106 protein-coding genes, 4 tRNA genes, 2 pseudogenes and 1 riboswitch are annotated in these 109,239 nt (G+C 67.0%); of the genes and pseudogenes, 46 read left to right on the forward strand and 66 right to left on the reverse strand.

Annotated features, from left to right (window positions below):
- The 3 genes and pseudogenes from V6M63_RS20410 to V6M63_RS20420 form a co-directional block, all read left to right on the forward strand.
- A pseudogene (locus V6M63_RS20410) lies at positions 1–206 on the forward strand (adenosine deaminase); the annotation flags it as partial.
- The gene (locus V6M63_RS20415) at positions 203–703 is read left to right on the forward strand and encodes a methylated-DNA--[protein]-cysteine S-methyltransferase (RefSeq protein ID WP_332744871.1); all 501 of its coding nucleotides are present in this window, start codon (positions 203–205) and stop codon (positions 701–703) included. The pseudogene V6M63_RS20410 and the gene V6M63_RS20415, both read left to right, overlap by 4 nt.
- A 97-nt stretch (positions 704–800) precedes the next feature.
- Entirely contained in the window at positions 801–1,712 is a 912-nt protein-coding gene (locus V6M63_RS20420; protein WP_332744873.1) for a DMT family transporter, read from the forward strand.
- 58 nt (positions 1,713–1,770) lie between these two features.
- Here V6M63_RS20420 and V6M63_RS20425 read toward each other — a convergent pair.
- The 9 genes from V6M63_RS20425 to folC form a co-directional block, all read right to left on the reverse strand.
- Positions 1,771–1,847, reverse strand: a tRNA-Asp gene (locus V6M63_RS20425).
- Positions 1,848–1,917: 70 nt separating this feature from the next.
- A tRNA-Glu gene (locus V6M63_RS20430) sits at positions 1,918–1,993 on the reverse strand.
- A 115-nt stretch (positions 1,994–2,108) separates the two neighbouring features.
- Positions 2,109–2,184, reverse strand: a tRNA-Ala gene (locus tag V6M63_RS20435).
- A 76-nt stretch (positions 2,185–2,260) separates the two neighbouring features.
- Positions 2,261–3,649, reverse strand: a complete 1,389-nt coding sequence (gene gltX, locus V6M63_RS20440) for a glutamate--tRNA ligase (protein ID WP_332744874.1) — start codon at positions 3,647–3,649, stop codon at positions 2,261–2,263.
- Position 3,650: 1 nt separating this feature from the next.
- Positions 3,651–4,856, reverse strand: coding sequence for an O-succinylhomoserine sulfhydrylase (locus tag V6M63_RS20445; RefSeq protein ID WP_332744876.1), 1,206 nt, complete (start codon positions 4,854–4,856; stop codon positions 3,651–3,653).
- A gap of 12 nt (positions 4,857–4,868) precedes the next feature.
- Positions 4,869–6,374: an amidophosphoribosyltransferase gene (gene purF / locus V6M63_RS20450; RefSeq protein WP_332744878.1), complete on the reverse strand. Its 1,506-nt coding sequence runs from the start codon at positions 6,372–6,374 to the stop codon at positions 4,869–4,871.
- Between the two features lie 32 nt (positions 6,375–6,406).
- The gene (locus tag V6M63_RS20455; protein ID WP_332744880.1) at positions 6,407–6,892 is read right to left on the reverse strand and encodes a CvpA family protein; all 486 of its coding nucleotides are present in this window, start codon (positions 6,890–6,892) and stop codon (positions 6,407–6,409) included.
- 22 nt (positions 6,893–6,914) lie between these two features.
- Positions 6,915–7,553 carry an SPOR domain-containing protein gene (locus V6M63_RS20460; RefSeq protein WP_332744882.1) on the reverse strand — a complete coding sequence of 213 codons (639 nt, stop codon included), beginning with the start codon at positions 7,551–7,553 and terminating at the stop codon, positions 6,915–6,917.
- Between the two features lie 147 nt (positions 7,554–7,700).
- On the reverse strand, positions 7,701–9,050 hold the full coding sequence (gene folC, locus V6M63_RS20465) for a bifunctional tetrahydrofolate synthase/dihydrofolate synthase (protein WP_332744884.1): 1,350 nt from the start codon (positions 9,048–9,050) through the stop codon (positions 7,701–7,703).
- A gap of 58 nt (positions 9,051–9,108) precedes the next feature.
- Here folC and V6M63_RS20470 point away from each other — a divergent pair, with 58 nt between their 5' ends.
- The 3 genes from V6M63_RS20470 (at position 9,109) to argG (ending at position 11,179) form a co-directional block, all read left to right on the forward strand.
- Entirely contained in the window at positions 9,109–9,453 is a 345-nt protein-coding gene (locus V6M63_RS20470) for an ArsC family reductase (RefSeq protein ID WP_332744885.1), read from the forward strand.
- 70 nt (positions 9,454–9,523) lie between these two features.
- Positions 9,524–9,841: a pyrimidine/purine nucleoside phosphorylase gene (gene ppnP, locus V6M63_RS20475; protein WP_332744887.1), complete on the forward strand. Its 318-nt coding sequence runs from the start codon at positions 9,524–9,526 to the stop codon at positions 9,839–9,841.
- Positions 9,842–9,847: 6 nt separating this feature from the next.
- Positions 9,848–11,179: an argininosuccinate synthase gene (gene argG / locus V6M63_RS20480; RefSeq protein WP_332744889.1), complete on the forward strand. Its 1,332-nt coding sequence runs from the start codon at positions 9,848–9,850 to the stop codon at positions 11,177–11,179.
- Positions 11,180–11,490: 311 nt separating this feature from the next.
- Here argG and murB read toward each other — a convergent pair whose 3' ends face one another.
- On the reverse strand, positions 11,491–12,540 hold the full coding sequence (gene murB / locus V6M63_RS20485) for a UDP-N-acetylmuramate dehydrogenase (RefSeq protein WP_332744891.1): 1,050 nt from the start codon (positions 12,538–12,540) through the stop codon (positions 11,491–11,493).
- A gap of 40 nt (positions 12,541–12,580) precedes the next feature.
- Here murB and V6M63_RS20490 point away from each other — a divergent pair, with 40 nt between their 5' ends.
- Both V6M63_RS20490 and V6M63_RS20495 read left to right on the forward strand, forming a co-directional pair.
- The gene (locus V6M63_RS20490; protein ID WP_159607562.1) at positions 12,581–13,066 is read left to right on the forward strand and encodes a YajQ family cyclic di-GMP-binding protein; all 486 of its coding nucleotides are present in this window, start codon (positions 12,581–12,583) and stop codon (positions 13,064–13,066) included.
- A gap of 24 nt (positions 13,067–13,090) precedes the next feature.
- Complete coding sequence (locus tag V6M63_RS20495) at positions 13,091–13,717, forward strand: retropepsin-like aspartic protease family protein (protein WP_332744897.1); 627 nt, start codon at positions 13,091–13,093, stop codon at positions 13,715–13,717.
- Positions 13,718–13,807: 90 nt separating this feature from the next.
- On the opposite strand, the gene V6M63_RS20500 is transcribed toward V6M63_RS20495, so the two are convergent.
- The 4 genes from V6M63_RS20500 to V6M63_RS20515 form a co-directional block, all read right to left on the reverse strand.
- On the reverse strand, positions 13,808–14,176 hold the full coding sequence (locus V6M63_RS20500; protein WP_332744899.1) for a RidA family protein: 369 nt from the start codon (positions 14,174–14,176) through the stop codon (positions 13,808–13,810).
- Complete coding sequence (plsY, locus tag V6M63_RS20505; RefSeq protein WP_332744901.1) at positions 14,173–14,802, reverse strand: glycerol-3-phosphate 1-O-acyltransferase PlsY; 630 nt, start codon at positions 14,800–14,802, stop codon at positions 14,173–14,175. The genes V6M63_RS20500 and plsY overlap by 4 nt, the downstream gene beginning before the upstream one ends.
- Positions 14,803–14,867: 65 nt before the next feature.
- The gene (locus V6M63_RS20510; protein ID WP_332744903.1) at positions 14,868–15,359 is read right to left on the reverse strand and encodes an aminoacyl-tRNA deacylase; all 492 of its coding nucleotides are present in this window, start codon (positions 15,357–15,359) and stop codon (positions 14,868–14,870) included.
- Between the two features lie 8 nt (positions 15,360–15,367).
- Complete coding sequence (locus tag V6M63_RS20515) at positions 15,368–16,420, reverse strand: aldo/keto reductase (RefSeq protein WP_332744906.1); 1,053 nt, start codon at positions 16,418–16,420, stop codon at positions 15,368–15,370.
- A 180-nt stretch (positions 16,421–16,600) separates the two neighbouring features.
- Here V6M63_RS20515 and V6M63_RS20520 point away from each other — a divergent pair, with 180 nt between their 5' ends.
- Entirely contained in the window at positions 16,601–17,272 is a 672-nt protein-coding gene (locus V6M63_RS20520) for an OmpA family protein (RefSeq protein WP_332744908.1), read from the forward strand.
- Positions 17,273–17,505: 233 nt separating this feature from the next.
- Here the strand turns inward: V6M63_RS20520 and V6M63_RS20525 are convergent, their stop codons facing one another.
- From V6M63_RS20525 to V6M63_RS20545, 5 genes are read right to left on the reverse strand one after another with little or no spacing between them, the layout of a single operon-like run.
- Entirely contained in the window at positions 17,506–18,960 is a 1,455-nt protein-coding gene (locus tag V6M63_RS20525; RefSeq protein ID WP_442909626.1) for a gamma-aminobutyraldehyde dehydrogenase, read from the reverse strand.
- Positions 18,961–18,994: 34 nt separating this feature from the next.
- Positions 18,995–19,801, reverse strand: a complete 807-nt coding sequence (locus tag V6M63_RS20530) for an ABC transporter permease (RefSeq protein WP_332744910.1) — start codon at positions 19,799–19,801, stop codon at positions 18,995–18,997.
- The gene (locus V6M63_RS20535) at positions 19,791–20,747 is read right to left on the reverse strand and encodes an ABC transporter permease (protein WP_332744912.1); all 957 of its coding nucleotides are present in this window, start codon (positions 20,745–20,747) and stop codon (positions 19,791–19,793) included. Before V6M63_RS20535 ends, V6M63_RS20530 begins: the two co-directional genes overlap by 11 nt.
- Entirely contained in the window at positions 20,744–21,763 is a 1,020-nt protein-coding gene (locus V6M63_RS20540; RefSeq protein WP_332744914.1) for an ABC transporter ATP-binding protein, read from the reverse strand. Before V6M63_RS20540 ends, V6M63_RS20535 begins: the two co-directional genes overlap by 4 nt.
- A gap of 4 nt (positions 21,764–21,767) precedes the next feature.
- Positions 21,768–22,955 (reverse strand): ABC transporter substrate-binding protein, encoded by a 1,188-nt coding sequence (locus V6M63_RS20545; RefSeq protein ID WP_332744916.1) that lies wholly within the window; start codon positions 22,953–22,955, stop codon positions 21,768–21,770.
- A gap of 202 nt (positions 22,956–23,157) precedes the next feature.
- Between V6M63_RS20545 and V6M63_RS20550 the strand changes: the two genes are divergently transcribed.
- Positions 23,158–24,078, forward strand: coding sequence for a LysR family transcriptional regulator (locus V6M63_RS20550; protein ID WP_332744918.1), 921 nt, complete (start codon positions 23,158–23,160; stop codon positions 24,076–24,078).
- Between the two features lie 44 nt (positions 24,079–24,122).
- Here the strand turns inward: V6M63_RS20550 and V6M63_RS20555 are convergent, their stop codons facing one another.
- Positions 24,123–25,871 (reverse strand): acyl-CoA synthetase, encoded by a 1,749-nt coding sequence (locus tag V6M63_RS20555; RefSeq protein WP_332744920.1) that lies wholly within the window; start codon positions 25,869–25,871, stop codon positions 24,123–24,125.
- 35 nt (positions 25,872–25,906) lie between these two features.
- Here V6M63_RS20555 and V6M63_RS20560 point away from each other — a divergent pair, with 35 nt between their 5' ends.
- From V6M63_RS20560 to V6M63_RS20585, 6 genes are all read left to right on the forward strand, one after another.
- Positions 25,907–26,824 (forward strand): alpha/beta fold hydrolase, encoded by a 918-nt coding sequence (locus V6M63_RS20560; RefSeq protein ID WP_332744922.1) that lies wholly within the window; start codon positions 25,907–25,909, stop codon positions 26,822–26,824.
- Between the two features lie 74 nt (positions 26,825–26,898).
- Complete coding sequence (locus V6M63_RS20565; RefSeq protein WP_332744924.1) at positions 26,899–27,438, forward strand: hypothetical protein; 540 nt, start codon at positions 26,899–26,901, stop codon at positions 27,436–27,438.
- A 71-nt stretch (positions 27,439–27,509) separates the two neighbouring features.
- A protein-coding gene (gene prfB, locus V6M63_RS20570; RefSeq protein ID WP_332744925.1) for a peptide chain release factor 2 occupies positions 27,510–28,614 on the forward strand; the annotation gives its coding sequence in 2 pieces (ribosomal slippage) (positions 27,510–27,590 and positions 27,592–28,614; 1,104 coding nt in all).
- 3 nt (positions 28,615–28,617) lie between these two features.
- Positions 28,618–31,317, forward strand: a complete 2,700-nt coding sequence (gene pepN, locus V6M63_RS20575) for an aminopeptidase N (protein WP_332744927.1) — start codon at positions 28,618–28,620, stop codon at positions 31,315–31,317.
- 108 nt (positions 31,318–31,425) lie between these two features.
- On the forward strand, positions 31,426–32,433 hold the full coding sequence (locus V6M63_RS20580; RefSeq protein WP_332744929.1) for a class 1 fructose-bisphosphatase: 1,008 nt from the start codon (positions 31,426–31,428) through the stop codon (positions 32,431–32,433).
- A gap of 11 nt (positions 32,434–32,444) precedes the next feature.
- Positions 32,445–32,520 (forward strand) — tRNA-Thr (locus tag V6M63_RS20585).
- A 69-nt stretch (positions 32,521–32,589) separates the two neighbouring features.
- Here the strand turns inward: V6M63_RS20585 and V6M63_RS20590 are convergent.
- Entirely contained in the window at positions 32,590–33,837 is a 1,248-nt protein-coding gene (locus tag V6M63_RS20590) for an NAD(P)/FAD-dependent oxidoreductase (protein ID WP_332744931.1), read from the reverse strand.
- A gap of 214 nt (positions 33,838–34,051) precedes the next feature.
- Between V6M63_RS20590 and V6M63_RS20595 the strand changes: the two genes are divergently transcribed.
- The gene (locus V6M63_RS20595) at positions 34,052–35,044 is read left to right on the forward strand and encodes a porin (RefSeq protein WP_332744933.1); all 993 of its coding nucleotides are present in this window, start codon (positions 34,052–34,054) and stop codon (positions 35,042–35,044) included.
- Positions 35,045–35,129: 85 nt separating this feature from the next.
- Here the strand turns inward: V6M63_RS20595 and soxB are convergent, their stop codons facing one another.
- The 8 genes from soxB to soxC all read right to left on the reverse strand — a co-directional run bounded on the left by soxB (position 35,130) and on the right by soxC (position 42,219).
- Positions 35,130–36,854 carry a thiosulfohydrolase SoxB gene (soxB, locus tag V6M63_RS20600; RefSeq protein ID WP_332744934.1) on the reverse strand — a complete coding sequence of 575 codons (1,725 nt, stop codon included), beginning with the start codon at positions 36,852–36,854 and terminating at the stop codon, positions 35,130–35,132.
- A 94-nt stretch (positions 36,855–36,948) separates the two neighbouring features.
- Positions 36,949–37,599 (reverse strand): sulfur oxidation c-type cytochrome SoxX, encoded by a 651-nt coding sequence (gene soxX / locus V6M63_RS20605; RefSeq protein WP_332744936.1) that lies wholly within the window; start codon positions 37,597–37,599, stop codon positions 36,949–36,951.
- Positions 37,600–37,615: 16 nt separating this feature from the next.
- Positions 37,616–38,425, reverse strand: a complete 810-nt coding sequence (gene soxA, locus V6M63_RS20610) for a sulfur oxidation c-type cytochrome SoxA (RefSeq protein ID WP_332744937.1) — start codon at positions 38,423–38,425, stop codon at positions 37,616–37,618.
- A 77-nt stretch (positions 38,426–38,502) separates the two neighbouring features.
- The gene (soxZ, locus tag V6M63_RS20615) at positions 38,503–38,814 is read right to left on the reverse strand and encodes a thiosulfate oxidation carrier complex protein SoxZ (RefSeq protein WP_332744938.1); all 312 of its coding nucleotides are present in this window, start codon (positions 38,812–38,814) and stop codon (positions 38,503–38,505) included.
- Between the two features lie 50 nt (positions 38,815–38,864).
- Positions 38,865–39,320 carry a thiosulfate oxidation carrier protein SoxY gene (soxY, locus tag V6M63_RS20620; protein ID WP_332744940.1) on the reverse strand — a complete coding sequence of 152 codons (456 nt, stop codon included), beginning with the start codon at positions 39,318–39,320 and terminating at the stop codon, positions 38,865–38,867.
- 47 nt (positions 39,321–39,367) lie between these two features.
- On the reverse strand, positions 39,368–39,697 hold the full coding sequence (locus V6M63_RS20625) for a c-type cytochrome (protein WP_332745062.1): 330 nt from the start codon (positions 39,695–39,697) through the stop codon (positions 39,368–39,370).
- 111 nt (positions 39,698–39,808) lie between these two features.
- On the reverse strand, positions 39,809–40,864 hold the full coding sequence (locus V6M63_RS20630) for a c-type cytochrome (protein ID WP_332744942.1): 1,056 nt from the start codon (positions 40,862–40,864) through the stop codon (positions 39,809–39,811).
- A gap of 11 nt (positions 40,865–40,875) precedes the next feature.
- Positions 40,876–42,219, reverse strand: a complete 1,344-nt coding sequence (gene soxC, locus V6M63_RS20635) for a sulfite dehydrogenase (RefSeq protein WP_332744944.1) — start codon at positions 42,217–42,219, stop codon at positions 40,876–40,878.
- A 245-nt stretch (positions 42,220–42,464) separates the two neighbouring features.
- Here soxC and V6M63_RS20640 point away from each other — a divergent pair, with 245 nt between their 5' ends.
- Complete coding sequence (locus tag V6M63_RS20640) at positions 42,465–42,755, forward strand: c-type cytochrome (protein ID WP_332744946.1); 291 nt, start codon at positions 42,465–42,467, stop codon at positions 42,753–42,755.
- 10 nt (positions 42,756–42,765) lie between these two features.
- Positions 42,766–44,040 carry an FAD/NAD(P)-binding oxidoreductase gene (locus tag V6M63_RS20645; RefSeq protein ID WP_332744948.1) on the forward strand — a complete coding sequence of 425 codons (1,275 nt, stop codon included), beginning with the start codon at positions 42,766–42,768 and terminating at the stop codon, positions 44,038–44,040.
- A 65-nt stretch (positions 44,041–44,105) separates the two neighbouring features.
- On the opposite strand, the gene V6M63_RS20650 is transcribed toward V6M63_RS20645, so the two are convergent.
- A complete protein-coding gene (locus tag V6M63_RS20650; RefSeq protein ID WP_332745064.1) occupies positions 44,106–44,990 on the reverse strand; it encodes a LysR family transcriptional regulator in 885 nt (294 codons plus the stop codon).
- A gap of 79 nt (positions 44,991–45,069) precedes the next feature.
- On the opposite strand from V6M63_RS20650, the gene V6M63_RS20655 reads away from it, so the two are divergent.
- Genes V6M63_RS20655 through V6M63_RS20665 form a run of 3 tightly spaced genes read left to right on the forward strand, consistent with a single transcriptional unit; the run spans position 45,070 to position 47,855 of the window.
- On the forward strand, positions 45,070–46,449 hold the full coding sequence (locus tag V6M63_RS20655) for an acyclic terpene utilization AtuA family protein (RefSeq protein WP_332744950.1): 1,380 nt from the start codon (positions 45,070–45,072) through the stop codon (positions 46,447–46,449).
- Complete coding sequence (locus V6M63_RS20660) at positions 46,446–46,811, forward strand: AtuA-related protein (RefSeq protein ID WP_332744952.1); 366 nt, start codon at positions 46,446–46,448, stop codon at positions 46,809–46,811. Before V6M63_RS20655 ends, V6M63_RS20660 begins: the two co-directional genes overlap by 4 nt.
- Before the next feature lie 54 nt (positions 46,812–46,865).
- Positions 46,866–47,855, forward strand: coding sequence for a Bug family tripartite tricarboxylate transporter substrate binding protein (locus V6M63_RS20665; protein WP_332744954.1), 990 nt, complete (start codon positions 46,866–46,868; stop codon positions 47,853–47,855).
- 31 nt (positions 47,856–47,886) lie between these two features.
- On the opposite strand, the gene fba is transcribed toward V6M63_RS20665, so the two are convergent.
- From fba to V6M63_RS20695, 6 genes are all read right to left on the reverse strand, one after another.
- Entirely contained in the window at positions 47,887–48,924 is a 1,038-nt protein-coding gene (gene fba / locus V6M63_RS20670) for a class II fructose-bisphosphate aldolase (protein WP_332744956.1), read from the reverse strand.
- A gap of 23 nt (positions 48,925–48,947) precedes the next feature.
- The gene (locus V6M63_RS20675; RefSeq protein WP_332744958.1) at positions 48,948–49,619 is read right to left on the reverse strand and encodes a phosphoglycolate phosphatase; all 672 of its coding nucleotides are present in this window, start codon (positions 49,617–49,619) and stop codon (positions 48,948–48,950) included.
- On the reverse strand, positions 49,616–51,628 hold the full coding sequence (gene tkt / locus V6M63_RS20680; protein WP_332744960.1) for a transketolase: 2,013 nt from the start codon (positions 51,626–51,628) through the stop codon (positions 49,616–49,618). Before tkt ends, V6M63_RS20675 begins: the two co-directional genes overlap by 4 nt.
- Before the next feature lie 119 nt (positions 51,629–51,747).
- On the reverse strand, positions 51,748–52,626 hold the full coding sequence (locus tag V6M63_RS20685; protein ID WP_332744962.1) for a phosphoribulokinase: 879 nt from the start codon (positions 52,624–52,626) through the stop codon (positions 51,748–51,750).
- Between the two features lie 163 nt (positions 52,627–52,789).
- Positions 52,790–53,881 carry a class 1 fructose-bisphosphatase gene (locus tag V6M63_RS20690; RefSeq protein WP_332744963.1) on the reverse strand — a complete coding sequence of 364 codons (1,092 nt, stop codon included), beginning with the start codon at positions 53,879–53,881 and terminating at the stop codon, positions 52,790–52,792.
- 36 nt (positions 53,882–53,917) lie between these two features.
- The gene (locus V6M63_RS20695) at positions 53,918–54,628 is read right to left on the reverse strand and encodes an HAD-IA family hydrolase (RefSeq protein WP_332744965.1); all 711 of its coding nucleotides are present in this window, start codon (positions 54,626–54,628) and stop codon (positions 53,918–53,920) included.
- A 73-nt stretch (positions 54,629–54,701) separates the two neighbouring features.
- On the opposite strand from V6M63_RS20695, the gene V6M63_RS20700 reads away from it, so the two are divergent.
- Positions 54,702–55,643: a LysR family transcriptional regulator gene (locus tag V6M63_RS20700; protein WP_332744967.1), complete on the forward strand. Its 942-nt coding sequence runs from the start codon at positions 54,702–54,704 to the stop codon at positions 55,641–55,643.
- Between the two features lie 78 nt (positions 55,644–55,721).
- Positions 55,722–55,832: riboswitch (TPP riboswitch) on the forward strand.
- Between the two features lie 72 nt (positions 55,833–55,904).
- Positions 55,905–57,218, forward strand: a complete 1,314-nt coding sequence (locus tag V6M63_RS20705; protein ID WP_332744968.1) for a purine-cytosine permease family protein — start codon at positions 55,905–55,907, stop codon at positions 57,216–57,218.
- 20 nt (positions 57,219–57,238) lie between these two features.
- Here the strand turns inward: V6M63_RS20705 and thiD are convergent, their stop codons facing one another.
- Entirely contained in the window at positions 57,239–58,090 is an 852-nt protein-coding gene (thiD, locus tag V6M63_RS20710) for a bifunctional hydroxymethylpyrimidine kinase/phosphomethylpyrimidine kinase (protein WP_332744969.1), read from the reverse strand.
- Positions 58,091–58,122: 32 nt separating this feature from the next.
- Here thiD and V6M63_RS20715 point away from each other — a divergent pair, with 32 nt between their 5' ends.
- Genes V6M63_RS20715 through V6M63_RS20730 form a run of 4 tightly spaced genes read left to right on the forward strand, consistent with a single transcriptional unit; the run spans position 58,123 to position 61,172 of the window.
- A complete protein-coding gene (locus V6M63_RS20715) occupies positions 58,123–59,211 on the forward strand; it encodes an FAD-dependent oxidoreductase (RefSeq protein ID WP_332744970.1) in 1,089 nt (362 codons plus the stop codon).
- 10 nt (positions 59,212–59,221) lie between these two features.
- Positions 59,222–59,419: a sulfur carrier protein ThiS gene (gene thiS / locus V6M63_RS20720; RefSeq protein ID WP_332744972.1), complete on the forward strand. Its 198-nt coding sequence runs from the start codon at positions 59,222–59,224 to the stop codon at positions 59,417–59,419.
- An 8-nt stretch (positions 59,420–59,427) separates the two neighbouring features.
- Positions 59,428–60,234 carry a thiazole synthase gene (locus V6M63_RS20725; RefSeq protein ID WP_332745066.1) on the forward strand — a complete coding sequence of 269 codons (807 nt, stop codon included), beginning with the start codon at positions 59,428–59,430 and terminating at the stop codon, positions 60,232–60,234.
- A complete protein-coding gene (locus tag V6M63_RS20730; RefSeq protein ID WP_332744974.1) occupies positions 60,231–61,172 on the forward strand; it encodes a thiamine phosphate synthase in 942 nt (313 codons plus the stop codon). Before V6M63_RS20725 ends, V6M63_RS20730 begins: the two co-directional genes overlap by 4 nt.
- Here V6M63_RS20730 and V6M63_RS20735 read toward each other — a convergent pair.
- The 5 genes from V6M63_RS20735 to V6M63_RS20755 all read right to left on the reverse strand — a co-directional run bounded on the left by V6M63_RS20735 (position 61,159) and on the right by V6M63_RS20755 (position 65,059).
- On the reverse strand, positions 61,159–61,701 hold the full coding sequence (locus V6M63_RS20735) for an MOSC domain-containing protein (protein WP_332744976.1): 543 nt from the start codon (positions 61,699–61,701) through the stop codon (positions 61,159–61,161). The genes V6M63_RS20730 and V6M63_RS20735 overlap by 14 nt on opposite strands.
- Before the next feature lie 28 nt (positions 61,702–61,729).
- A complete protein-coding gene (locus V6M63_RS20740; RefSeq protein WP_332744977.1) occupies positions 61,730–63,031 on the reverse strand; it encodes a cation:proton antiporter in 1,302 nt (433 codons plus the stop codon).
- A 109-nt stretch (positions 63,032–63,140) separates the two neighbouring features.
- Positions 63,141–63,689: a ferritin-like domain-containing protein gene (locus V6M63_RS20745; protein ID WP_332744979.1), complete on the reverse strand. Its 549-nt coding sequence runs from the start codon at positions 63,687–63,689 to the stop codon at positions 63,141–63,143.
- Between the two features lie 25 nt (positions 63,690–63,714).
- Positions 63,715–64,605 carry an OmpA family protein gene (locus tag V6M63_RS20750; RefSeq protein WP_332744981.1) on the reverse strand — a complete coding sequence of 297 codons (891 nt, stop codon included), beginning with the start codon at positions 64,603–64,605 and terminating at the stop codon, positions 63,715–63,717.
- Between the two features lie 25 nt (positions 64,606–64,630).
- Positions 64,631–65,059, reverse strand: a complete 429-nt coding sequence (locus V6M63_RS20755) for a DUF4398 domain-containing protein (protein WP_332744982.1) — start codon at positions 65,057–65,059, stop codon at positions 64,631–64,633.
- A gap of 175 nt (positions 65,060–65,234) precedes the next feature.
- Between V6M63_RS20755 and V6M63_RS20760 the strand changes: the two genes are divergently transcribed.
- The 3 genes from V6M63_RS20760 to V6M63_RS20770 all read left to right on the forward strand — a co-directional run bounded on the left by V6M63_RS20760 (position 65,235) and on the right by V6M63_RS20770 (position 67,557).
- Positions 65,235–65,489, forward strand: a complete 255-nt coding sequence (locus V6M63_RS20760; RefSeq protein WP_291079589.1) for a CsbD family protein — start codon at positions 65,235–65,237, stop codon at positions 65,487–65,489.
- A 124-nt stretch (positions 65,490–65,613) separates the two neighbouring features.
- Entirely contained in the window at positions 65,614–66,486 is an 873-nt protein-coding gene (locus tag V6M63_RS20765; RefSeq protein ID WP_332744986.1) for a PIG-L deacetylase family protein, read from the forward strand.
- Between the two features lie 57 nt (positions 66,487–66,543).
- Entirely contained in the window at positions 66,544–67,557 is a 1,014-nt protein-coding gene (locus V6M63_RS20770; RefSeq protein WP_332744988.1) for a hypothetical protein, read from the forward strand.
- Between the two features lie 208 nt (positions 67,558–67,765).
- On the opposite strand, the gene V6M63_RS20775 is transcribed toward V6M63_RS20770, so the two are convergent.
- From V6M63_RS20775 to V6M63_RS20790, 4 genes are all read right to left on the reverse strand, one after another.
- Positions 67,766–68,467, reverse strand: coding sequence for a Crp/Fnr family transcriptional regulator (locus V6M63_RS20775; protein ID WP_332744990.1), 702 nt, complete (start codon positions 68,465–68,467; stop codon positions 67,766–67,768).
- Positions 68,468–68,614: 147 nt separating this feature from the next.
- Positions 68,615–69,334 (reverse strand): Crp/Fnr family transcriptional regulator, encoded by a 720-nt coding sequence (locus V6M63_RS20780; RefSeq protein WP_332744992.1) that lies wholly within the window; start codon positions 69,332–69,334, stop codon positions 68,615–68,617.
- A 116-nt stretch (positions 69,335–69,450) separates the two neighbouring features.
- Positions 69,451–78,057 carry a GH36-type glycosyl hydrolase domain-containing protein gene (locus V6M63_RS20785; RefSeq protein ID WP_332744994.1) on the reverse strand — a complete coding sequence of 2,869 codons (8,607 nt, stop codon included), beginning with the start codon at positions 78,055–78,057 and terminating at the stop codon, positions 69,451–69,453.
- On the reverse strand, positions 78,058–78,300 hold the full coding sequence (locus V6M63_RS20790) for a hypothetical protein (protein WP_332744996.1): 243 nt from the start codon (positions 78,298–78,300) through the stop codon (positions 78,058–78,060). It abuts the gene before it with no gap.
- A gap of 260 nt (positions 78,301–78,560) precedes the next feature.
- Here V6M63_RS20790 and V6M63_RS20795 point away from each other — a divergent pair, with 260 nt between their 5' ends.
- Positions 78,561–79,166, forward strand: a complete 606-nt coding sequence (locus V6M63_RS20795; RefSeq protein ID WP_332744997.1) for a glycine zipper 2TM domain-containing protein — start codon at positions 78,561–78,563, stop codon at positions 79,164–79,166.
- A 97-nt stretch (positions 79,167–79,263) separates the two neighbouring features.
- Positions 79,264–79,497 carry a SlyX family protein gene (locus tag V6M63_RS20800; RefSeq protein ID WP_332744999.1) on the forward strand — a complete coding sequence of 78 codons (234 nt, stop codon included), beginning with the start codon at positions 79,264–79,266 and terminating at the stop codon, positions 79,495–79,497.
- On the opposite strand, the gene V6M63_RS20805 is transcribed toward V6M63_RS20800, so the two are convergent.
- The 5 genes from V6M63_RS20805 to V6M63_RS20825 all read right to left on the reverse strand — a co-directional run bounded on the left by V6M63_RS20805 (position 79,494) and on the right by V6M63_RS20825 (position 85,430).
- The gene (locus V6M63_RS20805) at positions 79,494–80,279 is read right to left on the reverse strand and encodes a metallophosphoesterase family protein (protein WP_332745001.1); all 786 of its coding nucleotides are present in this window, start codon (positions 80,277–80,279) and stop codon (positions 79,494–79,496) included. The genes V6M63_RS20800 and V6M63_RS20805 overlap by 4 nt on opposite strands.
- A complete protein-coding gene (locus tag V6M63_RS20810) occupies positions 80,276–81,241 on the reverse strand; it encodes a diacylglycerol/lipid kinase family protein (protein ID WP_332745003.1) in 966 nt (321 codons plus the stop codon). The genes V6M63_RS20805 and V6M63_RS20810 overlap by 4 nt, the downstream gene beginning before the upstream one ends.
- A complete protein-coding gene (locus V6M63_RS20815; protein ID WP_332745005.1) occupies positions 81,241–82,848 on the reverse strand; it encodes a gamma-glutamyltransferase family protein in 1,608 nt (535 codons plus the stop codon). Before V6M63_RS20815 ends, V6M63_RS20810 begins: the two co-directional genes overlap by 1 nt.
- A 63-nt stretch (positions 82,849–82,911) precedes the next feature.
- On the reverse strand, positions 82,912–83,730 hold the full coding sequence (locus tag V6M63_RS20820; RefSeq protein WP_332745007.1) for a response regulator: 819 nt from the start codon (positions 83,728–83,730) through the stop codon (positions 82,912–82,914).
- On the reverse strand, positions 83,727–85,430 hold the full coding sequence (locus tag V6M63_RS20825; RefSeq protein ID WP_332745009.1) for a hybrid sensor histidine kinase/response regulator: 1,704 nt from the start codon (positions 85,428–85,430) through the stop codon (positions 83,727–83,729). The genes V6M63_RS20820 and V6M63_RS20825 overlap by 4 nt, the downstream gene beginning before the upstream one ends.
- 200 nt (positions 85,431–85,630) lie before the next feature.
- Between V6M63_RS20825 and V6M63_RS20830 the strand changes: the two genes are divergently transcribed.
- Entirely contained in the window at positions 85,631–86,038 is a 408-nt protein-coding gene (locus tag V6M63_RS20830) for a DUF2177 family protein (protein ID WP_332745011.1), read from the forward strand.
- 21 nt (positions 86,039–86,059) lie between these two features.
- On the opposite strand, the gene V6M63_RS20835 is transcribed toward V6M63_RS20830, so the two are convergent.
- On the reverse strand, positions 86,060–86,326 hold the full coding sequence (locus V6M63_RS20835; RefSeq protein ID WP_332745013.1) for a DUF2934 domain-containing protein: 267 nt from the start codon (positions 86,324–86,326) through the stop codon (positions 86,060–86,062).
- Positions 86,327–86,517: 191 nt separating this feature from the next.
- On the opposite strand from V6M63_RS20835, the gene V6M63_RS20840 reads away from it, so the two are divergent.
- Positions 86,518–86,748 (forward strand): CBS domain-containing protein, encoded by a 231-nt coding sequence (locus V6M63_RS20840; protein ID WP_332745015.1) that lies wholly within the window; start codon positions 86,518–86,520, stop codon positions 86,746–86,748.
- Positions 86,745–86,879 carry a hypothetical protein gene (locus V6M63_RS20845; RefSeq protein ID WP_332745017.1) on the forward strand — a complete coding sequence of 45 codons (135 nt, stop codon included), beginning with the start codon at positions 86,745–86,747 and terminating at the stop codon, positions 86,877–86,879. Before V6M63_RS20840 ends, V6M63_RS20845 begins: the two co-directional genes overlap by 4 nt.
- 21 nt (positions 86,880–86,900) lie before the next feature.
- Here V6M63_RS20845 and V6M63_RS20850 read toward each other — a convergent pair whose 3' ends face one another.
- Positions 86,901–87,887, reverse strand: a complete 987-nt coding sequence (locus V6M63_RS20850; RefSeq protein WP_442909628.1) for a zinc-dependent alcohol dehydrogenase family protein — start codon at positions 87,885–87,887, stop codon at positions 86,901–86,903.
- Positions 87,888–88,022: 135 nt separating this feature from the next.
- On the opposite strand from V6M63_RS20850, the gene V6M63_RS20855 reads away from it, so the two are divergent.
- From V6M63_RS20855 to V6M63_RS20875, 5 genes are all read left to right on the forward strand, one after another.
- Positions 88,023–88,844, forward strand: a complete 822-nt coding sequence (locus V6M63_RS20855) for a universal stress protein (RefSeq protein WP_332745021.1) — start codon at positions 88,023–88,025, stop codon at positions 88,842–88,844.
- Positions 88,845–88,915: 71 nt separating this feature from the next.
- Positions 88,916–89,224: a GYD domain-containing protein gene (locus V6M63_RS20860; RefSeq protein ID WP_332745023.1), complete on the forward strand. Its 309-nt coding sequence runs from the start codon at positions 88,916–88,918 to the stop codon at positions 89,222–89,224.
- Between the two features lie 14 nt (positions 89,225–89,238).
- Positions 89,239–90,675 (forward strand): Do family serine endopeptidase, encoded by a 1,437-nt coding sequence (locus tag V6M63_RS20865; protein WP_332745025.1) that lies wholly within the window; start codon positions 89,239–89,241, stop codon positions 90,673–90,675.
- Positions 90,676–90,684: 9 nt separating this feature from the next.
- Positions 90,685–91,689, forward strand: a complete 1,005-nt coding sequence (locus V6M63_RS20870) for a hypothetical protein (protein WP_332745027.1) — start codon at positions 90,685–90,687, stop codon at positions 91,687–91,689.
- Entirely contained in the window at positions 91,683–92,657 is a 975-nt protein-coding gene (locus tag V6M63_RS20875) for a ribose-phosphate diphosphokinase (RefSeq protein ID WP_332745029.1), read from the forward strand. Before V6M63_RS20870 ends, V6M63_RS20875 begins: the two co-directional genes overlap by 7 nt.
- Here the strand turns inward: V6M63_RS20875 and V6M63_RS20880 are convergent.
- The 6 genes from V6M63_RS20880 to groL form a co-directional block, all read right to left on the reverse strand.
- Positions 92,611–93,687: a hypothetical protein gene (locus tag V6M63_RS20880; RefSeq protein WP_332745031.1), complete on the reverse strand. Its 1,077-nt coding sequence runs from the start codon at positions 93,685–93,687 to the stop codon at positions 92,611–92,613. The genes V6M63_RS20875 and V6M63_RS20880 overlap by 47 nt on opposite strands.
- A gap of 82 nt (positions 93,688–93,769) precedes the next feature.
- Positions 93,770–94,249: an Hsp20/alpha crystallin family protein gene (locus tag V6M63_RS20885; RefSeq protein ID WP_332745033.1), complete on the reverse strand. Its 480-nt coding sequence runs from the start codon at positions 94,247–94,249 to the stop codon at positions 93,770–93,772.
- 4 nt (positions 94,250–94,253) lie between these two features.
- Positions 94,254–94,682 carry an Hsp20/alpha crystallin family protein gene (locus tag V6M63_RS20890; RefSeq protein WP_332745035.1) on the reverse strand — a complete coding sequence of 143 codons (429 nt, stop codon included), beginning with the start codon at positions 94,680–94,682 and terminating at the stop codon, positions 94,254–94,256.
- A gap of 150 nt (positions 94,683–94,832) precedes the next feature.
- On the reverse strand, positions 94,833–95,294 hold the full coding sequence (locus V6M63_RS20895) for a CBS domain-containing protein (protein WP_332745037.1): 462 nt from the start codon (positions 95,292–95,294) through the stop codon (positions 94,833–94,835).
- Between the two features lie 43 nt (positions 95,295–95,337).
- Positions 95,338–95,991, reverse strand: coding sequence for a BON domain-containing protein (locus V6M63_RS20900; protein WP_332745039.1), 654 nt, complete (start codon positions 95,989–95,991; stop codon positions 95,338–95,340).
- A gap of 312 nt (positions 95,992–96,303) precedes the next feature.
- On the reverse strand, positions 96,304–97,938 hold the full coding sequence (groL, locus tag V6M63_RS20905; RefSeq protein WP_332745041.1) for a chaperonin GroEL: 1,635 nt from the start codon (positions 97,936–97,938) through the stop codon (positions 96,304–96,306).
- Between the two features lie 200 nt (positions 97,939–98,138).
- On the opposite strand from groL, the gene V6M63_RS20910 reads away from it, so the two are divergent.
- Entirely contained in the window at positions 98,139–99,026 is an 888-nt protein-coding gene (locus V6M63_RS20910) for a chromate resistance protein ChrB domain-containing protein (protein ID WP_332745043.1), read from the forward strand.
- Positions 99,023–100,372 carry a chromate efflux transporter gene (gene chrA / locus V6M63_RS20915; protein WP_442909627.1) on the forward strand — a complete coding sequence of 450 codons (1,350 nt, stop codon included), beginning with the start codon at positions 99,023–99,025 and terminating at the stop codon, positions 100,370–100,372. The genes V6M63_RS20910 and chrA overlap by 4 nt, the downstream gene beginning before the upstream one ends.
- 14 nt (positions 100,373–100,386) lie before the next feature.
- Here the strand turns inward: chrA and V6M63_RS20920 are convergent, their stop codons facing one another.
- From V6M63_RS20920 to V6M63_RS20930, 3 genes and pseudogenes are all read right to left on the reverse strand, one after another.
- The gene (locus V6M63_RS20920; protein WP_332745046.1) at positions 100,387–100,911 is read right to left on the reverse strand and encodes a hypothetical protein; all 525 of its coding nucleotides are present in this window, start codon (positions 100,909–100,911) and stop codon (positions 100,387–100,389) included.
- A 137-nt stretch (positions 100,912–101,048) separates the two neighbouring features.
- Complete coding sequence (locus V6M63_RS20925) at positions 101,049–101,483, reverse strand: VOC family protein (protein ID WP_332745068.1); 435 nt, start codon at positions 101,481–101,483, stop codon at positions 101,049–101,051.
- 45 nt (positions 101,484–101,528) lie between these two features.
- Positions 101,529–102,185, reverse strand: a pseudogene (locus V6M63_RS20930) (enoyl-CoA hydratase/isomerase family protein); the annotation flags it as partial.
- Positions 102,186–102,314: 129 nt separating this feature from the next.
- Between V6M63_RS20930 and V6M63_RS20935 the strand changes: the two are divergent.
- Complete coding sequence (locus tag V6M63_RS20935) at positions 102,315–103,325, forward strand: bestrophin family protein (RefSeq protein ID WP_332745048.1); 1,011 nt, start codon at positions 102,315–102,317, stop codon at positions 103,323–103,325.
- A gap of 32 nt (positions 103,326–103,357) precedes the next feature.
- On the opposite strand, the gene V6M63_RS20940 is transcribed toward V6M63_RS20935, so the two are convergent.
- Genes V6M63_RS20940 through V6M63_RS20955 form a run of 4 tightly spaced genes read right to left on the reverse strand, consistent with a single transcriptional unit; the run spans position 103,358 to position 106,124 of the window.
- Complete coding sequence (locus tag V6M63_RS20940; protein WP_332745050.1) at positions 103,358–104,104, reverse strand: SDR family oxidoreductase; 747 nt, start codon at positions 104,102–104,104, stop codon at positions 103,358–103,360.
- 25 nt (positions 104,105–104,129) lie between these two features.
- Entirely contained in the window at positions 104,130–104,591 is a 462-nt protein-coding gene (locus tag V6M63_RS20945) for a carboxymuconolactone decarboxylase family protein (protein ID WP_332745052.1), read from the reverse strand.
- Between the two features lie 43 nt (positions 104,592–104,634).
- Positions 104,635–105,540, reverse strand: a complete 906-nt coding sequence (locus V6M63_RS20950; RefSeq protein WP_332745054.1) for an RNA polymerase sigma-70 factor — start codon at positions 105,538–105,540, stop codon at positions 104,635–104,637.
- 53 nt (positions 105,541–105,593) lie between these two features.
- Entirely contained in the window at positions 105,594–106,124 is a 531-nt protein-coding gene (locus V6M63_RS20955) for an Mpo1 family 2-hydroxy fatty acid dioxygenase (protein ID WP_332745056.1), read from the reverse strand.
- A gap of 141 nt (positions 106,125–106,265) precedes the next feature.
- Between V6M63_RS20955 and V6M63_RS20960 the strand changes: the two genes are divergently transcribed.
- Both V6M63_RS20960 and V6M63_RS20965 read left to right on the forward strand, forming a co-directional pair.
- A complete protein-coding gene (locus V6M63_RS20960) occupies positions 106,266–106,916 on the forward strand; it encodes a glutathione S-transferase N-terminal domain-containing protein (RefSeq protein WP_332745058.1) in 651 nt (216 codons plus the stop codon).
- On the forward strand, positions 106,913–109,207 hold the full coding sequence (locus V6M63_RS20965; RefSeq protein ID WP_332745059.1) for an ATP-dependent DNA helicase: 2,295 nt from the start codon (positions 106,913–106,915) through the stop codon (positions 109,205–109,207). Before V6M63_RS20960 ends, V6M63_RS20965 begins: the two co-directional genes overlap by 4 nt.
- Positions 109,208–109,239: the final 32 nt, after the last annotated feature.

Below are 109,239 nucleotides of genomic sequence, written 5' to 3' on the forward strand. Positions count from 1 at the left end.
ACATCGCCATGCGCGCCCTGCGCTGGCCCGATGCCTTTCCCGCCGGCGACGTCGCGCTGCACAAGGCGATGGGCGTGCAGGCACTCAAGCACCCGGCCCGCGAGGCCGAAGCCGCCTCGCTCGCCTGGAAACCCTGGCGCAGCTACGCCGTCCTCCGGGCCTGGTCGGCAGGCCAGGTCGCCTCACCCACAGGAGCATCCGCATGAAACACGATCCCCTCACTGTTTTCACTGCATGGCAAGGCCCGCTTGGCGCCATGACACTGGCGGCGACGCCGCGGGGCCTGAGCGGCGTGTGGTTCGATGGCCAGCGCCACGGGCCCGACACCTCGGCCTGGCACCGTGATCCTGGGCATCCCGTGCTGCAGCGCGCCATCGAACAACTCACTCAGTACTTCGCGGGGCAACGCCAGGTCTTTGACCTGCCGCTGGACCTGAGCGCGGGCACGCCCTTCCAGCAAGAGGTGTGGCAGGCGCTGCTGGGCATCGCCCCCGGCGCCACCACCAGTTACGGCGGACTGAGCCAATCGATCGGCAAGCCCGCCGCCGTGCGCGCCCTGGGCGCCGCGGTGGGCCGCAACCCGGTCAGCGTCGTGGTGCCCTGCCACCGCGTGCTGGGCGCCGATGGTTCGCTCACCGGCTACGCGGGTGGGCTCGATCGCAAGACCGCGCTGCTGTCGCTCGAAGGCGCACGCTTGCTGTGAAGCGCCGGACATTGAGTCGATTCGCGCATCAATGCCACACCCATCCGGCATCAATGCCACTGCTGCGCGCCCGGGCACCCATGCATACTTTCACGCCATGAACCCCCTCCTCGCTCTCGAATTCGTCCTGCTGGCCGCCCTGTGGGGTGCGTCCTTCCTGTTCACGCGCCTGGGCGCGGCCGAGCTTGGCGCACTGCCCACCGCCGGCATGCGCGTGGCGCTTGCCGCGCTGTTCCTGCTGCCGGTTTTCCTGATCAAGGGTGTCTGGGCGGATTTCCGTGCGCGCGCCAAACCCATCCTCTTCGTCGGCCTGCTCAACTCGGGCATTCCGTTTGCGCTGTTCGCCTATGCGGTGCTGCACATCACGACCGGGCTCAGCTCCATCCTCAACGCCACCGTGCCGCTCTCGGGCGCGCTGGTGGCGTGGCTCTGGCTCAAGGACCGTCCCGGCGGCTCGCGCATGCTGGGCCTGGCCATCGGCTTTGCCGGGGTCACCCTGCTGGTGATCGGCAAGTCCGGCTTCAGCGCCACGGGCGTGGCCGGAGCGGGCTCGTCCGGCACCACGCTGGTGGCCATGGGCGCCTGCCTGCTGGCCACCCTGTGCTACGGCATCGCCGCGAGCTTCACCAAGCGCTACCTCACCGGCGCCCACCCACTGGCCACGGCCACCGGCAGCCAGATCGGCGCGGCCCTGGGCCTGGCCATTCCCACCATCTGGCTCTGGCCCAACCAGCCGGTGAGCGCCACCGCCTGGGGCGCGATCGCAGCGGTCGCCCTGCTGTGCACGGCCATCGCCTACATCCTCTTCTTCCACATCATCGAAAAGGCCGGCCCGAGCCGCGCGCTGACGGTGACCTTTCTCGTACCCGTGTTCGCCCTGGTGTACGGTGCGGTGTTCCTCAGCGAAACCATCACGCCCTGGATGATCGGCTGTGGCCTGGTGATCATCTGCGGCACCGCGCTGTCGACCGGGCTGGTGCGCCTGGGCTGGCTGGAACGAGCAACCTGACCAGACAGACGAAAAAAAATCACCGGGGTCTTGCGACCACGGTGATTTGATTCATGACTGGCGGAGTGGACGGGGCTCGAACCCGCGACCCCCGGCGTGACAGGCCGGTATTCTAACCAACTGAACTACCACTCCTGGTAGATGGCGTTCGTTCTTGCGAACCAAGTGCCAACCACTTGTGCCTGAGTTGCCTTGTGGCAAATTCTGGCGACCCTACGGGGATTCGAACCCCGGTACTCACCGTGAAAGGGTGATGTCCTAGGCCTCTAGACGATAGGGTCAAAACCTTGGGACCAACCGAAACGCGACTCTCTGCACCGCGTTTTTTGGAACTTCGAATTGTAGCATTGGAAGGTGGTGTTCCTTCTTCAGCTGCGCCTCGCAGTCCCTGATTTTTGGTGGAGGTAAGCGGGATCGAACCGCTGACCTCTTGCATGCCATGCAAGCGCTCTCCCAGCTGAGCTATACCCCCACAGGGTTTGTTGATCTGCTTCGCTGTTTTGAATCAGCGCTGCATTTCAGCAAGCCTCAAATTATAGGCGATTTTTTTATGCGTTCTGCAAACGGTCCAAGACCGTTTGACGATTCTGCAGTTCCAGCACGGCATCGAGCGATGGCGTCTGGGCCGTGCCCATCACCAGAACACGCACCGGCATGGCAATCTGAGGCATCTTCAGGCCGTGCGCCGTGAGCACTTCCTTGATGGCAGTCGAGATGCCGGCTTTGTCCCAAACCGCGTCGCCGAGCTTGCCCGCCAGCGCGGCCAGCGCCGGACGCACCGCGTCGGTCACGTGTTGCGCACGTTCGTCCGCGTTGGGCGTGATGTCGGTGTAGAACGCCTTGGCCCAATGGGCCAGCGCCACGGTGGTGTCGCAGCGGTCCTTGAACAGGCCGCAGATGCGTGGCAGGCGGTCATCCACCGCAATGCCTTGCCATTTGAGCTGCTCGGCCACCAGCGGCGCCAGCGCATCGTCGGCCATGGCTTTCAGGTGTTGGGCATTGACCCAGCGCAGTTTGGCATCGTCGAACTGCGCGGCGCTGCGGCCCAGGTGGTCCAGATTGAACCACTCAAGAAACTGCGCGCGGCTGAAAATCTCGTCGTCGCCGTGGCTCCAGCCCAGTCGCGCGAGGTAGTTCACCATGGCGTCGGGCAGGTAGCCTTCGTCGCGATACTGCGTGACGGGCTTGGCGCCGTTGCGCTTGCTCATTTTCTCGCCCTGCTCGTTGAGCACGGTGGGCAGGTGGGCGTAGATCGGCGGCTCTTTGCCAAGCGCGCGAAAGATGTTGATCTGGCGCGGCGTGTTGTTCACATGGTCGTCGCCCCGGATCACATGGGTGATGGTCATGTCGATGTCGTCGACGACCACGCAGAAGTTGTAGGTCGGCGTGCCGTCAGGTCGTGCGATCACGAGGTCGTCGAGCTCGTCATTGCTGATCTCGATGCGACCCTTGACCTTGTCGTCCCAGGCCACCACGCCGCCCTGCGGGTTCTTGAACCGCAGCACGGGCTTCACACCTTCGGGCACTGGCGGCAAGGTTTTGCCGGGCTCGGGCCGCCATGTACCGTCGTAGCGCGGCTTCTCCTTGGCGGCCATCTGTGCCTCGCGCAGCGCGTCGAGTTCGGCCACGCTCATGTAGCAGGGGTACACCAGGCCGGCAGTCACCATGTCGGCGAGCACGGCCTTGTAGCGGTCCATGCGCTGCATTTGGTAGAACGGGCCTTCGTCGTGGTCCAGGCCCAGCCACTTCATGCCTTCGATGATCACATCCACCGCGGCCTGCGACGAGCGCTCGAGATCGGTGTCTTCGATGCGGAGGATGAAGGTGCCGCCGGTGGAACGCGCGAACGCCCACGGGTAGAGCGCCGAACGGATGTTGCCGAGGTGGATGAAGCCGGTGGGCGAAGGTGCGAAGCGGGTGCGGACGTTGGTGGTCATGTCAGAGAGTGAGAAGTCCGCGGTCAAGGTCGGTCTGGATGTCGTCAATGTGCTCGAGCCCAACCGCAACGCGGATCAGGCCCTGCACCACACCCGCGGTCTGCCGCTGCGCTTCGGTCAGGCGGCCGTGGGAGGTGCTGGCGGGATGCGCCAGCAGGGTCTTGGTGTCGCCCAGGTTGGTGGAGAGAGACATCACCTGCAGTGAGTCGAGCACATGAAAGGCGCGCACGCGCGCCTGCTCGGCATCACCCGCCTTGACCTCGAACGAGAGCACGGCGCCGCCGCACCCCGACTGCTGTGCCATCGCCAGCGCGTGCTGCGGATGGCTGGAGAGCCCGGGGTAATGCACGCGCGCCACGGCGGGATGGTCTTGCAGCCATTGCGCGAGCTGAAGCGCGCGGGCCGACTGCGCCTGCATGCGGATGTCCAGCGTCTCCAGGCCCTTGAGCACCACCCAGGCGTTGAACGGTGCGAGCGTCATGCCCGCGCTCTTGAGCACTGGCAGAAAGGTCTTGGTCACCAGCTCCTGGCTGGCGCACAGGGCCCCGGCCATCACGCGGCCCTGGCCGTCGAGGTACTTGGTGCCTGAGTGCATGACGATGTCGGCACCCAACTTCATCGGCAACTGCAGGGCTGGCGTGGCAAAGCAGTTGTCCACGCACAGCAGCGCGCCGGCGGCGTGCGCAATGTCGGCCAACGCGCGGATGTCGCACACCTCGGTCAGCGGGTTGGTCGGTGTCTCGGCGAACATCAGCTTGGTGTTCGGCTTGACAGCGGCCTTCCAGGCGACGACATCGGTCTGCGACACGAAGCTGGACTCGACACCGAACTTGGCGAGATCGGTGCCGATCAGCTTGATCGTGGAGCCGAACATGGAGTGCGAACAGATCACGTGGTCGCCGGCCTTGAGCACGCCCATGCACATCATGAGGATGGCCGACATGCCCGAGGCGGTGGAGATGCAGGCCTCGGCGCCTTCGAGCGCGGCCAGCCGCTGCTCGAAACTGGCGACCGTGGGGTTGCCGTAGCGGCCGTAGGTGAAGCCTTCTTCGTCGCCGGCAAAGCGGCGAGCGGCCGCTTCGGCGCTGGGTTGCACGTAACCGCTGGTGAGGTACAGGGCTTCGGAGTTTTCGCCGTACTGGCTTCGTTCGACAGCTTCGCGCACGGCCAGCGTGTCGCGGTGCAGGCCGGTTTTCTTCTGGGTCATCGGCAGTGACTTTCAGGCGACCTGTGCGTTGGGCAGGGCCAGGCGCGAGGTGTCTTCTTCGCCCTCTTCGCTGGTGTCGCGCCCGGCGTTCAGACGAGCGATGTCGGCCAGCGTGATGTCGCCGGTGACGTACACGCCGTCAAAGCACGACGCATCAAAACCGGCGAGCCTGGGATTGAGCGAGCCGATGGCCTGTTTCATCGCGTCCACGTCCTGGTAGATCAGGGCATCGCAACCGATGCTCTCGCGCACCTCGTCGACCGTGCGGTTGTGCGCCACGAGTTCGTCGGGCGTGGGCATGTCGATGCCATAGACGTTGGGGTAGCGCACCGGCGGCGCGGCGCTGGCCAGATACACCTTGCGGGCACCGGCATCGCGCGCCATCTGCACGATCTCGCGGCTGGTGGTGCCGCGCACGATGGAGTCGTCCACCAGCAGCACATTGCGGCCTTTGAACTCGCTGCCGATCACGTTGAGCTTCTGGCGCACCGACTTCTTGCGCACACCCTGGCCGGGCATGATGAAGGTGCGGCCCACGTAGCGGTTTTTCACGAAACCTTCGCGGTACGGCAGGCCCAGCAACTGGGCCAGCTCCATGGCGCTGGGGCGTGACGATTCGGGGATGGGAATGACCACGTCGATCTCGCTCGGTGGCACGGTGGACACCACGCGCTTGGCCAGGGTCACGCCCATGTTCAGACGGGCCTGATACACCGAGATACCGTCGAGCACCGAATCGGGCCGGGCCAGGTACACGTATTCGAAGATGCAGGGGTTGTGACTGGTCTTCTCGGCGCACTGCTGGAACTGCATCTTGCCGTCCATGTCGACGAACACCGCTTCACCTGGCAGCACGTCGCGGTCCAGTTCGAAGCCGTTGCCCTCCAGCGCCACCGATTCGCTGGCCACCATCACCCCGCCCTGGTCGTTGTGGCCCACGCACAGCGGGCGGATGCCGAATGGGTCGCGGAACGCCAGCAGGCCATGGCCTGCGATCAGCGCCACCACGGCATACGAACCCTTGACGCGCTGGTGCACGCCGCGCACGGCGGCAAACACGTCGGCCGGTTTCAGGGTGATGCCGCGCGTGACCTTCTCCAGCTCGTGCGCCAGCACGTTGAGCAACACCTCGGAGTCGCTCTCGGTGTTGATGTGGCGGTGGTCGGTCTGGAACAGCTCCTGCTTCAATGCATGGGCGTTGGTCAGGTTGCCGTTGTGCACCAGCACCAGACCAAACGGCGCATTCACATAGAAAGGCTGCGCCTCTTCTTCACTGTAGGCGTTGCCGGCCGTGGGGTAGCGCACCTGGCCCAGCCCGCAGATGCCGGGCAGTGAACGCATGTTGCGGGTTCGGAACACATCGCGCACCATGCCCTTGGCCTTGTGCATGAAGAACTTGCGTCCCTGCTGGGTGACGATGCCCGCCGCATCCTGGCCGCGGTGCTGCAGGAGCAGCAAGGCGTCGTAAATCAGCTGATTGACTGGCGTTTTGCTGACCACGCCCACGATTCCACACATGTTTCGATCCTCAGAAAAAACTCAAGCGCTTTTCAAGCGATATATCGGGCCACGGGCTCAGGTAACAAGGGCTTGATGGCGTGCAGCGTGGCCACCAGCACATCGGCCCCCGCCGACGCCTGCCACCACCGCGCATCCCGCATCGGCGACATGCTCGCCACCACTGCAAAGGCCAGCAGCATCACCACGCCGCGCGCCAGACCAAAGGCACCGCCCAGAATCCGGTCCACCGGCCGCAAGCCGACCGACGCCACCAGCTTCTTGACCATCCACGCGAGCAGGCCACCCGCGAACGCCACTGCGATGAACACCAGCACAAAGCCCGCGGCCAACTGAAGTGGTGGCGAAAGGCCGTCCAGCGGCAGCATCGCGGCCACCTCGTCGGCATAGGCCTGCGCCAGCACGAAGGCAGCCACCCAGCCCGCCACCGACAGCACCTCGTAGACCAGCCCACGCCACGCACCCAGCAACACCGACAACAACAACACTGCCAGCAGCAGCCAATCCATCAACACCATGCAGCCATCATCCGTTTGCTCCTCACAGCGTGAGGATGGCCGCGGGCAGACCCAGGGCCTTCACGCGGGCGGCGGCCTTGTCGGCCTCGGCACGGCTGGCATACGGCCCCAGACGCACACGGATGCGACGCCCCTCGGAGGTTTCGGCCACGTGGGTATAGGTTTTGAGCCCGGCGGCTTCCAGCTTCTGGCGCACCGAGCGGGCACCGGCTTCTTCAGAGAACGCGCCCACCTGCACCACCACGCGCTCAGCCGCACCGGTGACTGGCGCAGCCGAGGGCGAGGCCGCGGTCTTGTTTTCGAGCAGCGCACGCGCGCGCTCGGCCTCGGATGGCGCAGCGGGGGTCTTGGCAGGTTCGATGGCGGGTTTGGGCGTGGGTACAGCTTCAACCACCTCTTCGCGCGCACCGAGGGTGTCACGAGCTTCAACACTGGGAGCTGGCGGTTTGACCGCGGCAGGTGCTGCAGCGGCCGCTGGCGGCGCAACTGCCGCCACGGGCGCCTTCACGCTGGGAGCGGGTGTGTTTTTGGCCGGAATCTCGATCGGGATGTCGACCGAAATCGGGCGCGGCTGTGTGTCGAAAAGCAGCGGGAAACCCAGCACGCCCAGCAGCACCAGCACGCTGGCGCCGATCAGGCGGTGGCGCGCTCGGCGGCGCACGGCGTCAATGCTCTGCGGCGGAGGTGTCGATGGATTGCCCTGTGAGCCTGAACGGGATTTGAACATTCGGGTGGGAACCATTGCGCCAAAGGAGGCCTGGCGAGGGGCGCGACACTGAGTGAAGTCGGAAAAGCTCGATTGGCGGGGTCAGGAAGGCAGGTGTTTGGCCGACAAGCGGGGCACACCGTCCTGCAGAACCCCCCCCACGGTGAAGAACGATCCGAAGACCACGATTCTATCAGCGGGGTCAGCGTGGGACACCGCCGCCTGCAGCGCCTCCATGGGGTTGGCATGGCATCCCGCCACCGTGCATTTGGCGGTTGCGGGATGGGCCTTCAGGGTCTCGGCCAAGGTTGCGGCGGTGCTGGCCCGGGGCAGCGGCAGGTCGGTCAGGTGCCAGCGGTCGATCAGCGGAGCGATGCGCTCGATCATGGCGCCCAGGTCCTTGTCGGCCATGGCGCCGAACACGGCGTGGGTGGTGGGGTAGTAACCCATGGCGTCGAGGTTTTCAGTGAGCGCCGCCACCGAATGCGGGTTGTGCGCCACATCCAGCACCAGGGTGGGCGTGCCGGGCACGATCTGGAAACGCCCGGGCAACTCCACCAGCGCCAGGCCGTTGCGCACGGCCTGGGCCGTGACGGGCAACTTTGACCGCAGGGCCTCCAAGGCGCCAAGAACGCCCGAGGCATTCACCAACTGGTTGGCGCCGCGCAGCGCCGGGTAGGCCAGTCCGGCGTAACGGCGACCGCCATGCGAAGGATGCATGGCCCAGCCCCATTGCTGCTGGTCGCCGGCGAAATGGAAGTCCTTGCCGATGCGCCAGAGCTCGGCGCCGATCTCCAGGGCGCGGTCGAGCACGCTTTGCGGTGGCACCGGATCACTGACCACCACCGGCCGGCCGGTGCGCATGATGCCGGCCTTCTCGAAGCCGATGGTCTCGCGGTCATTGCCCAGCAAAGCCATGTGGTCCAGCGCGATGCAGGTGATGACGGCGCAGTCGGCGTCGATGATGTTCACCGCGTCCAGCCGCCCGCCCAGACCCACCTCCAGGATCGCCACATCCAGGCCGCTGCGCGAGAGCGTGCGCAGGATGGCCAGGGTGGTGAATTCGAAATAGCTCAGGCTGATTTCTTCGTCGCCGCCCTGCCCCTTGCGCGCCACTTCGACCTCGGCGAATGCCGGCAGAAGCTCTTCGGTGGCCACCGGTTCCCCGGCAACGCGGCAACGCTCCTCGAAATGCACCAGGTGCGGCGAGGTGTAGACGCCGGTGCGGTAACCCGACTGGGTGTACACCGCCTCCAGCATGGCGCAGGTGCTGCCCTTGCCGTTGGTGCCGGCCACGGTGATCACCGGGCAGGTGAGCGCCAGATCCATGCGCTGCGCCACGCGCTGCACGCGCTCCAGCCCCATGTCGATGGTGACCGGGTGCAGGCGTTCGGCATGCGCCAGCCATTCGGGCAGCGTGGTGGGGTGCGGCGGCAGTTCGATGTTGAGCATCGCTGGATTGTCCCATTGGCCACCAGTCCTTCACCTGCATCACCGACAATCCCGTTCCATGATCACCCTCCACGGCATCCCCAACTGCGACACCGTCAAGAAGGCCCGCTCCTGGCTGACCGAACACGGTGTGGAACACCGCTTCCACGATTTCAAGAAACAAGGCGTGCCCGAGGCCGAACTCGACCGCTGGTTGGTCGCGGTGGGCTGGGAAACCTTGATCAACCGCAAGGGAACGGCGTGGCGACAGCTCGACGAAGCCGTGCGGGCCGGCGTGACCAACGCAGCCAGCGCCCGGGCCGTGGCGCTGGCGAATCCGAGCGTGATCAAACGCCCGGTGGTTCAGTGGACCGACGGCATCACCGTGGGGTTTGACGCCGCAGTCTGGCAAGCGCGCCTCTGATCCCCGGCGGTCGCCCCACCCCCGCGGCCTAAAATCGCGGTTTCGTTTTTCGACTTCACCCCCCAGCACCATGAGCACCACCCAATTCGACGGCGTGACCGTCAACACCCAGGCCAGCGTGTACTTCGACGGCAAGTGCGTCAGCCACGGCATCACCTTCGCCGACGGCACGAAAAAATCGGTCGGCGTGGTGCTGCCCGCCACGCTCACCTTCAACACCGGCGCTCCGGAAATCATGGAATGCGTGGCCGGCGGTTGTGAATACAAGCTGGCCGGCACCGACGTCTGGCTCAAGTCCGGCCCGGGCGAGAAGTTCAGCGTGGCCGGCAACAGCAGCTTCGACATCCGCGTGACCGAGCCCTACCACTACATCTGCCATTTCGGCTGAACCCTCATGGCCACCATCCTCCAGAACCTCCCCACGCAGCAAAAAGTCGGCATCGCCTTCTCCGGCGGCCTCGACACCTCGGCAGCGCTGCTGTGGATGAAACAAAAGGGCGCAATCCCTTACGCCTACACCGCCAACCTCGGCCAGCCCGACGAGCCGGACTACGACGAGATCCCGCGCAAGGCCATGCAGTACGGCGCCGAGAAAGCACGCCTGATCGACTGCCGCACCCAGTTGGCGCACGAAGGCATTGCCGCGCTGCAGTGCGGCGCCTTCCACATCAGCACCGCGGGCGTGACCTACTTCAACACCACGCCGCTGGGCCGCGCCGTCACCGGCACCATGCTGGTGGCCGCCATGAAGGAGGACGACGTCAACATCTGGGGCGACGGCAGCACCTACAAGGGCAACGACATCGAGCGCTTCTACCGCTACGGCTTGCTGACCAACCCCAGCCTGAAGATCTACAAACCCTGGCTGGACCAGCTGTTCATCGACGAGCTCGGTGGGCGCGCCGAGATGAGCGCCTTCATGACGGCCAACGGCTTCGGCTACAAGATGAGTGCCGAGAAGGCCTACAGTACCGACAGCAACATGCTCGGTGCCACGCACGAAGCCAAAGATCTCGAGCACCTGAACAGCGGCATCAGCATCGTCAACCCGATCATGGGTGTGGCGTTCTGGAAAGACGAGGTGGTGGTCAAGCGCGAAACGGTGACGGTGCGCTTTGAAGAAGGCCAGCCCGTGGCGCTCAACGGCGAGACATTCGCCAGTCCGGTCGACCTGATCCTCAAGGCCAACGAGATCGGTGGCCGCCACGGCCTGGGCATGAGCGACCAGATCGAGAACCGCATCATCGAAGCCAAGAGCCGCGGCATCTACGAAGCCCCCGGCCTGGCGCTGCTGCACATCGCCTACGAGCGTCTGGTGACCGGCATCCACAACGAAGACACGATCGAGCAGTACCGCGTGAATGGCCTGAAGCTTGGCCGCCTGCTCTACCAGGGCCGCTGGTTCGACCCGCAGTCCATCATGTTGCGCGAGACGGCGCAGCGCTGGGTGGCACGCGCCATCACCGGCGAGGTCGCCATCGAGCTGCGTCGCGGCAACGACTACTCCATCATGAACACCGAGAGCGCGAACCTCACGTATGCGCCGGAACGCCTGAGCATGGAGAAGGTGGAAGACGCGCCATTCACGCCACTGGACCGCATCGGCCAGCTGACCATGCGCAACCTCGACATCACCGACACGCGCGCCAAGTTGGGCATCTACGCCAAGGCCGGTCTGCTGTCGTTGGGAGATGGGGCCAGCATGTTGAAGCTTGAGGGCGAGTAAGGCTCCTTCGTTGCCATTGCAGGCGTAGACCTCGCTGGATCGTTGCACTGCGGCGCTCTGCTCCGCGAATGTCCTCCGGACCGGCTGCGCCGGTCCTCCCCCTTGATTTCGCTGCGCAGAACGCCACAGCGCAACGATCTGAAGTGACGGTGGCGTTCAAACCTCGGCATGCAAGCACGGTGGTGGCCGACGCAGCGAAATCAAGGAGGAGGTGGCCGCAGGCCACCGGGGGACATTCGCGGAGTCGGTCGCCGCGCGTCACCGGGCAACGAAGCAACGCAGGCACGCGAGCGCAACGCAATCAGAAGCCGTCAAACAACGACAGGCTCTGTCTCCAGCAATATCCCGAAACGCTCGTACACACTGGTCTGGATCGCCTTGGCCAGCGTCATCACCTCGCCACCCGTCGCGCCCCCCCGGTTCACCAGCACCAGCGCCTGCCGCTCGTACACCCCCGCATTGCCAACGCCCTTGCCCTTCCAGCCACAGGCGTCGATCAACCAGCCTGCAGCCAACTTGATGCTGCCGTCGGCCATCGGGTAGTGAACCACCTTGGGCTCGCGCGCAATGATGTCGGCGCACTGCTCCGTGGTCACCGTCGGGTTCTTGAAAAAACTGCCCGCGTTGCCGATCACCGCCGGGTCCGGCAGCTTGGCGCGGCGGATCGCGCAGACCCAATCGAAGATCTGCTGCGCGTTCGGTGAGGAGATGCCGGTATCTGCCATCTTGCGATCCAGATCGGCATAGCCCAACACCGGCTTCCACGGCTTGGGCAGCCAGAAACGCACGTGCGTGATGAGTGCACGCCCCGCCAGACCCAGACCCTTGGCGCCCGCTGGCGCGTGCTTGAACACCGAATCCCGGTAGCCGAACCCGCATTGCGCCGCATTGAGTGTGAAGCTCTGGCCCGTCTGCAGGTCGATGGCGTCCAGCGCGCTGAAGCGGTCCTGCAACTCCACGCCGTAGGCACCGATGTTCTGCACCGGCGAGGCGCCCACGGTGCCAGGAATCAGCGCCAGATTCTCCAGACCCGGGTAACCCTGCTCCAGCGTCCAGCGCACGAAATCGTGCCAGTCTTCGCCGGCACCGGCCTCCACCACCCAACCCTTGGCGGTTTCCTCCACCAGGCGCCGCCCGGTGATCTCGACCTTGATCACCAACTGCTTGATGTCACCGGTGATCACCAGGTTGCTGCCGCCACCCAGCACGAAGGCCGGCGCGCCCGAGCCGGCGCGCACATCCTGGTCGGCCAGAAGCGCCAGCACGTCGTCCGTCGAGCGCACGCGCACCAGGCGCTGCGCACGGGCGACGATGCCAAAAGTGTTATATGGCTGGAGCGCCACGTTGTTCTCGACTACCATTCTTCAATTCTCTCATTCACCTTTTTGCAAGACCTCCAGCATGCCCTCTTTTGACACCGTTCTTGAAGCCGATTTCGTGGAAGTGAAAAATGCGGTCGACCAGGTTGCGCGCGAAATCGGAACCCGCTTTGATTTCAAAGGCACGAGCGCGGCCATCGAGCTCAAGGACAAGGAAATCATCCTGCACGGCGACGCCGACTTTCAGCTCCAGCAGATTGACGACGTGCTGCGGGGCAAACTCACCAAGCGCGGCGTGGACGCGCGCTTTCTCGACGTGGGCAAGGTGGAGAAGGTCGGCGGTGACAAGGTCAAGCAGGTGGTGAAGGTGCGCAACGGTGTCAGCACCGAAGACGGCAAGAAGATTCAACAGGCCATCAAGGGCAGCAAGCTCAAGGTGCAGGGCGCCATCCAGGGCGACGCGGTGCGTGTGACGGGTGCCAAGCGTGACGATCTGCAAGCGGCCATGGCGCTCATCAAGTCCGAACTCAAGGACCTGCCGCTCTCTTTCAACAATTTTCGCGACTGAGGTCTTGTGCGCCTCGTCGCTTGCATGCTCTGCGCACTGGCCATGCTGGCCGGTCCAGCCGCTGCACAACAGGTCGCGCTTTCGGGCGTGGCGGGTGGCAAGGCCCTGGTCACCATCGATGCAGCAGCACCGCGCTTCCTGAGCCCGGGGCAGGCACATCAGGGTGTGAAGCTGCTGAGCATGCAGGGCGAAACAGCGGTGATCGAGATCAATGGCCAGCGCCAGACCCTGCGCGTGGGCGAAGCGCCGGTCAGCCTGGGTCAGACGAAGACCGACGCGGGAACCAAACGCGTGGTGCTCACCGCCGACGCCCAAGGCCATTTCATGCCCCCCGGCCAGATCAATGGCCGGCAGGTCCAGTTCATGGTGGACACGGGTGCGACGCAGGTGATCCTGAGCGAATCGGACGCCAAGCGCATCAACCTCAAGTACGAGCAGGGTCGGAAAGTGAATGTAGCCACCGCCAACGGTGGAGTCATCGGGTATCAGGTGCGCCTGGATTCGGTGCGCATCGGCGAAGCACAGGTGTTCGACGTGACCGCCATCGTCCTGCCCCAGCCGATGGCCTTCGTGCTGCTGGGCAACAGTTTTCTCTCGCGCTTCCAGATGCAGCGCACCAACGACCAGCTCACGCTCGACCGACGGTATTAGCAGGGGGGACACCCCCGCGGCGCTTTGCGCCACCCCCTCAAGGGGGCAACACCTGAGGCCCGGCAAAGCCGGTTCCTCGGTGTTTCTGGATCACACCCTTTCGCCGGCCACGGCACCCGTCACCACGATCTCGATGCGCCACGCGGCATTCGCCAGCGCGGCCTGCACCGTCGCCCGTGGCGGGGCGGTGCCGGGCACGACCCAGGCATCCCACACTTCGTTCATCACGCCGATGTCCTGGATATCGGCCAGAAAAATCTGCGCTCGCAGGATGCGCGACTTGTCGCTGCCGGCCTCCAGCAGGCGCTGCTGCACCTGCTCCAGCACGTCCAGCGTCTGGCCTCGAATGTCGGTATCGCCTCGCTCGGGAACCATGCCCGCGAGGTAGACAACGCCGTTGAACACGGCCGCTTCGCTGTAGCGAGCGGCCACGCCGATGCGCGAGATGTGCTGACTCATGACTTCTTCGCCCCCAGCTTGCTTTCCTTGCCGGCCAGCAGCCGGTTGATGTTTTCCGAATGCCGCCACACCAACAGCAGGCCCATGACCGCGAGGCTCAGCACCATCACGCCCGGGGCGTTCCAGGCCACGCGGTGACCCAGCAGAAAGAACGCCGGCGCAAACACCGCAGTGACGATGGACGCAAGCGAGGAGTAGCGAAAGAAAAACGCGATGATCACCCAGGTGGCCAGCGCGGCCAACCCCAGCCAGGGCTGGAAGCCAAAGATCACGCCGGCTGCCGTGGCCACGCCCTTGCCGCCCTGAAAGCGGAAGAACACCGGATACAGGTGCCCCAGGAAGGCCGCAAGGCCGACCAGCGCCACCGTGCCGTCGCCCAGTCCGTAGGGCTCGCCCCACCACTTCACCACCACCACCGGCAGCCAACCCTTGAGTGCGTCGAGCAACAGCGTGATCACGGCGGCCACTTTGTTGCCGGAGCGCAGCACGTTGGTGGCGCCGGGGTTCTTGCTGCCATAGGTGCGCGGGTCGTTCAGACCCATGGACCGGCTCACGAGCACGGCAAACGAGAGTGAGCCGATCAGGTACGCGGCCACGGTGGCCAACAGGGGATAGAGCAATGGCAACGAAGTCTCCTCGGTGGTTCGTACCGCGCTCTGAAGGGCAAGAGCCGGCTGGATGAACGGGCTGGCTATTCTGCCAGCGCGCAATCCACAGGTTTCGCACCCAGAGGGCCGATGAGCACGGCCGGGTCGATGCCCACCAGATAACCGCGGCGCCCGCCGTTGATCCAGATGCGCGGCAGCCTCAACACCGAGGCTTCCACATAAATCGGCATGGCGCGCTTCAGGCCGAACGGCGACGTGCCGCCCACGAAGTAACCGCTGTGGCGGTTGGCCACCTCGGGCTTGCAGGGTTCGACCGACTTGGCGCCGATCTGCCGCGCCAGGTTCTTGGTCGACACCGTGCAATTGCCGTGCATCAACACCGCCAGCGGCTTGGCGGCCTCGTCCTGCATGATCAAGGTCTTCACCACGGCGAATGGGTCCAGCCCGAGCACCTGCGCACTGTGTTGCGCGCCACCGTGCTCCAGATACTCGTAGCCGTGCACGGTGAACACCACACCATGCGCCTTGAGCCAGGCAGTGGCCGGCGTTTCACTGACGTGGGATTTTTTGGCCAAGCGTCAGCTCACTGCGCTGGATCCCTGCGCTCCCATCGGATCTTGTCGATCTCGGTCAGCAACTCTGGCGACAGGGTGGTGCCCCAGGCGTCCAGGCATTCGTCGAGCTGGGTCAGCGTGGTCACGCCAATGATGGTGCTGGCCACGCGCCAGTTGGTGTAGCAGAAGGCCAGTGCCATCTGCGAAGGCGTGAGGCCATGCTCGCGTGCCAGGGCGTTGTAGCGGCGCGCCGCGTCCAGCGCTTCGGGCCGGCCCCAGCGCTGCTTGCGCATGGATTCAAAAATCGCCATGCGGCCGGCGTCGCCCACCAGACCGGTCTCGTCGTACTTGCCACTGAGCAGGCCGAAGCCCAGCGGCGAATAGGCCAGCAGCGACACACCCAGGCGATGGCAGGTTTCGTCCAACCCGTTCTCGTAACTGCGGTTGATCAGGCAATACGGGTTCTGCACCGTGGCCACGCGCGGCAAGCCGTGCTGCTCGGCCAGGCGCACGAACTCGTGCACACCGTAGGGGGATTCGTTGGACAGGCCGATGGCCTTGACCTTGCCCGCCTTCACCAGCTCGGCCATGGCCTCCAGTTGCTCCAGCACCGAGGCACAGGGCTTGTCCTTGGACGGATCGAAGGTCAGCACTCCAAACGCCGGCACATTGCGCGCGGGCCAGTGGATCTGGTAGAGGTCGATCGTCTCGGTTTGAAGACGGCGCAGGCTGTTTTCACAGGCCTTGATGATTTCTGCCTTGCTCACACCCGAGTTCTCACCCCGTATCCATGGCATGCCGCGCGATGGGCCCGCCACCTTGGTGGCCAGGACCACCTTGGCCCGAAGACTTGCATCCTTGGCAAACCAGTTGCCGAGGATGGTTTCCGTGGCGCCACAGGTCTCGGCGCGCGCCGGCACCGAATACATCTCGGCAGCATCGAGGAAGTTGATGCCGCGTTCGATCGAACGATCGAGGATGCTGTGCGCGTTGGTTTCATCGACCTGTTCACCGAACGTCATGGTGCCCAGACAGATCGGAGGGACTTGCAGCGCGCTCGCGCCCAATGGAACATTTTTCATGCAATTTTTTGTAAAGTCAGGATGGAAGTGATGCCAAAGCGATAGGTCAAGGTATAAGTTTAGAGCGCATCGGGTTGCGCCGCAGTCACCATCAACACACCCTTGCGCATGATGGTGCCGCCACCGCCCCGAAGCCGTCTGTCATTTCCATCCATCAACAACGCCAGTGGAGCACTGAACATGAATCAATTTACAAACATCACCCGTGGTCTGACCATCACCGCCCTGGCCGCCGCCATGGCACTCAGCGGCTGCGCCAACATGAGCGAAACCCAGACCGATTCGGCCAAGGGTGCCGGCATCGGCGCACTGGCTGGCGTGCTGCTGGGTGCTGCCACCGGTGGCTCCAAGGGTGCGGCCAAGGGCGCGGTCATCGGCGCTGGCGCTGGTGCCTTGGGCGGCTACATCTGGTCGACCAAGATGCAGGAACAGAAGCGCGCCATGGAAGCCGCCACCGCCGGCACCGGCATCGGCGTGAGCCAGACCTCTGACAACCGCCTCAAGCTGGACGTGCCGGCCGACGCGGGTTTTGCCACCGGCAGCTCGACCGTGAGCCCCACGCTGCAGCGCGTGCTGGGTCAGTTCGCCAACACGCTCAACGCCAACCCGGTGACCGCGATTGCCATCGTCGGCCACACCGACAGCACCGGCAGCGATGCGGTGAACAACCCGCTGTCGTTCAACCGCGCCAACAGCACGCGCGACTACCTCGTGGCCCGCGGCGTGTCGCCAGCCCGCTTCGCCACCGACGGCCGCGGTTCGCGCGAGCCGATCGCCGACAACAGCACGGCCGCTGGCCGCGCACAGAACCGCCGCGTCGAAATTTACGTGGCCGAGCCTGCACAGCAATAAGTGCACCCACGCTGCGCCGCTGCGCGGGTCGCAGCCCCCCGAGGGCGCTGATCCGCCTTGGGGCGGCCCGGCGGCGGATCGCATCCCCTCCGACCCCATCGAAGCCCGGCAATGCCGGGCTTTTTTGTTTCCGGAGAGCGCGCCCCCATCCAGAGACACCGAGGAACCGGCTCCGCCGGGCCTCAGGTGTCGCACCCTTCAGGGGGTCGCGCGCAGCGCGGCGGGGGGGTGCTTCACAACTTGGCCATGATGTGTCGCGCCACGGTGTAGTCCTCAAGCGCGTACATCGACATGTCCTTGCCGTAACCACTGGCCTTCATGCCGCCGTGCGGCATCTCGTTGGCCAACATGAAGTGGGTGTTGATCCACGTGCAGCCGTACTGCAGCTTGCGCGCCACGCGCAGCGCGCGCGACACATCCTGCGTCCAGACCGACGAGGCCAGGCCGTACTCGGAGTCGTTGGCCCAGGTCACGGCCTCGTCGGGGTCGGAGAAGCGCGTGATCGAGACCACCGGGCCGAACACCTCACGGCGCACGATCTCGTCGTCCTGGCGCGCGCCGGCGATCACCGTGGGCTCGTAGAAGAAACCGCTGCCCGCGCGCATCTTGCCGCCCGCCGTCACCTCCATGTGGCCCACCATCTGCGCGCGCTCCACGAAGCTGGCCACGCGATCGCGCTGGCGGTCAGTGATGAGCGGGCCGAGTTCCACGCCGGGTTCGTCCTGCGTTCCCATCTGGATCGACTTGACCGCGCTGCTCAGGTCGGCCACCAGGCGGTCGTACACCTTGGCGCCGGCGTAGAGGCGGCATGCCGCCGTGCAGTCCTGGCCGGCGTTGTAGTAGCCGAAGGTGCGGATGCCTTCCACCACGGCTTCGATGTCGGCGTCGTCGAACACCAGCACCGGCGCCTTGCCGCCGAGCTCCAGGTGCGTGCGTTTCAGGGTGCCAGTGGCGGCCTGCAGGATCTTGCGGCCGGTGGACACGTCACCGGTGAGCGACACCATGCGCACCAGCGGGTGTTCCACCAGCGGTTGACCCACGCTCGGGCCACGACCGCAGATCACGTTGAACACGCCCTTGGGCAATATCTCGGCGATCACGCGCGCGAGCATCAGCGTGGTCAGCGGCGTTTGCTCGCTGGGCTTGAGCACCACCGTGTTGCCGGCCGCGAGCGCGGGCGCGCACTTCCACGCGGCCATCATGAGCGGGTAGTTCCAGGGCGCGATCGAGCCAACCACGCCGATCGGATCGCGCCGGATCATGCTGGTGTGGCCCGGCAGGTACTCGCCGGCCACCGAGCCCGTCATGCAGCGCGCCGCGCCGGCGAAGAAGCGGAAGCAGTCGACGATGGCCGGGATCTCGTCCTCCAGCGCGCGCAGGTAGGGCTTGCCGCAGTTGAGCGACTCCAGGCGCGCGAACTGCTCGGCGCGCTGCTCGATCGCATCGGCCACCTTCAGCAGCAGGCGCGAGCGCTCCATCGGCGTGGTCTCACTCCAGGTGTCGAAGGCGCGGCTCGCGCCCAGCACCGCCTTGTGGATCTGCTCGTACGAGGCCTCGGGCACCTGCGCGATCACCTCGCCGGTGGCCGGGTTGAGCACGCGCTCGGCCTCGCCCTCGCCGGCCACGAACTGGCCGTCGATGAACAGCTCGGTCGACATCGGGACCTGGAAATCGGGTGTCTTTCCCATGGTGTTCTCCGTTGGGGTGGAAAGGGGAGCGGGCTCAGCGCCCGCCGGGTTGTTCGTCGGCGCGCGTGAGGTAGTACGCCGCCAGGATGGGGATGAAGGTGAGCGCGATGATGACCACGGCCACCACGTTGGTGACGGGCCTCTGGCGCGGGCGGATCAGTTCCTGCAGCATCCAGATCGGCAGCGTGGTCTGCTGGCCTGCGGTGAAGGTGGTCACGATGACCTCGTCGAAGCTGAGCGCGAATGCCAACAGGCCACCGGCCAGCAGGGCCGAGCCGAGCTGCGGCAGGATCACGTAGCGGATGGTCTGGAAGCTGTCGGCGCCCAGGTCCATCGAGGCCTCGATCAGCGAGGGGCTGGTGCGCCGCAGCCGCGCGACCGCGTTGTTGTAGACCACCACCACGCAGAAGGTGGCGTGGCCGACCACGATGGTCCAGAAGCTGAACGGAATCTCCATCGTGTGGTACGCCGTGCGCAGCGCGATGCCGGTGACGATGCCGGGCAGCGCGATCGGCAAGATGAGCAGCAGCGAGATCGCGTCGCGCCCGAAGAAGCGTGTGCGCGCCAGGCCCGCCGCGGCCAGCGTGCCCAGCACCATGGCCAGCGCCGTGGACACCAGCGCGACGCGGAACGACAGACCGATCGCGGCCCACACGTCCTCGCGCTCCCAGGCCGCGGCGAACCATTGCGTGGTGAGCGCGGGCGGTGGGAACACATAACTTTTGTCTTCCGCGCTGAAGGCGTACAGGATGATGAGCGCCAAAGGGATGTGCAGGAACAACACGCCCGCCCAGGTCGCGGCCTGCAGGCCCCAGCCGGCGCGGTTCGGGTCAGAGCGCATCGAATGCCCCCAGCCGTTTCGCGATCCAGAGGTAGACGCCGATCACCACGATGGGCACGAGCGAGAACGCGGCGGCGAACGGCACGTTGCCCGCCACGCCCTGCTGGCGGTACACCACCTGGCCGATGAACAGCGTGGAGTCGCCGATGACCTGCGGAATGATGTAGTCGCCCAGCGTGAGCGAAAAGGTGAAGATGGAACCGGCCGCGATGCCCGGCATGGCGAGCGGGAAGATCACCTGCCAGAAGGTGGTGCCGGCGCGCGCACCGAGGTCGCTCGAAGCTTCGAGCAGTGAGCCCGGGATGCGCTCGATCGCGGCCTGGATCGGCAGGATCATGAACGGCAGCCACATGTAGACGAACACAATGAAGGTGCCCAGGCGCGAGAACGAGAGCGAGTTGCCGCCGATGCCGGGCGTGGACAGCAGCGCATCGAGCAGCCAGGTCATGTGCACCTCGGCCAGCACCCAGGAGATCGCGCCCTCCTTGGCCAACAGCAGCTTCCATGCATAGAGGCGCACCAGGTAGCTGGACCACAGCGGCAGCATGACGGCGATGTAGAGCAGCGCCTTCTGCGGGCCGCGCGCGTAGCGCGCCATGGTGTAGGCGATGGGAAAAGCAATGAGACCGCAGGCCAGCGTGACGCTGATCGCCATGAGCACGGTGCGCAGCACCACGTCCACGTTGGCCGGGTCGGTCATCTCGCGGAAGTTGTTCAGCGAGAGCTGCGAGCGGTCCACCACGCCGGAAAATTCGTCGAGCGTGAAAAAGCTGTTGGCCAGCAGCGCGAACAGCGAGCCGAGATAGACCACGCCGAACCACAGCAGCGGCGGCCCGAGCAGCGCGGCCAGCAGCAGGCCTCGGCGCGTGTAGAGCAGGTCCGAGAGCCAGCGCAGCGCGCCTGTGCGTGGCAGCGCTGGCGTGGCCACGGGCAGCGCCACGCTCATGGTGCGGCCCCGGCGGTCTGCAGTGGGTGCACCGCGTCGGCCTGCCAGTGCAGGTGCACGGTGTCGCCCGGCGTGGGCAGCTCGGGGTGCTGCTCGGGGTTGAGGTCCACCGACACGGCCTCGCCGGCCCAGTCGACCCGCACACGCGAGAACGAACCGAAGTACTGCGCGTCGATCACCGCGCCGCTCAGGCGCGCTTGCGGCGATGCGCCGAGCCGGATGCGTTCGGGCCGCAGCATCACGCTGTCCACGCCCGCAATCTCGCGCGCCCGCGCACCGTCGAACACATTGGCCGCGCCCACGAACTCGGCCACAAAGCGCGTGGCCGGGCGGTTGTAGATGGCCTGCGGCACACCCACCTGTTCGAGACGGCCGTTGTTGAACACGCCGATGCGGTCGCTCATGGACAGCGCCTCGTGCTGGTCGTGCGTGATGAAGAGGAAGGTGATGCCCAGTTGCCGCTGCAGCGCCTTCAGTTCGGTCTGCATCTGCTCGCGCAGCTTCAGATCGAGTGCGCCCAGCGGTTCGTCGAGCAGCAGCACCTGCGGCTGGTTGATGAGCGCGCGCGCCAGCGCCACGCGCTGGCGTTGCCCGCCCGAGAGCTGACCGGGGCGGCGCGCGCCCACGCCCGACAGGCGCACCAGGTCCAGCATCTGCTCGGCACGGGCGTGGCGCGCGCTGCGCTCCACGCCCTGCACCATCAGGCCGTAGGCCACGTTGTCGCGAATGTTCATGTGCGGGAACAGCGCGTAGTCCTGGAACACGGTGTTGACCGGCCGCGCGTACGGCGGCAGGTGCGACACGTCCTGCCCGCCGATGAGGATGCGCCCCGAGGTCGGCAGCGTGAAGCCGCCGATCATGCGCAGGCAAGTCGTCTTGCCCGAGCCCGAGGGCCCGAGCAAGGTGAAGAACTCCCCGCCTTCGATGGTGAGGTCCACGTGATCGACAGCGCGCACGGTCTGTGCGCCGCTGCCGAACACGCAGGACACTCCCTCCAGGGTGACAGCAACCGTCATGTGATCAGCGACCTCCGAGGACCGCGATGTAGTCGGAGACCCATTTGTGGTACGGCACGCAAGCGTTGTTTTGAGAAGCGCACTTGCTCGTCGGCGTCTTCCAGAACGAGATGCGCTCGAAGCTGTTGTAGCCCTGGTTGGCGCAGCCCTGATCGGTCAGCAGCTTGTTGCCCTTGCAAGCCGCGGGCACGGCAGGCACCGAGCCGAACCAGGCCGCCAGATCGCCCTGCAGCTTGGTGTTGAGCGAGTGCTCCATCCACATGTAGGCGCAGTTCGGGTTCTTGGCCTCGGCGTGCAGCATGGTCGTGTCGGCCCAGCCGGTGGCGCCTTCGGTCGGCACCACGGTGGCCACCGGGCGGTTCTTGCTCTTGAGGATGTTGGCCATGAACTGCCAGCTGCTCGACGCCACCACGCCCTCGTTGGTGAAGTCGTCGATCTGCACGAAGGCGTCGTGCCAGTACTTGCCCACCAGCTTGCGCTGACCGCGCAGCAGATCGAGCGCGGCCTTGTACTGCGCTTCGTTGAGTTCGTAGGGGTCCTTGATGCCCAGCGCCGGGTTCTTCTTCATCAGGTAGAGCGCGGCGTCGGCGATGTAGATCGGACCGTCGAAGGCCTGCACGCGGCCCTTGTTGCTCTTGCCGTCGGGCAGCGTGGTCTCTTCGAACACCACGCTCCAGCTGGTCGGCGGCTTGTCCTTGAAGACGGTCGTGTTGTACATGAGCACGTTCCAGCCCCACTGGTAGGGCGTGCCGTAGTGGGTGTTGTTCACATAGTGCCAGGGCGCCTTCTGCAGGCGTGGGTCCACGGTCTTGTAGCTGGGGATCAGGTCCACGTTGATCGGCTGCACGCGCTTGCCGGCGATGAGGCGCATGGACGCGTCGCCCGAGGCGGTCACGAGGTCGAAACCACCCTCGTTCATCAGCGCCACCATCTCGTCGGAGGTGCCCGCCGTTTTGACGTTGACCTTGCAACTGGTCTTCTTCTCGAAGTCGGTCACCCAGTCGAAGGCCTTGTCGGTCTGGCCGCGTTCGATGTAGCCGGGCCACGCCACGATGTCCACCTGGCCTTCGCCCTTGCCCAGTTGCTTGAGGGCCGACTGCGCCTGCGCGGCGGGAGCCAGGGAGGCCAGGGTGAGGGCCGTCGTCACGAGACCCGCGACGGTGCGGGCAAGAGGGCGTTGTGCGAGTTTCATGGTCGATCACCTTCGGTTTGAGAACGGTTTTGTGAAACGCGGCCCACCGCGCGGCGAGCCAGCCGAAGCGCATCGTATGAAGGCCCCTCCCGCTTTCAAAATTCAATATTGCTGCGGTAAGCTATCTCGAAAATAGAGATCAAGGGTTTACCCATATCTTTTTTGCACCGCAACAGGGCACCACCTTTCACGGTGCACCAGCATGAACCGGCACATCACGCTCAAGCAGTTCCGCTACTTCCTCGCGGTGGCCGAATCGGACTCGGTGGCCGCGGCCTCGCGCATGCTCAGCATCGCGCAGTCGGCCATCACCAAGAGCGTGCTGGAGCTCGAAGACGAGCTGGGTCTGGTGTTGTTCGAGCGCAGCCCCAAGGGCATGCGGCTGACCCCCGAGGGTCACCGCTTCCAGGTGAAGGCACGGCGCGTGATCGGCGCGGTGGCCGACGCCACGCGCGGCGTGTATCCCAGCGCCACGCCGTTGACTGGCGCGCTGACCATTGGCGTGACCAGCCTGGTGGCGGGCTACTACCTCTCCGAGGTGTTCGCGCGCTTTCGGCGCACCTGCCCGGGCGTGGACCTGCAGGTGGTGGAAGACGCCCCACCCTTCCTCGAACACCTGTTGATCAACGGCGAGCTGGACATCGCGATCATGGTGAGCAACGCACTGGGCGAACCGCAGGCGCTGGTGGCGGAAACGCTCACCCGCTCGCCCAACCGTGTGTGGATGGCGGCCGACCACCCGCTGGCTTCGCAGGCTGAGGTGAGTCTTGCCGAATGCGTGCAGCACGATCTGGTGGTGCTGCAGGCCGACCGCATCGAGGTGCTGATGCGCAGCGTGTGGGCACGCCACCAGTTGAAGCCGCGCACGGTGTTGCGCACCTCGTCGCTGGAGGCGGTGCGCTCGCTGGTGGGGGTGGGTGCTGGTCTCGCCGTGCTTCCCGATTTTTTATACCGACCGTGGACGCTGGACGCGGAACACGTGGAGGTGCGCACGCTGCGAGACGCCGTGCCCACTGTCGATGTGGGGCTGGTGTGGCGGCGCGGTTCTCAACCTCGCGCGGAGGTGCTGGAGTTCATCGAGGTGGCGCGGGACCAGTCGCGGTCTCGGCGTCCTGTGGCCTGAGTTCTTCTTTCTCTGGCTGATCCGGTCATCGGCGACCACGGGCTTCAGGCGCGCGATGAATTCCGAGCCCGTTCTTCTTCAAGCAACCGCAACACCCGCCGCTGCACCTTGCCCGTGGTGGTCATGGGAAGCGAGTCGATGAACTCGATCTCTTTCGGGTATTCATAAGGCGCGAGTTTGCCCTTCACATGCGCCTGCAGCTGCTTCACCAGTTCATCGCCCGCCACATGGCCCGGCGCCAGCACCACATAGGCCTTGACCACCGCGCCGCGCTCGGCATCAGGCTTGGGCACCACCGCCGCATTGGCCACCGCCGGGTGCTTCACGAGGCAGTTCTCGATCTCGCTCGGCCCGATGCGGTAACCCGCGGCCTTGAACACATCGTCGGCACGGCCCTGGTACCAGAGGTAACCGTCGGCATCGCGCGTGGCCATGTCGCCCGTGCGGCACCAGCTGTTGGACATGTCGCCGGTGTACTTGGCCCGGGTCGACGCCTCGTTCTTCCAGTAGCCCAGGAAAAAGATCGGGTCGGGGTCGCCATGCACGTCGAGCCGGTGCACCGCCACATCGCCCGGCACGCCCACCGGGCACTCGTTGCCTTCTTCGTCGATCACCGCCACGCGATGACCGGGATAGCCCTTGCCCATGCTGCCCGGCCTCGCCGGATACAGCCGCGAGCAGTTGCCCACGATGTAGTTGATCTCGGTCTGACCGAACATCTCGTTCACCGTCACACCCAGCTGGTCGCGGCAGTAGGCAAACACCGCGTCGCCCACCGCCTCACCTGCGCTCATGAGGCCTTCCAGCTTGAAGCGGTACTGCTTCTTCGGTGCGGGGATGGCCTTCATCATGGCCTTGAGCGCGGTGGGAAAGAGAAAGCTGTGCGTGACGCCGTGGCGCTCGATCAGCTCGAACGCGGTCTGCGGGCCGAAGCGTCCGTTGAACGCGACGATGGGCCGGCCGAAATACAGCGTGGGCAGCAAGGCGTCCATGAGGCCACCGGTCCAGGCCCAGTCGGCTGGCGACCAGAACACCGCCCTGGAAGGGGCCGAGGCATTGAACGGGTCGAAGCCGAACCAGTTCTGGCTGCACACGAAACCGGTGAGGTTGCCGATGAGTGCGCGGTGGGGAATCAATGCGCCCTTGGGGTTGCCGGTGGTGCCGCTGGTGTAGATGAGCACGGCGGCCTCATCGGCCAGCGTGTTGACCGGTGTGAACTCCGCTGGCTCCTGCGCCAGCAGCGCGCTCCAGTCGAGATCGGCGCGCATGCCCTCAGGCGTGCCGTCACCGTCCACCCCGATCACGCAGCGCAGCAGCGGGCAGTCGTCGCGCACACCCAGGAGCGCGGGCATGGAGGGTTGGTCGCAAATGGCCACGACCGCTTCGCTGTCCTGCAGCCGGAACTCCAGCGCCTCGGGTCCGAACAGTTGCGACAGCGGCATGCCCACCGCGCCCATTTGCAGCACCGCCATGTAGGCCACCGCGGTCTCGAAGCGTTGCGGCAGCACGATGGCCACGCGGTCACCGCGCTGCACGCCCAGCGCGGCCAGCGCGTTGGACAGGCGGTTCGCCTGATCGAGCAGTTCGGCGTAGCTGTGGCGCCGATCCTTCTGCTGGGGCGCGCATGCGATCACGGCCGTGTCGCTGGACCGCTTGGGGTCCTGCGCCCAGCGCCGCATGCACATCTGCGCCATGTTGAAGTGTTCGGGCACCGCCCAGCCAAAGCGGCTGTGCAATGCGTCGTACAGGTCGATGGGGGTGGTTGTCTTGTCTCTGGCTTGACTCGGGCGCATGGTGTGTCTCGGTCTCGTTCTCTATGATCCGACGAATGTACCAAGCACTGAGAGCCTCACGCAGCGAATTCGTCCCGGTCCGCAATCTGAACTACCACGTGCGCACATGGGGTCAGCGCAGCGATACCGTGGCGCCACTGGTGCTGGTGCATGGCTGGATGGATGTGGCGGCTTCGTGGCAGTTTGTGGTGGACGCGCTGCAGACCGAGCGCTGGATCATCGCGCCCGACTGGCGCGGCTTCGGCCACACCCGGCTCGAAGGGCCGGCAGTCGACAGCTACTGGTTCCCCGACTACATGGCCGATCTCGACGCCCTGCTCGATCACTACGTCGGCGAGCGCCAGGTCGATCTGGTGGGCCACAGCATGGGCGGCAACATTGCCATGATGTACGCGGGCGTTCGGCCCCACCGCATCGAGCACCTGGTCAATCTGGAAGGCTTCGGCATGCCCGAGACCAGGCCCGCGCAGGCGCCCGGCCGCTACGCGCAGTGGATGGACGAGATCAAGAGCGTTCAACGTGGCGGCAAGGCGCTCAAGAGCTACCCTGACGCCGAGGGCGTGGCGCGCCGGCTCATGAAAACCAACCCGAGACTGGTGCAAGACAAGGCCGACTGGTTGGCCCAACAATGGGCGGCGCCCAATGCACAGGGCGAGTGGGAGATTCTGGGCGATGCGGCGCACAAGGTGACCAGTGCCCACCTGTACCGCCTGGACGAGGCGCTGGAGATCTACCGGCGCATCAGCGCGCCCGTGTTGTCGGTCACCGCCAGCGACGACAGCCTGGGGCATTGGTGGAAGGGCACCTTCACTTTGGACCAGTACCTGGAGCGCATTCGTGCCGTGCCGCGGCTGGAAAGCGCCGTGGTGCAGGAGGCGGGCCACATGATGCACCACGACCAGCCCGCAGAACTGGCGCGTTTGATTGAAGCGTTCCTGAACAGCGCGCCCTGACCGGTCCGCGCGCATGTGCGGGTTGTTGCAACCGTTCACCGTGCGTTCAAAAGGTGGCGGGCATACTGCGTGTCATGAACACTTTCCACTCAGCCCTCTTCAAGCCTGTCAGCGCCGCTGTGCTTTGCCTTCTGATCGGCGCACCGGCCACGGCGGGTGCCTGGGATTTGTGCTCGGTCCCTGACCAACCCACCAACGCAACGCCGGATGCCCCTCGCTACGAGGCCTTCTTCTCGCCCTACACCCACCACTGGACGCCGGACAGCGAACACCAGCAGGTGTACGCGGTCAGCCTGAGTCGCCTGCTGCCCAACAACCGCTATTGCGGCTTCAGCCTGTTCAACAATTCGTTCGGCCAGCCATCGGCCTACGCCTTCGTGGGCAAGAGCTGGCCCGGCTTCTGGCAGGCGCAGCCACAGCTCTATGTGTCGGTCAGTGCCGGCATCATCTATGGCTATGTGGGCCAGTACAAAGACAAGGTGCCGATGAACGTGGGCGGCTTCGCGCCCGTGATCATTCCCGCCATCGGCTACCGCCTGTCACCCAAGAGCACGCTCGAGATCCAGTTGCTGGGCACCGCTGCGGTCATGTTCGGTACCACCTGGCGCTTTTAAGCGGTGGTGCCGTTTGCGGTGGCATGGCGTGAGAAAATCGCGGTTTTGAACATTGACCGCAGGAACACCCCATGGAAGCCGAACGCAGCAACGCCATCCGAAGCCAGCTCGAAGACCTGACCACACGCGTGGTCGAGCTCCGGAGGTATCTTTGACTACGATGCCAAAGCATCGAAGTTGAAGGAAGTCGAGTCGGCACTGGAAGACCCCACGGTCTGGAACGACCCCAAACGCGCCCAGGACCTGGGTCGCGAGAAAAAGTCCCTCGAAGATGTGGTGCTGGTGCTCGATCGCCTCACCGGTGAATTGACGGACAACACCGAGCTGTTCGAGATGTCGAGCGAAGACGGTGATGTCGCCGGCCTGATCACCATCGAAGGCGAAGCCGCCAAGGTCGCGGCCGAGGTGGAGAAGCTCGAATTCCGCCGCATGTTCAGCAACCCGTCCGATCCGCTGAACTGCTTCCTGGACATCCAGGCCGGCGCCGGCGGCACCGAGGCCTGCGACTGGGCCAGCATGCTGTTGCGCCAATACCTGCGCTACGCCGAGCGCAAGGGCTTCAAGACCATCATCGAAGACGAGACCGAGGGCGACACCGCCGGCATCAAGAGCGCCACCATCAAGATCGAGGGCGACTACGCCTTCGGCCTGCTGCGCACCGAAACCGGTGTGCACCGCCTGGTGCGCAAGAGCCCGTTCGACTCTTCGGGTGGGCGCCACACCTCGTTCGCGTCGGTGTTCGTGTACCCCGAAATCGACGACTCGATCGAGATCAACATCAACCCGGCCGACGTGCGCACCGACACCTACCGCGCCTCAGGCGCTGGTGGTCAGCACATCAACAAGACCGACTCGGCCGTGCGCCTCACGCACATCCCCACCGGCATCGTGGTCCAGTGTCAGGACGGCCGCAGCCAGCACGGCAACCGCGACGTGGCCTGGAAACGGCTGCGTTCCAAGCTCTACGACTTCGAACTGCGCAAACAGCAGGAAGAACAGCAGAAGCTCGAAGACACCAAGACCGACGTGGGATGGGGTCACCAGATCCGTTCCTACGTGCTGGACAACAGCCGCATCAAGGACCTGCGCACCAACGTCGAGATTTCCGCCACGCAGAAAGTGCTGGACGGCGATCTTGATCCCTTCATTGAAGCGTCCCTCAAACAAGGGGTTTGATCCATGAGTTCACTGCGTGAAGGCCCCACCACCGTGGTTCACCGCGAAGACTACGCCGCCCCGGCTTACTGGATCGACACGGTAGACCTGTGCTTCGACCTGGACCCGGCCAAGACGCGCGTGCTCAACAAGATGCGCCTGCGCCGCAACCCGGACGTGCCGGCGCAAGCCTTGCGGCTCGACGGTGAAGACCTGAACCTCGCGCGCGTGCTGGTCAACGGCGCGGGCTGCTCGTTCAAGATGGACGGCGAGCAACTGGTGCTGGAGAGCCTGCCTGAAGGTACGGAGCCCTTCGATCTGGAAATCTTCACCACCTGCACCCCCGAGAAGAACACCCAGCTCATGGGCCTCTACGTGAGCCAGGGCACCTTCTTCACGCAGTGCGAGGCTGAGGGCTTTCGCCGCATCACGTATTTCCTGGACCGCCCGGACGTGATGGCCAGCTACACCGTGACGCTGCGCGCCGACAAGGCGAAGTACCCAGTGCTGCTGTCCAACGGCAATCTGGTGGAAGAAGGCAAACTGCCCGATGGCCGCCACTTCGCCAAGTGGGTGGACCCGCACAAGAAGCCCTGCTATTTGTTCGCGCTCGTTGCCGGTCAGCTGGTGGCGCGTGAACAGCGCATCACCTCGCGCAGCGGCGGCAAGCACCTGCTGCAGGTGTATGTGCGTCCGGGCGACATGGACAAGACCGAACACGCCATGAACTCGCTGATCGCCAGCGTGGCCTGGGACGAAGCCCGCTTCGGCTTGCCGCTCGATCTGGAGCGTTTCATGATCGTGGCCACCGCCGACTTCAACATGGGCGCGATGGAGAACAAGGGTCTCAACATCTTCAACACCAAGTACGTGCTGGCCAACAGCGCCACCGCGACCGACACCGACTTCTCCAACATCGAATCGGTCGTGGGCCACGAGTACTTTCACAACTGGACTGGCAACCGCGTCACCTGCCGCGACTGGTTCCAGCTGAGTCTGAAGGAAGGCCTCACCGTCTTTCGCGACCAGGAATTCAGCATGGACCTGTGCGCCGAACCCTCGGCGCGCGCGGTCAAGCGCATTGAAGACGTGCGCGTGCTGCGCACCGCGCAGTTCCCCGAAGACGCGGGCCCCATGGCGCACCCGGTGCGGCCCGACAGCTACGTGGAGATCAACAACTTCTACACCGTCACCGTCTATGAAAAGGGCGCCGAGGTCGTGCGCATGATGCAGACCCTGGTGGGGCGCGACGGCTTCGCCCAGGGCATGAAGCTCTACTTCGAACGACACGACGGCCAGGCCGTCACCTGCGACGACTTCGCGCAATCGGTGGCCGATGCCAACCCGCACAGCGACCTCGCCCGCCTGCTGCCACAGTTCAAGCGCTGGTACAGCCAGGCCGGCACGCCGCGCCTGCGCGCCGAAGGCGTGTATGACGCCGTCGCCCGCAGCTACACGCTCACCCTCACCCAGAGCTGCGCGCCCACACCCGGCCAAAGCGCCAAGGAGCCGTTCGTGATTCCGGTCTCGCTCGGGCTGTTGAGCGCCGACGGTGCTGAACTGCCGCTGCAACTCGCCCACTGGGCGCAGCCCGAAGCCGGCAGCCGCACCTTTGTTTTGACACAAGCCAGCGAGAGCTTCACCTTTGTGAACCTGGACAGCGAGCCCGTGCCTTCGCTCTTGCGCGGCTTCTCGGCGCCCGTGGTGCTCGACTGCCACTACACCGACGCGCAGTTGCTCACGCTGCTGGCCTTTGACCCCGACCCGTTCAACCGCTGGGAAGCGGCGCAACGCCTGGCCCTGCGCCGTGCGCTCATGGCCATCCTGAGCGACGAAACGGTGCCCGAAGCGCCGCTGGACACCGCCTTCCTCGGCGCCATGCGCGACGTGTTGCGCCACCCCACGCTGGATGCCGCGTTCAAGGAACTCGTGCTCACGCTGCCCAGCGAGACCTACATCGCCGAGCAGTTGGGCGAAGTGGACCCGCAGCGCGTGCACGCCGTGCGCGAAGCCATGCGCCTGCAACTGGCGCAGGCCCTGCAGGCCGACTGGGCCTGGGCGTTCGACGCGCACAAGGACAACGGCGCCTACCGCCCCGACCCCGTGAGCACCGGCCGCCGCGCACTGGCCGCCATGGCACTGAGCATGCTGTGCCTGGACGCACGCACCAGCGGCGATGTGGTGTGGCCCGGCCGCGCCTACCAGCGCTTCAAGGACGCGGGCAACATGACCGACCGCTTCAACGCCTTGTCGGCCCTGGTGGTGAGCGACCACGCCCTGGCGCGCGATGCGCTCGCCCGCTTCCACAGCATGTTCCAGAACGAAGACCTGGTGCTCGACAAGTGGTTTGCCCTGCAAGCCAGCGCGCCCGACCGCGGTGGCAACGTGCTGCCCGCGGTGCGCCAGCTCATGAAACACACCGACTTCCACCTCAAGAACCCCAACCGCGCGCGCAGCGTGATCTTCAGCTACTGCAGCGCCAACCCCGGCGCCTTCCACCGCGCGGACGCGGCGGGCTACCTGTACTGGAGCGAGCGCGTCGTCGAACTCGACGCGTTCAACCCGCAGGTGGCCGCCCGCCTGGCGCGCGCGCTCGACCGCTGGAAGAAACTCGCCGAGCCCTACCGCAGCGCCGCGCGCGAAGCCATCGCCCGCGTGGCGGCCAAGACCGACCTGAGCAACGACGTGCGCGAAGTCGTGACGCGGGCCCTGGCAAATGAATAAACCCCCACGCTCCGCCGCTGCGCGGGTCGCGCCCCCCCGAGGGGGCTGGCCTTGCTTGGGGCGGCCCTGCGCTGCGGCCGTCCTTCCCCAACCCATCTTGTCTTCCTCATGACCAAACGCATCTCCCTCACCCGCTACCTCGTCGAACAACAGCGTGTTCACGGGCACATTCCTTCCCAGTTGCGCCTGCTGCTTGAAGTGGTGGCACGCGCCTGCAAAAGCATCAGCCAGGCCGTCAACAAAGGTGACCTCGGCGGCATGCTCGGCGCGGCCACCACCGAGAACGTGCAGGGCGAGATGCAGAAGCACCTCGACATCATTGCCAACGAAGTGCTGATCGAAGCCAACGAATGGGGCGGCCACCTCGCGGCCATGGCCAGCGAAGAAATGGAAGGCATTTATGTCGTGCCCAACCGCTACCCGCAGGGTGAATACCTGCTCCTGTTCGACCCGCTCGATGGTTCCTCCAACATCGACGTGAACGTCAGCATCGGCACCATCTTCAGCGTGCTCAGAATGCCCGAGGACGACCGGGGCGTGGACGAAGGCGACTTCCTGCAGGCGGGACACCGGCAAGTGGCCGCCGGTTACTGCGTCTACGGCCCGCAGACCACGCTGGTGCTCACCGTGGGTGATGGCGTTGCCATGTTCACGCTCGACCGCGAGCAAGGCTCGTTCGTGCTCACCAAAGAGAACGTGCAGATCCCGCCCGATACGAAAGAATTTGCCATCAACATGAGCAACATGCGCCACTGGGACGCCCCGGTGAAGCGCTATGTGGACGAATGCCTGGCCGGCCAGGAAGGCCCTCGTGGCAAGGACTTCAACATGCGCTGGGTCGCCAGCATGGTGGCCGACGTGCACCGCATCCTCACGCGCGGCGGCATCTTCATGTATCCCTGGGACAAGCGCGAACCCGAGAAGCCGGGCAAGCTGCGCCTGATGTACGAAGCCAACCCCATGGGCTGGCTGGTCGAGCAGGCCGGCGGTGCCGCCACCAACGGCAAACAGCGCATCCTGGACATCCAGCCTGGCAAACTGCACGAACGCGTGAGCGTGATCCTGGGTTCGAAGAACGAAGTCGAGCGCGTGACCAGCTACCACACCGGGCTATAATCTTGGGCGTTGCCGGTGTAGCTCAGTCGGTAGAGCAGCTCATTCGTAATGAGAAGGTCGGGTGTTCGATTCATCTCTCCGGCACCACTATATAAAAAGCCCTGATTCGAAAGAGTCAGGGCTTTTTTCATGGCCAGCCAAGATGGCCTCCAACCGCTACCCAAACCGCCCCGGCGAAAACGGCCGCACATCCACCCGCGGTGTCCCCCCGGTCATCATCGCCGCCAACAACTCCCCCGTCACCGGCCCGAGCGTGAAGCCCTGGTGCCCATGCCCGAAGCAGCACCACAGGCCGGGCACCTCGGGCACAGGGCCGAACACGGGTTTCATGTCGGGCATGCAGGGTCGCGTGCCCATCCAGGGTTCGGGGTCGACGCGTTCGCCGAGCGGGAAACTTTGCCGTGCGATTTTTTCGGCGGCGTCGATCTGGGTTGGCGTGCGTGGCGAATCGGCGTTGGCGAGTTCGGCGCCGGTGGTGAGCCGCAGGCCGTCTTTCATCGGTGCGACCACGTAGCCGTTCTCGGCATCGATGATGGTGCTGTTGAGTGGTTGGCCGGGCAGGCGGGCGTAGTGCATGTGGTAACCGCGCTTGGGGATCACCGGCGCGGTGTAGCCGAAGCGTGACGTGAGCTGCGTGGTCCACGGCCCCAGCGCCACGACCACCTGGCTGGCCTTGAGCGTTTGCCCGTCGGCGGTGTCCACCTGCCAGCCGCCCGCGTCGGTCTTGCGCAGTGTCATGGCATCGCCCAGGTGCACCGCCCCACCCCGCTGCTCGAACAGGCGCGCATAGGCCTGCACCAGATCACCGGGGCTGCTGATGGCCACGGGGTCGGTCCAGCGCACGGCGCCGGCGAAGTCACCCACGAGCGAGGGTTCTTCCCTGGCCACGTCCTCGCCCGTGAGCTTGATGTGGTGCACGCCGTCTTTGGCGCGCTCGTCGGCCACCTCAAAGAAGCTTTGCAGCTCGCGTTCGGTGCGGTAGAGCATGAGGTAGCCCTGCCCCGCCACCAGGTGGTTGGCGCCCGCGTCGTTCATCAACTGCGTGTGCGATTCCAGCGAGAGCGCAATGAGGGTCTCGTACTCGCGCGAGATCTGTTTGTAGGGGTCGGACGCGGAGTTGCGGTAATAGGCCCACAGCGGCCCCAGCATGCGAGCGGCGTCGCCCGCGTGGTAGCGCACGTCCACGCGCCGGTTGGTGGCGCCGGAGGCCAGGAAGCCCAGGTCTCGCGGCAGCGCATAGGGTGCGATGGCTTCGCGCTGGATGATGCCGGCGTTGCCGTACGAGGTTTCGAGCCCGGGCGCACGCCTGTCGATCAGCGCGACGGACTGGCCGCGGGCCTGCAGATGGAGCGCACAACCCACGCCCACCATGCCGGCGCCGAGAACGAGGGTGTCGTGTTTCATGATGGAACTCATTCTAGTTGCTGCGTTTTTTGTTGCATGCTGATGACAGCCCTGGCGGTCTGTGGGGCTATTGTTGTAAATATCGGGAAAGCCCTGTTGCATTACATTGTCGTAATCAAGTAGCCACTGCCAATCCATAGACTCCGTATCACTTCCTGCATGGTGCAGGGAGCACGGGCACAAAGCCCTGCATCGTCATCAACGGAGCACCCACATGAAAAAGAGCCTCATCGCTCTGGCCGTCCTGGCCACCACCGGCGCCGCATTCGCGCAATCTTCCGTCACGCTGTACGGCCGCATCGACACCTCGATCGGCGCCAACAAGGTCAATGGTGTGAGCACCACCCAGGCGTTCAGCGGCAACCTGACCACCAGCCGCTACGGCTTCCGTGGCACCGAAGACCTGGGCGGTGGCTTGAAGGCCAACTTCGTCCTCGAAAACGGCTTCAACTCCGACGACGGCACCACCGGCACCAACGGCAGCGCGTTCAACCGCCAATCGTGGGTGGGTCTGAGCGGTGGCTTCGGCGCCGTGAAGCTCGGCAAGACCGACAGCGTGTTCAAGGACGTCTACGACCTGGGCAACAGCAGCAACGTGTTCGACTCGGAGTTCACCCCGGTCAAGATTGCGTACACCGGCGTGTCCGGCTTCGCCAGCCGCCCTGAAAACCAGCTCCGCTACGAAACGCCCAACATGGGTGGTTTCTCCGCTGGCCTGACCTACGCGCTGGACGAGAACGTGGCCCCGGCAACCGCCAACTCCGAAGTCACGGCCTTCAACCTGCGCTACCGCGCAGGCCCGCTGGACGTGGGCCTGGGCTACCAGGAGCAGGACAACGTCACGGCCACCCTGGACCGCGAGTTCACGGTGCTGTCTGGCGCCTACGACTTCGGCGTGGTTCGCGTTTCGGCTCAGGTCCACAACGCCAAGCAGCGCAGCGGCCTCAAGGACAGCGACTACGCCATCGGCGTCGCCATGCCCCTGGGCGCTTTCACGGTGTCAGCTGGTTATGCATCGAGCACGACCAAAACCAACGGCGTGAAGACGGCTGATGGCGAAGCCTTTGCGTTCGGCGCCACCTATGCCCTGTCCAAGCGCACCAGCCTGTATGGCGCGTACCTTGACGGCGACGTGAAGAACCCTTCGACCGGCGTCACCACGACCGACCGCAAGTTGTACTCGATGGGCGTGGTTCACAACTTCTGATTTCCAAGCCCTCTCGAATCTCCAAGGCTTGTTCACACCCACCGCTCGCAAGGGCGGTGGGTTTTTTTCATGGGCGCGCGAAAGCTCAGGCAGCCAGGCCCGGATTGCCGTCCATGCCGATGATGCGCGGCGTGTTGATCTGCACGCCCTTGATGACCTTCTTCGAGCGCAGATAGCCCGAGACCACGTCCCAGATCGGTTCGCCCTTCGCACCCTCTTGCACCGAAGCCCAGCCGGCCACCTTGTAGGTCTTGTCGGCCTCGATCAGCTTGCCTTTGATGGTCATGTTGTTGATGCGCTGTCCCATGGCCGCGTTGGGCGTGATGGTGTACTGCATGCCGCCCACGCGCACCATGTCGCCGCCCTGCTGGTAGTAGGGATCAGGGTTGAAGATGTTGTCGGCCACGTCTTCGAGGATGGTCTTGATCTGTTCGCCGGTGAAGGTGTTGAGCGTGCTGGCGGGGTAGGTCAGCGCCATCTGGTCCATCATGCGTTCGTAGGTGATGGTGTCGCCCGGCAGCAGCGAGGTGCCCCAGCGCACACCGGGAGAAAACGCGGCGTCGGCGCCTTTGGTTTCCATCAGCGCGTCGCAGATCACCTGGTCCCAGGAGCCGTTGAAGTTGCCGCGGCGGTAGAGCAGGTCTTCGGTGACGGCGAGCTTCTCTTCGAGCTTGTCCTTGTAGGGTGCGCGCACCTTGTCGATGTGCGCCTGCATCGCGGCATCGGCCGGCAGCAGGTTGGAGAAGATGGGCAGCAGCTTGTACTGAAAGCCCTGCACCTTGCCACCGCGCACGTCGAAGTCGAGCACGCCCAGGAACTTGGTGTTGGAGCCGGCGTTGGTCACCAGCGTCTGGCCGCCGGCGTTCTTCACCACGAACGGCGCGGGCATGCCGTCATGGGTGTGGCCGCCCAGAATCGCGTCGATGCCGCGCACGCGGCCCGCCATCTTGATGTCCACGTCCATGCCGTTGTGCGAGAGCACCACCACCACCTGAGCGCCCTTGCCGCGCGCCTCGTCCACCATCTTCTGCATGTGCTCGTCCTGGATGCCGAAAGTCCAGTCGGGCACCATGTAGCGCGGGTTGGCGATCGGTGTGTAGGGGAAGGCCTGGCCGATCACCGCCACCTGCACGCCGTTCATCTCGCGCATCGCATACGGCTTGAAGACCATGTCTTCGAAGTCGGTGGTCTTGATGTTCTGCGCGAGGAATTCCATGTTCCCCTTCAGATCCTTCTCCACGATCTCCTGCACGCGCTTGGCGCCGAAGGTGTGCTCCCAGTGCGAGGTCATCATGTTCACGCCGAGCAGCTTGCAGGCGTCCACCATGTCCTGGCCGTTGGTCCACAGCGAAGTGGCCGAGCCTTGCCAGGTGTCGCCGCCGTCGAGCAGCAGCGCGTTGGGGCGGCTGGCCTTGAGCTGCTTGACCAGCGTGGCCAGGTGCGAGAAGCCGCCCACCTTGCCGTAGGTCTTTGCGGCCTGGCTGAAGTCGAGGTAGGAGAACGCGTGGGCCTGGGCAGAGCCGGGCTTGATGCCGAACTGTTTGAGGAGCTTCTCGCCCACGATGTGCGGCGGGCGGCCCACGGCCTCGGCCACGCCCAGGTTCACGCTGGGTTCGCGGAAGTGAATGGGGGTGAGCTGCGCGTGGCAGTCGGTGAAGTGCAGAAAGCTCACGTTGCCGAACTTGGGCACGTCGTACAGGCGTTCACCCGCACCCGGGGCGGCGGCCAGCACATCGCGGTGGTTGAGGGCCATGCCGGTGGCGCTCGCCACGGCCAGCACCTGCATGAATTCACGGCGGCTGAAACTCATCTCTGCACCTATCAATAATTGATCGCTGATATTTGGGCGAAATTTTTTAGGGAATCACAGGCCCTGGCCGCATCACGCGGCCAGGGCCCACACCTCATTTGTTGACGGGCGAAGCGGGATCGAGCAGCAGGGCCATCACGTCCTGGAGCTGCTTCTGGTTCAGGATGCCCATGTGGCCCACGCGCGGCATTTGTGAACACGCGTTGTAGGCGCGCGCGTTCCACAGCTTGCCCCAGGTGTATTCGACGATGGCCTTGCCACCGGCGCTGTTGGGGTCGCTCACGCCACGCAGCTTGCCGTAGTTGTAGAGGCTGGGGCCCAGCGTGCCGAAGGAAATCTCTTCCTTGCTGATCTGGTGGCAGTTGTAGCAGTTGCCGCCGTTGGGGGTATCGGCCTTGTCGGACCACGTCAGGCCACGGCCGCTCTGGGCGATCTTCTCGCCCTCTTTCCAGTCACCGATGAACTTGCCGTCGGTGGGCCACTTCACGGTCTTCATGCTGGCCTCTTCGATGGCCTTGGTCATCTTGGCGTCCAGCGGCTTGCCGGTGGCGTCGGCCACCGCGCACTCGGCGTTGGCCTGGTCCTGTTTGAGGCGGTCCAGCGTGGCGATGCCGCGCGCCTGGAACGAGTTCTTGAGCATGTCCGCGGTGGCCTTGTTCACGTCTGCCGGTGAGGGGGACGAGGAGCAGGCGGACAACACGATGGCTGCCACGGGCAGCAGGACCAGGGAATGGATTTTTTTCATTTGGTGTGTCTCCTGATCAGCGCTTGATGGCGGGCACGATGGACTCGGCCGTCTTGGCGTTCACGCCCATGTAGACGGACAAGGCGATGGTGGCGTCGCTGCCGAACTTGGGCTCTGGCCAGCGCATCTGGCGGAAGCAGTCGTTGAGGCGCAGCTGCATGCCCCACATCTGCGCGTTGGACACCCGGTAGGCCGGCCAGGCAGCGAAGCCGATGCCGTCGCCCGGATTCTTGGTGAGGTTGGGCAGGTCTTGCAGACGGATGCGCTTGTCGTCGCTGCCGTGGCACGAAGCACACGAGAAGTCGTGTGTGCCGCCGCGGGTGAAGAACAGCCGCTTGCCGGTCTCGAACATCATCTTTTCCTGCGCATGCTGTTGCGGCAGGTTGAACTTCATGCCCTTGGAGGCCGTGGCCACATAGGTGGCCAGCGCGGTCACGTTGGCCATCTCGCCGCGACCAAACGGTGTCTTGGTGATGTCTTCGGCCTTGAAGCCCTGCAGCGTCTCCATGCAGGTGATCAGACGCGTCTCCAGGTCCTGCACGCGTCCGGTGTCGGCGAAGAATTTGGGCAACTCCACAAACGCGCCCTTGATCACCCCGGGCCCCTTGCCCAGATCGCACTGCTCCAGCGAGGCCATCTTCGGGCCACGCTTCTGCTTCCAGAGCTCCTCGCCCTTCATCTCGAACAGTTCGGCCGGGTTGCCGTCCTGCAGCATCTCGCGGTACTTGGCAATGCCTTCGGCGGCCGTGCCTTGCGCGTGGGCTGCACCAAATGCAGCAGACAGCGCCACCAGCGCCATCAGTTCTCGGGCCAGGGTCTTCTTCATGGGGGTCTCCTCGTTCTTGGTGTGAAAAATCAGAAACGGCCAGGCTCTTCAGACTGGCCGTTGGCACCCTTCGCTGTTCAAGCGATCACTGCTTCGTCGGTGCGTGTGTCACCTTTGGTGTCCACCCACTTGACGACGACCTTGTCACCCTTGGCGCCGCCCTTGAACTTGAAGGACAGGAAGGGGTTTTGCGCCACGGCGCCGCTGAAGGCAGCCTCCAGCACGACCTTGCCGTTGTGGGTGGCTTCCACATCCTTGATGTAGTGGCCGGGAATGAGGGCGCCGGCAGCGTCCCTGCGGGTGCCGGGCTCCATGATGTGGGACATGAGCACGCGGACGGTGGTTTCGTCACCAGCGACGGCGGCGCGAATGCGCATCGGATCAGCCATGTTGGACTCCTGAATTTCTGTGAAGGGGATTGTGTGGAAAGGTCTGGCGATCAGCCACCGCAACCGCCGAGCGTGACCTTGGTTTCCTTGAAGGCCGAGAACAGCTTGCCGTCGGCCCGGACCACGGCGAACACGTTGGAACTCTGGCCCATCTTCAGACGGGTCTGCACATCGGCGGCGGTGCCGGCGGGAATCTTGAAGCCAGCGGCCATGGGCGTGGGGTTCTTCTCGACGATGAGATAGATCTCGGTGGTGTTGGGCAGCTTGCTGGTGGCGCCCACGGGCACCACGGCACCGTTTTCCGCGATGTCGGGTGCGACCACGGTGACCTGGTCGCTGTTGGCGGCGGTGCCACCCAGGGCCTTGACGGCATCCGCCATGGTCTTGATGTCAAAACCCGCGCGGTCCATGGCGGCGTGCGCCTGACTCTGGGTGACGATGCCCAGCGACACCAGCGTGGCAAAAGCCCCGGTGGTCTTGAGGGCGACTCGACGTGCGTTGTTCATGGGGGGCTCCTGTGAAATGAGGAAAGGGCGTGAGTTTAAGGGTCGGGTCATTGGTCCGGGGCACCGGCCAGGATCCACCCTGCCAGCAACTTGAGTTCGTCATCCTTGAGCTGGGCTTGCGGGGGCATGGGCACGGGGCCGTACAGGCCGGAGCCACCTGACTTGATGCGTGCAGCCACCTTGTCAAGCGCATCGGCCTGGCCCTTGTGCTTGGCCGCCACGTCCTGGTAGGCAGGGCCCACCAGCTTCTTGTCCACCGCATGGCAGGCCAGGCAGGCGTTCTTTGAAGCGAGGGCCTTGGCCGCTGCAGCATTCTGGGCGAAGGCAGTGCTGCTGGTCAAAGCCAGCAGCGCCACCGCAAACAGCGAGTTGGAAATCATCGTCATAGGTTAGGCACTCCTGGTGAAAGAGGAAATGGGGAATACGAGTACATGCAAATATTTAAGTAGAGGCGCAAATGGTCAGAGCTTGGGTGCGACGCCAGCGATTCACTTCGCGCCGGCGGCGATCCATCTGGCGAGGGTGGCGGCCTCGGTAGCGCTCAACTGCGGTTGGGGCGGCATGGGCACGGCGCCAAACACACCCACGCCACCTTCGCGAATCTTGATCGCCAGGTACGACTCCAACCCTGCGTTGCCCTTGTGCTTGGCGGCGATGTCGCTGAAGGCCGGGCCCACGATCTTCTGCTTCATGCCGTGGCAGGCCGTGCAGCTGTTGGCCGCGAGCAAGGTCTTCACATCGCTGGCGGCGGGCTTGGCGGCGGCCACCACCACCGCGGGCGCAGGCTGACTGCCCACCGCAGCCGTGGGCGCCGGCTTGGTCGTGTCCGCGCCGCGCACCGGTCCGATCACGCGGTTCTGTTCCTGGATGTTGCCGTGCGCGTCACGCGCGAAGTCGGGCAGGAAAGAACGGATGGTGCTCTCCACCGGGCAGTCCTTCATGCAGGCCACGTTCTTCACGTCGCCCTGGCCGTCCGCCTTCCACAGCGGCTCGTAAAACACCATGCCGTTGCGGTTGGGCATGCGCTTCTGCACCTCGGCGATGTTCTGGTCGCTCAGCGTGAAGTCGGCCGGCACCACCTCGGCCAGGCTCAGGATGTAGGCCAGCACGCCGTACACCTCGTCGGGCTTGAGCGACTTCGGCGCGTTCCAGGGCATGGCGCGGTTGATGTAGTCCCACAGCGTGGAGACCGTGGCCACCTTCATCAGGGTGGTCTTCTGCGGAAAGGTGCTGCCCGGGTCCAGGTTCTTCACCCGACCGCGTTCGATGTCGGCCTTGGTGGTGCCACCCACGATGGGCGTGAACACCTCATTGCTTTCACCAAAGCTGCCGTGGCAGGAGGCGCATTGCGCTTCCCACACACGTTCGCCCAGGGCCACGCTGCCCGCGCCTTTGGGCAGGCCCTTGAAGTCGGGGCGCACGTCGATGTCCCAGGCCTGCACCTCGGCTTGGGTGGCGTTGCGGCCCAGGTCGTTCCAGGGTGGGGTTTGCGCCCAGGCGGCTCCAGCGATGAGCGCTGCGGCAAGAAATGTCAGGGTTCGCATGACCGGCCTCATCAATAGACTTGCACGTTGGAGACTTCGCCGTTCTCGGCCACCCGCCACGACTGGATGGCGTTCTGGTGGTACACCGAACGCGTGCCGCGCACCGCGCGCAGCTGGTTGATCTTGGGCTGCACATAACCCGTGCTGTCGATCGCGCGGCTCTGCAGCACGGCCGGTTTGCCGTCCCACACCCAGTCGATGTTGAAGCGCGTGAGCGCCTTGGGCAGCACCGGGCCTTCGAGCCGCGCGGTGCGCCAGTTGCGCCCGCCGTCCACGCTCACGTCCACCCGCTTCACCGTGCCCCGGCCCGACCAGGCCAACCCCGTCACGTTGTAGTAACCCTTGTCCAGCAGCGTCTGGCTGCCCGAGGGCGTGGTGATCACGCTCTTGCATTCCTGGATGCCGGTGTACTGGCGGTGCGTGCCGTCGGGCATGTGGTCGATGTAATGCACGGCCTCGTCTTTCGCAGCCCATTTCTGGTCACCCACCTCCAGGCGGCGCAGGTATTTCACCCAGCTCACACCCTGCACGCCCGGCACCACCAGGCGCAGCGGGTAGCCGTTTTCCGGTCGCAGCATCTCGCCGTTCATGGCCCAGGCCACGAGGCAGTCGTCCATCGCGCGGTCGATGGCGATGGTGCGCGTCATCGACGAGCCGTCGGCCCCTTCGGCCAGCACGTACTTGCCGTTCTTCCTGTCGTAGCCACACATCTCCAGCAGCGTGGAGAGCAGCACGCCGGTGTATTCGCAGCAACTCAGCATGCCGTGCGTGTACTGCACCGCGGGCAAGGCCACGTTGCCCCACTCGGGCGCGGAGTTGGCACCGCACTCGATGAAATGGATGCGCGAGACGCTCGGCAGGCGCATCAGGTCGTCCATGGTGAACACCCGCTCGCGCTTGACGAGACCGTTGACCATGAGCCGGTGTTTCGAGGGATCGATGTCCCACCAGCCCTGGTGGTGGCGTTCGAAGTGCAGGCCGCTGGGCGTGATGATGCCGAACAGGCCCTGCAGCGGCGTGAAGCTCACCGAGGCCTGCGGCACCCGCGTGAGGCCCGGGCTCTGGCGACGCTGCAGGTTGGCCTCCCACTGGCTGGGCGAGCCGTAGCCCTGCGTGGCCACCGACTGGCCCAGCCCCGTGGTGTGGGCAGGCAGTTTCAGGATCGCCTCTTCGCCCTCGGCGGCCACCGCGCGGGTGGTGGCGGTGGCGGTGGCTGCCACGCCAGCGCCCATCGCCAGGGCCTTGCCCATGAAGCTGCGGCGCGCCTTGCGGGCGAGCTCCAGCTTCTCGGCGCTCAGGTGGTTTTCGGGTGCGGGCAGCACGCGTCCGATCACATCGTTCAGGTTGGGCGGCATGGCAATATTCCTTCTCGGGCGGGTCTGGCCGCAGGGTTCGGATGCAACTATATTAGTGTTTGCTGATATTTGGATAGGTAAAAACCCGAGCAGGGTTTCCATGGCTTTGCGCTGGAAAAGGACCGCCGCTACGATGCGACACACCCACGAGCGATCACACCCAAAACCCGTTGTGTTTCAAGTGGCTGCTACATTTTTGGATGCAACTTCCTTCCACCCTTTTGGAGACGACGATGGGGAATTCAATGAAATGGCTGGCGGCCGGTGTGCTGTGTGCCTCGGCGGTCGCGGCGCAAGCCCAGGTCAACCAGATCCGCGTGTGGGCCGCGGCCTGTGCCAGCTGCCACGGCACCGACGGACGCGCGCAGCCGGGCATGGCCGCATTGGCCGGACGCAACCAGGCCGAGTTGCAGAAAATCCTGCTCGAATTCAAGGCCGGCACCCGCCCCGCCACGCTCATGCACCAGATCTCCAAGGGTTACACCGACGAGCAGCTGGGTCAGCTCGCTGGCTACTTCGCCGCCCAGAAACCCTGAGGAGCCCACCATGAAACGTCGTCAATTCGTACAAAGCATCGGCGCGGGTTCCGCACTGGCCGGCATGGGCCTCATGAGCGGCTGCGCCACAACATCCAGCAGCGCCCGGGTGGTCGTGGTAGGCGGGGGTTTTGGTGGCGCCACCGCCGCCAAATACGTGCGCCTGTTCTCGGGCAACAGCATCGACGTGACGCTGATCGAGCCCAACGCGGCCTTCGTCTCCTGCCCGATGTCCAACCTGGTGGTCGGTGGTCACTCGACCATGGCCGAGATCACCACGCCCTACGACAACCTGAGCAAACGCCACGGCATCAAGGTGGTGCGCGACATGGTGGACAGCATCGACCCGGTCAAGCGCACGGTGAAGCTGGCCAGCGGCGGCGAGCTGCCCTACGACCGCCTGATCCTCTCGCCCGGTGTCGACTTCATGCCCACCCTGCCCGGCCTGGCCAAGCCTGGCGCGCAAGACAAGGTGCTGCACGCCTGGAAGGCCGGCCCGCAGACCGCCGCCTTGCGCAAGCAACTTGAAGCCCTGCCCGACGGCGGCACCTACGCCATCAGCATCCCGCTGGCCCCCTACCGCTGCCCGCCCGGCCCCTACGAGCGCGCCTGCATGGTGGCGAGCTACTTCAAGACCGCCAAGCCCAGGAGCAAGGTTGTGATCTTCGACGCCAACGACGACATCACGTCCAAAAAAGGCCTGTTCATGAAGGCCTGGGCCGACCACTACGCCGGCCTGATCGAGTACCGCCCCAAGCACAAGCTGGTCGATGTGGACGCCGCCACCAACACCCTGAAGTTCGAGTTCAACGACGACTTCAAGGCCGGCGTGGCCAACGTGCTGCCCGACATGCGCGCCGGCAACATCGCGGTGAAGACCGGTCTGGCCACCGCGAACGCGCGCTGGTGCGAGGTGGACTTCCTGACTTTCGAATCCAAGGCGCAGAAAAACATTCACGTGCTGGGTGATTCGATCCAGATCGCACCGGCCATGCCCAAGTCGGGCCACATGGCCAACCAGCACGGCAAGACCTGCGCGGCCGCCGTGGTCTCGCTGCTGCAAGGCAAGGAGCCCCCGGCCAACCCGCTCTACGCCAACACCTGCTACAGCTTCGTGACCGCCAAGGACGTGGTGCATGTGGCCAGCGTGCACAAGTACGACGCCGAGAAAAAGACCATGGTCGCGGTGCCGGGCGCGGGCGGTTTGTCGAGCGCGGCCAGCGAGATCGAAGGCGCATACGCCAAGGCCTGGGCGCGCAACATCTGGGCCGATTCGCTGGCCTGATGTTCTCGCGTTCACCATGAAAAACGCCCCAGTTCTCCGGGGCGTTTTGCTTCGGGCAAGCGTGGTCATCTGGGTCGACGCTGAATCATCAGGTCATGCACCGCCTGCGCAGCGACCGACAGGCTGCGGTCTCTGCGCCGCACGAGGTAGATCTGCCGGGTCAAGCCGGGTATGGACAGTGGGCGGGTGACGATCCCGGGTTGCTCGAAATGAAACAGTGTCAACGTGGGCACCACGCTGATGCCAAGTCCGGCACGAACGAAGCCCATCACGGTGGCCAGTTGTTCGACTTCAACCAGGGTCTTCATCACCTGCGGTCGCAGCGCAGCCTCCAGGTACTGGCGCACGCTGCTGGTTCGTGCCAGATGGACAAACGGCCATGCAGCCAGGTCCTTGATGGCGATGGATCTGCGCCGGGCCAGTGGGTGATCGTCGCGGCACACCAGGTGGAAGCTGTCGGCACAAAACGGCTGCGCCTGGAGTTCGGGCGTGTCCGCACGGGAAGCCGCCAATGCAAAGTCGGCTGTCTTGTTCGCCACGCGTTCAATGCAGGGCTCCGAGAGCACATCCGCGATGTCGAATTCGATCCCGGGGCAAATGGCCTTGAACTCGGCCAGCACGCCCGGCAGCCACCCCGCGGCAAGCGATGGAAGCATGGCAATCGAAACGCGTCCCCGCTGTAGAGTGGCCGCGTCACGCACCCCGTCCAGCGCGCGCTGGATCTCACTGCGGATACGAAGTGCCGATTCGAGAAAGTTGCTTCCCTCCAGCGTCAGATCCACATGGCGGGTGCTTCTGTCGAACAGCCGCAAGCCCAGGTCATCCTCAAGAGCCCGGATCACCGCGCTGAAAGCAGACTGCGAGAGATGGCATTGCGCCGCTGCACGCGTGAAATGTCGATGTGTTGCCAGGGCGACGAACGCATCCAGCTGCCGGCTTGAAATATTCATCTGCTTCTTCGATGAGTTGATCTGAACAATCGATTTCAAAGCACATGGTAAATCACCTAGAGTGACCGCAGGAGACAACATGTCGAAGACGATTCCCAACCTGCTGATCGGCTGTGCGGCTGGTTTTTCGGGCGACCGCACCGATGCCGCGCTGCCCGTGGTGCGCGAGCTGATTGCCCGCGATCAGCCCGCCGTGCTGATTTTTGAAACGCTGGCCGAGCGCACCCTGGCGCTGGCGCAACTGGCTCGCCGTGGCGACCCGGAAGTCGGCTATGAGCCGCTGCTCGACGACCTGCTTCGCCCCGTGCTGGGGCTGTGCATCGCGCACGGCATCCGCGTCGTCAGCAACTTCGGCGCCGCCAATCCCCTGGGGGCTGCCCGGCGCATTCATGCGCTGGCGAAGGAGCTTGGCATCCGACCGCCTCGCATCGCCGTCGTGCACGGCGACGACGTGTCGGGCGTCCGGCACCGCGACCTGCTGAAGAACGCCCTGGGCTCCGCCATGCCCTGCGAGCCCATCGTGAGCGCCAACGCCTACATCGGCGCCGAGCCCATTGCCGATGCCTTGCGCGCGGGGGCGGACATCGTGGTCTGTGGCCGTGTGGCCGACCCTTCCCTGGTGCTCGGCCCCGCACTTGCCCACTTTGGCTGGCGCATGGACGACTGGGACCGGCTGGCTCGCGCCACCATGGCGGGGCACCTGCTGGAGTGCGGTGCCCAGGTGTCGGGCGGGTACTTCGCCGACCCTGGTTACAAGGATGTGCCGGGCCTGGCATCGCTGGGCTATCCGATCGCCGAGATCGAAGACAGCGGCAACTGCACCATCACCAAACCCGCCGGCACGGGCGGGCGCATCGACGAACGCACGGTGAAGGAGCAGTTGCTCTACGAACTGCACGACCCCGCTGCTTACCTGACGCCGGACGTGGTGGCCGACATCACCACCGCCCGCGTGCGACAGGACGGCCCCGACCGTGTGCGGCTCGAAGGCGTGAGCGGTCACGAGCGCCCGCCCTCTCTCAAGGTGAACGCCTGCTTCGAGGCCGGTTGGTTTTCCGAAGGCGAGATTTCCTACGCCGGCGCGCGTGCCGAAGCGCGCGCGCGCCTGGCCGCCCAGGTGTTGCGTGATCGACTGGCCGACACCGCGCCGTTGCGCGTCGACCTGATCGGTGTGACCAGCGTGCTGGGCGACGATGCCAGCCACTGGCTGGATGCACAAGCCACGGGCGAGGCGCGCGACGTGCGCCTGCGCGTGGCCATGCAGCACCGCGAGCACAGTCAGGCCGAGCGCCTGTTGCGTGAGGTGACCGCCCTGTATTGCTGCGGACCCGCCGGTGGCGGCGGAGTTCGCACGGCCATGCGACCGCGGCTGGGCATGGTGTCTTGCATGGTGCCTCGAGAAGCCGTCGTGGTGGGACACACCATGATCGACGTGCGCTCCATGGAGGTGGCGCCATGAGCGCCAACCATGGCTTGACGGTGCCGCTGTACAGACTCGCCCACAGCCGCACCGGGGACAAGGGAAACCGCTCCAACATCAGCGTGATCGCGTGGAGCCCCGAGCTCTGGGAGGTGCTCGTCGAGCAGGTGACCGAAGACGCCGTGGCGCGGCAGTTCACACCCAGGCGCCCCCGTGCGGTCACGCGCTACCTGTTGCCACACCTGCACGCCATGAACTTCGTGATCGAGGACGTGCTGGACGGGGGCGTGAACGATTCGCTCAACCTCGACAGCCACGGCAAGGCGCTGTCCTTTCTTTTGCTCGATCTGCCTGTCGAGGTGCCCGAGTCGCTCCGCGGCCACCTCGCCGGCCCCCCCTGAACGCGCATCACTTTTTTCTTTTCCCGCTGACCATTCCAACCAGGAGACAACACCATGAACATCAATCTCGACAAGCGCCGCCACCTGCTGGCCACTTCGGCCATGGCCGTCCTGGGCCTGGGTCCTGCACTGGCCATCGCCCAGGCGCAGCCCTTTCCGTCACGGCCCATCACATTCGTCGTGCCATTTGCGGCCGGCAGTGCCACCGACCAGCTGGCCCGAGCGCTCGGCCAGTCCCTGACCAACGAGACCGGGCAGCCGGTCGTGGTCGAGAACAAGGCGGGAGCCAGCGGCATGATCGCCGCCGCGGCGGTGGCCAAGGCGCCTGCAGACGGCTACACCGTGCTCATCACCACCAACACCACACACGCAGCCAACGAACACCTGTACAAAAAACTGAGCTACGACCCGGTGAAGGATTTCGCACCGATCACCGCGTTGGGCAAGGGCGGCCAGGTGTTGGTTGTCAGCCCTTCATCGAGCTACAAATCCGTGGCCGACCTGATCGCCGATGCCAAAAAATCACCCGGCAAACTGAACTTCGGCAGTGGCAGTTCTTCCAGTCGCATCGCGGGTGAACTCTTTCAACAGATGGCCGGTGTGCAGATCCTGCACGTGCCTTACAAGAGCAATCCGAACGCCATCACCGATGTGCTGGGCGGACAGATCAACATGATGTTCGCCGACATGTCCACCGGCGTTCCGCAAATCAAGTCGGAGAAGCTGCGCGCCCTGGGCGTGACGGCGTCCAAGCGTTCACCCATGTTGCCCAACGTGCCCACCATCGCCGAAGCGGGCGTTCCGGGCTACGAGATGGGCTATTGGTTTGCCGCCTACGCACCGGCGGGAACACCCCCGGCTGCGGTCCAGCGCCTCAACGACCTGCTCGTTCGTGCCACCGCCAGCCCGCAGGCCAAGGGCTTCTTCGACAACAGCGGCTCGGAGGCCTTCACGAGCACCCCCGATGGGCTCGCACAGTTCCAGGCGGCCGAAACCCGGAAGTGGGGCGGCATCATCAAGGCTGCCGGCATCGAGGCCGAGTAAGAGCGGCAAGCGGTGGCCAACCGCCACCGCCTCAGGCGTACCGCGGAATCATCTTCTCCAGCGGCAGCGGGGCGATCTTGCCGGCCATGCCCGCGCAGCCGAACGCCTGGAAGCGGGCCTGGCAGATCTCTTTGGCCGCCAGCGTCGCGTCCTTGAAGAACTTGCGCGGATCGAACTCGCCAGGGTTCCTGACCATGGAGCGGCGCATGGCGCCGGTCATGGCCAGTCGGATGTCGGTGTCGATGTTGACCTTGCGCACCCCGCTCTGGATGCCGCGCACGATTTCCTCCACCGGCACGCCGTAGGTCTCCTTGATCTCGCCGCCGTGTTCACGAATGATGGCCAGCCACTCCTGCGGCACGCTGCTCGATCCGTGCATCACCAGGTGCGTGTCGGGAATGGCCTGGTGGATGGCAATGATGCGGTCCATGGCCAGGATGTCGCCGGTGGGTGGGCGGGTGAACTTGTAGGCACCGTGGCTGGTGCCGATGGCGATGGCGAGCGCGTCCACGCCGGTCCGCGCCACGAAGTCCTTGGCCTGCCGGGGGTCGGTCAGCATCTGCTCGTGCGTGAGCTGGCCTTCGGCGCCCACGCCGTCTTCTTCACCGGCCTCGCCGGTTTCCAGCGAACCCAGGCAACCGAGTTCGCCCTCCACCGACACCCCCACCGCGTGCGAGAACTTCACCACCTCGCGCGTGACGGCCACGTTGTAGTCGTAGCTCGCGGGTGTCTTCGCGTCGTCCATGAGCGAGCCGTCCATCATCACGCTGCTGAAGCCGCTGCGGATGGACTGCTGGCACACGGCCGGTGTCGCGCCGTGGTCCTGGTGCATGACGATGGGGATGTGCGGGTACATCTCGATCGCGGCCTCGACCATCTTGCGCAGAAAGGGTTCGCCCGCGTACTTGCGCGCACCGGCGCTGGCCTGCAGGATCACCGGCGCGTTGCTCGCGTCGGCCGCCTGCATGATGGCCTGGATCTGCTCCAGGTTGTTCACGTTGAACGCGGGCACGCCGTAGTGGTATTCGGCGGCGTGGTCGAGCAGTTGTCGCAGTGCGATGAGGGCCATGGCGGTTCCTTGGGAGGGGTGAGTCAGATCAGGAGGGCGGAGAAATCGGCGATCACGCGGTCGGGCTTGCAGGCCTCGATGGGCTCGCCCATGTTGTAGCCATAGGGCAGCGCCCACACCGCCACACCCGCGTTGCGCGCGGTGGCCACGTCGATGGACGAATCGCCCACGAACAGCGCGCGCTCGGCCTCCACGCCAAAACGATTCAGGCAGTCGAGCACGGCGGCGGGGTGGGGTTTTTTCACCGGCAGCGTGTCGCCGCTGATCACGCGGTCAAACAGGGGCGCCATCTGGTGCGCGTCCAGCACGGTCTGGGTGTACCGGCCTTCCTTGTTGGTCACCACGGCCAGCTTCACGCCCGCGTCCTTGAGCACTTGCAGAGTCTCACGCACATGCGGGTACAGCTGGCTGCGTGTGCCGCAGCGCTGCTGGTAGTGCGCAGCAAACGCGGACTCGATGGCGGGGAAGTCGGCGTCGTGGCGGACCGCGTCGGTGGTGGTGTTGCGGCGGTCGGCCAGGGCCGAGATCAACAGCTCGCGTGTGCCGTGACCGATCCACTCATGCACCTGCGTCTGCGTGACCGCGTGCAGACCGAACTGCGCCAGGGTGTCGTTGACCGCGTCGGCGATTTCCGGCGCGGTCTCGATCAACGTGCCGTCGAGGTCGAAAAGGATCAGGTCGTAGGCGCGCGTCATGCCAGCAGGCCCTTGACCTCGTCACACACCCGTTCCGTGGTGATGCCGAAATGCGCATACAGCGCCTTGGCGGGCGCCGATTCGCCGAAGCTGGCGATGCCCACCACCGCGCCGGTGCGGCCCACGTACTTGCGCCAGAAATCCGGGTGCGCGGCCTCCACCGCCACGGCGGGCAGGTCCAGCGGCAGCACGCTGTCCTGGTAGGCGCGCGGCTGGCGGTCGAACACGTTGGTGCAAGGCATGGAGACCACACGCGTACTGATGCCTTCGGCGGCCAGCGCCTGGTGCGCTTCCATCGCCAGCGAGGTCTCGGAACCGGTGGCCACGATCACGGCCTTCGGGTTCATCCCTTCGGCCAGCACATAGCCGCCCTGGCGAATGGCGTCCACCATCGACACCTCGGTGAGGCGCGGCAGGTTCTGGCGCGACAAACACAGCGCGGTGGGCCCATCGCGGCGCTCGATCGCGCACGCCCAGGCCACGGCGGTCTCCAGGCCATCGGCCGGGCGCCACACGTCGAGCTGCGGAATGATGCGCAAGCTCGGCACATGCTCCACCGACTGGTGCGTCGGGCCGTCTTCGCCCAGGCCGATGCTGTCGTGCGTGAACACATGGATCACGCGCAGCTTCATCAGCGCGGCCATGCGGATGGCATTGCGGCTGTAGTCGCTGAAGGTGAGGAAGGTGCCGCCAAAGGGGATGTAGCCGCCGTGCAGGGCGATGCCGTTCATGACGGCCGCCATGCCGAATTCGCGCACGCCGTAGCTCATGTGGTTGCCCCACTGGTCGCGCCCGGCCTTCACGCAGCCTTTGAAGTTGGTGAGGTTGGAGCCGGTGAGGTCGGCGCTGCCGCCGAAGAACTCGGGCACCAGGGTGTTGAGCGCGTCCAGCGCGTTCTGGCTGGCCTTGCGGGTGGCCACCGCATCGGCCTTGGCGGCCACGCCTTCAAACACGCCAGACAAGGCGGGCGCAAAGCTGGCGTGCAGATCGCCAGCCATGCGGCGCTCGAACTCGGCGGCCTCCTTCGGGTACTCGGCGCGGTAGGCGTCAAAGCGCCGCCGCCACTCGGCCTCCATGGCCTGCCCCCGGTCCACCGCGTGCCAGGCCAGCGCCACATCGCCCGGCACCTCGAAGGGTGGCGCGGTCCAGCCCAGCGCATCGCGCGTGGCCTGCACCTCGGCCGCTCCGAGTGCGGCGCCGTGCACGTCGTGCGTGCCGGCCTTGTTGGGTGATCCCTGACCGATCACGGTCTGGCAGCAGATCAGCGTGGGTTTGCCGTCGGGCCGGCGGCCCTGCTCTTTCGCGGCGATGAGCGCGAGCTCCACCGCCTGGGGGTCGTGGCCGTCCACCTTCGGGATCACGTACCAGCCGTAGGCCTCGAAGCGCTGCGGCGTGTCGTCGGTGAACCAGCCCTGCACATGGCCGTCGATGGAGATGCCGTTGTCGTCGTAGAACGCGACCAGCCTGGAGAGGCGCAGCGTGCCGGCGAGTGAGCATGCTTCGTGACTGATGCCTTCCATCAGGCAACCGTCGCCGAGAAACGCGTAGGTGAAGTGGTCCACCACGGTGTGGCCGGGGCGGTTGAATTCGCTGGCCATCAGCTTCTCGGCCAGCGCCATGCCCACCGCGTTGCTGATGCCCTGGCCCAGCGGGCCGGTCGTGGTTTCCACACCCGGCGTCACACCCACCTCGGGGTGGCCGGCGGTCTTGCTGTGCAGCTGGCGAAACGCCTTGAGCTCGCTCATGGGCAGGTCGTAGCCGGTGAGGTGCAAGAGCGCATAGATCAGCATGGAGCCGTGGCCGTTGGAGAGCACGAAGCGGTCGCGGTCGGGCCAGTGCGGGTTGGCCGGGTTGTGGCGCAGGTGGCGGTTCCACACCACCTCGGCAATGTCGGCCATGCCCATGGGCGCGCCCGGGTGGCCGCTCTTCGCTTGTTCCACCGCGTCCACCGCAAGCATGCGGATCGCATTGGCCATCTGTCGGGCAAGTTCGGGAGAAGGGTTCTTCATGAAGCGTCCTTGAAAGGAAGAGGTGTCTTTGTCCAGAACGCCGCGGAACTGGCTATGCCAGGCCGCAGGCGTTGCCCCCCAGTGGGGGGTGACGCGCCGCAGGCGCGGCGCGGGGGGCGTCAACTGACAGCGCGCTTGCGCCGCTCCACCATCCGCCAGATGAAGGGTGTGAAGATCAGCTGCATCGCCAGTTCCATCTTGCCGCCGGGCACCACGATGGTGTTGGCCCGGCTCATCATGGAGCCGTGGATCATGTTGAGCAGGTACTGGAAGTCGATGCCCTTGGGCTTGGCGAAACGGATCACCACCATGCTCTCGTCGGCGGTGGGCACGTCGCGCGAGATGAAGGGGTTGCTGGTGTCCACGATGGGCACGCGCTGGAAGTTCACGTGCGTGTGCTGGAACTGCGGGCAGATGTGGTTCACGTAGTCGGGCATGCGGCGCAGGATGGTGTCGGTCACCGCATCGGCGCTGTAGCCGCGCATGTTCTTGTCGCGCCAGAGTTTCTGGATCCATTCGAGGTTGATCACCGGCACCACACCCACCAGCAGGTCGGGGTACTGCGCCACGTTCACCTCGGGCGTGACCACCGCGCCGTGCAGGCCCTCGTAAAACAGCATGTCCGTGTTCTCGGCCAGTGGCTCCCACGCGGTGAAGGTACCGGGCTCCTGCTGGTAGGGCGCGGCTTCCTCGGCGTTGTGCAGGTACTTGCGGCTCTTGCCGGCACCGGTGGCGCTGTAGGTCTTGAACAGGCTTTCGATCTCGTCGAACAGATTGGCCTCGGCACCGAAGTGGCTGAAATTGAGGTTGCCCGCCTTCTCGGCCTCGGCCATCCTGGCCTTCATCTCCTTGCGGTCGTAGCGGTGGTAACTGTCACCTTCGATGATCGCGGCCGACACGCCCTCGCGGCGGAAGATGTTCCGGAATGTGCGCGTGACGGTGGAGGTACCGGCACCGCTGGAGCCGGTGATGGCGATGATGGGGTGGCGTTCCGACATGGATTCTCCGTTCCCCCCCCGCGCCGCCTTCGGCTTCACCCCCTCACGGGGGCAACACCTGCCGTCCGGCAAAGCCGGCCCGGCGGTGTTCTTGACAAGCCACTTCAGGCGATGCGGTTGGGTGTAGTTGGTGGATGGGTGGCTGGGCAAGGGTTAGAGAAACTCAGTCGCGGAACAGCGAGCGCTCGGCAAACAGCGGGTTGCTGTCGTCCTTGCAGGCCTGCGGCTCGGCGTGGTAACGCTCGATGCGCTCGACCTCGCTCTTCGAGCCAAACACCAGGCCGATGCGTTGGTGCAGCTCGGTGGGCTGCACGCCCAGCATGGGTTTGCGCCCGGTGCTGGCCCGGCCACCGGCCTGCTCCATGAGCATGCCTACCGGGTTGGCCTCGTACAGCAGGCGCAGACGCCCGGATTTGCTCGCGTCCTTCGTGTCTCGTGGGTAGAGAAACACGCCACCGCGCATGAGGATGCGGTGCGCCTCGGCCACCATGCTGGCGATCCAGCGCATGTTGAAGTCCTTGCCGCGCGGCCCGGTCTTGCCGGCCAGGCATTCGTCCACATAACGCTTGACCGGCGCTTCCCAGAAGCGGCTGTTCGAAGCGTTGATGGCGAACTCGTGCGTATCGACCGGGATGCGGATGTGCGGATGTGTGAGCTTGAACTCGCCGAGGTTGGGGTCGAGCGTGAAGCCGTACACGCCACTGCCCACGGTGAGAACGAACATCGTGGTGGGGCCGTACAACGCGTAGCCGGCGGCCACCTGCTGCGTGCCGGGCTGCAGGAAGTCGTCCACCGTCAACGCACGGCCTTCGTCCACCACGGCCTGCGGTGCGCGCAGCACGCTGAAGATGCTGCCCACCGACACGTTCACGTCGATGTTGCTCGAACCATCGAGCGGGTCGAACACCAGCAGGTACTTGCCGCGCGGGTACTCGCCGGGAATCGGATAGGGCTGCTCCATCTCTTCAGAGGCCATGCCCGCGAGGTTCCCGCCCCACTCGTTGGCGCGAATGAACATGTCGTTGCTGATCACGTCGAGCTTCTTCTGCGTCTCGCCCTGCACGTTGATGCTGTCGCCACCGCCGTGGTTGCCCAGCATGTCGCCGAGTGCGCCAAACGCCACGCTGCGCGCGATCGCCTTGCAGGCCAGGGCCACGTCGAGGATCAGTGCGTTGAAGTCGCCACTGGCCTGCGGGAAGCGGCGTCGCTCCTCGATCAGGAACTGGGTCAGGGTGGAGCGTTTGGACAAGGGCATGGTGGGTGTCTCGTAGTCGTTGTTGTCGATCGGGATTCAGCTCCGGGCGCGCCATTCGCGCAGCTGCGCCAGCCCGACCGCCCCGAGGTCGGGCACGACGCGCAGCGCGCCGCTGAAATCGTGGTGGGCGGTGAAGCTGTTGGGCGTGACGATGGTTCGCAGCCCGGCAGCCGTGGCCGCCTGCAGGCCGTTGGCCGAATCCTCGAACGCCAGGCACCGTGAGGCCGGCAGGCCCATGTCGCCGAGCACCTGCTGGTAGACCTGTGGATGCGGCTTCTTGACCGGCGACGACGAGGCGTCGCCAATGGCCAGGAAATGGCTGCGCCAGTCAGGCCCGAGGGCGGTGCGCAGCAGGGCCGCGATGTTCACCGGCGAGGTGGTGGTGGCGATCGCCAGTTGCAGGCCCTGCGCGCGGGCCTCGTCCATGAGCGCGAGCACGCCCGGGCGCAGTTGCACGGCGCCCGCGCGCACCGCGTCCTCATAGTGCGCGGTCTTCAGGTCGTGCAGCCGGTCGATGGTGGCGCGCACAGCGCCAGCGCCGAGCTCGGTGAGCCCGGGCTGCACGCTGCGCCAGTGGTGCAGCAGGCGCTCCTTGCCACCGGAAATCTCCAGCAGCCGGGTGTAGAGCGCAACGTCCCAATGCCAGGCCAGACCCTCTTGTTCGAAGGCGTGGTTGAAGGCCGCCAGGTGCACACGTTCGGTGTCCGCCAGGGTTCCGTCGACATCGAAGATCAGGGCTTGCAGCATGCGGCCCACTGTAGGGACGGCTTGAACTAAGGTAAATTCACGATTAATTCAATTTCGATTAAGCAAGTACTGAATGAAGAACGCCACCTTCCGTCAGCTGCGCGTGTTCAACGAGGTCGCGCGCCACCTGAGTTTTGCGCGCGCAGCCGAGGTGCTGCACCTCACGCCCCCGGCGGTCACCATGCAGGTCAAGGAGCTGGAGGGGCACGTGGGCCTGCCTCTGTTCGACCGGCGGGGCCGCCAGGTCACCCTGACCACCGCTGGCGAGTACATGCTGGTCTACGCGCGCAAGGTGCTGGCCACGCTGAAGGACGCCGAAGACGCGGCCGCGCGGCTGCAGCGGCTGGAGGTGGGCACGCTCACCATCGGCATGGTGAGCACGGCGCAGTACTTCCTTCCGCCCCTGCTGGCCGAGTTCCAGCGCGAGCACGAAGGCATCGATATCCGGCTGGTGGTGGGCAACCGCGAGCAGTTGGTGAAGATGCTGCACGGCAATGATGTCGACATCGCCATCATGGGCCGCCCTCCCACCGAACTGGCCACGCGCGCCGAGCCTTTTGCGGCCCACCCCCATGTGTTTGTGGCCCCCACCGATCATCCCCTGCTCAAGGTCGGCCACCCCTCGGTGGATTCGCTCAGGCCCTACGGCTTCATCCTGCGTGAGCGCGGTTCCGGCACACGCGCGGCGATGGAAAAGTTTCTCGAACGCACGCGCATGGAGCCGCGCGTGGTGATGGAGATGTCGAGCAACGAAACCATCAAGCAGGCGGTGATGGCCGGCATGGGCATCAGCTTCCTGTCGCTGCACACCATCGGTCTGGAGCTGGAGCACCAGCTCATCGCGGTGCTCGACGTCGAAGGCAGCCCGGTCGTGCGTGGCTGGAACGTGGTGCACACCCTGTCCAAGCTGCTCTCGCCCGCGGCCGAGTCGTTCCGCTATTTCATGCTGGAGCGCGCCGAAGGCTACCTGGCCAGCAAATACGGCCGTTTCATGCGCCTGATACCGGCTGGCTAAGCAAAAGCCCCCCACGTTCCCCCACTGTGCGTGGTCCGCTGCCCCCCACGCTCGTATACTCCACCCAGTGCCGCAAGGCGCATCCGCTAGGGGTGTTGTGGCCGGGTTTTTTTGCCCGGGCGCGACTGAGAAAGTCCCTTTGAACCTGATTGAGGTAATCCTCGCGCAGGGAAGCAGGCCGATACCTTTGCCCCACCGCCTTCAGGCGTTCATGGGGTTTGCGGCCCAGCCCACCTGCCTCAAATTGCATGGAGCAAATTGATGGCATCCGACCCTTCTTCGCCCCCGGCCAACCTGGCCCTCACTCCCGTGCCGCAGGGCAACCGGGTGTTTCATTTCCACGAACACGCCGCGCTCTGGTTCAGTCTGGGCACCGGCCTGCTCGTCATGCAGATCGGCGCCTACCTGGTGCCGGCCGTGGGCACGCAGGATGCACTCATCGCCATCGTGCTGGGCTCGCTCATCGGGGCCGGCCTGCTGGCCTGGACCGCGCGCCTGGGCTGCCAGACGGGCCTGGCCAGCGCCGGCCTGATGCACGCCACCTACGGCAGCGCCTTCGCGCGCCTGCCGGTGCTGCTCAACATCGCGCAGCTGGTGGGCTGGACCACGTTCGAACTGGTCATCATGCAAGAGGGCACGGTCGCCATCTTCAAGCAGGCGCTGGGCAGTGAGCCCGGTGGCGTGCTCGACGGCACCACCGGCAAGCTGCTGGTCACGCTGCTCTGGGGCGGTGTGCTGATCGCGCTCATGGCCGGCTCCATGCTCACGCTGGTGCGCCGCTTCGTGAGCCGCTTCGGCCTGCCGCTGGTGGTCGCCTCGCTGGTCTGGCTCACCTGGCAGTTCGGCATGCGCCTGCAGGCGCAGGGCTTCGAGGCCTTCTGGAACCGCCCCGGTGCGGGCGGCATGGGTCTGTTCTCGGCGATGGATCTGGTGATCGCGATGCCGGTCTCGTGGTTGCCCCTGGTGGCCGACTACGCGCGCCACGGGAAACGCACGGCCACCACGCTGGGCGGCACCTGGCTGGGCTATGCGCTGGCCAACATCTGGTGCTACGCGCTGGGCGTGATGGTGGTGAGCACGGTGGAGCCGGGCACCAACCTGGTCGGCGCCTTGCTGCTGGCCCAGGGTGGCCTGATCGCGCTCGGTCTGATCCTGCTCGACGAGATGGACAACGCCTATGGCGACGCGCACTCGGGCGCGGTCTCGGTGCACAGCCTGCGTCCGCGCTGGAGCATCAAGCGCGCCGGTCTGGCGTTTGCCGCGGTGTGCACGGTGTTCGCCCTGCTGTTGCCCATCCACACCATCGAGCCGTTCCTGCTGCTGCTGAGCTCGGTGTTCGTGCCGCTGTACGGCGTGATCCTGGGCCGCCTGGGTGCGGGCACCGCGCCGGGCGCCCACCGCTCGGTGGACTGGAGCGCGGCCGCGCTGTGGGTGCTGGGCATTGCCTGCTACCACCTGCTGGCCAAATTCGCGCCGCAGCTGGGTTCGGCCCTGCCCACGCTGGCGCTGACCTTCACGCTGGCCGCGCTCTCGCGGCCACGCGGCGCCGGTGGCCTCACACCGGCCAGCGCCTGATGATCAAGTCGCGCCGCGCTTCAAACCCGCGGGGTTTTGCGCTGAGACAGCGGCGCGAAACCGTGGTTCAACGGGCCGTGACCCGCACCGGTGTACACATCGGCGCCCTGCTCGATGGCTTGCAGGATGTAGCTGCGCGCCTTCGCCACCGCGCGGTCCAGCGGCTCACCCAGCGCGAGGTGCGCGGCAACGGCCGACGAGAGCGTGCAGCCCGTGCCGTGTGTGTTGCGGCTGGCGATGCGCGGCGACGCCAGGCGCTGCATGGAGCCGGGGCCGGTGACCAGCAGGTCCGCCACCTCGTCGCCCGGCAGGTGCCCGCCCTTGAGCAACACCGCCGGCGCGCCCATGGCGAACAGATCGCGCGCGGCGGCTTCGAGCTCGTTCGCCGATTCGATGGTGCGGCCGAGCAGCAAGGCGGCCTCGTCCAGGTTGGGCGTGATCAGCGTGGCCAGCGGAAACAACTCGTCCACCAGCACCTGCACGGTCGTGGGGGTGATGAGTGCATCGCCGCTGGTGGCCACCATCACCGGGTCGAGCACCACGCGCTGCACCTTGTACTGCTTCAGCGCCCAGGCCACCGTGCGCACGATGTCCGGCGCGTGCAGCATGCCGATCTTCACCGCGTCCACGCCAATGTCGTCGAACACGGCGCACAGCTGCGCCTTGAGCATCTCGGGCGGCACGCCGTGGATGGCGCTCACGCCCAGCGTGTTCTGCGCGGTCAGCGCGGTGATGGCCGTCATGCCATAACAACCCAGTGCCGCGAAGGTCTTCAGATCGGCCTGGATACCGGCGCCGCCGCCGCTGTCGGAGCCGGCGATGGACAGGACGCGCGTGTAGCGCCGGGGCTCGCTGTGGGGTTGGCTTTGCATGGCGCGCATTGTGGCAGTGCCGGGGCACCTTGATGACGATTGCAAAAAATTCCACCGCAATCGTGCTCGGCGCCGGCCTCATGGGCCGGCTGCTGGCCTGCGCGCTGGCGCAGCGCGGCCACCGGGTGGAGGTGTTCGATGCCGGGGGGCCGCAGGCCGAACTCGCCGCCGCGCGCGTGGCCGCGGCCATGCTCGCGCCGCTGGCCGAATCGGCCGTGACCGAACTCCCGGTGGTGCGCATGGGCCAGCACGCGCTCACACGCTGGCCGCAGCTGCTGGCCACGCTGGAACAGCCGGTGTTTTTTCAGCAAAGCGGCACCGTGGTGCTGTGGCACCGGCAGGACACGGCCGAGGCCGAGCGCTTTTCGGGCCAGCTCGCGCGCACCTCGGCCGCCCTGCCCTCGCTGCCACAGGCACAGCGCATGAACGCGGACGCACTCACCGCGCTGGAGCCCGCGCTGGCACACCGTTTTGCGCAGGGCCTGTACCTGCCCCTTGAGGGCCAGCTCGACAACCGCGAACTGCTCGCCGCGCTCGCGCACCAGATGCAGACCCTGGGCGTGACGGTGCACTGGAACGCCCCGCGCACACCCGAGGCGGTGGACCCGGGCCCGCACGTCTGGCTGTTCGACTGCCGTGGCCTCGGGGCTCAGCCGCAGTGGAATGCGCTGCGCGGTGTGCGCGGCGAAGTGGCGCGCGTGCACGCGCCGGGCGTGAGCCTGTCGCGCCCCACGCGTCTGCTGCACCCACGCTACCCGATCTACATTGCGCCCAAGCCGGGCGGCATGTTCGTCATTGGCGCCACCGAGATCGAGTCGGACGACCTCTCGCCCGCGAGCGTGCGCTCCACGCTGGAACTGCTGAGCGCGGCCTACACCGTGCATCCGGGTTTTGGCGAGGGGCGCATCATCGAGCTGGGCGTGCAGCTGCGCCCCACCCTGCCCGACAACCTGCCCGAGATCCGCCTGAGCGCACCGCGCCGCATGCAGATCAACGGCCTGTACCGCCACGGCTTCCTGATCGCACCGGCCCTGCTCGATGCCGCCCTGCAAGCCATGGACAATGGCGAATCCGCGCTGGCCGAAGAATGGGGCCTGTCGCTCCAGGCCACCGCCCGCTGAACCCTTGCGCATGAACGTCTTCATCAACCAGCAACCGCGCGAACTGCCCGAGGGCGCCACGCTGGCCGATGCGCTGCGCGTGTGCGATCCGCCGGCCGTGTTCGCCGCCGCGGTCAACCTGCAGTTCGTGCCGCGCAATGGCTACGAGCAGCGCGTGCTGGCTGAAGGCGACCGCATCGAAATCATCGCTCCCATCACCGGAGGCTGAACATGGACATGACCACCCCACTCACCCACGACGACCCGCTGATCCTCTACGGCGAGGTCTTCCAGAGCCGCCTGATGCTGGGCACCTCGCGCTACCCCTCGCCGGCCACGCTCGAAGCCGCCGTGAAGCGCGCCCAGCCCGCCATGCTCACCGCCTCGCTGCGCCGCCAGGGCGCGGTGCAGCCCGAGGCCGGCGCGGCGTTCTGGAAACTGCTGCATGAACTCGCCGTGCCGGTGCTGCCCAACACCGCTGGCTGCCACAGCGCGCAAGAGGTGATCACCACCGCGCAGATGGCGCGCGAGGTGTTCAGCACGCCGTGGATCAAGCTCGAACTCATCGGCGACGACTACAGCCTGCAGCCCGACACGCTCAACCTGGTGGACTGCGCGCGCCAGCTGATCAACGATGGCTTCAAGGTGCTGCCCTACTGCACCGAAGACTTGGTGCTGTGCCAGCGCCTGGTCGACGTGGGCTGCCAGGCCGTGATGCCCTGGGCCGCGCCCATCGGCACCGGCCGCGGCCCGGTGAACCCCTACGCCATGCGCCTGCTGCGCGAGCGCCTGAAGGTGCCGCTGATCGTGGACGCCGGCCTGGGCCTGCCCTCGCACGCCTGCACCGTGATGGAGTGGGGCTATGACGCCGTGCTGCTCAACACCGCGGTGGCGCTGGCGCAGTCGCCGGTGGACATGGCCGGCGCGTTTGCCGACGCGGTGCGCGCCGGGCGTGCCGCCTACCGCTCGGGCGCCATGCAGCAGCAGGACAGCGCCCAACCCAGCACCCCGGTGCTCGGCACCCCTTTCTGGCACCACCCATGATCGTCACCCGCAACCCCGCCCTGAATGTGGCCATGAACGTGCAGGCGATGGCGCAGACCATCGCGCAGGCCCACCACGCCACGCTGGCCTTGCCCCTACCGCCAGAAGCGCAAGCCCTCAAGGGCGACCAGGACGACATGGTGTTTGCCGCCGCCCTGCTGGCGGGACACGCACTGGGCTTTGTGCCGGCCGATGCGCTGTGCCTGGCGCAGGCGTGGTCCCGGCAATCGCTGCGCACGGGAGAATTTCACCCCGAACAGTGGCCCACCGAACCGGTCGATTTCGGCCTGGCCCCGTGGCCGCGCCAGAACGCGTTTGCACCTTGCCCGTCGGCGCTGGGGCTTTACGCGGTGATGCCCGACGCGGCCTGGACCATCCGCATGGCCCGCGCGGGCGTGCCCACCGTGCAACTGCGCTTCAAGTCGGGCGACGCGGCGGCCGTGCGGGCTGAAGTGTTCAGCGCCGTCGCAGGCGTTCAGGGCACGGGTGCGCGCCTGTTCATCAACGACCACTGGCAGCTCGCCATCGAGGCCGGCGCGTATGGCGTGCACCTGGGCCAGGAAGACCTGCAGGCCATGACGCCCGCCGGCCTCAAGGCCATCAAGGCCGCCGGCCTGCGCCTGGGCCTGAGCACCCACGGTTATGCCGAGATGTTGATTGCCGACCAGCACAGCCCGAGCTACATCGCCATGGGCGCGGTTTTCCCCACCACGCTCAAACAGATGGCCACCGCGCCGCAAGGCACGGGCCGGCTGGCCGTGTATTCGAAGATGCTGCGCGACTACCCGCGCGTGGCCATCGGCGGCATCGACCTCGGCACACTGCCCGAGGTGCTGCAAGCGGGCGTGAGCTCGGTGGGTGTGGTGCGTGCGTTGATGTCCGCGCCCGACCTGGAAGCCGCCGTGGCCACCTGGAACGCCGCGATCACACCGGCTTGAGCGGGGCACGCGCCCCGGCGGGCAAGCGGATCTCGATGGGGTCCCGGGCCGAGACCACGCCGCCGCGCAGCACCACCGCCATCACACCAGCCTTGCGGATCAACTCGCCCTCAGGCGAGCGGTCCAGCACCGCAGCCATCAGGCCGGGTTGAAAGCGGTCGATCTGCACACAAGGGTTGCGCAGGCCCGTGATGCGCACCACGGCGTCGGGCCCGAGGTGGAGTTCGGTGTCCGTGGGCAAAGCCAGCAGGTCGATGCCCCGGGTGGTGACGTTTTCGCCGATGTCCCCCGGCCGCACCGTGTGGCCCTGCGCGGACAACGTTGCCAACAACTCGGACTGCAGCAAGTGCACCTGGCGCAGATTGGGTTGGGCCGGGTCGCGCGCCACGCGCGAACGGTGCTGCACCGTTTCGCCGCAATGCGCATCGCCTTCCACACCCAGGCCGGCGAGCAGCGTGATGCACCTGGACCGCTGCTTGGAGAATTCGTGGACCGGGCTGAGGTGAACGGCGAGGATGTGGGCGCTCATGGTGCGCCGGTTTTTAACACGCCGTGCCTCAAGTGGCCCCACGCCGCCCCACGCCTTTCATCATCGGCTTCACGCTCAGCCCGTGCAGCAGGATCGACAGCGCGACCACGATCAGCGTGAGCTGAATCAGCTGCAGCGCCAGGGCTTCGGGCAGCCCGTGCTGGATGGCGTACATCAGGTAGTAGAGCGAGCCGATGCCGCGCACGCCGAACCAGGCGGTCATGCCGCGCACGGAAGCGATGGTGCGCGTGCCCAGCAAGCCAACGCACACGCTCAGCGGACGCGCCACGAAGAACAGGAACAGCGCCAGGCCCACCGCCGCCCAGCTCCAGGAATCGCGGTACAGCGCGCCGCCCAGCAAGAGCACCAGCACGAGTTCGGACAGCCGCTCCAGATGCTCCTTGAACACCAGCGCTCCCTGGCTCACGGTGGAAGCGGACTCGCCACCCGACGCAACAGACGGCACCGCGCCCACCGAGACCGGCTCGCCGGCCACGGCGGGGAGTTGATCCCGCCGCGCGAGCCGCATCTCGGTCTGGCGCAGGGCGACAGCCCCGAAGAACACCGCCAGAAAACCCCAGGCGTGCAGCCACACGCTCAGGCCATAGACCACACCGATGAAGCCCAGGCCCAGGAAATCGTCCAGCAGCTCGTGGCGCTGCGGCGCCCTGCGCAACCACCAGCCCACGCGCGCCAGCGCCACGCCCGAGACCACACCGATGGCGACGCCTCCGGCCGTGGCCCAGAGCACGTCCACCAGCACCCACTGCAGGCCGTTCTCGCCGAGCTTGTGCAGGCCCAGCAGCCCCAGGCCCAGCATCACGAAGGGAAATGCCGAACCGTCGTTGAGACCCCCTTCGCAGGTCAACGTGAAGCGCAACTGATCCCGGTCTCCGGGATGGCGGCTCTGCACCTCGGTGGCCAGCACCGGATCGGTGGGGGCCACGATGGCACCCAGCAGCACGGCCGCGCCCAGCGGCAGGCCCAATGCCCACACGCCGAATGCCGCGACCAGGCCCACGGTGAGCGCCATGGAGACACTGGCCAGCAATAGCGGCGCACGCCACTGTCGAAAGCTGAACGGCACGGGCATCTTCACGCCGGCGGAAAACAGCGAGATCAGCACCGCCCCTTCGGTCAGCACCTCGAGCACCGCCGACTGTTTCAGGGGATTGAAACTGAAGGCGCCCAGCACGGTGGGGCCCATGATCAGGCCCACCGCGAGGTAGAGCATGGCCGGGGTGAGCGGCACGCGCTTGAGAACCGTGGACGCCACACCCATCACGAGCAGCATGGCACCAACGAGGACGAACCACTGGGCAATGCTCATGAAACCACCTCCATGCTGCGCACCGTGCGCCCGGCGCGGATCAAGCCAGGGTGCGGACCGCTTTCTCGCGCGCCTGCACTGGAGACGTCGTCATGGGCAACCCCCGGGGTCAGCTGGTCTTGGCCGGCACCTGCGTCAGCAGATCAGCCAGTTCGTCCGCGTGTTCCTCTTCCACGGCGAGGATCGATTCGAGCAGTCGGCGTGTGGTCGGGTCACCGTCGCCGAGGGACTCGATCGCGTGGCGGTAGCTGTCGATGGCGATGCGCTCGGCCACCAGGTTCTCGCGGATCATCTCGGTCAGCGTGGCGCCTTCCACGTACTCGGCATGGCTGCGCCGGGTGAGGGAATCGGGCGAGAAGTCGGGTTCTCCACCGAGCTGCACGATGCGCTCGGCCAGCTGGTCGGCGTGGCCCTGCTCTTCGTTCGAGTGCACCAGGAACTCGGCGGCCGTGGCGTGCGAGTGGATGCCGCTGGCCATGAAGTGGTGGCGGCGGTAGCGCAGCACACACACGAGTTCGGTCGCCAGTGCGTCGTTGAGCATGGCGATGACCGCCTTCAGGTCGGCGCTGTAGCCGGCGGTCACGGCGCCTTCTTCCATGCGTTGGCGCGCGCTCTTGCGCAGTTCGGTGACGTCCAGGGGTTTGTTTTGTGGGTTCATGGTGTTTTCCTTCGGGTGTGGGGGATCAACGCGCCTTGATCTGGCCGCTGTCGTCCGAGAGCACGATCTCGACGCGGCGGTTCATCTGGCGGCCCGCGGCGGTGTCGTTCGACGCCACCGGATGGGCCTCGCCGTAACCCCGCGAGGCCACACGGGTGGACGCAATGCCCTGGCGCAACAAGGCAATGCGCACCGCATCGGCGCGCTCGGTGGACAGGGTCTGGTTGTAGGCATCGGCGCCGGTGCTGTCGGTGAAGCCTTCCACCAGCACGGTGCGCTGCGGGTCGGCCTTGAGCACCTCCCCCAGCTGGTCCACCATGCGCAGGCCGGAGGGCTTGAGCGCGGAGCGATCCACGTCGAACAGCACGTCACCCAGGGTGATCACCACGCCGCGCGGTGTCTGCTTGGCATTGAGCTCGGCCATGCGCGCTTCCAGCAGGCGGTTGCGCTCCATCGCCATGGCCGCCTGACGCTGGGCTTCCGCCGCGTCGGTGCGGGCAGCCCCGGCCGTGCGCTGCGCTTCGGCTGCAGCGCGCTGGGCGGCCTCGGCCTCTTGCGTTCGCGCCTGCAGTTGGGCGGCGGTGCGCGCGGCACCGGCGTTGGCCACGCTGAGCTCGGCGGTCTTGAAGTTCACCGTCTCGCGCACGATGAAGGCGCGCTGCGAGGCCACGTAGGCCAGGTGATTCACCCGCGCCTCATCTTCTCGATTGGCCAACGCCACGTTGGCCGCGTTCAATGCATCGGCGGCCTGGCGCAACTCGGTGGGGGCCTGGTTCTGCGAACGGGGGTCGGCTTGCACGGTGCGGTAGTCCTCGCGTGCCTGGTCGAGCCGGACGTTGGACAACGGCGTGGTGCTGCAGCCAGCCACGACGGCCAGGGCGGTGAGGGAAAGCGCAAAGCGGTGTGTGATTTTCATGGCGTGTCCTGGGGTGTCGGTGGTGTCATCGGGGGGCCGTGCGGTCGATTTCCTGGCGCAGGGCACGGCCGTCTTCGCGCAGTTCGGTGGCGGCCTTGTCGGCCCTGTTGCTGCGGGCCTTCACCTCGGCCAGCCGGGCATCCACCTGCACCTCGTTCGACAGCAACAGCGCGCGGTCGTACTGCTGCTGGCTCATGGCGGCTTCAGCCAGGGCCTGCTTCTGCCGGGCAATGTTGAGCTCGGTGGGTGCGAGTTCGGCCGCGCCGGCGCGGACTGCGGTTTCAACCGCGACGCGAGACAGCGCCAGCTCCTGCGTGGGTGCGGGCGTTTTGGTGGCGCACGCCATCAACATGAGCGTGAGCGCGGTGAGTGCGGTGAGGCCAAGCAGACGCGCGATCTGGTGGCGGGACGGTGCGGGAAGGGCGTGTGCGCGAGGCGCGATTGCGTTGTTCATCGAGGGTTCCTTCAGGTCAGCATGGGCCACGGAGGCCGACACCACCAGCATGGGCGCGCGAGCTCCTCGCGTCGGTGCTTTGGCGCACAGACCCATGGCAGGCCACCGAATAAAAACAGACGTGGCGACCTGCACGTCCGTGCTTGTCGAGACCGCTCCAACCAAAGGACATCACATGAACTGGGACACCATTCAAGGCAACTGGAAACAACTCACCGGCCGCGCCAAGCAGCAGTGGGGCAAGCTCACCGACGACGACCTGACGCAGGTGGCAGGCCACCGCGACCAGCTCGCCGGCAAGATCCAGGAACGCTACGGCATTGCAAAGGACGAAGCCGAAGAACAACTGAAAGCCTGGGAAACCAGCGCCGACGACTCGTGGCTGAACATCTCCACCGACGCTGAACACGCGCAGAAGCAGCGGCGCTGACGACTTGAAAGCTCCCGCGCGATGCGGGAGCTCGGGGCCAACCGTTCGACACCGAACAGACCGACCACCTTCGAGACGATTGAATGAACCCACGTGCTGCTGTGACCAGCACCTGGAGTTCTCCATGCTGGCCGTCATCGCCCCTGCCAACAACGAAGAGGCCACCATCGGCATGTGCCTGCACGAGGTGTCAGCGTCTCCGGGTGAGCAACTGGATGTCGCCAGCAGGTCCGTCACGGGCGCTGCAGATCGGCCCGCGCTGACCCTTGGGGAGGCCACCTGCGAACTTGCGTGGCGGCGCTGGCTGGCCGGGCTGCGGTGCCCCGAGCTGTCAGCGCGGGACTGGTTGCCAGCCCACGCGCGCCTGGTGGTCGTCGCGGCCCACCCCGACGACGAGATACTGTCCTGCGGCGGCCTGATTGCCACGCATGTGGCGCAAGGAGGCCGTGTGCTGATCGTGGCTGTCACGGACGGCGAGGCCAGCCACGACGGGTCGCCATCGTTCAACCGCGAGGACCTCGCCTACGTTCGCCGCAACGAGCGGTGGCTTGGACTGCGCCTGCTGGGCCTGTCGCAACCCAGGGTGCTGGCCCTGGGGCTGGATGACGGCCACGTCCAGCAACAGGGGACCCTCTTGCTCGAGCGGCTGATGACGCTGCTGCAACCGGACGACGTGGTCGTGAGCACCTGGGAAAACGACGGGCATCCCGATCACGACACCACCGGACAGATGGCCCGCCGGGCCTGCACCACCATCGGCTGCGCGTACCTCGGCGCACCGGTGTGGATGTGGCATTGGGCCACGCCGGGCGATGACCGCGTTCCCTGGCCTCGCCTGCGCGGCCTGCCCTTGAGTGCTGCGGATGGCTTGCACAAACAAGCCGCCCTGGCGGCCCACCGTTCGCAACTCAGCCCGCGAAACCTCGACCTCGGCGCCGTGCTGGGACACGCCATCGTGGAGCGAGCGGCCTGGCGCACCGAGTACTTCTTCGTTTGAAACAGGTTCGACTCACAACCAGCCGGTCGGGTGGGTTCTTCGACAACAGGAGTGAACATGACGTACCCCGACACATTGAGCGATCAAGAAGCGCAACACGGCCACGCGACCAGCGGCGGCTCTATCGAACGATCGACGCGCAACGCCAGCGCGGTTTCCTGGGGCGCCATCCTCGCAGGCGCCGCGGCCGCAGCGGCGTTGTCGTTGATCCTGCTCATCCTGGGCGTCGGCCTGGGCTTGTCGTCGGTGTCGCCCTGGGCCTATGACGGCATCGGCGCCACGACCCTCGGCGTCTCCACCATCGTGTGGTTGACGGTGACGCAGCTGCTGGCTTCCGCCATGGGCGGCTACCTCGCGGGCCGCTTGCGCACCAAGTGGACGGAAGTGCATGCCGACGAGATCTATTTCCGCGACACCGCACATGGCTTCCTGGCCTGGGCTGTGTCGTCCCTGGCCACCGCCGCGTTGCTCACCTCGGTCATCGGATCCATCGTGGGCGGCGGAATCCAGGCGGGCGCGGCGGTTGCGGGTGGTGCAGCGGGCACGGCCACGGCAGACATGGTGCAGGAAGAGCCGACCGACCCGATGGGGTATTTCGTGGACATGCTGTTTCGTCGCGATGCCACAGCACCTGCAACCGCGGCGACGACCCCGACCCCGGACACGACAACGATTTCCTCCGCCACCAGCGGCATGTCCGCGAGCACCGGCAGCGCCAACACCGGTGTGAGCAACGACGGCAGCCACGAACGGGATGCCGCCGAGATCGGCCGCATCCTGATGTTCAACGACCTGTCCAAGCCCTTGCCGGAGGATGACGTGCGCCATGTGGGGCAATTGGTGGCGCAGCGCACCGGTTTGTCGCAGGAAGTCGCGCAGAAGCGAGTGACCGACATCCACGCCCGCGCGCAATCCCGGGTGCGCGAAGCAGAAACCGACGCGCTGGCCGCAGCGGACGCAGCGCGCAAGGCCTCAGCCACCACCGCGCTCTGGCTCTTCATTTCGCTGCTGATGGGTGCCTTCTTTGCCAGCCTCGCGGCCACCTTCGGCGGTCGTCAACGCGACGCGTGAAGCATTCGACAAACCCCAACACAGAAAGCCCGCCATGCGCTCACTTCTTTTGCTTTTTCTGGGTATCCCGATCCCGATCATCATTCTGATCGCGCTCTTCACCTGATCGGGATCCGAGCCTTCGTGGCGGGCTTGTCCGGCGTCAGCCGGTCTTGCCCGGCACCTGCGTCGGCAGCGAGATGTCGAGGGGGCTTCCTCTTGTTGGGCGCTAGGTCTTCATCGCCATGAGTTCGCTGTGCAGCAACTTGTCGGCCTCGTAGCAACTGCACGATTCAGCCTCCAGCCCCGCCCGGTCGAGCACCTTGAGCTCGCCGCGGTGGTACTCGATGAGACCGTCCTTCTGGAAGTCGCTCGCGGCCTTGGTCACACCCACGCGACGCACGCCCAGCATCAGCGAGATGAATTCCTGCGTGACGTGAAACTGGTCCGTTTGGGCGCGGTCCTGGCTCATGAGCAGCCAGCGTGCCAGCCGCTGGCCGATGGGGTGAAAGCGCTCGCAGGCCGAGGCCAGTGACTGCTGGTGCAGGCGGATCATCAAGGTGCGCTGCAACAGATCCTCCAACGCGGGCATCTCTTCCATGGCCTTGCGAAAGACCTGAGCTTCGATGCGCCAGCAACTGCCGGCACCCTGCACCACCGCTCGCCAGGGCGTCTTGGCCTCGCCCAGCACCAGTTCCGATCCGAGCATGGCCTCGCGCCCGACCATGCCCACTTCAAGTGGCGGGTGGCTGTCGATGTCGATCACCAGCGAGATGAAACCCGAGCGGGGAAAATAGGCGTGGCTCAGTTGGGTGCCGCGCACGCTCAACTCGGCCGATAGCACCAGTTCGAATGGCTCGCACAGCGCGAGAAAGCGCTTTCGAACTGTTTTTGGCAGCAGTTCGATGAGATGGTTTTCAGTGTGTTGCATGAAGTCCGCCTGGTACACAAGCGAAACCCGTCACAGGGCGAACTCATGCGGGTCGCATGGGCCCATTGCCCAGCGTTCCCTGTCTCAATATGGACCCCTGTGACCGCGAGGACAGTCTCCTACCGTACACAAGCCCCGGAAGAAGAATCAAGCGGCCTCAAGATCGGGCAACAGGCGGTCGTATTCTTTCTTCACCACGCGATAACACTCGCAGGTGCGGTGCTCCAGGCCCGGGCGATCGAGCACCGAGATGTGGCCGCGCGCATAGCGGATGAGGCCGCTCGCCTGCAACTTGAGCGCCGCTTCGGTGACGCCCTCACGGCGCACACCCAGCATGTTGGCGATCAGCTCCTGCGTCATCACCAGCTCGTTGCCGGGCAGGCGGTCCAGGCTGAGCAGCAGCCAGCGGCAGAGCTGCTGGTCCAGCGAATGGTGGCGGTTGCACACGGCGGTCTGGCTCATCTGCGTGATCAGCGCTTGCGTGTAGCGCAGCATCAGGTGCATCACCGGGCCCGAGCGCTCGAATTCGCTCCGGATGGCGTCGGCGCGAAGCCGGTAGCCCATGCCCGCGCTCTGCACCACGGCGCGGCTGGGCGTGGAGCCGCCACCCATGAAGATGGAGATGCCCACCACGCCCTCGTGGCCGACCACCGCGATCTCCGCCGACGAGCCGTTTTCCAGCACGTAGAGCAGCGAGACGATGGCGTTGGTGGGGAAATACACGAACTGCAGAGCCGCACCGGACTCGTACAGCACCTTGCCCAACGGAAGATCGACCGACTCAAGCTGGGGTTGCCAGCGCAGCCACTCGGCGTCTGGCAGCGAGGCCAACAGTTGGTTCTGGCGCGGGTTGTCGAGTTCGATCAAGTGGCTTTCCTCCGGGATGGCTGTTGACGCATGGCGCGGCACAGCCCTTGGTTGTAGTCCTGCAAGCATCGCATGGATACGACCGTCTGTCTGTTCGAAAGCGTACATACCGATCCTCACTCCATGGCGTCTCCGTTCATCGGAATCACGAACACGGTGTGTGGCGCCAGCGTGACCCAGGCCAGGCGTTCGCCCACGGCCAGGAAACCGACGCCTTTGCCCTCCCAGGCGGCCTGCGCGGCGGCGATGCCCTGGCGCACCAGCACGAAACGCATCGTCCGGCCATCGCGCACCAGCGTCATCTCCGCCCGAGGCCAGTGCGCCGGCAGGCAGGGCGCGAAGCACAGGTCGTGCGCCGTCATCTTCAGACCCAGGACCGATTCGATGGCCGCGCGGTGCAGCCAGCCGGCCGCTCCGGTGTACCAGCTCCAGCCACCCCGCCCCACCGTCGGCGGCTGGCTGTAGACATCGGCCGCCATGGCGTAGGGCTCCAGGCCGTAGGCGGAGCCCCACTGCGTGTTGATCGAACGGTGCGCCGGGCTCAGGTAGGTGAAGTAGCGGTAGGGCGCATCGCGCGTCTCCGAGTCCGCGGGCTCTCGCACGGCCAGGGCGGCCATGGCCATGAGTCCCCACACGCCGGCATGGCTGTACTGGCCACCGTTCTCGCGCACACCCGGCGGGTAGGCCTGGATGTAGCCCGCGCTGGGCTGGGCATGGGCCAGCGGCGGCGTGAGCAGCTGGATCAGACCCGCGTCGGCGTTGACCAGTTGCGCCTCCACCGCTTCCATGGCCAGGCGCTGGCGGTTCAGCGGTGCCTGACCACTCAGCACGGACCAGGCCTGGGCGATCAGGTCGATGCGGGCCTCGGCCTGCGTGTGCGAGCCCAGCGGACTGCCGTCGTCGAAGAAGGCGCGCCGGTACCAGTCACCGTCCCAGGCGTGGGCCTCCAGGGCCTGGCCCCAGCCGTGCAGTGCGGCTTCCCAGCGCGCGGCGCGCTCGTGCTCGCCGCGTTCGCGCGCCAGCGGGATCCAGTCGCGCACCAAGGCGCACAGGAACCACGCCACCCACACCGACTCGCCCCGGCCTTCGTGGCCGACCCGGTTCATGCCGTCGTTCCAGTCGCCCGTGCCCATGAGGGGCAGCCCGTGCACGCCTACCGGCAGGCTGTGGTCGATGGTGCGCGCGGCGTGCTCGTACACGCTGGCCATGACCGCGCTCACGCGGGGCGTGTCGTAGGCGTCTTCGGCGCCGGGTGGAATGACCAGGTCTTCCAGGAAGGCCACCGACTCGTCCAGCACGGCGGCGTCGCCCGTGGTCCGCAGGTAATGCGAGCAAGCAAAAGGCAGCCACAGCAGGTCGTCCGAGAAGTGCGTGCGCACGCCGGCGCCCCCCGGGGAGTGCCACCAGTGCTGCACGTCGCCCGCTTCAAACTGGCGCGAGGCGCACAGCACGATCTGATCGCGCAGCAGGCGGGGTGCGGCCCAGGTGAGCGCCATCGTGTCCTGCAACTGGTCGCGGTAACCGGTGGCGCCACCGGCCTGGTAGAAGCCCGCCTTGGCCCAGAGCCGCGACGACACGGTCTGGTAGAGCAGCCAGCGGTTGGTCATGGCGTCGAACAGCGGGTCGGGCGTGGTCACCGTGGTCGCCCCCAGCAGCTTGTCCCAATGCGCTTTGGCGGCCTCCTCGCGCTCCAGCGGCACCTGCTTCATGGCGCGCAACGCGAGTTCGAGCGCGGCGGCGGGCGACTCGGCAAAGCCCAGCAGGTACACCTGCTCCAGCGTGGCGCCGGGGCGCACCGTCACCGGGCGCGACAGCGCGGCGCAGGGGTCCAGCCCGTCACCGTGGCGCTGCCCGAGCCGCTGCGGCAGGCGCAGCAGGCCCTGTGCATCGAAGAACGCAGCGCGGTCGCAGGTCCAGTCCAGGCCCTCGGCGCCGCCCGGCGTGGCCAGGGCTTCCACCAGAAAGGCGGTGCCCCCGCCCCAACCTGCGGAGGCTTCGGTCTGGGTGCACATCAGGCCGACGAGATCGGCGGAGTCCATGGCCAGGCAGCGGCTCGTGTGCAGCGTGGCGCGGTCGCTGCGCTTCTCGCCCATGAGCCACTCCACCATGGCCACGGTGCGCAGATGCGCCATGTGGGTACCGCGGTTGACGATCTCGATGCGCACCTGCTTCACCGCGGTATCGGGGTCCACGCTCCAGTGCACCGCCACGTCGAGATCGCCGCGCTGGTGGCTGATGGTGGTGCGGCCCTGGGCATGCACCACGCGGTAGACGGCGTCGGCATCGCCCCAGGCCGACGGCGCCAGGCTCCATGTCGCGTGGGTGCGGCGGTCCTGCAGCAGGAACCACTCGGCCGGCGTGTCGGCCACCGGGTCGTTGCCCCACGCGGTGAGCTGGTTGAGGCGGCTGTTGCCGGCCCAGGTGTTGCCGCCTCCGCTCTCGGTCACGATGGTGCCGAAATCGGGGTTGGCCAGCACGTTGGTCCACGGTCGCGGCGGCCGCTGCGCGCGCGAGACCTGAAAGGCAAAACGCCGGCCACCGGCCTCGAACGCACCCACCGGGCGCCCACCCTCGGCCGCCATGGTGTGGGTGACCAGCCGCTCGGTGGTGGCGTCGGTGCGCAGGGGCTCCTGCGCGGCATCGAAGCGCTCGCACCAGCTCTTGATCTGCTGGGTCCAGCTGCGCCCGTCGGCCCGCAGATGGATGCGGGCCAGTGCATCGAGCGTGGAGAGTTGAAGGGCCGTCAAGGCATCGGTGCGCAGCAGGTGCAGCCCGCCTGTCTTGCCTTCCAGGGGCTGTGCGTGCAGTTGTTCGTGCAGCAGCACCAGCTCGCGCTGCAGCGGCATCTGGTACGAATGCGGCTCGTTGCTCACCACCACCACATCGCAGGGCACGCCGGCACGCCACCACTCGCGCAGCGCCTGCACCACGCTGCGCAGCAGCCCCAGGCCCTGGGGCGATCCCGCGCTCACGAGCACCACCGGGCGGTCGCCCGAGATGCTGAGTGGCCACAGCGCGCGACGGTCGCAGACGCGGCGGGCCCTGGCGTCCTGCACCGGCAGGTCCACCTTGGGCAGCGTCATCAGCAGCGCGGTGGTGAGCGTCTGAAAGGCGGGCACATGGTCCATGCGGGACCGCCCGGGCGCCAGCTGGATGCTCGACAGCGTGGCCGACATCACCGAGGCGCGCTCCACCGAGCTGGGCTGGCGGTACTTGTCGACGATGGCCATCAGCTGCACGGCGTTGTCGCTGGCGGCGGTGGCAAAGGTCACGCAGGTCTGCGCGCCGGGCTGCAGCCGCAGCATCACCCCGAGCGCGGCCACCGGGTCCAGCCCGGTTTCCAGCGCCTGCGAGGTGGTGGGCACGGTCACCATGCGGGCCCGCGGCTGGTCGGTGCTGTGGTTGCGGCCAAGCCACTGGCTGCGGTCGGTCTGGCAGCTCAGCCCCAAGACCTCGCCTTTCAGGTCGGCCACGAAGTGCGCGGCCTGCAGGGTGCTCTCGGTCTGCAGCCGCGGCGTGCGCACGAAGCGCAGCGCCTGCTGGTCGGCCAGCCAGTCGGCCTGGACGAAGAAGTTGGAAAACGCGGGGTGCGCCTCGTCGGCCGCGGCGCGGGCCAGGGTCACGTCAAAGGCGGAGATCAGTTCCAGCTCGATCACCGTGTCGCTGCGGTTCGTGAGCACCACGCGCTTGAGCTCGATGTCGTCCTCGGGGCTCACCCACACGGTGGTCTGCACGCGCAGCTCGGGCCACAGTGCCTCCAGCACCACGCGGTCGGTGTGGAACGTGCTCTGGTAGCGCGCAGCGGGGTCGGGAGCCGGGTGGCTGCTCACCGAGACCGGCGGCTCGCTGTGCTCCAGGCGCACGTACACAAAGCTGCCGCAGGCATCGCGCAAGGCATCGTCGCGCCAGCGCGTGATGCCGGTGGCACCCCACTGGCTCCAGCCCGCGCCGTTGGCGCGCAGGCTCACGCTGTAGCGCCCGTTGGACAGCAGGTGCGTGGGCTCCAGCGCCTGCGCACCGGGCACCACCGCCCGCACATGGTCCTGCACGCGGCGCTGCAGGGCCTTCAGCGGCAGATTGGGCAGCGGGTGGTGCACCAGCGCCGACAGGGCGCGCGGCGCACGTTCGTGCAGCAGCGAGGACACCGCTTCCAGACTCGGGTGCGCCATGCCCCAGCGCTGCACCACGCCGCCGCGCAGCACGTTGGTCAGCGCCACGATGGTCATGCCCTGGTGGTGGGCCATGTAGGCGCCCACCGGCGTGCAGGTGCCGCCCTGCGTCTGGCGCGAGGCGGTGAAATCGATCGCCTCGATGAATCCGTACCGACCGCGCGCCGAGAGGCTGGCCAGGTGGCTCATGTTCTGGCAGGCCAGGCGCGGATTGACCAGCGTGGCCAGCGCGGTGGCATAGGGTGCGACCACCTGCTCGGCCAGCGGCGTGCGGCGCAGCGCCAGCCGGGGCACGCCCTGCGGCGCGTACTGGTAGGCCAGCGTGTGATCGCGACCGGCATAGGCGCTCTCCGACATGCCCCACGGCATGGACCTGCCCTGCGCATGCGCGATCTGCTCCAGGAGCGCCGAGGAACCGGCCTCGCGCAGCACGCTGCCGTGCGGCTCGGCCATGAGCAGCGTGGGCATGAGGTACTCGAACATCGAGCCCGACCACGAGCGCAGCACGACGTGCCGCCCGCTGGAAAACAGCGGGCGGCCGAGCGAGGCCCAGTGCTTCATGGGCACATCGCCCTTGGCAATCGCCAGCAGGCTGGTGCTGCGCGACTCGGAGCCCAGCAGGTCGTAGAACGACGCGTCGAGCGCCTGGTCATCGAGTCGGAAGCCGATGTGGAACAGGTGGCGCTTGGGGTGGTACAGAAAGCCGAACTCCGGCGCCCAGGCCAGCTGTTCCAGAGCATCCGCCAGTTCGAGCAGGCGGCGCGTGGCGCGTGGCCCACCCCCTTCGGCGGCGGCGCTGCGGTCCATGCTGGCCGAGCGCAGCGTGGCGAGGTGATCGCCCATCAGCGCGTGCAGGCTGTCGTGGTCGCGGGCGATCTCGTCGCCCACGCCCGAACCAATGGCGCCGGGGTCCGGACGCGGATGGGGGATGCGCTCGAGCTCCAGCGTGGCGGCGTCCAGCAGGCCGGCGAACGCGGCGCTGGCCTCGGCATCCAGCGGGTCGGGCAGCGGTGTCTGCAGCACCTGGCCGAGCGCGGTCTGGTGCAAGGGTTGCTGCAGGGCGGATTCCAGCCAGGGTTGGTGGTGCTGCTGTGAGGATGCCAGCCGCTCCTGGCTGCGCTGCACCGCCTGCGCCGTGGCCTGCGTGGCGTGGGGGTCGCGCGCCAGCAGGCGGCAGGCCTGGGCCACCGCGAGCAGGTGCACGCTGAGGTTGCCGCTGTCCACGGTCGACACATAGCGCGGCTGCAGCGGCTGCAAGGTCTCGGTGTCGTACCAGTTGAGGAAGTGGCCACGGTGACGCTCCAACCGCTGCAGGCTGGCCAGCGTGGCTTCCATGCGCTGCAGCAGATCCTGCGTGCCGATCCACCCGAGTTCGCGCGCACAGGACGTGCTCAGCAGGTACAGGCCGATGTTGGTGGGCGAGGTGCGGTGGGCCACCATGTCGAACGGCAGTATCTGCAGGTTGTCGGGCGGCAGAAAATGGTCGCGCGCATCGACGCAGCGCTCGAACAAGCGCCAGGTGTCGCGCGCCAGGTCGTCGAGCAGTGCGCGGTCGGCCGCGTTGAGCGGGTTCGGGCCGCTGCCGGGCCAGGGCTGGTGGGCCAGCCACGAGATCACGGGAGCGAGCGCCCACAGCACCAGCAGGGCCAGCGCCAGCGCAGGAGCTTGTGGACGACTCCACCACAGCAAGGCCAGCAATGGCAAAGCCACCGCGGTCTCCAGGGCATGGCGCCTGAGCGAGGGCCACAGGCCCGGGCGCAGGGCCGCGCTCGCCGCGTCGGCGGTGGTCCAGGCCAGCAAGCGACGCCTGGAGACGGCCATGCGCCAGCAGGTGCGCAGGACGGCGTCGGTCGCGCGCAGCGCCTGCTGCAACAGCTGCACGATGTGCCACACCCCGCCGAGCAGGGCACGCAGCCCGTCCGCCGCGACCGCACGGGCAAAGCGCTCGCCCACCAGGCTGGCCCGGTGCGGCACCAGACCGGCGATCGCGCCCAGCATCGGTGCCGCGGCCTGCGCGGCCACCGCCAGCCACAGCGCCGCACCGAGGCTCAGGCCCACACCCCACATGGCCAGCAACAGCAGCAGCAACGACGCCGGCGTCACCAGCGAGCGGCGCAGGTTGTCCAGCAGCTTCAGGCGGTTGATGGGCGAGATTGGCCAGCGGCGTGCCTGCAGCAGAAAGGGCAGCAGTTGCCAGTCGCCCCGGGTCCAGCGGTGCAGGCGCGAGGCGGCCACGTCGGCGTGCTCCGGGTCGGGCTCGATGAGGGTGATGTCGGTCACCACCGCGCACCGCGCCAGGGCGCCTTCGAGCAGGTCGTGGCTGAGCACCCGCTCCTCGGGCAGACGCCCACCCAGCACCGCGTGCATGGTGGCCACGTGCAGCAGGCCCTTGCCGGTGAAGCTGCCCTCGCCGAACACGTCCTGGTAGACGTCCGAGCTCATGGCGCTGTAGGGGTCGAGTCCGCGCTGGCCGGCGGTGATCCACTGCCACGGCGACGTGAGCCCGGTCTCGGGCAGCGGTGGCACCACGCGCGGCTGCAGGATGCCGTAGCCCTGCACCACGCGCCGGCCACCCGCGTCCAGCCGGGGCTGGTTGTCGGGGTGCTCGGCCACGCCCACCAGCGCGCGCAGGCGGCCCGGCGGCAGTTGCGTGTCGCTGTCGAGCGTGAGCAGGTAGCGCGTGCCTTGCGCCAGGCGCGAGAGCTGGCCCAGCGCCATGAACGGACCCGGCTCCCCGGTCACCAGCGCTGCCGCCAGTTGTTCGAGCTTGCCGCGCTTGCGCTCCCAGCCGATCCAGCGGCCCTGGGTGGTGCTCAGCGTGCGCTCCCGGTGCAGCAACAGGAAGCGCGGCGCCTCTCCCTCGGGCACCGGGTGGTTTTCATTGAGCGCCGAGAGCTGGGCCACCGCCTCGGCGAGGATCGCTTCGTCACCCGGCAGGTGCGGGCTGTCGGCGTCGGCAAAGTCGCTGAGCAGCGCGAACTGCGCGTGGGTTTCCGGGTTGGCCAGAAAGTGCAGGTGCAGGCGGTGCACCAGCGGCGCCACCGCTGCCGGGCTGCCCAGCAGCGCCGGTATCACCACCATCACGCGCGCGTGCTGCGGTATGCCCTCGGCCAGCAGGTAGCGCGGCAGGTGCGCGGGCCGCGCCGATTCGGTGATGAGCCGGTTGACCACCGCCACCACCGTCTCGGAGGCCGGAAACACCATGAGCAGCAGCACCAGTGCCGCGACGGCATGGCCCGTCCAGCCCTCGATCGGGGCGCCGGCCATGGCATACACCGCCGCCACCAGCCCCAGCGAACCGGCCAGCATGACGGTGAGGTAGGTCGGCACGCGCGCGGTGCGCGCCGCCAATTGCCCCCACCCCCTGCCGCGGCGGCTCAGGCCCAGACGCTGCTCCAGCGCCGCCCGGCCGCCGCCCGCCAGCCAGTGCCCGGCAAGCGAGCGGTGACCGCTGTCATCCATCAGCCCCAGCAGCGCCTGGGCCACCGCGGTTTCGCTGCGGTGGCTCTGCGCGGCCAGGCGTTCGATGCGGTGCAGCGTGGTGCTGCGCGTGGGGTCGTCTTCGGCGGCGAACACGGGGGACGCGAGCATGACCTGCATCACGCGGCTGGTGCGCGTCACGATGTCCGGCCAGTCGGCCGCGCCGATCAGGCGCAGCGAGGTCACGGCATTGCCCACACTGAGGTGGTCGGCCGCTTGATCGGCGTGGTGCTGCGCCTGCAGCGCGGCGAGATCGGGCACGTTCTCCTGCAACCAGGGGCGCACCTGGGTGAGGAACACCTCGCCCGTGGGCGGGCGATGACCGGCCAGGTTCTGCGCGAGATGAAACAGGAACACGCGGCTCGCGCCGCGCCGCTCGGCCATGGCGTGGAGCGCGCGCACGGTGTCCAGCTCCAGGTCTTCGATGCGGTGCGCGATCAGGCCGGCGAGTTCACGCGCGGCCTTGTGGCTGGCAATGCGGTCGGCCAGGCGGCGCAGGTTTTCCACCTGCACCACCCGCAGCGTGGTGGGCAGCGCCCAGAGTTCGCCGTGGCTGAGCTCGTGCACCTCCTGGTAGGCGTTGAGAAAGTGGATGAGCAGGGTTTCATCGAACGCGCCGTCGGTGTGCGCCACAAACGCCCAGGCAATGCTGTAGATGCGCGGCAGGCCTTGCAGCGGCGCGTCCTGCAACACCGGCAGCGTGCGGTAGTAGCGCGCGGGCAGACCTTCGTGGATCTCGCGCAGCTGGTCGTCGATCAGGTGGAAGTTGTCGAACAGCCATTCGGCGCCGGGGCTGATGTCCTGCCCGCTGTGGGCGTGAATGGCGATGTGCTCGTACGAGGTGCGCAGGCTCTGGATGTTGCTTTGCAGGCGCGGGTAGAAGCTGGCGCTGCCAAACACCGCGCGCGCAGCGTGGTGCGACTCGGCCAGGCTGCGGCCGTGCTGCTCGAAACGCGCCAGGCCAAAGATTTCAGACCGGATGGGCTCCAGGGCCGGACCCAGCGTGGCGTCCAGCATGCCCCGCACAGACTGCGGCACCCAGTCGTCTTGACCGGGCAGTTCGCTCCCCGCCATCTACGAAGCCAGCCACGCGATGCCTGCTATCAGTGCCACGAGGAACACCGTGGTGACCAACCTGGGCGCCAGGAAGTCACGGACGAGGCCTGCGCCCGTGCACAAGACCTGCATGGGGCCACGCGAGCGGCTGCACACCGAGAGGTGGTCGGCCAATGCCGAACACTCCATCGGCGAGGTGTCGGCCGGGTGTCCGAACGAAGACGTGTCCCAGCTGGGAGCAAAAGACTTGGATTTCGGCATGGGCGGCTCCTGATTCAAACGCCAGCGCGAAGGCTGCGCAAAAGGCGAAAGCGTTTGTAAAGCGTCGGGGGGTGCGGGGTCTGTTCGGTGACGCACCAATGACCCCCGACCTTGCAAGAGGTCCTGACGATCTTTACCGACGGGACACCGTTCATGAGCGCTAGCGAACAGACCGGGCGTGCACGATGGAACATCCTTCAACCCACAGGTCAGCCACCCCCGCCTCCCCGTCACTCGGCTGTCACATCCAGGAGAACACCATGAACAACACCCACAAGCGCGCATCCCCCCTGCTGCGCCTCACCGCCCTGGCCACCCTGGCGGTGGCCGGGCTGGCTGGCTGCGCCGCACCGTATGAACAGCCGATGGCGCAGCCCGATCCTGCCTACCAGTACCCCAGCCAATACCCGCAAGCCCGCGACTACCGCCGCCGCAGTCAGGAGCCGCTGTATGAGGCCCAGGTGACTTCCGTGCGCGCCGTGGTGGGCCCCAGCAGCGGCCAGCGCTGCTGGATGGAGCGCGAGGAGGTGGTGCAGCAACCCCAGCGCAACATCCCCGGCGCGATCGCCGGTGCGGTGATCGGCGGCATTCTGGGCCACCAGGTCGGCAGGGGCACGGGCCAGGACATCGCCACCGTGGGTGGTGCCGTGGCCGGCGCCGCCGTGGGCTCCAACGTGGGGCGCACCGGCAACCAGACCCAGACGCAGGAAGTGCAACGCTGCACCAGCGCCACCGGACGACCCGACGGCCAGCCCGAGTACTGGGACGTCACATACACCTTCCGCGGTGTGAGCCATCGCGTCCAGATGACCACGCCTCCGGGCCGCACCATCCTGGTCAACGGCAACGGCGAACCGCGCATCTGATCTCCACGAACCGATCCCCCCTTCCCCGCGCTGCGGCAGGATCACTCTTGCCAGCGCGGGGTTTTTTTCGTCCGGGCGGATGCGGTCCAATAGCGGCATGACCGAACCCCAGAAGCACCCCACCGACACCGACCAGCGCCTGACCGATCTGGAGATCAAGGCCAGTTACGCCGACGACCTGCTCGACACCCTGAACGCGCTGGTGGCGAAGCAGCAGGAACAGATCGAGCTGCTGCTGCGCGAGGTGAGTCGCCTGCGCCAGCGTGGCGGTGACGACGGTGTTTCAGGCGGGCCACGCGACCCGCGCGACGAACTGCCGCCGCATTACTAACGGTGCGGGCTGATCGCTGTGCTCAGGGCGCACACAAAAGCGCCACCGGCCGCTGAAAAATCCCACTGCTCCACCACGCAGCCGGCTGCCGGTGTCCAGCGAACCACGTTGACCGAATTCGGCACGCCGCTGCGCACGCGGCTGGAGACGGCGGTGCCGGCCTGCACCGCCCACAGCGGGCGCGCAAGACCGGGCAGCGGCATCACGTAGGGCAGGTGGATGTGGCCACCCATGACGAGGTCGGCGCCCGCTGCCGCCCAGGCCTGCTGCGCGGCGGTGTGGTTGTGCAGGCGGTCGGGCTCGTCTTCGGGGCGCATCACGTCGATGGGCTGGTGCACCACGACCACGCGCAGTTGCTCGGGTGTGGCCTGGTGCAGGTACCGGGCCACCACGTCGATCTGCTCGCTGGACACCTCGCCGTCCTTGTGACGCCGTCTGCGGGTGGTCTTCACACCCACCACCAACAGGTCGTTCGAGGCGAACACCGGCCCGAGGTCGGCACCGAAGGCCGCGCTGTAGCGCGCATACGGCCGCACGAAGCGGCTCCAGAGATCGAGCAGCGCGATGTCGTGGTTGCCGGGCAGCGCAAGCAGGGGTGCGCCGAGGCGGTCCATCACGGCGCGCGCCGCGCGGAACTGACCGGGGCGGGCGCGCTGGGTGATGTCGCCGGAGAGCACCACGAGATCGGGGCGCAGCTGTGCGGCGAGCGCCACCAGGGCCTCGACCACGGGTGGCCGTTCGGTGCCGAAATGCGGATCGGAAACCTGCAAAAGCACGCTCATGACTGGAGCTTCTTCAGCAGCCACAACGGCTGCGGCAACACGCGGATGGTCAGCGGCGGGCTCATCCAGCCGACCTCACCATCAAACGCCACCTTCACCTTGCGCCGGGCCCGCATGCGTGAGGGTTTGACCACCAGGCTGCGGCACACGAAACGTTCGATGCCGCTGGCCTCGCCGAGCTGGCCCAGCGCGCCGCGCAGCATGAGCCCCACCATGGCCAGCGTGCCGATGGGTTTGAGCATGACGGCGGTGATGTGACCGTCGGCCTGCACGCCTTCGTTCTCACCCTCGGCCCGCTCGCCGGTGTCACCCAGGCCGAGCTGCGCCAGCTGCAGCCGGTTGTTGCCCACGAACAAGGTGAGCGCGCGCAGGTCCTGCCGCTGCTGGTCGAACTCGATCGCGAGCTTGATGCGGCGCTGCGCGCGCAGCAGCGTGGCCATGCCGGCCCCGAACGCCACCAGGCGGCTGCGTCCAAAGCGCGCCTTCCAGGCTTCGCGGTCCTGCAGCAGGTCGGGGTACAGGCCCAGGCTGGTGTTGACCAGAAACACCTGGTCGTTGATGGCCGCGATCTGCACCGGCTCGGGCCGCGCATCGAGCAGCCAGCGCAGCGCCTCCAGCGTCTCGGTGGGCACGCCGTGTTCGCGCGCGAAGTAGTTGAAGGTGCCTTTGGGCATCACGCCCATCGTGCAACCCGCGGCATGGGCGGCCTGGGCCACCGTGTTGACGGTGCCGTCACCGCCCACCGCGACGACCGCCGAACCCTCGGCCAGGGCCTGCGCAGCGGCCTTGCGGGCCACCTGCGCGAGCTCGGCCGGTGCCGCGAACAGCACGGTGCCCGAGCGACCGGCTTCGCGCAGCGCGCCCTCGATCGCATCGCGCGTGGCGTCGGCGTCGGCGTGACCCGCCTGGCCATTGACCACGAAGCGCAGCGCGGCGGCTGCGTTGAACAGGGGACGCTGCATCAATATCCGACGGCCTGGCCGTCACGGCGCGAATCGCTGGCGGCCACATAGCCGTCTTCCATGTCGTCGGACAGACGCCAGATGAACTGGCCGCTGCCGAAGTCCATGTAGGCGTCGGCCGCCGGTTCGAAGCGGTGGCCCAGATCCTTGAGGCCTTGCAGCAAGGCGCTCGCCATGGTGGGTTCGAAGTCCACGTTCATGCCGGTGCCCACCTTCCAGCGCGGCGCGTCACACGCAGCCTGCGGCTGCTGTCCGTGGGCCAGCATGCGCACCAGCGTCTGCACATGGCCCTGCGGCTGCATGTTGCCGCCCATCACGCCAAAGCTCATCTGCGGGCGGCCGTCCTTGGTGACGAAGCCCGGGATGATGGTGTGGAACGGCCGTTTGCCACCGGCCACCTGGTTGGGGTGTCCCTGCGCCATCGTGAATCCATGGCCACGGTTCTGCAGGCTCACGCCCACGGCGGGCACCACCACGCCGCTGCCAAAACCCATGTAGTTGGACTGGATCAGGCTGATCATCTGGCCGCTCTCGTCGGCCGCGCTCAGGTAGATGGTGCCGCCGCGCGGCGGTGTGCCGTGCGCGAACTCGCTGGCCTGGCCGGGCTGGATGAGGCGCGCGCGCTCGGCAAGGTAGGCATCGCTCAGCAGGTCACTCGCGCTCACCTGGCTCATGTGGCGCGCGTCGGCCACCCAGCGGTAGGTGTCGGCGAAGGCGAGCTTGATGGCCTCGATCTGCAGGTGCTGGGCCAGGATGCTGTCCACCGGCAGCCGGGCGATGTCGAGTTTCTCCAGCATGCCCAGCGCCATGAGCGCGGCAATGCCCTGGCCATTGGGCGGGATCTCGTGCACCGTGTGGCCGGCAAAGTTCTTCTGGATCGGCGTCACCCACTCGGGGCGGTAAGCGTCGAGGTCGGCCATCGTCATGCTGCCGCCGTTGGCGGCCGCATGTGCCACCAGCGCCTCGGCGATCTCGCCGCGGTAGTAGGCCTCGCCCCGGGTCTCGGCGATCTTGCGCAGCGTGGCGCCGGCGGCCTTGAACACGAAGCGCTCGCCCGGGGTCGGGGCACGGCCGTGCGGCATGAAGGCTTCGGCGAAACCCGGCTGGTTTTTCAGGATGGGCACCTGGCGCGCCCACTTGTCGGCGGTGATGCAGCCCACGCCGTGGCCACGTTCGGCCAGTTCGATGGCGGGTTCGAGCAGATCCGCAAACGGCAGCTTGCCGAAGCGCTCCGACAAGGTCACCCAGCCCGCCACCGCGCCCGGCGTGGTGACCGAATCCCAGCCGCGCTCGGGCAACTTGCCGCCGTGGCGGCGCTGGAAGTAATCGGTGTTCCAGGTGGCCGGCGCCACGCCGGACGAGTTGAGTCCGTGCAGGCCCTGGCCGTCCCACAGGATGGCGAAGTTGTCGCTGCCCAGGCCGTTGGAGATGGGTTCAACGATGGTGAGTGCCGCTGCCGCGGCAATGGCCGCGTCCACCGCATTGCCGCCTTTGTGCAGCATGCGCAGGCCGGCCGTGGAGGCCAGTGGGTGTGAAGTGGAGACCACGTTGCGCGCCATCACGGGGCTGCGCACGGTCGGGTAGGGGTTGGTCCAGTGGAATGTCATGCCTTGTCCAGGTTGCGTCGAACGAGGTGCAGGATATTCGATGGGGCCCGACCCCATTCGGACTCAGGACAGGATCTCGACCCCGAACCCCCGGTAACCCGTGAAGCTGCAATTGGCATCGAACATGGGTGTTCCACTGACGCGGTAGCGCCGCACGCTGCCATCGGCCTCGGCATGCTGCAGCAGCACATCGAGGAACGGTGTGCGCGCGGTGATGCGGGCTTGCAAAGCCACCCGCTCGGCCACGTTCCAGCCATCGTCCTGGGGCGCATCGGGGCCATCCAGCAACGACTCCACCCGCATGCCCAGCATCTCCAGCACCGGGCCCGAGACCTTGGTGAAGCGACCTTCGCTGTCCTGCTCCCAGTACCAGTCGGTGGCCAGCTCGGTCAGGGCGCGGTAGCGCGCTTCGCTCTCGCGCAGATCGGCGGTGCGCTCCAGCACCTCCTGCTCCAGTGCTTCGTTGTGATCCGCCAGCCGCTGATGCAGCAGGCGCACCTCGATCAGGTTGTGGATGCGGGTCTTGACCTCCACCATGTCGAAGGGCTTGCTCACGAAATCCTTGGCGCCCGTCTGCAGCGCGCGCAGTTTGTGCCCGGGCTGCGCGGTGACCACCAGCACCGGGATGTAGTCGTGGATCGCGTTGGCCTTGAGCGCCTCCATCACCTGGAAGCCGTCCATGCCCGGCATCTGCAGGTCGAGCATGATCAGGTCGTAGGCGTGCCGGCGGTGCAGGCCGGTGACGGTCCGGGGGTCCATGGTGGAGGACACATTCGTGTAACCGGCACTCTGGAGCATTTCTTCGAGCAGCAGGACGTTGGTCTGCTGGTCGTCAACGATCAGGATGCGGGCATTGAGGATGTCTTGTGCGGTGATGGTCATGGGATGTCTTCGACCAGGTCCTGGCCATGCGTGGCTGCGGCATCGGCCAATGCGGCGTCCAGCGCGTCCATGAGCTGGCTGACCTTGATGGGTTTGGTGATGTAGTTGCAGAAGCCCGCCTCCAGCCCTCGGTGGACGTCGCGCGGCACGGCATTGGCACTGAGCGCAATGATGGGAATGCGGGCGGTCACCGGATCGGTGCGCAGGATCTTCATGGCCTCGATGCCGTTGATGCCGGGCAGGTTGATGTCCATGAGGATCACCGCGGGCCGGTAGACACGGGCGAATTCGATCCCCAGCCTCGCGTCAGCCGCGCCCAGCAGGCGCAGGTTGGAGCGCCGGGCAATGATCTGCTCCACCAGCTCCAGGTTGGCCGGGTTGTCTTCCACATACAGCACGGTCCGGTACGCGGTGTCGTGCTCGGCCTCGGCACGGGGTGGCTCGGCCGGCTGGATCAAGGGCAGGCCGGGCGTCGTGGCCTGATCCATTTCGATCCAGAACTCGCTGCCCACACCGGGCTGGCTGTTCGCGCCGATCTCACCACCCATGAGGTGCACCAGCCGTTGCGTGACCACCAGGCCGATGCCGGTGCCCTCTTCCTTGCCCGACTCCTGGCCGAGCCGGTTGAACGGCTGGAACAGCTGGCTCACCTGCCCGGGTGCCAGGCCGGCACCGGTGTCGCGCACGCTGATGCGCACCTTGCCCGGCGTGGGCGTGGTGCATTCCACCGTCACATGACCGCCCGGCTGGTTGTACTTGATGGCATTGAACAGCAGGTTGATCAGCACCTGCTTGAGCCGCGTGCGGTCGGCATTCACATGGCGAGGCACCTGCAGTCGCGGAAACACCATGCCGATGCTGCGCTGCGCGGCCTGTGGCTCGACCATGGAGCGGCATTCCAGCAGCACCTCCATCAGCGAGACCGGCTCCTCCGACAGGGAGAGCTTGCCGGACTCGATGAGCGCGAGGTCGAGAATTTCGTTGATCAGCTCCAGCAGGTACCAGCCGGCCTTGAGGATCTGGTCGATGCTGCGCTTCTGCGTGGGCGTGGGCGCCGGTGTGCCCGACTCGACGAGCTGCGCAAATCCCAGAATGGCGTTGAGCGGCGTGCGCAACTCGTGGCTCATGCTGGAGATGAAGTCGGTCTTGGCCAGGTTGGCCTTCTCGGCGGCGGCCACGGCATCGTTGAGCTGCATCTCCACCCGTTTGCGCACCGAGTTGTCGGTGCCGATCAACAGGTAGCCGATGACATCGCCGTAGTCGTCGCGCAGCGCGGTGATCGAGATGATGGCGGGAAAGCGGCTGCCGTTCTTGTTGATGTAGGTCAGCTCGTAGATGTCCTCGATGCCGCGCGAAGCCTTGAAGGCCAGCGCCTCGAAGCCGGGGGCGATGCTGGTGTCGAGTTCGGTGCTGAGCGCCAGCGCGCGTGCCGTCACCTCGGCGGGGTCGTGCAGGTCGCTCGGGCTGCAGCGGTTGATGACCTCGTCGGCGCGGTAGCCCAGCATGTGCTCGGCCCCCACGTTGAAGAGCTGGATGATGCCCTTCTCATCGGTGGCGATGATCGAGAAGTTGGCGCTGGTCAGGATGGCGTTCTGCAGCGCTCCCGCCTTGAGCAGGGCATTGCGGCGGCCGGTCTCCAGAAGCTCGCCTGCAGGAACAGTGGGTTGACCGGGATCGGCGGGGGGGCGGGACTCTGACATCGGCTCTTTTCGTTGGGCAGGCCTCCCTCTTGCGGGCAGGAGGGGTGACGCTATCCAGTCCCGGGGTGTTTGTCCGTACGTTGCCGCACACAGGAATCTCCGACCTCCCGAAACCCGGGGTTTTGCGTGGACATGGGTCACCCATGCGCTTAGGCTGCACCACCGCGCCCCGAGCCGGTCGCCCAACCCTGAAAGCACCCATGAACAAATACCTCGCCGCGTACGGTGGCACCGCACTGGTGATGATCGCGCTGGACCTGATCTGGCTCGGCGTGATCGCCAGGCCGATGTACCAGCAGGGCATCGGCCACCTCATGAGCGCCGCGCCCAACGTGCCGGTGGCCGTGGTGTTCTACCTGCTGTTTGCGGTGGGCCTGGTCATCTTCGCGGTGGCGCCGCACACCGCGCCCCACAGCTGGGCCACCACGCTCACCATGGCCGCGCTGTTCGGCTTCTTCACCTACGCCACCTACGATCTGACCAACTGGGCCACGCTCAAGGACTGGCCGTGGAAGCTCTCGTTGATCGACATGGCCTGGGGCACGCTGGTGAGCGCTGCGTCGGCCGCCGGGGGCAAAGCCGCGCTGGACTGGGCCAGCCGGGGCTGAGCAGCCGCGCGGCGGCGTCCGTCAGTGGTCGCCGACCGAGGCGCCCAGCCCTGGTGTCTCGCGCTCCACGGCCGCCTCGGCCGCCAGCCAGTCGTCGAGATCATGTCCGTCCACGCAACCACGGGCCTCGTAGAGCGCATAGGCCGCTTCGTGGATGCGCCTCTCTCGCGAGTCCTCGGCCTCGGGCCCCTCGGGGAGCGCATGGCCGTCTCCCTTGGCCATCACCGCCATCGGCGCCCGCTTGATCACTGCTCGCGTGCGCGCCGCACTGCCTGAGGTCTGCTTCATGTCCGTACTCCTGAGTTTGACTGTTGCACATGGACCAACGCTCCGTGACCACAGCCACGGGTGACTGTCGAGACTAGAGGCGATGGCGCGAGGTGGATTGAGCGAACTCAATGCGAACGCGCCTGCGAGTCGCAGACTGCAAGGCATCGGGAAGGCTGCGGCCTTTCTTCACCACGTCCAGGGAGTTCCCCATGCAAGTCGGATCCGTCTGCACCAGGCAAGTCGTCACCATCGATGCCGGCAGCACGGTTGCGGAGGCGGCGTGCCGGATGCGCGACCACCCTGTGGGCTCCCTGGTGGTGAAGCGGGCGGGACAGCTGTCGAGTCTGGCGGGCGTCTTCCGCGACAGCGACAGCGCGCGGTTTCCCGGTTTCGGCCTCGGCTCCTGGTCGCGCGCGGTCGACAGCACGAGGCTGTCGTGAGGCTGCTCATTGCCCTGATCGTGGCCTTGGCCACCATCTTCGGATCGCTGTTCGGCCTGCGCCGCTGCGAGGGCAGCGAACTGCCGCCCAACACCTTGTCTGCCCCGGTGCCCAACGTCATCCCGATGTGAGTCCGGGCGCGGCGCCTCGCCTCACATCACCAGGACAGCAGCACCTTGCAGCCGACCGGCCCGCAGGTCGTCCAGTGCATCGTTGGCCTGTTCCAGCGCGTAGGCGGTGGTCTCCACCTGCAGGGGCACGGCGGCCGCGAACGCCAGGAACGCCGTGGCATCGGCCCGCGTGAGGTTGGCCACCGAGACCAGTTGACGCTCCTCCCACAGCCAGGCATACGGAAAGGCCGGGATGTCGCTCATGTGGATGCCCCCGCACACGACCCGACCGCCCTTGCGCACGGCGCGCAAGGCCAGCGGCACCAGCGCACCCACCGGCGCAAAGATGATTGCGGCGTCCAGTGGCGTCGGTGGCGGCTCGTCCGAGCCACCGGCCCACGCCGCGCCCAGCGTGCGCGCAAAGGCCTGGGCCGGCGCATCGCCGGGACGGGTGAAGGCGTACACCTGCCGGCCCTGGTGGCGCGCGACCTGGGCGATCAGGTGCGCCGCCGCGCCAAACCCGTACAGACCCAGCACCCGCGCGTCGTCACCGGCCATGCACAGCGCTCGCCAGCCGATCAGCCCGGCGCACAGCAGGGGCGCCATGTGCTCTGCGTCCATGGGCAGGTCCAGCGGCAGGCAGAAAGCGGCCTCGGCGATCACGTGGCTGGCAAAGCCCCCGTCGCGCCCATGGCCGGTGAACAGCGCGTGGTCGCACAGGTTCTCCCGCCCGAGCCGGCAGAACGCACAGTGGCCGCAGGTGTGTGCGAGCCATGGCACACCCATGCGCACGCCCAAGCGGTTCGCGTCCACCCCGTGTCCTACCGCCTCCACCACGCCGACGATCTCGTGCCCGGGCACCAGCGGCAGCCGCGGCAAGGGCAACTCACCGTCCACCACGTGCAGGTCGGTTCGGCACACGGCGCAGGCTTCGATACGCAGGCGAAGCTCGCCCGGCCCGGGTTCGGGCAGCGCCCGGGTCTGCAGCCGCAGCGCCTGACCGCGACCGTGCAGGACCATGGCGCGCATCGTGGGCTGGGAGATCCGGGACATGGCAGGACCTTGGCCCAGGTTGAAGGGCTGGTGATTGATCCTGCGCAACGAAAGCCGGCGTGGGCGGGCGTAGCGTGCATCTCGCGCACCTCCACTTTCAAAGGAACGACCATGCAAGCCCCCGGATCCATCCTGCTGCACCTCGACAGTTCGGCCCGCACGCCCGAGCGCATCAAGCTCGCCCGCCAGCTGGCCGACGATGTCGGGGCCGAGGTCACCGGCCAGCCCTGCCTGCTGACGGCCTTGATGCGCTACCCGTTCGCCATGGAAGGCGCGGGCGCCGCCGTCGCCACGATGCAGGAACTGGACAGGGAGGTCATCGACAAGATCCGCAAGCTGTTCCACCAGCTCGCGGGCGGCCATGGCCGGCTTCATTGGGCCGAGCCGCAGGCCGACGGGCCGTGGGGCTTCGCGCGCCAGGCCCTGTATGCCGATCTGATGATCCTGGGCCAGCGCGATGCGGACGACCCTGCGGCCGCGGAACTGCCCTCCGACTTTGTTTCCAGCGCGGTGCTCGACAGCGGTCGGCCTGCCCTGATCCTGCCCTACACCGGCGCGATCGGTACTGTCGGCCGCACGGTGCTGGTGGCCTGGAAGGAGACCCGGACGTCGGCCCGCGCCCTGTCGGCGGCCCTGCCCTGGTTGCAACGGGCGGGGCAGGTGCACGCGGTTGGTTTCGGCGAGGACGTGGATGCGCCGCTGCTCTCGCTGCAGGCCTATCTGCGGGCCCATGGCGTGGAACTCAGGACGCACGCAGGCGGTCCTGAAGACAGCGATGTCGGCGAGCGCCTGCTGTCGATGGCGGCGGACGTGGGGGCCGACTTGCTCGTGATGGGCTGCTACGGACACGGACGCACGCGCGAGTGGGTGCTGGGCGGCGCCACGCGCACGGTGCTGGCGTCCATGACGCTGCCGGTGCTGATGTCGCATTGAGCAGGCTCAAGCCGCCGGCTCCCGCGGGTTCATACAGTGAGCAGCCTGCTGTCACGTTTCGAGAGAACGCCATGCCCACCTTTGTCTTGCTGACCCGCCTGTCACCGCAGGCGCTGCACCAACCCAAGTCGTTCGAGACGCTGGAGCGGCACGTGTCGCAGCAGGTGCTGAACCACTGTCCGACGCTGAAATGGCTCAGCAGCCATGCGCTGCTCGGCCCGTGGGACTACCTTGACATCATCGAAGCGCCCGACATGGAAACCATGACGCAGGCTTCCCTGCTGGTGCGCTGCTACGGCAAGGCCCACACCGAAATCTGGCCCGCCATGCCGTGGCCCGATTTCAAGCAGATGCTGCGGGCCCTGGCCCAAGAGGACTGAGCAGGAGAATGGGCATGCATCGGCGTCCACAGACTCGGGCGTTGTGGCGCGCGCGTTGGCTGGCCCTGCTGCTGACCGCATCGCAAGGCGTGGTCGCGCCGGCACAAACACCGCCGCCGGTGACCCCGAGAGCTGCCGCAATCCCGGGCGCGATCGTGCCCAGCTACCGCGCCATCGTTCAACTGGCCGCGCCCGCGGTCGTTGGCATCACGGTCACTGGCGCGCGCAAGGTCCCTCCCCAGAACTGGCTGCCCTGGCCGGATGAAGAACCCTTCTCTTCACTCTTCAAGAACCTGCCGCGCAGCACGCCTCCTGGTGAGCGCCTCTTTCGCGGCCAGGGCTCGGGTTTCATCATCAGCTCCGATGGACTGGTGCTCACCAGCGCACACGTGATCCAGGGCGCCGAGCAGATCCTGGTCCGGCTGAGCGACCGGCGCGAGTTCAAGGCCCAGGTGCTGGGGGCCGATCCGCTGACCGATGTGGCGGTGCTGCGCGTGGCGGCCAACAACCTGCCGGTGGTGCGCCTGGGGCGCGTGGACGACCTGCAAGTGGGTGACCCGGTGCTCGCCATTGGCGCGCCCTACGGCCTGGAGCAGACCGCCACGCAAGGCATCGTGAGCGCCAAGGGCCGAGCATTGCCCGGCGAATCCATTGTCACCTTCATCCAGACCGACGCGGCGGTGAACCCGGGCAACTCGGGCGGTCCGCTGCTCGATGCCAGCGGATCGGTGGTGGGCATCAACGCCCAGATCTACTCGCAGTCGGGCGGCTACCAGGGCCTGTCGTTCGCCATCCCGATCGAAGTGGCGCTGCGCGTCAAGGACCAGATCGTCGCGCACGGACGGGCCCAGCATGCGCGCCTGGGCGTCTCGATCCAGAACCTGAACCAGTCGCTGGCCCGATCCTTCGGTCTGGACCTGCCCATTGGCGCGCTGGTGGTGAGTGTGGCGCGCGACAGCGCTGCAAGCTCGGCCGGGCTGATGGCGGGCGACGTGATCACGGCCTTCAATGGCCAGCGAATTGACAATGCCGGCGACCTCGGTGGCCACCTGGCGCTGATGGCACCGGGCGACACGGTGCAACTCACCGTGTGGCGCAACCGGGCCCAGCGCACCGTGAGCGTGAAGCTGGGGCGGGCGTCCGACGACACGGCCACCGCCACCGAACAGCCAGCCGCGCCACCGGGGCAACTCGGTCTGCGGATGAGACCGCTCACCAGCGAAGAGCGCGGGGCAGCGTCGCTGGACAGCGGCGGCTTGATGGTCGTGGAGAGCAATGGCCAGGCCGCGCGCGCGGGTGTGCAGGTGGGCGATGTGCTGCTCGCCGTCAATGGCACGCCGGTGTCGACCGTGGAGCAGGTGCGCGCCATCGTCGCGCGCAAGCCCGCCGCCGTGGCGCTGCTGATCGAGCGCGACGGCGAGCGCCAGTTTGTGCCCGTCGAGCTGGACTGAAGCCGCGCCATGGCAGCGCCAGACACAACAGCGCCACCGGGTCAGGCCGTGGCGCGTTTCGATGTGTGCAACGGCGACGCCGACGGTCTGTGCGCGGTTCGCCAGTGGCGGCTGCACGATCCGTCGGCCGCCCGCCTGATCACCGGGCTCAAGCGCGACATCGCCTTGTTGCAGCACGTGCCGTGCGTGGCATCCAGCCAGGTGCTGGTGTGCGACCTGTCGATGCAGCGCAACCGGGCGGCGCTGGACCGCCTGCTGGACGGCGGCGCGCAGGTGCGCTGGTTCGATCACCACTGGAGCGGGCCGGTGCCGGCACACGAACGGCTCGACGCCCACCTCGATTTCAGCAGCGAGGTGTGCACCAGCCTGCTGGTGGACCGGTACCTGGGCGGCCGCTACCGCGCCTGGGCACTGGTGGGCGCCTACGGCGACGAACTCACCGCCGTGGCCGACCGGCTGGGCGCGGCCTCGGGGCTCGACCCGCTGCACCGCGCGGTGCTGCGCCGCCTGGGCCTGGCCATCAACTACAACGCCTACGGTGAAGACGCCTCGGACGTGTGCATCGCCCCGGCCGAGCTGTACGAACGCCTGGCGCGCCACGCCTCGCCCTGGAACCTGTTGCGCGACGAGCCGGTGATCCACGATATCGAAGCCTGCCGGCGGCGCGACTTCCGCGTGGCGATGGGGATCAAGCCCCATTGGGAAAGTGCGCAGGCCCGGGTGGTGGTGTTGCCCGCAGCCCCGTGGAGCCGCCGCGTGTCGGGCTTCCTGGCCAACGCGCTGGCGGCCGTGCATCCCGAGCAGGCTCAGGCCGTGCTCACCGAGCGGCGCGACGGCCACTACGCGGTGAGTGTGCGCGCGCCGCGCGCGTCACCGCAGGGCGCACACACCTTGTGCCAGGCGTTCGGTGGCAGCGGACGCACCGCCGCCGCTGGCATCGACGCCCTGCCTTCCACATCGTTGGAGCCGTTCGTGCGCGCGCTGTCACAGGCGCGCTGGGATGCCCCATGTTGATCTTTTCGCTCGACCCGGGCACCGACCTGGCACGCGCCCTGGGTGTCTGGCTGGGGCAGCCGCTGGCCGCGCTTGAGGACCGGGCTTTCGAAGACGGCGAGCACAAGTGGCGGCCGCTGTGCGACCCACGCGCACACCACGTGTTCGTGCTGGCCAGCCTGCACGGCCGCCCCGAGGCCAGCCCGCACGACGCCCTGTGCCGGCTGTTGATGTTCATCGGCACGCTGCGCGACCACGGCGCCGCGAGCATCACGGCCCTGGTGCCCTACCTGGCCTACGCGCGCAAGGACCGCCGGACCCAGCCCTTCGATCCGCTGGCGTTGCGCTATGTGGCCCAGATGTTCGAAGCGGTCGGCACCGACGAAGTGGTGGTGCTGGAGGCGCACAACCTGGCCGCACTGCAGAACGCGTTCCGCATACCGACCCACCACCTCGAGGCCCACCTGGCGTTTGAGACCGTGGCCCGAGCGATCGCCGAGCGGGGGCCTTGCGCGGTGGCGTCGCCCGACCCGGGCGGTGTGAAGCGTGCCCAGCTGTGGCGCGAGGCGCTTGAGGTCGAACTGGCACAGCCCCTGGGCTTCGCCATGGTTGACAAGCGGCGCAGTGCGGGCCGTGTGTCGGGTGAACACCGGGTGGCCGGCGACGTCGAAGGCACCACCGTGCTGCTGCTGGACGACCTCGTTGCCAGTGGCGAGACCATGGTGCGTGCGGCCACCGCCCTGCGCCTGGCCGGCGCCCGCGATGTGGTGGCGTTTGCTGCTCACGGCCTGTTCACCGGAGAAGCCTGTCGCGTGCTGGGGGATCCGGCCATCAGCCGGGTGGTGGTGACCGACAGCGTGCCGTCGTTTCGCGTGCCGGCGGACTCTGCCCTGGCAAGCAAGCTGACCGTCGTGTCGGCCGCGGCGCTGTTCGCGCGGGCCGTCAACGAGCGCCGCGGATCACCTCCGGCGGCGCCACCGGTTCCTTGAGCAACAAGGCGTCCAGCGCTGCCCTGGCCTGCATCAGATAGCGCCGCGCCTGTGGCAGCCAGCGCTCGGGCGTGCGCGGCTGCGGGTCGAACAGATGTGCCAGCGACAGCCGCGCCCGCACCAGCGCGTTGTGCGCGGTGTAGAGCTGCAGCACCGTGCGCGGCGGTCGGTCGTTCAGTGCCTGCCCGCAGCCTTCGATGAGCCGCTCGCCGATCCAGCCGGCGCCGGCCATGCGGCATTCCATGGCCAGAAAGGCCAGCTCGTCGAACGGATCGACCTGTCGCAGCGCCGCGCTGAACTCGATGCAGTCGATGACCACCGGTGGATGCAGCAGACACACATGCTCGGGCCGAAGGTCACCATGGCCCTCCAGGATGCGCCCCGCCACGGCGCGCTGGCCCAGTGCCGCCTGGTGCTGCGCAAATCCTGCCTGACATTGCTGGATCGTCTGCGCCGCCCCCGGGATCACCCAGCGCGGATCCAGAATCACGTCGCGGCTGAGAAGCAGCTCGTGCTGCAGACGATCGACATGCTCTGCTGGCGAGACGTCGATCCGCGCGGCCGCGCGGTAGAAGTCGGCCAGCACCCGCACCAGGGCATCCACATCGCCCGACAGCACCGCACGGTGCGCCATGGCCTCGTCCAGCATGCGCGCCCGGGGCAACCGCTTCATGTGCACCAGCCAATCCACGGCATCGGCGCGCCGGACCAGTCCGGACTCGCGGACCAGCGATGGCTGGCCCTCGATGTTCTGCAAGGCCATCAGGCCCAGGTAGATGCCCGGCGCAAGACGGGCATTGAGCCGCACCTCCTCGCGGCAGAAGGCCTCGCGCGCGTCCAGCCGGGTGAAATCCAGAAACGCGTGGTGCACCGGCTTCTTGAGCTTGAGCACCTGGTCGCCCAACAGATACACCCACGACATGTGGGTCTCGATCACCTCCAGCTCGCCGGGCGCGGCACCCGAGCGCAGGGCGGCCAGCACCAACTCGTGGCTGGCGCCGGCGCTGGCATGGACTGCGCAGGGGGTCATGGCACGCCGTCTCGCGGCCTGCCGGCCTGTTGCCGGAGGCGTTCGAGGAGGTCCGTCATGGGCGTCTCCTGCTCCGGATCACTCACGCGTCGTGCACAGGGATGCGCCGGCCCCGGTCGCGGTCCATGCGCGGCATGTCGATGCGCAACACGCCGTTGCGGTAGCGGGCCTGGGTGTGCTGGGCATCAACGGTGTGCGGCAGGCTCAGATCACGCCTGAAGCTGCCGTAGGCGCATTGCACCAGGCGGTAGCTACCGTCACCACTCTCCTGTTCCAGGTGCTTCTCGCCCGAGACACTGAGCTGGTCGCCGTCGATCTCGATCTGCAGATCTTCCCGGTTCATGCCGGGCAGTTCCATGTGCACGATGATGCGGTCGTCCTCCACGCGCAGGTCGGCGGCCACCAACCCCCAGCCGGCACCTGCCTCCCGACCAGAGGCATCGCTGCGGCGAAAGCGCGTGAGCGCCCCGCCCGCGCGTTGGCGCAGGTCGCGCCAGCCCTGGGCCAGCGAGGCCCAGGCGTGTCGAGCGCCATGCCGCCAAGGCGCTGTGAGCGTGTTCATGGCGTCACTGGATCGCGATGCGCTTGCTGGTGGTGTCGGCCTTCTTGGGCAGGGTCAGCGCCAGGATGCCGTCCTTGTAGCTGGCCTGGACCTTGGCTTCATCCACCGGGCAGGCCAGGCTGAAGCTGCGGCTGGCGTAGCCTTCCAGGCGTTCACGGCGCAACACGCGGTCGCCGTTGCCCTTGTCCTCTTTTTCCGACTTCACCTCGGCGCTGATGGTGACCAGGTTGCCGTCGATGCGCACGTCGATGTCGTCCTTCTTCACGCCGGGAATGTCGGCCTTGACGGCGTAACTGCCGTCCTGCTCCGTGAGGTCGATCTTGATGCGTGGAGCCGCTTCCGGCATCTCCATTCGCCAGGGGCGCATGAGCGAGCGGAACGCATCGTCGAAGGGATCGATGGCAAAGGGATCAATGGTGCGAAGTTCATTCATGGTGATGCTCCTTGAGAACAGTGATGGAGGAATGCCCGGCAGGTCCGCCACAACCCGACGGAACGCCGGCGCAAGTGGGATGTTGCGACGGTGGTGCCCCTGCACCATTGATCCAACGCAATGCAGGCACACGCAAGGACGGGCGCTGCGTCAAGCCCGTTCGCGGCGCTCGCGCAGGGCTTCGGTCTCGACCACCGAGGCCATCTCGCGCAGCTGCTCGGCCATCAGGGAGAGCACGTCGTCCAGCGTCACCAGCCCGACCAGCATCCCCTGCGAGGTGACCACCGGCAGCCGACGAATGCCCTTTCGGCGCATGGTCACGAGCATGTCCTTGATCGAGTCGTCTTCCAGCACACTGATCAATTCGCGGCTCATCACGTCGCCCACGGTGAGTACAGCGGCATCGAGCTCACGCGCTACGACCGTGGTGACGATGTCGCGGTCGGTGAGCATGCCCACCACCAGACGGCCCGCGCCGGTCTCGTCGACCACCACCAGGCATCCCACATGCCGCTTGCGCATGAGTTGCGCGGCCTGCACCAGCGACAAACCGCGTTCGGCGATCACCACGATGCGGTTGCACACGTCACCCGCCAGCATCTTTTCGCGCATGTTGTTCTCCGGGATGGTTTCAGCAGGCTGCGCGAAGCAGGGCTCAAGGATCGATGCGCAGTTCGTTGTCGACCCGCGTGATGCCGGGTGCCGACCAGGCCGCGCCCTGAGCGGCCACCCGCTCGGCCAGCGAATGCACCGAACCCCGCAGCACCGCGGTGGAGCCGTTGACATGCACCTCGATGCCCTTGGCTTCGCGCTCGGCCTGGCGGGTCAGTGCATCCCGGATGCGTTTGCCGATGTTGTCCGGTGTGGTGCGGGGTTTGAGCACGATGGCGTTGCTGACACCCACCACACCGACCAGGGGCCGCACCAGATTCGCGGCAGCCGCACGCTGGTATTCCCAGTCAACTTCCCCGCTGAGCGTGACCCATCCCTTTTCCACCTTGGCCTGAACACGTTCGGCCGGCACAGAGCTGTGCCAGGCGAATGCGGTCTCCACCGCGTGGGCGATCTCGGAGTCGCTGCGCTTGCTGCCGGAGCTCAGCTTGACGTCGATCTCCACCGCCACGGCACGAACACCAGCGACGCGCTGCACCACATGCTCCACCTCGTATTTCTCGACAAAAGTGTCCAGATGGCCGGAAAGCGTCACCACACCGTCCTTGACCGCCACACCCACTTGGGCAGCGTTGATCGAGGGTTCCCATTCGAGCTCGGCTTCCACGTCCTTCTTGAGTTGCGCATCGGATTTCATGGTTGACCTTTCTGCTGTGTCGTCAGAAGTGTTCGAGAAAAAGGATGGCCCGCCATCCTTGCGGAGGGCGGGCCATGGTGAAGGTCCCCGGCGATGCCCTCTCGGGTTTGGCCGGTCTGAGGTTGCCTTCATCCCTCCATGGTGTGGGAAACACACCATGAAAATGCCCCCCTCGGGGGGAATCCTCACCTGGCCTTTGCTTTCCGGTTCTATCCGGAGAAACATCGGCAACTGCAGTGTGCGCGGACGCCGTGCCGCCGGCATTGCGCACGCTCAATGAATCCTCACGTTGCGTGCTGCGGTGACCTGCGCTCAGAATTCCGGGAGGGTCGGCTCGGCGCCGCCCGACTCGCCGTGGCCTCGTGGCTTGGGCGCGTTGGCAATCATGCAGTCGGTGGTGAGCACCAGCGCAGCGATCGAGCCCGCGTTCTGCAGCGCCAGCCGTGTCACCTTGGCCGGGTCGATCACCCCCATCTGCAGCATGTCGCCGTAGACCAGCGTGGCAGCGTTGTAGCCTTGGTTGATCCCGGTGGCGTCTTCCACCCGCTGCACCACCACCGAGGGCTCCACACCGGCATTGGCCGCGATGCAGCGCAGCGGCTCCTGCAAGGCCTGCTCGACCAGACGGATACCCGAATCGTGGTCGAGTGTGGGTCCGTGCAGGGGCTGCAAAACGCGGCGGGCCCGCAGCAGCGCCACACCGCCACCAGGCACCACGCCCTCCTCGATCGCGGCGCGCGTGGCGTGCAGCGCATCTTCCACGCGGATCTTGCGCTCCTTCAGTTCGGTTTCGGTGGCCGCACCGACCTTGATCAGGGCCACGCCTCCCGAGAGTTTGGCGATGCGCTCGTCCAGTTTCTCGCGGTCGTAGTCGGAGGTGGTGGCCGTGCGTTCCTGGCGCAGGTTGGCCACGCGCTCGGCAATCGCCTGCGGGCTGCCGGCGCCGCCGATGAGCGTCGTCTCCTCCTTGCCCACCTCCGCCCGTTTGGCCCGGCCCAGGTCCGAGAGCTGGAGTTTGGCCAGCGACAGGCCGAGCTCGTCGCTGACCACGGTGCCGCCGGTGAGCACGGCGATGTCCTGCAACATGGCCTTGCGACGATCACCAAAACCGGGTGCCTTCACCGCACAGGTCTTGAGGGTGCCGCGCATGGTGTTGATGACCAGCGTGGCCAGTGCGTCGCTGTCGATGTCTTCCGCGATGACCAGCAGTGGCTGCCCGCTCTTGACCACCTCTTCCAGCAAGGGCAACAGGTCCTTGAGGGAGGACAGGCGCTTGTCGCACAGCAGGATCAATACCTCGTCGAGCAAGGCGGTCTGTCGCTCGGGGTTGTTGATGAAATAGGGGGAGAGGAAACCACGGTCGAACTGCATGCCTTCCACCGCTTCGAGCTCGCTGCTCAGACCGGAGCCGTCTTCGATCGAGATGGCGCCTTCGCGCCCGACCTTGTCGATGGCCTGGGCCAGCAGCTCGCCGATGGAGCGGTCGTTGTTGGCCGAGATGGAGGCCACGTGCGCGATCTCCTGGGAGTCGGCGCAAGGCCTGGCCATGCTGCGCAGCTCGGCCACCACCGCGTCGATGGCCTGCTCCATGCCGCGCTTGAGCTCCATTGCGTTCATGCCGCCCGAGAGATAGCGCAGACCGTGCTGGATCATGGCGTGGGCCAGCACGGTGGCGGTGGTGGTGCCATCGCCGGCCATGTCGCTGGTGCGCGAAGCCACCTCGCGCAGCAACTGGGCCCCCATGTTCTCGAAGCGGTCCTCGAGCTCGATCGACTTGGCCACGATGACGCCCGAATTGACGATCTGCGGCGGGCCGAAATCGCGCTCCAGGATCACGGTGCGCCCACGTGGGCCGAGTGTCACCCGCACCGCATCGGCCAGCGCATCCACGCCCCGGCGGATGCGCGCGCGCGCATCGTCGCGAAACAGCAGTTGTCGTACGGTCATGATCGTCGCAGCTCCTCAGGTTGGATGGTGTGAGCAGATTTCCATTGTTGGACCTGCGGGCACCGGCACCATTGAGCCTGCGCAATCGGTGGCGGTGCGGCCCAGGCGCTGCTACCATTCGTCCACGGGAAAACAGCCTCCCGGATCTTGACGAACAGATGGTGTCCCATCCAAGTGCTGACAACGCTCTGGAGTTTTCCATGGACACCGCCATCCCCACCCACATCTCCCCCCGTGAACTCGCCGCGCGCATGGGTGCGCCCGGCGCGCCTGTGCTGCTCGATGTGAGACGCCCGGCGCGTTTCGCGGACAGCCCGCACCTGCTGGCCACTGCCCGGTGGTGCGCACCCGACGCCGTGGCGTCCTTCGCCCTCAATGGTCCAACGCGCGAGATCGTCGTGTACTGCGTGCACGGCCACGAGGTCAGCCAGCAAGCGGCCGCCACGCTGCGGCAGGCCGGATTCAACGCACGGTTTCTGGCCGGCGGGCTTGACGGCGGAGAGCCCGGCGTGGACACCCCGCAAGACATCGCCGAATGGCGCGCGGTGAGGCCCCTGGTGATTCGAAAACGCCCCGACCTGGGCGTGGATGGCCTGCAGCCCTCCACCTGGATCACGCGCGAGCGGCCCAAGATCGACCGCATCGCCTGCCCCTGGCTGGTGCGCCGCTTCATCGATCCCCGGGCTGATTTCCTCTACGTGCCCACCGCTGCGGTGCTCTCGCAAGCCGAGCAGTTGGGCGCGGTGGCCTTCGACATTCCCGGCGCGCCCATCAGCCACGAAGGTGAACTCTGCAGTTTCGACACCTTGCTGCGCGCCTTCGATCTGCAGGACGACCCCGCGCTCGCCGCCCTGGCGCGCATCGTGCGCGCGGCCGACACCGACCGACTGACACTCGCTCCACAAGCCGCGGGCCTGCTGGCGCTGTCGCTGGGCTTGTCGGCCCTGCACGCCACCGATGACCTGGCGATGCTGGAGGCGGCCATGCCGATGTACGACGCGTTGTTCGCCTGGTGCCGCCGCGAGGTGGAAGGACAGACCGAGCACCACAGCTGGACGCCCGACGCGTTGCGGGCGGTGAAGGCATGAGTGGCATGAACGAGCGTCCCGCTCCTGTGTCGTTCGCCGAGGCGTTCCGGTTCTGGCTCAAGCTGGGGTTCATCAGCTTCGGCGGGCCGGCGGGCCAGATGGCCATCATGCACACCGAGCTGGTGGAGCGCCGCCGCTGGATCAGCGAGAAGCGTTTCCTGCACGCGCTGAACTTCTGCATGGTGCTGCCCGGCCCCGAAGCCCAGCAACTGGCCACCTACATCGGATGGCTGATGCACGGCACGCGCGGCGGCGTGGCCGCCGGCGCCTTGTTCGTGCTGCCCTCCCTGCTGCTGCTGGTGTTGCTGTCGTGGGTCTACATCGCCTTCGGCAGCCTGCCTGCGGTGGCCGCCGTGTTTTACGGCATCAAGCCGGCGGTGACGGCGCTGGTGCTGCACGCGGCGCACCGCATCGGCAGCCGCGCCCTGAAGAACCCCTGGCTCTGGGGCATCGCGGCGGCAGCGTTCGTGGCGATCTTCGCGCTGGACGCGCCCTTCCCCGCCATCGTGCTGGCGGCCGCACTCGTGGGCCACTGGGGTGGGCGGCGCTGGCCCCATGTGTTCGTGACGGGCGCAGGCCACGCTGGCGGCACGCAGGCCCACGCGAGCGCCCTGATCGATGACGACACCCCGGCGCCGGCCCACGCGCTGTTCACCCGCCGACGGCTCGTCCAGGTGCTGGTGATCGGCATCGGGCTGTGGTTGCTCGCCATGGCGGTGCTGCTGGCGCTGGTCGGCGTGCAGGGCACGCTCGCGCAGATGGGCTGGTTCTTCACCAAGGCCGCACTGCTGACCTTCGGCGGGGCCTACGCGGTGTTGCCGTATGTCTACCAGGGGGCGGTCGAGGATTTCGGCTGGCTCAATGCGCAGCAGATGATCGACGGCCTGGCGCTGGGTGAAACCACGCCGGGCCCGCTGATCATGGTGGTGGCCTTCGTGGGGTTCATGGGCGGCTGGCTGCACCAGGTTCTCGGGCCCGACGCGCTGTTCTGGTCGGGCGCACTGGCGGCCTCGGTGGTGACCTTCTTCACCTTCCTGCCGTCCTTCGTCTTCATCCTGGTGGGTGGGCCGTTCATCGAAACCACGCACGGCAAGCTGAAGTTCACCGCGCCGCTGACCGCCATCACCGCGGCGGTGGTGGGTGTGATCCTGAACCTGGCCTTGTTCTTCGCGTACCACGTGTGGTGGCCCCAGGGCTTCACCGGTCCCTTCGACGCTCCGTCGGCCGCGCTGACCGCGCTCGCGGCGATCGCCTTGTTTCGTTTCAAGGTGGGCGTGGTGCCCTTGATCGGGGTGTGTGGCCTGCTCGGCGTGGCGTGGCGGATGGTTGTCTTGGGAGGCGGCTGACGCGTTTGCCGGGATCAGTGACCGCCGGCCACAAAACGATCGGCGCGCGCTGCCTGCAACACGGCAGGCAGGCTGTGGTGCATGGCCGAGACCGGGCGGGCCCCACCCAGCCAGTCGTTGGGGGTGACGAACCACAGCGCGAGCTCCACGTCGTCGAACACCGGGCGCAGCTCGGCCAGCAACGGCGCCATGGCATCCACCACCGACGCGGTGGGCAGGTTGAACTGGAACAGCGGGAACAGCGGGCCCCAGGGGCTGTCCAGCGAAACCACCGCGCGTGACACGATCCAGCGCGCGACCAGCGACACGGGCAGGGATTCGGGCAGCCAGCCCGCCACCTCGCAGCGGTGGCGGATCAGCTCGGCCAGATCGTCACCACTGACCAGCCCGCCCGTGCCCGAGAACGCGGCGGCGGTGGAGAGCCAATGGAGCGGTACCGTGGCGTTGGCGCGTTGCGTGAAGATCGAGGGCAGGCTCACCGGCGCAGCGCGCTGGGCGGGCGTGTCGGGCAACTGGGACATGGATCGGGCGCGAAGCATGGGCATCTCCGGTGGGGATTTCCGGGCACGCGGACGCCCGGTGAAGATGCAAGCCTCGGGCAAACGACCGAGTCGGTCTGTACGGTGCCAGACCGATCGATTGCAAGAACACAACACCCGCCGCCGACAGCAGCGGTTCAACCCAACGGCAAGGGATCAGCCGCCGCGCGGTCGTCCGGTGGCCCCTTGAGCTCGACCACATTGCCTTCGGGGTCGGTCAGGTAGATCGAAGGCCCTTCGCCCTCGGCGCCGTAGCGCCGCTCGGTGGGCCCGGCCTCGGCGCCATGCGTGCTCAGCTGGCGCCGGATGGCGGCTTCGTCGAAAGGCTCGACGCGCAGGCAGAAGTGATCGAGGTTGCGGCCTTGCGGGCCTGGGGGCGCACCCCCGGCGCGGCCCAGCTGACCATCGACCGGCACCAGATCGATCAGCGAGCGTCCGGCACGCAGCTGCACCAGGCCGATGGCGTCCTGCCGCCGTTGCACCGTGCAGCCGAGCACATCGCAGTAAAAGCGCAGCATGCGCTCCAGGTCGATCACGCGCAGCACCAGGTGGTCGATCTCGCGCGGGCGGATCGCAGGCCCGGCGGCGCCCGGCTCCAGCCGCCGGTGCACGTCGGCCTCGCGGGTCAGCGCAGCGTCGAAGTCGCCCAGCTGTTCGCGGTGCACCAGCCGCTTGACCTCGGCCAACAGCACGGAATCGGCATCGGCGAGGCGCTGCGCGAGCTGGCGCGCCTGCGCGGGCAGGAACTCGTCTTCCACCACCTGCCACACGAGGCCACAGCGCTCGGCATCGGCTGCGGTCAACTCCTGGCCCAGCATCAGCAGGCCCTTGGCCTTCTGCAGCCCCACCAGACGCGGCAGCAGCGCGGCCACACCGCCGGTGCCGAACAGGCCCACGTGCACCTCGGGCAACATGAAGCGTGCGCCGCGCGCGGCCACCGCGAGATCGCCGTTGATCATGAGCTCCAGGCCCGCGCCGACCACCCAGCCCTGCACCGCCGTCACCACGGGTTGGGGCGCGTGCACCAGCGCGGAAGCGAGTGCCTGAAGGGTGTCGACGAAGGCCTCGGTGGCCGGGTCGTCGCGGTCCTTGCCGGCGCAGAAGGCGCGACCCTCGCCGCTGAGCAGGATCACGCGAACGGCCGGGTTGGCCACAGCGGCGTGCACGGCGCCCAGCAGCTCGCGGGCCAGGTCGAGGGTCAGGGCGTTGAGGCGCTCGGGGCGGTTCAGGTGGAGCTCGAGCACGCCGGCATCAAGGGTCTGGATCAGGTTCATGGCAGGCAAATCGGCAAGGGTGGGCCACGAGGGTACACGCGGCACGGGCTGTCACAAAGCGGCGCGGGCGGCCGTCTTGCATGCGTCAACCCCTTTCACATCCTTTGACTGCCCACGGGCACCGCCACCATGAAAATCGCCAAGTCGTACACGCTCGCCGAGTTCCTTGACTGGACACGTCGCAAGACCTACATCCTGCTGGTGCTCGCCACCGTGCCCGCCATGCTGTACCAGGTGTTCGGGCTGACGTGGATCGCCGCGCCCTGGTCGGTGGCCGTGCTGCTGGGCACGGCCACCTCCTTCATCGTCGGCTTCAAGAACGCCCAGACCTACCAGCGCACCCTGGAAGCCCAGCAGGTCTGGTCGTCGATCACCGCCACCAGCCGCTACTGGGGCCTCATCTGCCGCATGTTTCCCACCACGCGCGCCATGTCGGCGGTGCTCATCCACCGCCACCTGGCCTGGTTGACGGTGCTGCGCCACCAGCTGCGGCAAAGCCGGGTCTGGGAATCCGCGAACAGCCCGGCCAACGCGGAGTACCGCCGCAAGCACTTTCTCGTGCCCGAGCACGAGACCACGCTGGACGCGGATCTGCAGGCACACCTGAGCGAGGCCGAGCGCCAGCAAGTGGCATCGGCGGCGAACAAGGGACTGATGCTGATGGAGCGGCAAAGCGAGACCCTGCGCGATCTCCATGCAAGGCAGGAACTGGTCGTGCTGCACCACACGGAACTGCAGAAGACCATCAAGGAACTCCTCGACCAGCAAAGCCGCGTCGAGCGCATCAAGAACTTCCCCTATCCACGCCAGTACGCAACGATCAACTCGCTGTTTGTCTGGTGCTTTGCCACGGTGTTGCCGTTCTGCCTGGTGCGCGAGTTCGACCGCCTCAACGACAGCGTGTCGGGCCTGTTCGCGGGCCACATGGTCTGGTTGTCGGTGCCGTTCAGCGTGCTCGTCGGGTGGATGTACCTCTCGCTGGACCAGGTGGGCGAGAGCACCGAGAACCCGTTCGAGGGTGGCGCCAACGACGTGCCCATGGCCCACCTGTGCCGGGTCATCGAGACGGAGCTGTGCACGATGCTGGGTGAGACCGACCTGCCTGCTGCGCCCACGCCCCGGAACGCCATCGTGCTCTGACACGGTCGCTCGGCGGTGTCAGTGCGGCCGGATCAGGACCCGTTGGCCAGCCATTGCGCCAGCGTGGTCGGGGCGATGCGGGCGCCCGGGCCGGGCACCAACGAGCGTTCGTCGATGCGGGTCCCAAAGTACATGGCGTTGACGTCCGACACCACCTCCCGAGGGTCCTGGCGGGCCTGCAACACGCGCCGGATCAGCGCATCCAGCGGCACGGCCTCGGGCCCGGCGACCTCGCACGTGCCGTTGAGCGGCGCTTGCATCGCCACCTCGGCCAGCGCCGCCGCGACGTCGGCCGCGGCGATGGGCTGCAATGGCGCCGGCGGCATCGGCACCGTGTTCCCGACGGTGCCGACCTGCGCAACCGACATCAGGAATTCAAAGAATTGCGTGGCGCGCACCAGGGTGTAGGGCACCGGGCCGGCCTTGATCAGCGCTTCCTGCGCGACCTTGGCGCGGAAGTAGCCGCTGTCGGGCACTCGCTCGGAGCCCACCACCGACAGCGCCACGAAGTGGCGCACGCCGGCGCGCTCGCTGGCCGCGAGCAGGTTCTGCGTCGAGGCGCGAAAGAAGTGCATCACAGCCTCGTCCTCGAACGAAGGCGAGTTGGTGACGTCCACCACCACCTGCGCGCCGGCGAGTGCCTGGTCCAGTCCCTCGCCGGTGACGGCGTTGACGCCGTTCGAGGGCGCGGCCGCCGTCACGGCGTGTCCAGCCTGGCTCAGCAGCTTGACGACTTGTTTTCCGATGAGGCCGGTGCCTCCAATGATCACGATGTTCATGGTTGTTCCTTGTCGAGATGGGGGTTCAGGCGATGTCTTTTTCCGCCACCGGTGCGCGCATGCCCACGGCCATGCGGTTCCAGGCGTTGATCTGCGCAACGGTCCAGCTCAGCTCGACGATCTCCTGATCGCTGAAATGGTCCTTCAGTGCGCCGAAGCTGGCGTCGTGGCTGTCGTGGCCGTCCGGCAACCGGGTCAGGGCCTCGGCCCACTGCAGCGCGGCGCGCTCACGTGCGCTGTACAGACCGGTCTCGCGCCAGGTGCACAGGCTGTTGATGCGCTGCCAGGATTCGCCCTGCTTGCGCAGGTCGCGCACATGCATGTCGACGCAGAATGCGCAGCCGTTGAGCTGCGAGACGCGCGTCTTCACGAGTTCCATCAGGATGGTGCCGAGCGAGGACTTGGCCGTGGTGGCGCCCACGGCGGCCATGGCCTGGTAGGGCTTGGGAGAAATCTCGGTCCAGGGGAGTCGGGGTGCGGTGTTCATGTGAGGCCTTGATGAGGTGGTTGGGATACACCTCACAAGACGCTCAGGGCTGCGGGTTTGTGACAGCAAGGTTGCGCCCGAGCGCGGCGGCGATGCGCGCGAGCTTCTCGGGATTGCGCTGGGCATGCACGCGCAGGATGCGTTCGCCATCGGTCTCGAACGACTGCGCCGACTCCAGCGCGCCGTGGATGAAGCGCAGCAGGCCCCATTGCCCGTTGAGCACGACCACCTCGAAACGCACCGCATCGCCGTATTTCAGATGGGAGGCCAGGTAGAGCTGGGCGATGCGCTGATGGCCCACCAGCGGCACGCCGAAACTCGGCACGATGCCGCCCCCATCACCGACGAGTTGCGCATCCTCGGCCAGCAGGGACTTGAGCGTGGCGAACTGCCCGGTGGCCGCCGCATCGGCAAACCCCCGCAGCAGGCGCAGCTGGGCCTCGCGCGGCACGACGTGGCGCGGCCGCTCGTCCTGCAGTTGCGCCCGGGCGCGGTGCACGATCTGGCGACAGGCGCTCTCGGTCTTGCCCAGCGCCTCGGCCACCTCGCCGTAGTCGGCATCGAACACCTCGCGCAACAGGAAGGCCGCGCGCGCCTCGGGCGCCAGACGCTCAAGCAGGGTCAGGAAAGCCACCGACACGTCGTCGGCCCGCTCCAGCAACTGCTCGGGCGACACCGGCGAATCGGACATCAGCGGCTCGGGCAACCAGGTGCCGATGTAGTGCTCGCGCTGCACCTTGGCGCTGCGCAGGCGGTCGATCGCCAGCCGGGTGGTGATGGTGACCAGCCAGGCCTCGCTGCTGTCGAGCGAATCGTGCGGGCTCTCGTGCCAGCGCAGCCAGGCGTCCTGCACCACCTCCTCGGCCTCGGCCGGAGAGCCCAGCATGCGGTAGGCGATGCCTTGCAGGCGGGGGCGCAGGCGGCTGAAGGTGGCGGTGGGGTCGTTCATGCAAGGCAAGACGTGCAGCACCCCGGTGGTGTGACAACGCGGGTGGCGATGCCTCAGCGCGCCTGCGTCGGCCCGGCCCGGCCCGAACGCACGGGCCCGGCGCGCTGCTCGATCTGCGCTTCGAGTTCGGGGCGCAAGGCCAGCAGGAAACCTGCCTCGGCCACCACGAACAGCGGGCCGATGATCAGGCCGCTGATGTCGTCCACGAAGGCCGGCTTGCGGCCTTCAAAGATGTGCCCCACGAACTGGATGACCCAGCCCACCACGAACAAGCCCACGCCCAGGGTGGCCCAGGCACCCAGCGACAGCGGCGCCGTGGCCTGCGCCAGCAACAGGCAGCCCAGCAGCAGCGCAGCCATCACGGCACCCAGGCGCAGGTCCAGACGGAGGTAGTACAGCGTGGCCGCGATCACGGCCAGCGTGGCGAGAGACACGGGCAGGCCCGCCACGAAGAAGGATGGCCGCGCCAGCAGCACCACCACCGACAGCACGATCATGGGAATGCCCACGAAGTGGGTCACGATGTTGCGGCGGTCGCGGTGGTAGGTGGCGTACTGGCTGAGGTGATCGGTGAGGGTTTTCATGTCGGTTCTCCTCGGGCGTCGGGCCCGGCGGACATTGTCGCCAGAGCAAGCCCCGCTGGCCATGGGGTATGCGAGCACCCACCGGGCAAACGGGGCGGGCAGGCGTGCCATCATGGCGGGCTGCTCCCTCCGACCGACACCGTGCTGCCCATCCTGTACTCCTTTCGCCGCTGCCCGTACGCCATCCGCGCGCGCCTGGCGCTGTGCCAGGCCGGCGTGGCCGTGGAGCTGCGCGAGGTGGCGCTTTCCAGCAAGCCGGCCGAGCTGCTGGAGGCGTCTGCGGCCGGCACGGTACCCGTGCTGCAGATCGAACCCGGCCAGGTGATCGCGCAAAGCCTGGACATCATGCGATGGGCCCTGGCGCAGCGCGACCCGGAAGGCTGGCTGGTGCGTGCCGAGTCGTCCGGCCACGCCGCGCTGATCGACACCTGCGACAGTGACTTCAAGCAGGCACTGGACGGCTACAAGTACGCCGAGCGCCACCCGCAGCGCAGCGCGCACGAATGGCGTGACGAAGCGGTGCATTGCCTGATCGCACCCCTCGAAAGCCGCCTGGCGCAAGCCCCGCAACTGGGCGGCGCGCGGCCCTGCCTGACGGACGCCGCGATCTTCCCGTTCGTGCGCCAGTTCGCCGCGGTGGACGCCGCGTGGTGGGCGGCGTCGCCGTGGGCGGCCACACGGCGCTGGCACGACGCCTGGGCGGGCAGCGCGCTGATGGCCGCCTGCATGCCAAAGGTTCCCCGTTGGCAGCCGGGTGCTCCCCCGACCGTGTTCCCGCCGGGTGCACTGTGAGTGCGGAAACCCTGACGCCACCAGACGCGCTGCGGGTCGCCGTGCGCGTGCTGTGCGCGTTCACCGCCCAGGCCGGTGACCTGGACTTGCGCTTCACGCCTTCGCCCACGGCGCAGGACGGCGTGGCCGGCCACGAGGCCGTGACCGCGCGACGACCCGCGCCCTACCAGCGCGAGGTGCCGCTGCGCTCGCGCTGCGGCGATCTGCTGGTGCAGGGCCGCGCCGACGGATTCGACCCCACGGCTCTGCGGCTCGAAGAAATCAAGACCCACCGCGGCGACGTGGCGCTGGTCCGCGACAACCACCGAGCCCTGCACTGGGCACAGGCGCGGGTGTACGCGTGGATGCTGTGCGAGCAGCTCGCGCTGGAGCGCATCGAGGTCGCGCTGGTCTACTTCAACATCGACACCCACACCGAAACCGCGCTGACGGCCTGGCACACCGCCGACGAGCTGCGCCAGCATTTCCACGAGCTGTGCGCGCGCTACATCCGCTGGGCACGCGGTGAGCAGGACCATCGGCTGGCGCGCGACGCGCAACTGCAGACGCTGAGCTTTCCCTTCTACGGCTTTCGCGCCGGCCAGCGCGATCTGGCCGGTGCCACTTACCGCACGCACAGCCATGGCCGGCACCTGCTGGTGCAGGCGCCCACCGGCATCGGCAAGACCATGGCCACGCTGTTCGGCGCGCTCAGGGCCATGCCCGCGCAGGGCACCGACAAGCTGCTCTACCTCACCGCCAAGACCCCCGGGCGCCAGCTCGCGCTCGATGCCTTGCGGCGGCTTCAACCCGACGCGCCCGCCGGCCGCCTGCGGGTGCTGGAGCGAGTGGCGCGCGAGAAGGCCTGCGAGCACCCGGACAAAGCCTGCCATGGCGACGCCTGCCCACTGGCCAACGGCTTCTACGACCGGCTGCCGCAGGCCCGCGACGAGGCGGCGCAGGCCGCCTGGCTCGACCAGGCCGGGCTGCGCGCCGTGGCCCTCAAGCACAACGTCTGCCCCTACTACCTCGGCCAGGACATGCTGCGCTGGAGCGATGTGGTGGTGGGCGACTTCAACCACTTCTTCGACCTCAGCGCACACGCCTGGGCGCTCACCGTGGGCGAGCCCTGGCGCGTGGGGCTGCTGCTGGACGAGGCGCACAACCTGGTCGAGCGCGCGCGGCAGATGTACAGCGCCGAACTCGATCCCTCGATGCTCGCGGCGCTGCGCAAGGCGCCGCCAGCGGGCTTGAAGGCTTCGCTGGACCGCCTGCACCGCTTCTGGGGCACCCTGGGCCGGGCGCAGGTGGTCGAGCAAGCACTGCTGAGCGAGCTTCCCGACGGCCTGGTGGGCGCGCTGCAGCAGCACACCGCCGACCTCTCCGGGCACCTGGCGCTGGAGACGACGGCGCCCGATGCGCGCGTGCAGGCCTGGCTGTTCGAGGTGTTGCACTTCCTGCGCGTGGCCGAGGTGTTTGGCGACCACTCGCTGGTGGAGATCACCCGCGCTGGCGCAGCGGCGCGCGGGCGCTCGCCCCGCCCACGGCTGGCCATCCGCAACCTGGTGCCCGCGCCCCACCTGCAGCCGCGCTGGCTGGCGGCACACAGCGCCACCCTGTTCTCGGCCACGCTCAGTCCCATGGAGCACGCGATCGACCTGCTCGGCCTGCCGGCGGACTGCGCGCGGCTGGAGGTGCCCTCGCCGTTCGACCCGACGCAACTGACGGTGCATGTCACGCCGCACATTTCGACACGCTTCCACGACCGCGCCGCGTCGCTGGACGACGTGGTTGCCGTGATGGCCGCGCAGTACCGGGCCTTGCCGGGCAACTACCTGGCCTTCTTCAGCAGCTTCGACTACCTGCAACAGGCGCTGGCGCGTTTCGAAGCGGCGCACCCCGACATTGCCGTGTGGTCGCAGTCGCGCGGCATGGCGGAGCTCGATCGCAACGCCTTTGTGGCGCGCTTCACCGAACACAGCCAGGGCATCGGCTTCGCGGTGCTGGGGGGCGCCTTTGGCGAAGGCATCGATCTGCCGGGCCAGCGGCTCATCGGCGCCTTCATCGCCACGCTGGGCTTGCCCCAGGTGAACCCGCTGAACGAGCAACTGCGCGCGCGGCTGCAGGCCCGTTTTGGCCGCGGCTACGACTATGCCTACCTGTTCCCCGGTCTGCAGAAGGTGGTGCAGGCCGCCGGCCGCGTGATCCGCGGACCCGACGACCGGGGTGTGGTGGTGCTGATGGACGACCGCTTTGCCCGGCCCGAGGTACGCGGCCTTCTGCCCCCGTGGTGGCGGGTCGGACGCGGCTGAGCGGCTCGGTCAGCTGTGCGAGTAGAGGTGAA

It is taken from the genome of Hydrogenophaga sp. (assembly GCF_036675665.1).
Classification (GTDB): domain Bacteria; phylum Pseudomonadota; class Gammaproteobacteria; order Burkholderiales; family Burkholderiaceae_C; genus Hydrogenophaga.

Excerpts from the sequence above, each read along its gene's own strand:
- V6M63_RS20525 (WP_442909626.1), bottom strand. The coding sequence starts at position 18,960 with ATGGGAAAGACACCCGATTTCCAGGTCCCGATGTCGACCGAGCTGTTC.
- V6M63_RS20455 (WP_332744880.1), bottom strand. The coding sequence starts at position 6,892 with ATGGTGTTGATGGATTGGCTGCTGCTGGCAGTGTTGTTGTTGTCGGTG.
- purF (WP_332744878.1), bottom strand. The coding sequence starts at position 6,374 with ATGTGTGGAATCGTGGGCGTGGTCAGCAAAACGCCAGTCAATCAGCTG.
- V6M63_RS20760 (WP_291079589.1), top strand. The coding sequence starts at position 65,235 with ATGAACTGGGACACCATTCAAGGCAACTGGAAACAACTCACCGGCCGC.
- soxB (WP_332744934.1), bottom strand. The coding sequence starts at position 36,854 with ATGAGTTTCAGCCGCCGTGAATTCATGCAGGTGCTGGCCGTGGCGAGC.
- V6M63_RS20630 (WP_332744942.1), bottom strand. The coding sequence starts at position 40,864 with ATGCGAACCCTGACATTTCTTGCCGCAGCGCTCATCGCTGGAGCCGCC.
- soxY (WP_332744940.1), bottom strand. The coding sequence starts at position 39,320 with ATGAACAACGCACGTCGAGTCGCCCTCAAGACCACCGGGGCTTTTGCC.
- V6M63_RS20555 (WP_332744920.1), bottom strand. The coding sequence starts at position 25,871 with ATGCGCCCGAGTCAAGCCAGAGACAAGACAACCACCCCCATCGACCTG.
- V6M63_RS20860 (WP_332745023.1), top strand. The coding sequence starts at position 88,916 with ATGCCCACCTTTGTCTTGCTGACCCGCCTGTCACCGCAGGCGCTGCAC.
- V6M63_RS20775 (WP_332744990.1), bottom strand. The coding sequence starts at position 68,467 with ATGCAACACACTGAAAACCATCTCATCGAACTGCTGCCAAAAACAGTT.
- V6M63_RS20415 (WP_332744871.1), top strand. The coding sequence starts at position 203 with ATGAAACACGATCCCCTCACTGTTTTCACTGCATGGCAAGGCCCGCTT.
- V6M63_RS20530 (WP_332744910.1), bottom strand. The coding sequence starts at position 19,801 with ATGCGCTCTGACCCGAACCGCGCCGGCTGGGGCCTGCAGGCCGCGACC.
- V6M63_RS20880 (WP_332745031.1), bottom strand. The coding sequence starts at position 93,687 with ATGACCCCCTGCGCAGTCCATGCCAGCGCCGGCGCCAGCCACGAGTTG.
- V6M63_RS20730 (WP_332744974.1), top strand. The coding sequence starts at position 60,231 with ATGATCGTCACCCGCAACCCCGCCCTGAATGTGGCCATGAACGTGCAG.
- V6M63_RS20595 (WP_332744933.1), top strand. The coding sequence starts at position 34,052 with ATGAAAAAGAGCCTCATCGCTCTGGCCGTCCTGGCCACCACCGGCGCC.
- V6M63_RS20950 (WP_332745054.1), bottom strand. The coding sequence starts at position 105,540 with ATGAACGACCCCACCGCCACCTTCAGCCGCCTGCGCCCCCGCCTGCAA.
- V6M63_RS20715 (WP_332744970.1), top strand. The coding sequence starts at position 58,123 with ATGACGATTGCAAAAAATTCCACCGCAATCGTGCTCGGCGCCGGCCTC.
- soxX (WP_332744936.1), bottom strand. The coding sequence starts at position 37,599 with ATGAAAAAAATCCATTCCCTGGTCCTGCTGCCCGTGGCAGCCATCGTG.
- V6M63_RS20675 (WP_332744958.1), bottom strand. The coding sequence starts at position 49,619 with ATGACGCGCGCCTACGACCTGATCCTTTTCGACCTCGACGGCACGTTG.
- V6M63_RS20445 (WP_332744876.1), bottom strand. The coding sequence starts at position 4,856 with ATGACCCAGAAGAAAACCGGCCTGCACCGCGACACGCTGGCCGTGCGC.
- V6M63_RS20560 (WP_332744922.1), top strand. The coding sequence starts at position 25,907 with ATGTACCAAGCACTGAGAGCCTCACGCAGCGAATTCGTCCCGGTCCGC.
- V6M63_RS20705 (WP_332744968.1), top strand. The coding sequence starts at position 55,905 with ATGGCATCCGACCCTTCTTCGCCCCCGGCCAACCTGGCCCTCACTCCC.
- folC (WP_332744884.1), bottom strand. The coding sequence starts at position 9,050 with ATGCTCAACATCGAACTGCCGCCGCACCCCACCACGCTGCCCGAATGG.
- V6M63_RS20685 (WP_332744962.1), bottom strand. The coding sequence starts at position 52,626 with ATGTCGGAACGCCACCCCATCATCGCCATCACCGGCTCCAGCGGTGCC.
- fba (WP_332744956.1), bottom strand. The coding sequence starts at position 48,924 with ATGGCCCTCATCGCACTGCGACAACTGCTCGACCACGCCGCCGAATAC.
- V6M63_RS20805 (WP_332745001.1), bottom strand. The coding sequence starts at position 80,279 with ATGAGCGTGCTTTTGCAGGTTTCCGATCCGCATTTCGGCACCGAACGG.
- V6M63_RS20765 (WP_332744986.1), top strand. The coding sequence starts at position 65,614 with ATGCTGGCCGTCATCGCCCCTGCCAACAACGAAGAGGCCACCATCGGC.
- V6M63_RS20650 (WP_332745064.1), bottom strand. The coding sequence starts at position 44,990 with ATGAATATTTCAAGCCGGCAGCTGGATGCGTTCGTCGCCCTGGCAACA.
- V6M63_RS20735 (WP_332744976.1), bottom strand. The coding sequence starts at position 61,701 with ATGAGCGCCCACATCCTCGCCGTTCACCTCAGCCCGGTCCACGAATTC.
- V6M63_RS20940 (WP_332745050.1), bottom strand. The coding sequence starts at position 104,104 with ATGAACATCGTGATCATTGGAGGCACCGGCCTCATCGGAAAACAAGTC.
- V6M63_RS20855 (WP_332745021.1), top strand. The coding sequence starts at position 88,023 with ATGCAAGCCCCCGGATCCATCCTGCTGCACCTCGACAGTTCGGCCCGC.
- V6M63_RS20790 (WP_332744996.1), bottom strand. The coding sequence starts at position 78,300 with ATGCCGAAATCCAAGTCTTTTGCTCCCAGCTGGGACACGTCTTCGTTC.
- soxA (WP_332744937.1), bottom strand. The coding sequence starts at position 38,425 with ATGAAGAAGACCCTGGCCCGAGAACTGATGGCGCTGGTGGCGCTGTCT.
- ppnP (WP_332744887.1), top strand. The coding sequence starts at position 9,524 with ATGAGCACCACCCAATTCGACGGCGTGACCGTCAACACCCAGGCCAGC.
- V6M63_RS20520 (WP_332744908.1), top strand. The coding sequence starts at position 16,601 with ATGAATCAATTTACAAACATCACCCGTGGTCTGACCATCACCGCCCTG.
- V6M63_RS20900 (WP_332745039.1), bottom strand. The coding sequence starts at position 95,991 with ATGAAATCCGATGCGCAACTCAAGAAGGACGTGGAAGCCGAGCTCGAA.
- V6M63_RS20565 (WP_332744924.1), top strand. The coding sequence starts at position 26,899 with ATGAACACTTTCCACTCAGCCCTCTTCAAGCCTGTCAGCGCCGCTGTG.
- V6M63_RS20545 (WP_332744916.1), bottom strand. The coding sequence starts at position 22,955 with ATGAAACTCGCACAACGCCCTCTTGCCCGCACCGTCGCGGGTCTCGTG.
- V6M63_RS20785 (WP_332744994.1), bottom strand. The coding sequence starts at position 78,057 with ATGGCGGGGAGCGAACTGCCCGGTCAAGACGACTGGGTGCCGCAGTCT.
- thiD (WP_332744969.1), bottom strand. The coding sequence starts at position 58,090 with ATGCAAAGCCAACCCCACAGCGAGCCCCGGCGCTACACGCGCGTCCTG.
- V6M63_RS20770 (WP_332744988.1), top strand. The coding sequence starts at position 66,544 with ATGACGTACCCCGACACATTGAGCGATCAAGAAGCGCAACACGGCCAC.
- V6M63_RS20420 (WP_332744873.1), top strand. The coding sequence starts at position 801 with ATGAACCCCCTCCTCGCTCTCGAATTCGTCCTGCTGGCCGCCCTGTGG.
- V6M63_RS20850 (WP_442909628.1), bottom strand. The coding sequence starts at position 87,887 with ATGCGCGCCATGGTCCTGCACGGTCGCGGTCAGGCGCTGCGGCTGCAG.
- V6M63_RS20755 (WP_332744982.1), bottom strand. The coding sequence starts at position 65,059 with ATGAACAACGCAATCGCGCCTCGCGCACACGCCCTTCCCGCACCGTCC.
- V6M63_RS20695 (WP_332744965.1), bottom strand. The coding sequence starts at position 54,628 with ATGCTGCAAGCCCTGATCTTCGATGTCGACGGAACCCTGGCGGACACC.
- chrA (WP_442909627.1), top strand. The coding sequence starts at position 99,023 with ATGAGTGGCATGAACGAGCGTCCCGCTCCTGTGTCGTTCGCCGAGGCG.
- V6M63_RS20750 (WP_332744981.1), bottom strand. The coding sequence starts at position 64,605 with ATGAAAATCACACACCGCTTTGCGCTTTCCCTCACCGCCCTGGCCGTC.
- V6M63_RS20795 (WP_332744997.1), top strand. The coding sequence starts at position 78,561 with ATGAACAACACCCACAAGCGCGCATCCCCCCTGCTGCGCCTCACCGCC.
- V6M63_RS20640 (WP_332744946.1), top strand. The coding sequence starts at position 42,465 with ATGAAATGGCTGGCGGCCGGTGTGCTGTGTGCCTCGGCGGTCGCGGCG.
- V6M63_RS20815 (WP_332745005.1), bottom strand. The coding sequence starts at position 82,848 with ATGACATTCCACTGGACCAACCCCTACCCGACCGTGCGCAGCCCCGTG.
- V6M63_RS20700 (WP_332744967.1), top strand. The coding sequence starts at position 54,702 with ATGAAGAACGCCACCTTCCGTCAGCTGCGCGTGTTCAACGAGGTCGCG.
- V6M63_RS20920 (WP_332745046.1), bottom strand. The coding sequence starts at position 100,911 with ATGCTTCGCGCCCGATCCATGTCCCAGTTGCCCGACACGCCCGCCCAG.
- V6M63_RS20535 (WP_332744912.1), bottom strand. The coding sequence starts at position 20,747 with ATGAGCGTGGCGCTGCCCGTGGCCACGCCAGCGCTGCCACGCACAGGC.
- thiS (WP_332744972.1), top strand. The coding sequence starts at position 59,222 with ATGAACGTCTTCATCAACCAGCAACCGCGCGAACTGCCCGAGGGCGCC.
- V6M63_RS20645 (WP_332744948.1), top strand. The coding sequence starts at position 42,766 with ATGAAACGTCGTCAATTCGTACAAAGCATCGGCGCGGGTTCCGCACTG.
- V6M63_RS20885 (WP_332745033.1), bottom strand. The coding sequence starts at position 94,249 with ATGAACACGCTCACAGCGCCTTGGCGGCATGGCGCTCGACACGCCTGG.
- V6M63_RS20580 (WP_332744929.1), top strand. The coding sequence starts at position 31,426 with ATGACCAAACGCATCTCCCTCACCCGCTACCTCGTCGAACAACAGCGT.
- V6M63_RS20890 (WP_332745035.1), bottom strand. The coding sequence starts at position 94,682 with ATGAATGAACTTCGCACCATTGATCCCTTTGCCATCGATCCCTTCGAC.
- V6M63_RS20800 (WP_332744999.1), top strand. The coding sequence starts at position 79,264 with ATGACCGAACCCCAGAAGCACCCCACCGACACCGACCAGCGCCTGACC.
- V6M63_RS20895 (WP_332745037.1), bottom strand. The coding sequence starts at position 95,294 with ATGCGCGAAAAGATGCTGGCGGGTGACGTGTGCAACCGCATCGTGGTG.
- V6M63_RS20875 (WP_332745029.1), top strand. The coding sequence starts at position 91,683 with ATGTTGATCTTTTCGCTCGACCCGGGCACCGACCTGGCACGCGCCCTG.
- murB (WP_332744891.1), bottom strand. The coding sequence starts at position 12,540 with ATGGTAGTCGAGAACAACGTGGCGCTCCAGCCATATAACACTTTTGGC.
- V6M63_RS20665 (WP_332744954.1), top strand. The coding sequence starts at position 46,866 with ATGAACATCAATCTCGACAAGCGCCGCCACCTGCTGGCCACTTCGGCC.
- V6M63_RS20740 (WP_332744977.1), bottom strand. The coding sequence starts at position 63,031 with ATGAGCATTGCCCAGTGGTTCGTCCTCGTTGGTGCCATGCTGCTCGTG.
- V6M63_RS20830 (WP_332745011.1), top strand. The coding sequence starts at position 85,631 with ATGAACAAATACCTCGCCGCGTACGGTGGCACCGCACTGGTGATGATC.
- V6M63_RS20490 (WP_159607562.1), top strand. The coding sequence starts at position 12,581 with ATGCCCTCTTTTGACACCGTTCTTGAAGCCGATTTCGTGGAAGTGAAA.
- V6M63_RS20910 (WP_332745043.1), top strand. The coding sequence starts at position 98,139 with ATGGACACCGCCATCCCCACCCACATCTCCCCCCGTGAACTCGCCGCG.
- V6M63_RS20655 (WP_332744950.1), top strand. The coding sequence starts at position 45,070 with ATGTCGAAGACGATTCCCAACCTGCTGATCGGCTGTGCGGCTGGTTTT.
- V6M63_RS20745 (WP_332744979.1), bottom strand. The coding sequence starts at position 63,689 with ATGAACCCACAAAACAAACCCCTGGACGTCACCGAACTGCGCAAGAGC.
- V6M63_RS20825 (WP_332745009.1), bottom strand. The coding sequence starts at position 85,430 with ATGTCAGAGTCCCGCCCCCCCGCCGATCCCGGTCAACCCACTGTTCCT.
- soxZ (WP_332744938.1), bottom strand. The coding sequence starts at position 38,814 with ATGGCTGATCCGATGCGCATTCGCGCCGCCGTCGCTGGTGACGAAACC.
- V6M63_RS20500 (WP_332744899.1), bottom strand. The coding sequence starts at position 14,176 with ATGAGTCAGCACATCTCGCGCATCGGCGTGGCCGCTCGCTACAGCGAA.
- V6M63_RS20660 (WP_332744952.1), top strand. The coding sequence starts at position 46,446 with ATGAGCGCCAACCATGGCTTGACGGTGCCGCTGTACAGACTCGCCCAC.
- V6M63_RS20725 (WP_332745066.1), top strand. The coding sequence starts at position 59,428 with ATGACCACCCCACTCACCCACGACGACCCGCTGATCCTCTACGGCGAG.
- tkt (WP_332744960.1), bottom strand. The coding sequence starts at position 51,628 with ATGAAGAACCCTTCTCCCGAACTTGCCCGACAGATGGCCAATGCGATC.
- groL (WP_332745041.1), bottom strand. The coding sequence starts at position 97,938 with ATGACCGTACGACAACTGCTGTTTCGCGACGATGCGCGCGCGCGCATC.
- gltX (WP_332744874.1), bottom strand. The coding sequence starts at position 3,649 with ATGACCACCAACGTCCGCACCCGCTTCGCACCTTCGCCCACCGGCTTC.
- V6M63_RS20590 (WP_332744931.1), bottom strand. The coding sequence starts at position 33,837 with ATGAAACACGACACCCTCGTTCTCGGCGCCGGCATGGTGGGCGTGGGT.
- V6M63_RS20515 (WP_332744906.1), bottom strand. The coding sequence starts at position 16,420 with ATGAAAAATGTTCCATTGGGCGCGAGCGCGCTGCAAGTCCCTCCGATC.
- V6M63_RS20870 (WP_332745027.1), top strand. The coding sequence starts at position 90,685 with ATGGCAGCGCCAGACACAACAGCGCCACCGGGTCAGGCCGTGGCGCGT.
- V6M63_RS20835 (WP_332745013.1), bottom strand. The coding sequence starts at position 86,326 with ATGAAGCAGACCTCAGGCAGTGCGGCGCGCACGCGAGCAGTGATCAAG.
- argG (WP_332744889.1), top strand. The coding sequence starts at position 9,848 with ATGGCCACCATCCTCCAGAACCTCCCCACGCAGCAAAAAGTCGGCATC.
- V6M63_RS20690 (WP_332744963.1), bottom strand. The coding sequence starts at position 53,881 with ATGCCCTTGTCCAAACGCTCCACCCTGACCCAGTTCCTGATCGAGGAG.
- V6M63_RS20540 (WP_332744914.1), bottom strand. The coding sequence starts at position 21,763 with ATGACGGTTGCTGTCACCCTGGAGGGAGTGTCCTGCGTGTTCGGCAGC.
- V6M63_RS20810 (WP_332745003.1), bottom strand. The coding sequence starts at position 81,241 with ATGCAGCGTCCCCTGTTCAACGCAGCCGCCGCGCTGCGCTTCGTGGTC.
- soxC (WP_332744944.1), bottom strand. The coding sequence starts at position 42,219 with ATGCCGCCCAACCTGAACGATGTGATCGGACGCGTGCTGCCCGCACCC.
- pepN (WP_332744927.1), top strand. The coding sequence starts at position 28,618 with ATGAGTTCACTGCGTGAAGGCCCCACCACCGTGGTTCACCGCGAAGAC.
- V6M63_RS20955 (WP_332745056.1), bottom strand. The coding sequence starts at position 106,124 with ATGAAAACCCTCACCGATCACCTCAGCCAGTACGCCACCTACCACCGC.
- V6M63_RS20550 (WP_332744918.1), top strand. The coding sequence starts at position 23,158 with ATGAACCGGCACATCACGCTCAAGCAGTTCCGCTACTTCCTCGCGGTG.
- V6M63_RS20935 (WP_332745048.1), top strand. The coding sequence starts at position 102,315 with ATGAAAATCGCCAAGTCGTACACGCTCGCCGAGTTCCTTGACTGGACA.
- V6M63_RS20820 (WP_332745007.1), bottom strand. The coding sequence starts at position 83,730 with ATGACCATCACCGCACAAGACATCCTCAATGCCCGCATCCTGATCGTT.
- V6M63_RS20945 (WP_332745052.1), bottom strand. The coding sequence starts at position 104,591 with ATGAACACCGCACCCCGACTCCCCTGGACCGAGATTTCTCCCAAGCCC.
- V6M63_RS20470 (WP_332744885.1), top strand. The coding sequence starts at position 9,109 with ATGATCACCCTCCACGGCATCCCCAACTGCGACACCGTCAAGAAGGCC.
- V6M63_RS20495 (WP_332744897.1), top strand. The coding sequence starts at position 13,091 with ATGCTCTGCGCACTGGCCATGCTGGCCGGTCCAGCCGCTGCACAACAG.
- V6M63_RS20865 (WP_332745025.1), top strand. The coding sequence starts at position 89,239 with ATGCATCGGCGTCCACAGACTCGGGCGTTGTGGCGCGCGCGTTGGCTG.
- V6M63_RS20840 (WP_332745015.1), top strand. The coding sequence starts at position 86,518 with ATGCAAGTCGGATCCGTCTGCACCAGGCAAGTCGTCACCATCGATGCC.